Below are 112,858 nucleotides of genomic sequence, written 5' to 3' on the forward strand. Positions count from 1 at the left end.
ATGAATTACGTATGTTCACTCAGAGACTTGGTATTCATTTTTCGTCCGAGGACGTTAAGAATCCATGTCACTTTGAGTGCCCACACAGATTGTCTGATAAATTGTTAAAGAGCAGTGCCGCTTCGTTTTTGCTGCGGCGCGGGGTGTGCATATTACGCTTTCCCGCTTCAGAGTCAAGCGTTTATTTTCGCTGTTCTCTGCTGACCCGGCGGCGTGTGTGCCGTTGCTCCGTGTCAGTGGAGGCGCATTATAGGGCGTTATTCTTAAGTGACAAGAGGAAATTCAAAAAAAGTTTCTGACCGTGTTTTTTTTCACCAACAGAGGTGATATCAAGCTACAAATTGTTCTATTTGATGTATCTGCAACCACAATCACATTCGAGGTGGCATAATTAACAGCATGAAACATTAAGGAATAAAAGCGATGCCATTAAGCGCACAACAGCTGGCCGCCCAAAAAAATCTGTCCTATGTGCTGGCAGAAAAGCTGGCGCAGCGGATTTTAGCGGGTAAATATGCCCCGGGGAGCATCCTGCCGGGTGAAATGGAGCTGGGTGAGCAGTTTGGAGTAAGCCGTACCGCGGTTCGCGAGGCGGTGAAAACCCTGACGGCAAAAGGTATGGTGCTTCCACGCCCTCGTATTGGCACGCGCGTGATGCCACAGAATAACTGGAATTTTCTCGATCAGGAGCTGCTCTCCTGGTGGATGACCGAAGACAACTTTCATCAGGTCGTCGATCACTTTCTTGTAATGCGCAGCAGCCTTGAACCTCAGGCATGCCTGCTTGCCGCCACGCTCGGGACAGCAGAGCAGAAAGCGCAGCTTAACGCACTCATGGAAGAGATGGTGTTCCTGAAAAAACACTTCAACCGGGAACGATGGATTGAGGTCGATATGGCCTGGCATGAACATATCTATATGATGAGCGCCAATCCGTTCCTCACTTCCTTTGCTTCGTTATTCCATTCGGTGTACCACACCTACTTTACCTCTATTACACAAGACGAAGTGGTAAAGCTGGATTTGCATCAGGCGATAGTAGATGCCATTCAGGAGAGCGACGGGCAGCGAGCCCTGACTGCATGTCAGGCATTGCTGACCGCACCAACCCACCAGCAGGTAAATAAATGACAGAGAAAAAAGCGCGCAGCATGGCCGGATTGCCGTGGATTGCAGCCATGGCGTTCTTTATGCAGGCACTGGATGCCACCATCCTCAATACGGCGCTTCCCGCCATTGCGCAAAGCCTTAACCGCTCCCCGCTGGCAATGCAGTCCGCCATCATCAGCTACACCCTCACGGTGGCGATGTTGATCCCGGTAAGTGGCTGGCTGGCCGATCGCTTCGGTACCCGCAGAGTTTTCATGCTGGCCGTAACGCTCTTTACGCTCGGTTCACTGGCCTGCGCGCTCTCCACTTCATTAACGGAGCTGGTTATCTTTCGCGTACTGCAGGGAATAGGCGGCGCGATGATGATGCCGGTGGCGCGCCTCGCTTTGCTGCGTGCCTACCCACGCAGCGAACTGCTCCCCGTACTCAACTTTGTCACCATGCCGGGGCTGGTCGGCCCAATACTTGGCCCGGTCCTCGGGGGTGTGCTGGTTACCTGGGCAAGCTGGCACTGGATTTTCCTGATTAATATTCCGATTGGCGTGGCAGGGCTGATCTATGCCCGCAAATATATGCCGAACTTCACCACGCCAAGGCGCAGCTTCGATATGGGCGGCTTTTTCCTGTTTGGACTGAGCCTGGTGCTGTTCTCCAGTGGCATGGAGCTCATTGGCGAGAAGCTCGTTGAAACGTGGCTGGCGCTCGCCGTCATCCTCAGTGGTATTCTGCTGTTCCTTCTTTATATACGCCATGCGCGTCGTCACCCGACACCGCTTATCTCTTTATCTCTCTTTAACACCCGAACCTTTTCCGTCGGGATCGCGGGAAATATTGCCTCACGTCTGGGCACAGGCTGCGTACCGTTCCTGATGCCATTGATGCTGCAGGTGGGGTTCGGCTACCCGGCGCTGATTGCCGGCTGCATGATGGCGCCCACGGCAATGGGTTCCATTCTGGCGAAATCGACGGTCACACAGGTACTGCGCTGGTTTGGCTATCGTAAAACGCTGGTTGGCGTGACGGTCTTTATCGGTCTGATGATTACGCAGTTCTCGCTGCAATCCGCGGCGTTACCGGTCTGGATGTTGATCCTGCCGCTGTTTGTGCTGGGAATGGCGATGTCAACGCAGTTCACGTCGATGAACACCATCACCCTTGCGGACCTGACCGACGAGAACGCGAGCAGCGGCAACAGTGTACTGGCGGTGACCCAACAGCTGTCGATCAGCCTCGGGGTAGCCGTGAGCGCGGCGGTGCTGCGGTTTTATGAAGGGTTTGACGGCACGAATACCGTTGAGCAGTTCCACTATACCTTTATCACCATGGGCGCGCTTACCGTGGTGTCGGCGCTGGTCTTTATGTTGTTAAAACCGAAAGATGGCCGGAACCTGATTAAAGAACGTCACAAAGAGAAAGCTAAACCGAACCGCGTTCCATCAGAACAGGAGTAAGCTGCAAACGTTGCTGTTGCAGCGTGGGCTGCGCCATACGGTGGATCAACACGTCGATGGCCAGCTCACCCAGTTCATCCTTCGGCTGATGGATCGTGGTCAGCGGCGGCGTCATGTAGCGCGCCAGTTCGATATCATCGTAACCCACGATCGCCATATCGTCCGGAACGCGCAGTCCCGCCTGATACAGCGCCTGATAGGCACCAAACGCCATCGCATCGTTGCCGATAAACACCGCCTGCGGGCGAGGCTCTTGCGCCAGCAGCGTCTGCATTGCCTCGAAACCGCCGTTAAACTCGAAATCGCCGGTGATGCGATAGCCATCAGGAATGGCAAGCCCTGCCCGCTCCATTGCCGAAAGATAGCCTTCCAGACGCAAGCGCGCCGGGGTTTTATCCAGCGGGCCGGTAATGCAGGCAATGCGGGTATGGCCTTTATCAATCAGGTGCTGCGTCGCCATATCGCCACCCAGCAGCGAGTTATCCTGAATCAGATCGCTGGTCCCGTCGAACGGCGCCCAGTCCATCATTACCGTGGGAATAGAAGGATAGCGCTGAATGATCTCTTTTGAAGGTTGATGCGTTTCGGTACAGAGCAGCAGCAGCCCGTCGACGCGTTTTTGCATCAGCGTTTCCAGGTTGCGGTTCATGCGCTGCTCGTCGCCTTCGGTATTGCACAGCACCAGACTGTAGCCACGCTCGAAGCAGCTGCGCTCTACGCCACGAACAAGTTCAGAATAGAAAGGATTGGTACTGGCCGTGATCAGCATGCCGATGGTGCGCGTCTGGTTAAGCTTCAGACTGCGCGCCAGCGCCGACGGCGCATAGTTGAGGTCTTTTACTGCGGCTTCGACTTTCTCCCGAATCGCCTCGCTGACGAAGCGGTCGTTATTAATAACGTGAGAGACGGTCGAAGTAGAAACGCCCGCCATGCGGGCGACATCTTTCATCGTAGCCAAGCGTTACCCCTGCTGACTTAAGAATTCGTCGATCTCTTTACGCCACGGAACGGAAGGCTGTGCGCCTTTGCGCGTCACCGCAATCGCGGCGGCGGCATGCGCAAAGCGGATCGCGTCATCCATCGCTTTTCCTTCCAGCAATGCCGTCACCAGCGCACCGTTGAAGGTGTCTCCAGCGGCGATGGTATCGATGGCTTTGACCTTAAAGCCCGGCACGCGACGGCCTTCGCCATTGACGCTAGCCCACACCCCGCGGCTACCAAGAGTAATGATAACGGTCCCGATGCCTTTTGCATGCAGCACTTTCGCCGCACGCGCGGCATCATTGTCATTTTCAACGCGAATGCCCGTCAGCTTTTCCGCTTCGGTTTCGTTCGGCGTAATGATGTCCACCAGTGCCAGCAGTTCATCTGATAATACACGGGCAGGCGCAGGGTTAAGTACGACAGTGGTATGATTTTCATGCGCAATTTTCGCGGCGGTCAGCACGCTTTCAACCGGGGACTCCAGCTGCATCAGCAGGGCCTCGGCCCCGCCAATGATTGCACGTTGCGCTTCTACGCGCTCCGTTGTTAGCGCTGCGTTAGCGCCAGCATGAATACCGATGACATTCTCACCTTCAGCGTTAACGAAAATCAGCGCCACGCCGGTAGACTCTCCCGCGACAACGCTGACCGGTGCGATATCGATGTTGTCGCTCGCCAGCTGCTTGCGTACGCGCTCGCCGGTATCGTCATCACCCGTACAGGCGATAAACGCGATATTCGCCCCGCTGCGCCCGGCGGCAACTGCCTGGTTTGCGCCCTTACCGCCGAATGCGACCTGATACTGATTGCCGGTGACGGTTTCGCCCGGAGTGGGGAACGTTTCAAGGTTAAGAATGTGATCGGCATTGATACTGCCAAGGACGACGAGGTTGCCTGCGGTTTTCATGTATTGAGGTGTCCATCTGAGAGCGCCACCGGTATTACCCGGTGGCGTATGCCACACTTTTCTTTTATTTGGTGTCCCTCAGGCAGCCAGCGACTGCCTGAATCGCCTTTACTGCTTAATGACCAGCTTCAGGTCAACAGGATATTTGGCCTGAACTTTTTCGCCCTTCAGCACTTTGTCGGCAGTTTCAACGCCAGTCGCGCCAATCTGCTCAGGCAGCTGAGCGATGGTCGCAGCCAGTTTGCCATCATTTACTGCTTTTTCACCATCCGGCGTGCCGTCAAATCCGACAACCATCACATCTGATTTACCTGCGGTCTGCAGGGCACGCAGCGCGCCCAGCGCCATTTCATCGTTCTGTGCAAATACCGCCTGCACATCTGGATGCGCGGTCAGCAGGTTCTGCATGACGTTCAGACCCTTAGTACGGTCGAAGTCTGCCGGCTGGCTGGCCAGCACGTTGAATTTGTGTGCAGCCACGGCCTGCTGGAAGCCTTCACCACGTTCACGGGCCGCGGAAGTACCGGCGATACCCTGCAGTTCGATAACTTTCGCGCCTTCACCGGCTTTCTTCGCGATGTAGTCACCAGCAATTTTACCGCCCAGCACGTTATCAGACGCAATGTGGCTCACAACTTCGCCTTTCGTTGCCTGACGGTCCAGAGTGATCACCGGAATTTTCGCCTGGTTTGCCATCTTCACGGCGTTGCCTACGGCATCAGAATCGGTTGGGTTGATCAGCAGAATTTTGGTGCCACGAACGGTTAAGTCCTGAACGTTAGCCAGCTCTTTCGCCGGGTTGTTCTGTGAATCCAGCACCACCAGGTTGTAGCCCAGTTTGTCCGCTTCTTTCTGCGCACCGTCCTTCAGGGAGACGAAGAACGGGTTGTTCAGGGTAGAGACAACCAGCGCGATGGTATCTTTCGCCATGGCGTTAGCACTTACGGTTGCGCTCAGCGCGACAGCGGAAACCAGGGTAGCCAGTTTTTTTTTCATGTTCATATCTAAGATGTCCTGTAGTGTCGTCAGTTACTGTTTTTTGTTGTCTACCAGTACCGCCAGCAAAATCACCACTGCCTTAACGATCATCTGGTAATAGGAGGAAACACCTAACAAATTCAAACCATTATTCAGGAAACCGAGGATCAGTGCGCCGATCAATGTCCCAACAATGCGACCTTTACCGCCCGCAAGGCTCGTACCGCCCAGAACCACCGCCGCGATGGCATCCAGCTCGTACCCCGTCCCCGCCGTCGGCTGTGCGGAAGAGAGGCGCGCCACTTCGATGATGCCCGCCAGAGAGGCCAGCAGGCCGCACAGGGAGTACACGATAATTTTGACTTTATTAACGCTGATACCGGACAGGCGCGTGGCCGCTTCGTTACCACCCAGCGCATAGATATAACGGCCCAGGCGGGTATGGTGCAGCATGTACCACGCCGCCAGGAAGACGATAGCCATGATCCAGACCGGGGTCGGGACACCCAGCGGGCGACCGATACCGAACCAGCCAAACAGATCCGCGTTATCCGTAAACCCGGTATTCACCGGGCTACCGTTGGTGTAAACCATGGTCACACCGCGCAGCAGCAGCATCATCACCAGCGTGGCGATAAACGCCTGAACGCGGCCTTTTGCCACAATCACGCCAGTTACGGCACCAATCGCCGCGCCAGCCGCCAGTGCAGCCGCAACGGCCACCAGCGCGTTGACCTCAATTCCCACAATTGAAGCGGCGATCGCACCGGTGAGCGCCAGCAGGGAACCGACGGACAGATCGATACCCGAGGTCAAAATCACCAGCGTCATGCCGACCGCCATAATGGCGTTCACCGACGTCTGCTGCAGAATGTTGAACAGGTTATTGACGGTAAAAAAGTTCGGGCTCATGGTCGAGACAATCGCGATCAGCACCAGCAGGGCAATCAGCGATTTTTGTTCCATCAGCCATGCCTTTGTGAAATAGCGGCGACCAGAAACAGCCTGGGTAGTCATCTTCTTACTCCTGATTCACGCGATTAAGCTTGCCCACAGCGGCAGCCATCAGAACTTCCTGGGTGGCCTGCTCGCGAGTGAATTCACCGCCGAGATGCCCTTCATGCATGACGATAATGCGATCGCTCATGCCTAATACTTCTGGCATCTCGGAAGAGACCAGAATGATGCTCAGACCGTCGGCCTTGAACTGGTTAATCAGCTGATAGATCTCTTTTTTCGCGCCCACGTCCACGCCGCGGGTTGGCTCGTCGAGAATCAGCACCTTCGGGCGCGTCATCAGCCCGCGGGCAATCGCCACTTTCTGCTGATTCCCGCCGGACAGCAGGCCAATAGCCTGCTCCATCGACGGGGTTTTAACGTTGAAGAGACGGATAAAATCACTGACCGCCTGCTGCTCATCTTTATGCTTCAGGCTGCCGCCGCTATGGCTGAAATAGCGCAGCGCGGTGAGGGACATATTCTCTTTCACCGACATGCCCAGCACTAAGCCGTCGCGCTTGCGGTCTTCGGAGATATAGACGATGCCGTTCGCCAGCCCGTCCTGCGGCGAGCGGGTCACCACTTCATGGCCGTCAAGAGTAACGTAACCGCTGGTGCGCGGCAGTGCACCGTACAGCACTTTCATCAGCTCGGTACGGCCCGCGCCCATCAGGCCCGCCACGCCCAGGATCTCGCCCTGACGCAGGGTAAAGGTCACATCGTTTACGCCTGGGCCGCAGAGGTTATCTACCTTCAGGCGGATCTCGCCCGGCGCTTTGTCCAGATGCGGATATTGGTCTTCGAGCTTACGTCCCACCATCATTTCGATCAGCGTATCTTCGGTCAGCGTCGCCACTTCGCGCTCGGCGATAAACTGGCCGTCGCGGAAGACGGTAACGTCGTCGCAAATTTCGAAGATCTCTTTCATGCGGTGAGAGATATAGACAATGCCGCGTCCCTGCGCTTTGAGCTCGCGGATCACGCGGAACAGGGATTCGGTTTCGGTATCGGTCAGGGCATCGGTCGGTTCATCCATAATGATGACCTTCGACTCGAAGCTCAGCACCTTCGCGATTTCCACCATCTGCTGATCGCCGATGGAGAGGTCGCCCACCAGGCGGTCGCTCTTAAAGCGCAGGTTCAGCTTCGCCAGCAGCTTGTCCGCTTCGGCGTACATGGTTTTCCAGTCGATTTTGCCGAACCGGTTCACGAACTCGCGGCCCAGGAAGATGTTCTCCGCAATGGTCAGCTGCGGGATCAGGTTCAGCTCCTGGTGAATAATGCCGATGCCCGCTTCCTGAGAGGATTTCGGGCCGTTAAAGGTGGTTTCTTTACCCAGCCAAACGAGTGAACCGGCATCGCGCTGGTAGATCCCGGTCAGCACTTTCATCATGGTGGATTTGCCGGCACCGTTTTCGCCCACCAGCGCCATCACGCGTCCTGGGTAGACGTTAAGCGCCGCACCGGAGAGGGCTTTTACGCCCGGGAACGACTTATCGATCCCTTTGAGTTGCAGTAATGCGTCCATGATGGCCTCAGAAGGTGACGCCAGCACAGAGAATGATATTCGCATACGGGGAACACTCCCCGCTGCGAATCACCGCCTGACTGTCTGCGGTTTGTTGTTTGAACTGTTCGTGCGTTGTGTAACGAATTTCTATGGTGTTTCCCTGGTGTTGTTGCAGTTGCTCAATGTGGCTGAGCAACGTTTCGTGGAGTTGCGGATTATGTTGTTTGATTTCCGCCGCGAGAATGGCCGCCTCAACCTGCATCTCCGTCGTCACCACCTCCAGTACCTGCATAAACGAGGGCACGCCCTGCGTTAACGCCATATCGATACGGGTTGTGCTGCGCGGAACCGGTAAGCCTGCATCGCAAACCACCAGCGTATCGGTATGCCCAAGACGGGAAATAACCGATGAGATTTCTGAGTTGAGAACCGTGCCTTTCTTCATTTTCTTGCTCCACTAGCGAAACGTTTCGCTAAAAATAGTGTAGCCGCATAAATGTTCAGAAAACCATCATGACGTAACGGATTTGTGATCAACGTCGAAACGTTTCGCTAAGTGAAATGGAGGGGGAGGTAAATGCAAAACGGTAACCGTCAGGTTACCGTTTTAGATGTTTGCGCCCTCTCCCTGTGGGAGAGGGCCGGGGTGAGGGCATCAGGCCGCACGGAGACTTAAATCTCGACCTGCGTCCCCAGCTCAATGACGCGGTTAGGCGGGATCTCAAACTGGTCAGGCGCGCGCAGGGCGTTACGCTGCAGGATCAGATACAGCTTGCCGCGCAGACGCAGGTACCATGGGCGCTTGCCGATGATCAGCGACTCGTGGGACATAAAGAACGACGTCTCCATCATCCGGCAGCTTAACCCTTCCAGACCGCAGCGGTGGAACACCTCTTCCACGTTCGGCGTTTCGCGCCAGCCGTAGCTCGCCACCACGCGCCAGAAGGTCGGGGACAGCTGCTCAATCTGTACGCGGCGCACGTTGTGAACGTACGGCGCATCTTCGGTGCGCAGCGTCAGCAGGATCACGCGCTCGTGCAGCACTTTGTTGTGCTTAAGGTTATGCATCAGCGCAAACGGGATCACATTCAGGGCACGAGACATGTAAACCGCGGTACCCGGCACGCGCACCGGCGGGGATTTCTCAAGCGACGCGATCATCGCCTCCAGAGAATTACCGTGTTCATGCATGCGGCGCAGCAGGCGGAAGCGCTCGCTTTTCCATGTGGTCATGACAATGAACATCAACAGGCCCAGCGTCAGCGGCAGCCAGCCACCGGAGACAATTTTGTCGAGGTTCGCAGAGAACAGCGGCACGTCAATGCACAGGAAGCCCACCAGAATCATCCCCACGAGGAACTTATTCCAGTGCCAGTTGCGGTACGCCACCGTGGTGGAGAGAAGCGACGTCAGCACCATCGTACCGGTCACGGCAATACCGTAGGCCGCCGCCAGATTACTGGAGTGTTCGAAGCTAACAATCACGATCACAACAGCAAAATAGAGCAGCCAGTTAACGAACGGGATGTAGATCTGGCCCGACTCCATCTCTGAGGTATGGATGATGCGCATTGGCGAGAGATATCCCAGACGAACGGCCTGACGGGTCAGAGAGAACACCCCGGAAATCACCGCCTGAGAGGCAATCACGGTCGCCAGCGTTGCGAGGATCAGCATAGGCACCAGCGCCCAGTCAGGTGCCAGCAGGAAGAATGGGTTCTTAATCGCTTCCGGGTTCTTGAGCAACAGCGCGCCCTGACCGAAGTAGTTCAGCACCAGCGACGGGAGCACCACAATAAACCATGCCACGCGGATAGGCAGCTTCCCGAAATGCCCCATGTCAGCATAGAGCGCCTCCACACCGGTGATGGAGAGCACGACCGCACCCAGCGCCACGAAGGAAACCACTTTGTATTCAAGGAAGAAATGCACCGCCCAGTAAGGGTTCAGCGCATGCAGCACTTCCGGGTTCGCAATAATGCTGCGCAAACCGAGCGCCGCCAGGATCAGGAACCAGGCCAGCATAATCGGCGCAAACAGTTTGCCCACCAGCCCGGTACCGTGTTTCTGGATCATGAACAGCAGCGTCAACACGATGATTGCCAGCGGGACAACCCAGGCATCAAGCTGCGGGGCAATAATCTCCAGCCCTTCAATCGCCGAGAGCACCGAGATAGCCGGTGTTATCACCACTTCCCCGTAGAAGAAGCTGCCACCTATCAGGCCGATAATCACCAGCACAGACGTCATTCTGGCCGAGGTATTGCGACCGGCAAGGGACATCAGGGTCAGGATCCCGCCTTCGCCCGCATTATCTGCACGCATAACGAAGGAGAGATATTTAACGGAAACGACCAGAATCAGCAGCCAGAAGATGAGGGACAGGAAGCCAAACACGGCATCGCGCTCAACACCAAAGCCAAACTGGCCGGACAAACATTCACGAAGCGTATAAAGTGGGCTGGTGCCGATATCACCGTAGACAACCCCGATCGCCGCAAGCGTTATTGCGGGTAATGATTGCTTATTATCAGTGCTCATAGACTAGTCTTTTCGTTTAAATAACAAATGTGTTCCTGTCCCTTGGTCCACAAAAAGCGCACAGTATGCACGATTCATTGCAAAATCGTACCCCTAAATGCAACCGCATTAATGTAGCGCAAAGAAAATTGCGCCGCACTTCAGCCTATTACCAGCCCTGACTGAAACGTCTATACTCGCTTCAATTGGCCGCCACAACGGCGAAAGGATGCAAAACTATTATGGCTCACTCACATTTATTAGCAGAAAGAATTTCCCGCCTCAGCAGCGCGCTGGAGAAAGGCCTTTACGAGCGTAGCCACGCCATTCGCCTTTGCCTGCTGGCGGCATTGAGCGGTGAAAGCGTATTTCTGCTGGGACCGCCGGGCATTGCCAAAAGTTTGATTGCACGCCGCCTAAAGTTCGCTTTCCAGAACGCTCGCGCATTCGAGTATTTGATGACGCGCTTCTCCACGCCAGAAGAAGTTTTCGGCCCGCTTTCTATTCAGGCGCTGAAAGATGAAGGGCGCTATGAGCGTCTGACGGCGGGCTATCTCCCGGAAGCGGAAATCGTCTTTCTTGATGAGATCTGGAAAGCCGGCCCGGCCATTCTGAATACCCTGCTGACGGCAATCAACGAACGCCGCTTCCGCAACGGCGCGAGCGAAGAGAAGATCCCCATGCGCCTGCTGGTGGCCGCGTCAAACGAACTGCCCGAAGCCGACAGCAGCCTGGAAGCGCTGTATGACCGTATGCTGATCCGCCTGTGGCTGGATAAAGTCCAGGATAAATCAAACTTCCGTTCAATGCTGGTGAGCCAGCAGGACGAAAACGAAAACCCGGTCGCGCCTTCACTGCAGGTGACGGACGAGGAGTACCATCAGTGGCAGGACGAGATCGGTAAAATTAAGCTGCCCGACGCCGTCTTTGAGCTGATCTTCATGCTGCGCCAGCAGCTTGATTCCCTGCCTTCCGCCCCGTACGTCTCGGATCGTCGCTGGAAAAAAGCGATCCGTCTGCTCCAGGCCAGCGCGCTGTTCAGCGGTCGCGACGCGGTCGCCCCTATCGATCTGATCCTGCTAAAAGACTGCCTCTGGCACGACGCAGAAGGCATGAACCTGATGCAGCAGCAGCTGGACGTTTTGATGACCGGGCACGCCTGGGGGCAGCAGGCGATGCTCAACCAGCTGGGGGCGATTGCCCAACGGCGCATTCAGCTCCAGCAGCAGCAAAGCGATAAAACCGCGCTAAAAGTGAACCGACTGGGCGGCATGTTCGCCCGCAAACCGCATTACGAGCTACCCGCCGATCTGACCGGCACGACGCTGACACTGCTGCTCCAGCAGCCCCTCAAGCTGCATGATATGCAGGTGGTGCACATTACGATTGAACGCGAGCCGCTGGCGCAGTGGCTGGATAAGGGCGGGGAGATCCGCGGAAAGCTCAACGGCATCGGTTTCGCGCAGCCGCTGAATATGGAAGTGGACAGCAGTCAGCACCTGGTGATCCGCGACGTGAGCCTTCAGGGATCGCGTCTTGCGCTTCCCGGCACCGCCTCGGACAGCGTGCCGGAAGAGATTAAACAGCAGCTGGAAGCGCTGGATACCGAATGGCATCAGCAGCACACCCGCTTCAGCGAGCAGCAAAAATGCCTCTTTATTCATAGCGATTGGCTAGGTCGCATTGAAGCCAGCCTGCAGGACGTCAGCGCGCAGATCAAACAGGCGCGTCAATGCTAACGCTGGACACACTCAATATGATGCTGGCCGTCAGCGAGGAAGGGTTGATCGAGGAAGTGGTGATTACCCTTCTGGCATCGCCGCAGCTGGCGGCCTTCTTTGAAAAATTCCCGAAGCTCAAAAAAGCGATGACGGACGATCTCCCGCGCTGGCGCGACAATCTGCGGCAGCGGTTTAAGGAGACAGAAGTCCCGCCCGAACTGACGGAGGAAGTCGCGGCCTATCAGCAGTGTCAGCGGCTATCGACGCCACAGTTTATCGTCCAGATCCCGCAAACCCTTACCCTGCTCGATAAAGTCCACTCTCCGTTTGCCAGCCAGGCCAGAACGCTGGTCACAGAAAACGTCACCTTTACCCCGGCGCTGCACACGCTCTTTTTACAGCGCTGGCGCCTGAGCCTGGTCGTCCAGGCTACCACGTTGAACCAACAGCTTCTGGATGAAGAGCGGGAACAGCTGCTCAGCGAAGTCCAGGAACGCATGACGCTGAGTGGCCAGCTCGAAGAGGTGCTGGTAGAAAATGAAAACGCCGCTGGTCGCCTCTGGGATATGAGCGCCGGGCAGCTGCGGCGCGGGGATTATCAGCTGATCGTGAAGTACGGCGACTTTCTTACCCAGCAGCCGGAGCTGATGAAGCTCGCGGAACAGCTCGGCCGCTCGCGAGAGGCCAAATCGGTCCCAAAGAAGGATGCCCCGATGGAAACCTTCCGCACCCTTGTACGCGAACCGGCTACCGTGCCGGAGCAGGTCGACGGACTCCAGCAAAGCGATGACATCCTGCGCCTGCTGCCGACCGAGCTAAGCACGCTGGGAATGACCGAACTGGAGTATGAGTTTTACCGTCGGCTGGTGGAAAAACAGCTTCTCACCTATCGGCTGCACGGCGAAGCCTGGCGAGAGAAGCTCAGCCAGCGCCCGGTCGTGCATCAGGACTTTGATGAGCAGCCGCGCGGGCCGTTTATTGTCTGCGTGGATACGTCCGGCTCAATGGGCGGCTTTAACGAGCAGTGTGCGAAGGCGTTCTGTCTGGCGCTGATGCGCGTGGCGCTCGCTGACCGCCGTCGCTGCTTTATCATGCTCTTCTCCAGCGAAGTCGTGGGCTACGAGCTGACGAACCAGCAGGGCATTGAGCAGGCCATCCGCTTTTTAAGCCAGCGTTTTCGCGGCGGCACCGATCTGGCCAGCTGTTTTCGCAGCATTGTAGAACGGATGCAGGGCGGCGACTGGTACGACGCTGACGCGGTGGTGATTTCCGATTTCATTGCCCAGCGGCTGCCGGAAGATGTGGTAAATAAAGTGAAGGAGCTGCAGCGCGTGCACCAGCATCGTTTTCATGCCGTGGCGATGTCCGCACATGGAAAACCCGGCATCATGCGCATCTTCGATCATATCTGGCGCTTTGATACCGGGTTGCGTAGCCGTCTGCTCAGACGCTGGCGGCGTTAATTAAAGAAGAGAATCGACGCTTTCACGTACCTGCTGCGGCCAGACTCCACATTGCACCTGACCAATGTGAGACAGTTGCAGCAGCAGCATGGTCAGACGGGACTGCCCGATACCGCCGCCGATGGTCTGCGGCATTTCACCGCGCAGCAGCGCCTGATGCCACTCTAATTTAAGGCGATCTTCATCACCGGTCACCGCCAGCTGGCGCTTCAGCGCCTCTGCATCCACGCGGATCCCCATCGAAGAGAGCTCAAACGCATCTTCCAGAACCGGGTTCCAGACCAGAATATCGCCGTTCAGACCGGCATATTCGCTTTCGCCCGCGGTGCTCCAGTCATCATAATCCGGCGCACGAACGTCGTGACGTTTGCCATCAGACAGTTTGCCGCCGATGCCAATCAGAAATACCGCGCCCAGTTCTTTGGCGATCGCCCGCTCGCGGCCTTTGGCATCAAGATCCGGGAAGCGGCTCAGCAGTTCCTGGCTGTGGACAAAGTGGATCGTATCCGGCAGGAACGGTACCAGACCAAACTCTTTGCTCACGGCCGCTTCGGTCGCTTTGATCCCCGCGTAGATCGCCTCAACGGTGGATTTCAGCGTGCCGACGTGGCGTTCACCATCTCCCATTACTCGCTCCCAGTCCCACTGGTCAACGTAGACAGAGTGAATAGGGGAGAGGCGGTCTTCATCGGGGCGAAGGGCTTTCATGTGCGTGTAGAGCCCTTCGCCCGCGCTGAAGTCGTGTTGTCCCAGGGTTTGACGCTTCCACTTCGCCAGGGAATGCACCACTTCGAACTGGGCGTCTGGCAGTGTTTTCACTTTTACCTGTACCGCTTTTTCGCATCCAGACAGGTTATCCTGCGTCCCGTCACCCACGCGGCTCAGAATCGGCGCCTGAACTTCAATAAGACCAAGCTTCTCTTCCAGCTGGCGGGAAAAATGGGATTTTACGAAACTGATCTGGCGTTGTTTTGCGATGTAAGCGGTTTTCATTATTTATACTCCTGCGTCCTGTTGATAATGATTAAGCAACAGAATCGACACTTAATTCAATAACCCATCAACAAAAAGCCACCTTCACTTTTGATTCGTTAAAATAAGACGCTAGAATAGACGTATTCATTAATCTTCATAAGAAAAAGCTATGGAAAATTATCAGATCGACAATCTGGACCGCGGCATCCTTGAGGCCTTAATGGCCAATGCCCGTACAGCCTACGCCGAACTGGCGAAACAGTTTGGCGTCAGCCCGGGAACCATTCACGTTCGCGTAGAGAAGATGAAGCAGGCAGGGATTATTACCGGCGCGCGCATCGACGTCAGCCCGAAGCAGCTGGGTTACGACGTCTGCTGCTTCATCGGCATTATTCTTAAAAGCGCAAAAGATTACCCCTCCGCGCTGGCAAAGCTGAACGCGCTCGATGAAGTCACCGAGGCGTACTACACCACCGGGCACTACAGCATCTTTATTAAGGTGATGTGCCGCTCCATCGATGCCCTCCAGCAGGTACTTATCAACAAGATCCAAACAATCGATGAAATTCAGTCCACCGAGACACTGATCTCCCTGCAAAACCCGATCATGCGTACCATCCGCCCGTGATCGGGCAAATTCATTCCCACATTTTCCACAGGTAGATCCCAGCTCGTTCACAGCGTACAATGATCCCCTCTTTATCTGAGCGAGCGATCAATGGCGGACATTACCCTTATCAGCGGCAGCACTCTTGGCGGTGCGGAATACGTAGCGGAACATCTGGCTGAGAAGCTGGAAGATGCAGGCTTTTCTACACAAACGCTGCACGGGCCGCTGCTTGAAGATCTCCCGGCTGACGGGGTCTGGCTGCTGATCACCTCCACGCACGGCGCGGGCGATCTGCCGGATAACCTGCAACCTTTATATGACGAACTGCTGGAACAGCAGCCCGACCTGTCAAACGTCCGTTTTGGCGCAGTGGGGATCGGCAGTCGTGAATATGACACCTTTTGCGGGGCAATAGAGAAGGTCGAAGCCGCTGTTACCGCTTGCGGAGCAAAACAGCTGGGTGAAACGCTCAAGATCAACATCCTCGATCATGACATTCCGGAAGATCCAGCCGAGATCTGGCTCGCGGAATGGAAAAATTTACTCAAAAACGATTAAAGATCGCGCGAACAGATGTGGATAACTCTGGTTAAAAGCTCGTATTAACCCGTAGTTATCCAAAGAACAACCCTAGCGTCGTTTTTGGCCTGTGTATAAAGTCGCGATCTGATCCCAGCTTATACGGTCCTGGATCACCGATCATTCACAGCAAACGATCCTTCCTAACTGCATGATCTTATTTGCAGGATCGGACTTATCCACACGTGTCCGCGATCCTAATAAGAGATCACAATAGAACAGATCTCTAAATAAAAAGATCTTCTTTTTAATAGCCCAGGATCCCAATGCTTTCTCGAAAGACTAAAGTTGAGTAGAATCCACGGCCCGGGCTTCAATCCATTTTCATACCGCTTTACGCGAGGCAGACCACCATGTTTTATCAGGATCCTTTTGACGTCATCATCATTGGCGGGGGTCATGCAGGCACTGAGGCCGCAATGGCCGCAGCGCGAATGGGTCAGCAGACCCTGCTTTTGACACACAATATCGACACGCTGGGACAAATGTCCTGTAATCCGGCGATTGGCGGCATTGGGAAAGGACACCTGGTAAAAGAAGTGGATGCACTTGGCGGCCTGATGGCGAAAGCGATCGATCATGCGGGCATTCAGTTTAGGATACTAAACGCGAGTAAAGGCCCTGCTGTTCGCGCCACTCGTGCGCAGGCAGACCGCGTGCTTTATCGTCAGGCCGTGCGCACCGCGCTGGAGAACCAGCCGAACCTGATGATCTTCCAGCAGGCGGTAGAAGATCTTATCGTTGAGAACGATCGCGTCGTGGGCGCCGTGACCCAGATGGGCCTCAAGTTCCGCGCCAAAGCCGTGGTGCTAACGGTCGGGACATTCCTGGACGGCAAAATCCATATTGGTCTGGACAACTACAGCGGTGGCCGTGCTGGCGATCCGCCGTCCATTCCGCTGTCTCGTCGTCTGCGTGAACTGCCGCTGCGCGTCAGCCGTCTGAAAACCGGCACGCCGCCGCGTATCGATGCGCGCACCATTGATTTCAGCGTACTGGCCCAACAGCACGGCGATAACCCGATGCCGGTTTTCTCGTTCATGGGCAACGCGGCGCAACACCCGCAGCAGGTACCGTGCTACATCACGCATACCAACGAAAAAACCCATGACGTGATCCGCAATAACCTCGATCGCAGCCCAATGTACGCTGGCGTGATCGAAGGGATCGGCCCACGTTACTGCCCGTCGATCGAAGACAAAGTGATGCGCTTTGCCGATCGTAACCAGCACCAGATCTTCCTAGAGCCGGAAGGGCTGACCTCGAACGAAATTTACCCGAACGGCATCTCCACCAGCCTGCCATTCGACGTGCAGATGCAAATTGTTCGCTCAATGCAGGGGATGGAGAATGCGAAAATCGTTCGCCCTGGCTACGCTATTGAGTACGATTTCTTCGACCCGCGTGACCTGAAGCCGACGCTGGAGAGCAAATTCATCCACGGTCTGTTCTTCGCGGGGCAGATCAACGGCACCACCGGCTACGAAGAAGCCGCAGCGCAGGGGTTGCTTGCCGGTCTGAACGCTGCCCGCTTCTCTGCCGAGAAAGAGGGCTGGGCGCCGGCGCGTTCTCAGGCCTATCTGGGCGTTTTGGTCGACGATCTCTGCACGCTGGGCACCAAAGAACCGTACCGTATGTTTACCTCTCGCGCGGAATATCGTCTGATGCTGCGCGAGGACAACGCCGACCTGCGTCTGACCGAGATAGGCCGCGAGCTGGGTCTGGTGGATGACGAACGCTGGGCGCGCTTCAACGAGAAGCTGGAACGTATTGAACAGGAGCGTCAGCGCCTGAAAACCACGTGGGTAAACCCACAGGCGGAAACCGCTGCCGAAGTGAACGCTCACTTAACAGCGCCGCTGTCGCGTGAAGCCAGCGGCGAAGATCTGCTGCGTCGTCCTGAAGTCACCTACGAGAATCTGGTCAAACTGACCGCGTTCGCACCGGGCCTTGAAGACGCTGAAGCTGCCGAGCAGGTCGAAATTCAGGTGAAGTACGAAGGCTACATCGCGCGTCAGCAGGATGAGATCGAAAAACAGCAGCGCAACGAAAACACGCTGCTGCCGGAAATGCTGGACTACCGTCAGGTGACGGGCCTTTCCAACGAAGTGATCGCTAAGCTGAACGATCACAAACCGGTATCGATTGGCCAGGCCTCCCGTATCTCGGGCGTTACGCCGGCGGCGATTTCGATCCTGCTGGTGTGGCTGAAAAAGCAGGGCATGCTGCGCCGTAGCGCGTAATTGACATTGCTTTTGGCGGGTGGCGCTTCGCTGACCCGCCCTACTTATTCGTAGGCCCGGTAAGCGGCAGCGCCACCGGGCAAAAAAACTCTCAACAGGTATTCACCGTGCTCAACAAACTCTCTCGTCTGCTGGATCAGGCAGGTATTTCGCTCACCGATCACCAGAAAAACCAGCTGGTGGCGTATGTCGATATGCTGAACAAATGGAATAAAGCGTACAACCTGACGTCTGTGCGCGATCCCAACGAGATGCTGGTTCGCCATATTCTCGATAGTATCGTGGTGGCGCCGTACCTGAAAGGTGGACGTTTTATCGACGTGGGGACGGGGCCGGGTTTGCCGGGCGTTCCGCTGTCGATTGTCCGACCTGAGAGCCATTTCACGCTGCTGGACAGCCTGGGCAAGCGCGTGCGCTTTTTACGCCAGGTTCAGCATGAACTGAAGCTCGATAACATCACGCCCGTACAGAGCAGGGTAGAGGAGTTTCCGGCAGAGCCGCCGTTTGACGGCGTTATCAGCCGTGCGTTTGCTTCGCTCAATGACATGGTGAGCTGGTGTAAGCATCTGCCGGCAGAAGATGGCCGTTTTTATGCGCTGAAAGGGCAGCTGCCCGGTGATGAAATTGAACAGCTTCCGGACGGTTTTAGCGTTGAAACCATCGAGAAATTAAACGTTCCGCAGCTCGACGGTGAACGTCATCTGGTGATAATTAAGCCAAACAATTTTTAAAAAAATAATAAAAAATGTGGAATTTGTGCTGTTCTGAGTATGTTAAAAAACAGCACAACTAACCGGGATTAACCAGAGAGCGTTTAACCGCTTTTTTACCAGGGATTTTCTTGCGGTTAACCTCAAGTCGATTATTCATCGCGAAGATAGTCAACTATGAAAATATCAGCCTGCTAAAAGTGGAAGGCTGTAACCAGAACGCAATGTTAATTATTTATTAAGAATGTCAATAAAAGGTTTTTATTGTGTACGGGGCTGTTTTGAAAATAGTTGCGATATTTTGTGTTTAATTTCAGAAAGATAATCCTGGACGATTTACGGCTTTGATAAATACAACCTTATCGCAAATGTGTGTTTTGTGATCTCGTGCACGCTTTGTAGTCAACGTTTTCGCGCTGTTTGCAGTTTTGCTCGAAGGTCGGTGCTTTCTACGAAAGTTAAAAAATAGCGCTGGGGAAAAATATTTAAACATTTATTCACCTTTTCGCTACTTAATGTTTGAAATCACGGGTACGCACCGTATAATTTGTCCGCTTTTTGATGCTTGACTCTGAGCCTTAAAGGACGTTTTATACGACACGCGGCATACCTCGAAGGGAGCAGGAGTAAAAACGTGATGTCTGTGTCGCTCTTGAGTAGAAACGTTGCTCGTAAGCTTCTGTTCATTCAGTTTCTGGCTGTGATAGCAAGTGGACTGCTGTTTAGCCTCAAAGACCCCTTCTGGGGCATCTCCGCCGTGTGCGGGGGTTTGGCGGTCGTGCTGCCAAACGTGTTGTTTATGATTTTTGCCTGGCGTCATCAGGCGCATACACCCGCCAAAGGCCGCGTGGCCTGGTCCTTCGCTCTCGGCGAAGTGTGTAAGGTGTTGCTGACCTTTGCTCTACTGGTGATGGCGCTGGCGGTTTTGAAAGTGGTATTCATGCCGCTGATAGCAACGTGGGTTTTGGTGCTGGTGGTACAAGTTCTGGCTCCAGCTGTAATCAATAACAAAGGGTAAAAGGCATCATGGCTTCAGAAAATATGACGCCGCAGGATTACATAGGTCACCATCTGAATAACCTTCAGCTGGACCTGCGTACATTCTCGCTGGTGGATCCACATAACCCCCCGGCCACCTTCTGGACGATCAACATCGACTCCATGTTCTTCTCGGTGGTTTTGGGTCTTCTGTTCCTGGCCATGTTCCGCAGCGTTGCTAAAAAAGCGACCAGCGGTGTTCCAGGGAAATTCCAGACGTTCGTTGAGATGATCATCGGCTTCGTCCATGGCAGCGTGAAAGACATGTACCATGGTAAGAGCAAGCTGATTGCTCCGCTGGCCCTGACCGTGTTCGTTTGGGTCTTCCTGATGAACCTGATGGACCTGCTGCCAATTGACCTGCTGCCGTTCATCGGCGAGCACATCTTCGGCCTGCCTGCGCTGCGTGTTGTACCGTCTGCGGACGTGAACATCACCCTGTCTATGGCGCTGGGCGTGTTTATCCTGATTCTTTTCTACAGCATCAAAATGAAAGGCGTAAGCGGCTTTGTGAAAGAGCTTACCTTGCAGCCGTTCAACCACTGGGCGTTTATTCCGGTCAACCTGATCCTGGAAGGCGTTAGCCTGCTGTCCAAACCTGTTTCACTGGGTCTGCGACTGTTCGGCAACATGTATGCGGGTGAGCTGATTTTCATTCTGATCGCGGGTCTTCTGCCGTGGTGGTCACAGTGGGTTCTGAATGTGCCATGGGCCATTTTCCACATCCTGATCATTACGCTGCAAGCCTTTATCTTCATGGTTCTGACGATCGTCTATCTGTCGATGGCGTCTGAAGAGCACTGATTTTTTACCAACACTACTACGTTTTAATTGAAACAAACTGGAGACTGTCATGGAAAACCTGAATATGGATCTGCTGTACATGGCTGCCGCTGTGATGATGGGTCTGGCGGCTATCGGTGCTGCGATCGGTATCGGCATCCTCGGAGGTAAATTCCTGGAAGGCGCAGCGCGTCAACCTGATCTGATTCCTCTGCTGCGTACTCAGTTCTTTATCGTTATGGGTCTGGTGGATGCTATCCCAATGATCGCTGTAGGTCTGGGTCTGTACGTGATGTTTGCTGTCGCGTAGTAGTTGTTTTAAAACCCCAAGCCACAGAAATTTAAGAGGTATTGTGCTGTGAACATGAACGCAACAATCCTCGGCCAGGCCATCGCGTTTATTCTCTTTGTCTGGTTCTGCATGAAGTATGTATGGCCGCCTTTAATGGCTGCCATCGAAAAACGTCAGAAAGAAATTGCTGACGGTCTGGCTTCCGCAGAACGCGCTAAGAAAGATTTGGACCTTGCACAGGCCAACGCGACAGACCAGCTGAAAAAAGCGAAAGCTGAAGCTCAGGTAATCATTGAACAGGCTAACAAGCGCCGTTCTCAGATCCTGGACGAAGCCAAAGCTGAAGCAGAACAGGAACGTACTAAGATCGTGACACAGGCTCAGGCTGAAATTGAAGCTGAGCGTAAACGTGCTCGTGAAGAACTGCGTAAGCAGGTTGCGATTCTGGCTGTTGCTGGCGCCGAGAAGATCATCGAACGTTCCGTGGATGAAGCTGCTAACAGCGACATCGTGGACAAACTTGTCGCTGAACTGTAAGGAGGGAGGGGCTGATGTCTGAATTTGTTACGGTAGCTCGCCCCTACGCCAAAGCAGCTTTTGACTTTGCTGTCGAACACCAAAATGTCGATCGCTGGCAGAATATGCTGGCGTTTGCCGCTGAGGTGACGAAAAACGAACAAATGGCCGAGTTGCTTTCCGGTGCGTTAGCGCCTGAAACCCTCGCCGCGTCGTTTATCGCCGTGTGCGGAGAGCAACTGGATGCCAACGGCCAGAACCTGATTAAGGTGATGGCAGAAAATGGTCGTCTCCGTGTGCTCCCGGATGTTCTCGAGCAGTTTGAGCACTTACGTGCCCTTAGTGAAGCAACTGCAGAAGTCGAAGTGACTTCCGCGACTGAACTGAGTGACGAACAGCTTGCGAAAATCACCGCCGCGATGGAAAAACGTCTGTCACGCAAAGTTAAGCTGAATTGCAAAATCGATAAGTCTGTAATGGCAGGCGTAATCATCCGCTCGGGTGATATGGTCATTGATGGCAGCGTACGCGGCCGTCTTGAGCGCCTTGCAGACGTCTTGCAGTCTTAAGGGGACTGGAGCATGCAACTGAATTCCACCGAAATCAGCGAACTGATCAAGCAGCGCATTGCTCAGTTCAATGTTGTGAGTGAAGCTCACAACGAAGGTACTATTGTTTCTGTAAGTGACGGTGTTATCCGCATCCACGGCCTGGCCGATTGTATGCAGGGTGAGATGATTTCCCTGCCGGGTAACCGTTACGCTATCGCACTGAACCTGGAGCGCGACTCCGTAGGTGCAGTTGTGATGGGTCCATACGCTGACCTCGCCGAAGGCATGAAGGTTAAGTGTACTGGCCGTATTCTGGAAGTGCCGGTTGGCCGTGGCCTGCTGGGTCGCGTTGTTAACACCCTGGGTGCGCCAATCGACGGTAAAGGTCCGGTTGAGCACGATGGCTTCTCCCCAATCGAAGTTATCGCACCAGGCGTTATCGACCGTCAGTCCGTTGATCAGCCAGTGCAGACTGGTTATAAGTCCGTTGACGCCATGATCCCAATCGGTCGTGGTCAGCGTGAACTGATCATCGGTGACCGTCAGACCGGTAAAACCGCGATGGCAATCGACGCCATCATCAACCAGCGTGACTCCGGCATCAAATGTGTGTACGTGGCTATCGGCCAGAAAGCGTCCACCATTTCTAACGTGGTTCGTAAACTGGAAGAGCACGGCGCACTGTCTAACACCATCGTTGTGGTAGCAACCGCGTCTGAATCTGCTGCACTGCAATACCTGGCGCCATACGCCGGTTGCGCAATGGGCGAATACTTCCGTGACCGCGGTGAAGATGCGCTGATCGTGTACGATGACCTGTCTAAACAGGCTGTTGCTTATCGTCAGGTTTCCCTGCTGCTCCGTCGTCCACCAGGACGTGAAGCATTCCCGGGCGACGTATTCTACCTCCACTCTCGTCTGCTGGAGCGTGCTTCCCGCGTTAACGCGGAATACGTCGAGAACTTCACCAAAGGTGAAGTGAAGGGCAAAACAGGTTCTCTGACCGCGCTGCCGATCATTGAAACCCAGGCGGGTGACGTTTCTGCGTTCGTTCCGACCAACGTAATCTCCATTACCGATGGTCAGATCTTCCTGGAAACCAACCTGTTTAACTCCGGTATTCGTCCGGCGGTTAACCCGGGTATCTCCGTATCCCGTGTGGGTGGTGCTGCTCAGACCAAGATCATCAAGAAACTGTCCGGTGGTATCCGTACCGCGCTGGCACAGTATCGTGAACTGGCTGCGTTCTCTCAGTTCGCATCCGATCTGGACGAAGCAACCCGTAAACAGCTGAGCCACGGTCAGAAAGTGACCGAGCTGCTGAAGCAGAAACAGTACGCTCCAATGTCTGTTGCTCAGCAGGGCCTGGTACTGTTCGCGGCTGAACGCGGTTACCTCGAAGATGTGGAACTGGCGAAAATCGGTAGCTTTGAAGCCGCTCTGCTGGCTTACGTTGACCGTGATCACGCTCCGCTGATGCAAGAGATCAACCAGACCGGTGGCTATAACGACGAAATCGAAGGCAAGCTGAAAGCTATCCTCGATTCCTTCAAAGCAACCCAATCCTGGTAATCGTCCGGCGGCTTGTCTCAGGGCAAGCCGCCTGGCATTGAGGAGAAGCTCATGGCCGGCGCAAAAGAGATACGTAGTAAGATCGCAAGCGTCCAGAACACGCAAAAGATCACTAAAGCGATGGAGATGGTCGCCGCTTCCAAAATGCGTAAATCGCAGGATCGCATGGCGGCCAGCCGTCCTTATGCAGAGACCATGCGCAAAGTGATTGGTCACCTTGCAAACGGTAATCTGGAATATAAGCACCCTTACCTGGAAGAACGCGACGTTAAGCGCGTGGGCTACCTGGTGGTGTCGACTGACCGTGGTCTGTGTGGCGGCTTGAACATTAACCTGTTCAAAAAACTGCTGGCGGATATGAAAGGCTGGTCTGATAAAGGCGTTCAGTGCGATCTGGCACTGATTGGCTCTAAAGGCGTCTCTTTCTTTAACTCCGTTGGTGGCAACATTGTCGCTCAGGTGACCGGTATGGGTGATAACCCGTCCCTGTCCGAACTGATCGGCCCGGTTAAAGTGATGTTGCAGGCCTACGATGAAGGCCGTCTGGACAGACTGTACGTTGTCAGCAACAAATTCATTAACACCATGTCTCAGGTTCCAACGCTCACTCAGATGCTGCCGTTACCGGCATCAGAAGATGACGAGCTGAAGCAGAAAGCCTGGGATTACCTGTATGAACCCGATCCGAAACCGCTGCTGGATACCCTGCTGCGTCGTTACGTTGAATCTCAGGTTTATCAGGGCGTTGTAGAAAACCTGGCCAGCGAGCAGGCCGCACGAATGGTGGCGATGAAAGCCGCGACCGATAATGGCGGCAGCCTGATTAAAGAGCTGCAGTTGGTTTACAACAAAGCTCGTCAGGCCAGCATTACTCAGGAACTCACCGAGATCGTCTCGGGGGCCGCCGCGGTTTAACCAGGTTTACGAATTACGTAGAGGATTCAAGATGGCTACTGGAAAGATTGTCCAGGTAATCGGCGCCGTGGTGGACGTCGAGTTCCCTCAGGACGCCGTACCACGCGTGTACGACGCGCTTGAGGTACAGAATGGTAACGAGAGCCTGGTGCTGGAAGTTCAGCAGCAGCTCGGCGGCGGTATCGTGCGTACCATCGCCATGGGTTCTTCCGACGGTCTGCGTCGTGGTCTGGAAGTTAAAGACCTTGAGCACCCGATCGAAGTCCCGGTAGGTAAAGCAACGCTGGGTCGTATCATGAACGTATTGGGTCAGCCAATCGACATGAAAGGCGACATCGGCGAAGAAGAGCGTTGGGCTATCCACCGCGCGGCACCTTCCTACGAAGAGCTGTCCAGCTCTCAGGAACTGCTGGAAACCGGCATCAAAGTTATCGACCTGATGTGTCCGTTTGCGAAGGGCGGTAAAGTTGGTCTGTTCGGTGGTGCGGGTGTAGGTAAAACCGTAAACATGATGGAGCTGATCCGTAACATCGCGATCGAGCACTCCGGTTACTCCGTGTTTGCGGGTGTAGGTGAACGTACTCGTGAGGGTAACGACTTCTACCACGAAATGACCGACTCCAACGTTCTGGACAAAGTATCCCTGGTTTACGGCCAGATGAACGAGCCACCAGGAAACCGTCTGCGCGTTGCGCTGACTGGTCTGACGATGGCTGAGAAATTCCGTGACGAAGGCCGTGACGTTCTGCTGTTCGTTGATAACATCTATCGTTACACCCTGGCCGGTACCGAAGTATCTGCACTGCTGGGTCGTATGCCTTCAGCGGTAGGTTATCAGCCTACGCTTGCGGAAGAGATGGGTGTTCTTCAGGAACGTATCACCTCTACCAAAACCGGTTCTATCACCTCCGTTCAGGCGGTATACGTACCTGCGGATGACTTGACTGACCCATCTCCAGCAACCACCTTTGCGCACTTAGACGCAACCGTGGTACTGAGCCGTCAGATCGCGTCTCTGGGTATCTACCCGGCCGTTGACCCGCTGGACTCCACCAGCCGTCAGCTGGATCCACTGGTTGTTGGTCAGGAACACTACGACACCGCGCGTGGCGTACAGTCCCTGCTGCAGCGTTACCAGGAGCTGAAAGACATCATCGCCATCCTGGGTATGGATGAACTGTCTGAAGAAGACAAACTGGTGGTAGCACGTGCGCGTAAGATCCAGCGCTTCCTGTCCCAGCCGTTCTTCGTTGCGGAAGTATTCACCGGTTCTCCGGGTAAATACGTTTCCCTGAAAGACACCATCCGTGGCTTTAAAGGCATCATGGAAGGCGAATACGATCACCTGCCAGAGCAGGCGTTCTACATGGTTGGTTCCATCGAAGAAGCCGTGGAAAAAGCCAAAAAACTTTAACGCCTTAATCGGAGGGTGATATGGCAATGACTTACCACCTGGACGTCGTCAGCGCAGAGCAACAAATGTTCTCTGGTCTGGTCGAGAAAATCCAGGTAACGGGCAGTGAAGGTGAACTGGGTATTTTCCCGGGTCACGCACCGCTGCTCACCGCCATTAAGCCTGGTATGATCCGCATCGTTAAACAGTTCGGTCACGAAGAGTTTATCTATCTGTCCGGCGGCATTCTTGAAGTGCAGCCTGGCAGTGTGACCGTTCTGGCCGATACCGCTATTCGTGGCCAGGATCTCGACGAAGCGCGAGCCCTGGAATCGAAGCGTAAGGCTGAAGAGCACATTAGTAGCTCTCATGGTGACGTGGATTACGCTCAGGCGTCTGCGGAGCTGGCCAAAGCGATCGCGAAACTGCGCGTTATCGAGTTGACCAAAAAAGCGATGTAACACCGGCTTGAAAAGCACAAAAGCCAGTCTGGATACCAGACTGGCTTTTTTTTTCATCCTTAATTCATGATGAAAAAGATGTAGAATTTTAGGCATCAAACGTTTTTACTTCTCACTCAAACTACCGTCAGGATGCGTATGTCAAACAGTGCGATGAGCGTGGTGATCCTTGCCGCTGGCAAAGGTACCCGCATGTATTCCGATCTGCCTAAAGTGCTCCACACGCTGGCAGGAAAGCCAATGGTGCAGCATGTCATTGATGCAGCGAATGAACTAGGTGCCCGTCAGGTTCACCTGGTCTACGGCCACGGCGGCGATCTGCTTAAAAAGACGCTGAGCGATGATGCGCTCAACTGGGTGCTTCAGGCTGAACAGCTGGGTACCGGTCATGCGATGCAGCAGGCTGCGCCGTTCTTTGCCGATGACGAAGATATTCTGATGCTTTACGGCGACGTTCCGCTGATTTCCGTTGAAACGCTGACTCGCCTGCGTGCAGCCAAGCCGCAGGGCGGCATCGGTTTATTGACCGTTGTGCTGGACGATCCAACGGGCTATGGCCGTATCACGCGTGAAAACGGCAACGTAACGGGTATCGTTGAACATAAAGATGCCAGTGATGAACAGCGCAAGATTCAGGAGATCAACACCGGCATCCTGATTGCCAATGGCGCGGACATGAAGCGCTGGCTCTCTCAGCTCGACAACAATAACGCGCAAGGTGAGTACTACATCACCGACATCATTGCGATGGCGTATCACGAAGGGCGTGAGATCGCCGCCGTTCATCCGGCGCGCATCAGCGAAACGGACGGCGTGAATAACCGCCTGCAGCTTTCCCGTCTTGAGCGTATTTATCAGTCCGAGCAGGCCGAAAAACTGCTGCTCGCGGGCGTGATGCTGCGCGATCCGGCGCGTTTCGATTTGCGCGGCACCGTGTCTCACGGGCGCGACGTTGAGATCGATACTAACGTTATTCTTGAAGGCAACGTCACGCTGGGCAACCGCGTCAAAATTGGCGCCGGCTGCGTGATTAAAAACAGCGTCATCGGTGACGACTGCGAAATCAGCCCGTACAGCGTGGTGGAAGATGCTCATCTTGAAGCAGCGTGTACTATCGGCCCGTTTGCGCGTCTGCGCCCGGGTGCTGAACTGCTGGAAGGCGCGCACGTGGGCAACTTCGTGGAAATGAAAAAAGCGCGTCTGGGTAAAGGCTCCAAAGCGGGTCATTTAACCTATCTGGGCGACGCGGAGATTGGCGATAACGTGAACATTGGTGCAGGAACCATTACCTGTAACTATGACGGCGCCAATAAGTTTAAAACCATCATCGGCGATGACGTGTTCGTGGGCTCGGACACGCAGCTGGTGGCACCGGTTACCGTGGGTAACGGCGTAACCATTGCCGCCGGCACGACCGTCACGCGCGACGTAGCGGATAACGAGCTGGTGTTAAGCCGCGTGCCGCAGGTACACAAGCAGGGCTGGAAACGCCCGGTGAAGAAAAAGTAACAACAAGGCGGGTTGGCGCTACGCTTACCCGCCCTACGATTGAGTAGGCCTGATAAGGCGTAGCCGTCATCAGGCAAACCCGGGAGAGGAGATAAATATATATCTCCCCCCACAAGCAGTACCCATAAAAATAACCCCACTCTCTACAAGGCTCGGGGCGCCCGGAAAGGGTAAATACAGGTCAGCGACAACGCAGGCATAATGCCTAAATTCGGAATCTAAAATATGTGTGGAATTGTTGGCGCAGTTGCGCAGCGTGATATTGCTGAAATCCTTCTCGAAGGTTTACGTCGTCTGGAATACCGTGGTTACGACTCTGCCGGTCTGGCTGTCGTGGATGCAGAAGGGCATATGACCCGTCTGCGTCGTCTCGGTAAAGTGCAGATGCTGGCCCAGGCCGCGGAAGAACATCCGCTGCACGGTGGTACCGGTATCGCGCACACCCGCTGGGCGACGCATGGCGAACCGTCTGAAGGTAACGCGCACCCGCATGTGTCTGAACACATCGTGGTGGTGCATAACGGCATTATCGAAAACCACGAACCGCTGCGCGAAGAACTGAAAGCGCGCGGCTATACCTTCGTCTCTGAAACCGACACCGAAGTGATTGCTCACCTGGTTCACTGGGAGCTGGCAAAGGGCGGTACGCTGCGTGATGCGGTGCTGCGCGCTATCCCTCAGCTGCGCGGTGCGTATGGTACGGTGATCATGGACTCCCGCGATCCATCTACCCTGCTGGCCGCGCGTTCCGGTAGCCCGATGGTTATCGGTCTGGGCATGGGTGAAAACTTTATCGCCTCCGATCAGCTGGCGCTCCTGCCGGTCACCCGTCGCTTTATCTTCCTGGAAGAGGGCGATATCGCGGAAGTGACGCGCCGCAGCGTGACCGTCTTCGACACCAAAGGCGAGCAGGTGAAGCGTCAGGAGATCGAATCTAACCTGCAGTACGACGCGGGCGACAAAGGCGCTTACCGTCACTACATGCAGAAAGAGATCTACGAGCAGCCGAACGCTATCAAAAACACTCTGACCGGGCGCATCAGCCACGGCGAGGTGGATCTGAGCGAGCTGGGGGCAAACGCCAACGAACTGCTCGGCAAGGTTGAACATATTCAGATCGTAGCCTGCGGTACCTCATATAACTCCGGTATGGTCTCTCGCTACTGGTTTGAATCCCTGGCGGGCGTGCCATGCGACGTGGAAATCGCGTCTGAGTTCCGCTATCGCAAGTCTGCGGTGCGTCGTAACAGCCTGATGATCACCCTTTCCCAGTCCGGCGAAACAGCGGATACGCTGGCAGCGCTGCGTCTGTCTAAGGAATTGGGTTATCTGGGCTCGCTGGCCATCTGTAACGTCCCGGGCTCATCCCTGGTGCGTGAGTCCGATCTGGCGCTGATGACCAAAGCGGGTACCGAAATCGGCGTGGCCTCCACCAAAGCGTTTACCACTCAGCTGACCGTTCTGCTGATGCTGGTGGCGAAGCTGGCGCGTCTGAAAGGCGAAGATGCTTCCGTTGAGCACGACATCGTTCACGGTCTCCAGGCGCTGCCGAGCCGTATTGAGCAGATGCTGTCTCAGGACAAACGCATTGAGGCGCTGGCGGAAGATTTCTCTGACAAACATCACGCCCTGTTCCTGGGTCGTGGCGATCAGTACCCGATTGCGCTGGAAGGCGCACTGAAGCTGAAAGAGATCTCCTACATCCACGCGGAAGCCTACGCGGCAGGCGAGCTGAAGCATGGCCCGCTGGCGCTGATTGACGCGGATATGCCGGTCATTGTTGTCGCACCGAACAACGAACTGCTGGAAAAACTGAAGTCTAATATCGAAGAGGTGCGCGCCCGCGGCGGCGTGCTGTACGTCTTCGCTGATAAAGATGCCGGTTTCGCCAGCAGCGACAACATGCATATCATCGAGATGCCGCACGTTGAAGAGGTGATTGCACCGATCTTCTACACCGTTCCGCTGCAGCTGCTGGCTTACCACGTGGCGCTGATCAAAGGCACCGACGTTGACCAGCCGCGTAACCTGGCGAAATCGGTCACCGTAGAATAATCCCTTCTGTTAATGGCTACACGACGTGTAGCCATTTTTTCCTTACTTTTTCTCATCAGCTTTCTCTTTGCTATCAATCATCTTATTCTGACGCATTTCGTTACTTAATTGTGTGAATAATGAACGAGATTGCTTCCAGGCATTAGTATTTTCTATTTTGATCACTAAACGATCAGCTTTTATTAACGGAATCCTAAAAATGGTTTGTTTATAAAATATGTGTCCTTTTTATGTGTATACTGAAAAGGAATTTTAATGATAAAGCAAAAATAATATTATATTTGTTTTTCTCTATTATTATTCCAGCTCTGGTTCGTCATTATTCCATTAATTTAAACTCCCCCCTTGAAGATCATTCTTCCCGAAGAATATTATTTCATCGCATTTGGGATGGCGTTGTCTTTATGATAAACGCAATATTGATTTAATTAATGGAGTTATCATGAAAAATAATGGAATTACGGTGGCGATTGCACTCGCATCGGCGTTAATGGCAGGACAATCATTTGCTGCGGATGGTACGGTTCATTTCCGCGGAGAGGTTATTGATTCAACGTGTGAAGTGACGCCTGATACCGCCGATCAGACAGTGAATATCGGCCGCGTTGCCAAAACGACGTTCTCCGGCATTGATTCAACGGCGTCAGTAAAAGATTTCCATATTAAACTGGAGAAATGCCCTGCAACCTATACTCAGGCAGCAGTTCGTTTTGACGGAACAGAAGATAAAGACACCATCGGCAAAGGATATTTGTCTATTGGCACGCCTGTTAACGGTGAAGCGGATACTGACGGTATTTACACCGGCGAAGGTGAAGCCGTTAAGGCTACCGGCGTTGCAATCAAGCTCTTCAACCTGAACGATGATACGGCGATCCCGCTGTATAACAATTCAAATTATGTTGCTATCACCGACGGCAAAGCGGACATGGGCTTCAAAGCGAAGTTTGTGCAGACGCTGGCTACGGTTACGCCGGGTACAGCGAACGCGGATTCCCAGTTCACCATTGAATACCTGAAATAATCTTCAGCTGTTCGCCAGGAGCCTGTTTTATCCTTTTGCAGGCTCCTCCACAGGATGTGAGGATAACTGATGTATTTACGGCGTTTGTTGACTCTGTTCATCATGCTCTCTTTTTCATTTTTAACACCCTTGTCGACGGCTGGCGTCATTATTGGCGGAACCCGCGTTGTTTATAGTAGCGATAAATCCGATGCGACAATCAGCATAAAAAATAACGAAGCGACCACGCCTTATCTCATACAGACGTGGGTCGATCCTTTTAAAGGCGATACAGCGTCGAATAAACCTCCTTTTACCGTTATTCCGCCGGTTTCAAGGCTGGAGGCTGGGCAGGAGAAAGTATTGCGCATCATGAAAGTGAAGGGCGAACTGCCTCACGATCGGGAATCGCTGTTCTGGCTCAACATCAAAAATATTCCGCCGTCCAGTTCAAAACCCAATTCGCTCGAAATTGCGATTAAGACGCGGATAAAACTTTTTTGGCGTCCGGCGACCCTGAATATCACGCCTGAACGGGCTGTGGCGAAGGTTAAATGGCGTGTTCAAAACCGGCAGCTCGTGATTGAAAATCCGAGCCCGCTACATATTAACGTTATGAATGTCACCGTCGATAAAAAAGACGTTCCCTTAAACATCATTCCCCCTTTTGACACCGTGCGTTTGTCGCTTCCGGAAGGGATTAACGGCCACGCGCTGGTCTGGCGTTTCGTTAACGATTTTGGGGCAATCAGTCAGGAAATTCACGTCACGCTGTAAACATAGGGATGTTTGATATGGGGTGTTTCCGTTTTTTCATTGCGCTGGCCTCGGGGGTATCTCTCGGCTTTTCAGGCGTGACGCTGGCAAAAGATATCTTTAACCCTGCGCTTCTTGAAATTGACCATCCGGTGGATGTTGATATCCACCAGTTTAACCGCGCCAATACGTTACCTGCGGGCTCTTATAAGGTTGATATTCATGTTAACGATGAGTTTATCGATAGCCGGGAGGTCACCTTTATTGAAGATAAGGCTGGCGATAGGCTGCATCCCTGTTTTAAGCACGTCAGGACGGTGCTTGCGGAGCTCGGGGCTAAGGTGGCGGCGATCGGTTCGCTGGATCGCCTGGACGAAAACGCCTGTGTGGACCCTACCCCGCTGATCCCTGGCGCCACATGGACGTTCGATACCGATAAGCTGCTGCTCAACGTCACGCTGCCGCAGATTTACATTGATACCACCGCCCGCGGCACCATCAATCCTGCCCGCTGGGATGAAGGTATTAATGCGTTGATGATGAACTATGACTTTTCCGGCTCCAGCACGTTGCAGTCTGATGATGACGACAATAGCGATTTCTACTATCTGAACCTGCGAAACGGGGCGAACATTGGCGCGTGGCGTTTACGCAATTACAGCACGCTAAACATCATTGACGGTCATTCGGATTACCATTCCATCAGCACCTATGTGCAGCGAAACCTCGCGACGTTACGCAGCCAGATCATGCTGGGTGATACCTGGACCGCGAGCGATGTCTTCGACAGTACCCAGGTGCGCGGCGTGCGCCTGTATACCGATGATGAAATGCTTCCTTCCAGCCTGACGGGCTTTGCGCCGGTCGTTCGGGGCGTAGCGAAAAGCAATGCGACGGTGATTATTCGGCAGAACGGCTACATCATTTACCAATCTGCCGTGCCGCAGGGACCGTTTGCGCTAAAGGATTTAAACACCACCAGTTCCGGCGGCGACCTGGACGTGACCATCAAAGAAGAAGACGGTAGTGAGCAACACTTCACGCAGCCCTACGCCTCGCTGGCCATCCTCAAGCGTGAAGATCAGACCGACGTCGATATCAGCGCGGGTGAACTGCGCGATCAAAGCGAATTCCAGCCCAACGTTTTTCAGGCGCAGATTCTGCACGGCTTTCCTGCCGGGATAACGGTATACGGTGGCGTGCAGGCCGCGGAAGCGTATCGCTCGGTAGCGGTGGGGGTCGGCAAAGATATGGGGGCAGTTGGCGCGTTTTCCGTCGATATCACCCAGGCACGTGCGCAGTTTACGGACGAGGACTCAGAGGAGTCCGGCCAGTCCTGGCGTTTTCTCTATTCGAAACGGTTTGATGAGACGGATACCACGCTGAGGCTGGTGGGGTATCGCTACTCAACGCAGGGCTACTACACCCTCAATGAATGGGCGTCACGCCAGAACAGTCAGCGCGATTTCTGGGTAACGGGCAACCGACGCAGCCGGCTTGAAGGGTCCTGGACGCAGAATTTCGGCGATGGCATGGGGAACATTTATCTCACGCTGAGCCGCCAGCAGTACTGGAAAACCGACGAAGTTGAACGCCTGGTTCAGCTTGGCTACAGCAATGTCTGGCGGTCGCTTTCCTGGAACCTCTCCTGGAACTACAGCGATTCCATCACCACGGCGCAGAGCGCGGAGTATACAGATAGCGACGATCGAGAAAGCGAACAGGTTTTTATGCTGTCGTTCTCCGTGCCGCTGTCAGCATTGCTGCCGGACAGCTATGTGAGCTACGGCCTCACACAGAACAACAGCGGAAAAGGAATGCACCAGCTTGGCCTGAACGGTACGGCACTTGATAACCGTAATCTCTCCTGGAACCTCCAGCAGTCCTGGGATGCGGATGACAGTGTGTACAGCAGCAGCGCGGGGGTGGGATATGACGGAACCTATGGTTCGGTTAACGGCAGCTATGACTACAACCAGGACAGCCAGCGGCTCAACTACGGCGCGCGCGGCGGGATCCTGCTGCATGGCGATGGAGTGACGTTCTCGCAGGAGATGGGCGAAACCGTGGCGCTGATTAAAGCACCCGGTGCAGCCGGTCTGGCAATGGAAAACGGCACCGGTACGGCAACCGACTGGCGAGGCTACACCGTTCAAACGCAGCTTAACGCTTACGATGAAAACCGTGTGGAAATTGAGAGCGGCTATTTTGAAAAAGCGAACGTCGAGCTGGAGAACAGTGTGCTTAACGTCATCCCCACGCGAGGTGCGGTGGTGCGGGCGGAATTTATCACCCACGTTGGCTATCGCGTGCTCTTTGAGGTCACACAGGCCAACGGCAAACCGGTTCCCTTTGGCGCAGTGGCGTCTGCCGAACTGGCGACGGGCAGCGTGTCGGGCATTACCGGCGAGAATGGCGAACTGTATCTTTCGGGCATGCCGGAAGAGGGAACGTTCACGCTGAAGTGGGGGAGTGAAAAGACAAAACCTTGCAAGGTCCATTATCAGTTCCCCAAACCAACGGGTGTTGAACTGGTTCAAACAGCGGTCGTGTGCCAATAGGGAAATGAGATGAAACGACGTATCACTTTTATAGCAGTTGCCATGCTGCTTTTTACCCCTTTTTCCCACGCTGCGACGACAGAAGGCGGGGTGTGTTTCGCCATCGGCGGCACCTATATTTTCAATCTGAATCTTAACGGGGCAGAAATACCGGCAGATAAAAACCAGGCGGGAACCGAGGTGCGCGATCTGACGACCCTGCAATCGCCTTCCCAGTATAAACTGGGATGTAACTGCCTGACCCATTTCACCACCACGTTTCGTAGCGTCTACTTCACCGCGCGTTCGCCCTTAAGCGTTAATACCGTTAAAAACGGATATACCTACTACAGGTTGAACGATCACCTCAGTATTGCGTCCTCTATTCACGTGCTGGGACGTGACTATCTCGCCGTTCCCTTTGAGGCGGAGCCCAATCGGGTGACGTCCGGTATCTACTGTTATACCTCCAGTGTAGAGGGCTCAGAGGCAACGCTTGATACCGGCTCTCAGGTAAAAATATCGTTTTTGATCGACAAGCCCTTTATTGGAAAAATTACCGTTCCGGGTACGACGATTGCCACGCTCTATGGCGGTATCGATGAAGCGTCCTCTCTGGCAAGTACCGAGAAGCTCGCCGAAATAAAAATTGCCGGAGACATCGTGGTACCGCAAAACTGCGAGATTGCGCCGGGTCAGTCGCTGGAAATTGATTTTGGAAAAATTCCCGCCAGCGCGTTTTCCGCCACCAAAGGCGAGGCGGTCGGTAGCCGCAAAATCCGCAAGATGATACAGGTGAAATGTACCGGCATGCTGGATGAGAACATCGTCCGATCCGCTTTCCATGCCGATCCCGTTGACGCTGACGCCACGATGATGAAAGTGAACGGCAATGATGACGTAGGGATCGTTATTTATGATAAATGGGACCGCGTCGTCAACGTCAATGGGGGGAGCATGGAGATGGATATGGGAGCCAACCAGGGGGGCGCCGAAGTTAACTCGCTCACCTTCTCTGCTGCCCCGGCCAGCGCGACGGGGAGTATTCCGAAGCCCGGCGCCTTTGAAGCCTGGGCAACCGTGACCTTCGAAATTCAAAATTAATAACAACGGCTGTTTATGACAGCCGTTGTCATATTCACATCTTTGAACCAGGCTTAACGCATCTCAGTGTGACATTATCATGACAGGGATATGATTTTATTTGTATTAAAATCATTACCTTAACACAAACGCGTTGATTGTCATAAAACTGTCATATTTCGTACATTTATCTGTCACCTGTTTGTCCTATTTTGCTCATCGTAGCCACTTAAACAATGATTTACGAAATCCTTGCAGGAGACATTATGAAAGTTATGCGTACCACTGTCGCAACTGTTGTCGCCGCGACCTTATCTCTGAGCGCTTTCTCTGCTTTTGCAGCAGCAAGCCTGACTGGCGCTGGTGCAACCTTCCCTGCGCCGGTGTATGCCAAATGGGCGGATACCTACCAGAAAGAAACCGGTAACAAGGTGAACTATCAGGGTATCGGCTCCTCCGGTGGCGTAAAACAAATTACCGCGAATACCGTTGATTTCGGCGCATCCGACGCTCCGCTGTCTGATGAAAAACTGAATCAGGAAGGCCTGTTCCAGTTCCCGACCGTGATCGGCGGCGTTGTGCTGGCCGTTAACATCCCTGGCCTGAAATCAGGCGAGCTGGTGCTGGACGGCAAAACCCTGGGCGATATCTACCTGGGCAAAATCAAAAAATGGGATGACGAAGCCATCACTAAGCTGAACCCGGGCGTTAAGCTGCCTTCGCAGAACATCGCTGTGGTTCGCCGTGCTGACGGCTCTGGTACCTCCTTCGTGTTCACCAGCTACCTGGCAAAAGTGAACGAAGAGTGGAAATCGAAAGTCGGCTCCGGCTCTACCGTTAACTGGCCAACCGGTCTGGGCGGTAAAGGTAACGACGGCATCGCTGCCTTCGTACAGCGTCTGCCTGGCTCTATCGGTTACGTAGAATACGCTTACGCGAAGCAGAACAACCTGGCTTACACCAAACTGGTTTCTGCTGACGGCAAACCGGTTAGCCCAACTGAAGAGAACTTCGCTAACGCAGCGAAAGGCGCTGACTGGAGCAAATCCTTCGCACAGGATCTGACTAACCAGAAAGGCGACAACGCGTGGCCAATCACTTCTACAACGTTCATTCTGATTCACAAAGATCAGAAGAAACCAGAACAAGGTACTGAAGTGCTGAAGTTCTTTGACTGGGCATACAAAAACGGCGGCAAACAGGCTAACGACCTGGATTACGCCAGCCTGCCAGACAGCGTGGTTGAGCAGATTCGTGCTGCATGGAAAACCAACGTGAAAGACAGCAGCGGTAAAGCATTGTATTAATTTAGCATTCTGACGAAAATGGCGGGTGGCGCTTGCGCTTACCCGCCGATTTCGTAAACGCGTTTAACAGAAGAGTGATTTATGGCTGCAACCAAGCCTGCATTTAACCCTCCGGGTAAAAAAGGTGACATGATTTTCGGCGCGCTGGTCAAACTGGCTGCGCTGATTGTGCTATTGCTGCTGGGCGGCATTATCGTGTCTCTGATTTTCTCCTCCTGGCCGAGCATTCAGAAATTCGGTTTCTCCTTCCTGTGGACCAAAGAGTGGGACGCGCCGAACGATATCTACGGTGCGCTGGTGCCGATTTACGGTACGCTGGTGACCTCGTTCATCGCCCTGCTGATTGCGGTTCCGGTAAGCTTCGGTATTGCACTGTTCCTGACGGAACTGGCGCCGGGCTGGCTGCGTCGCCCGCTGGGTATTGCCATCGAACTGCTGGCGGCCATCCCAAGTATCGTATACGGCATGTGGGGCCTGTTTATCTTTGCGCCGCTGTTTGCCACGTACTTCCAGGAGCCGGTAGGTAATGTTCTCTCCGCTGTTCCGTTTGTGGGAGCCCTGTTCTCTGGCCCGGCATTCGGTATCGGTATTCTGGCGGCAGGTGTGATCCTCGCCATCATGATTATTCCGTACATTGCGGCGGTAATGCGCGATGTCTTCGAACAAACCCCGGTGATGATGAAAGAGTCGGCCTACGGCATCGGCTGTACCACCTGGGAAGTTATCTGGCGCATTGTCCTTCCGTTCACCAAAAATGGGGTGATCGGCGGCGTAATGCTGGGCTTAGGTCGCGCGCTGGGTGAAACTATGGCGGTCACCTTTATCATCGGTAACACCTACCAGCTCGACAGCGCTTCACTCTATATGCCGGGTAACAGTATTACCTCCGCGCTGGCAAACGAATTTGCCGAAGCGGAATCCGGGCTTCACGTCGCAGCGCTGATGGAACTGGGTCTGATTCTGTTCGTTATCACCTTCATTGTTCTGGCGATTTCCAAGCTGATGATCCTGCGTCTCGCGAAAAATGAGGGGGCACGCTGATGGCAACTCTCGAAATGCAAAGCACCGCTCAGCTTGCCGAATCCCGCCGCAAAATGCAGGCGAAGCGTCGTTTTAAAAACCGCATTGCGCTGACGCTTTCCATGGCAACGATGGCATTCGGCCTGTTCTGGCTGATCTGGATCCTGATGTCCACCATCACCCGTGGTATTGATGGAATGTCTCTGGCGCTGTTCACCGAGATGACGCCGCCGCCAAATACGGCGGGTGGTGGTCTGGCGAACGCCCTGGCGGGCAGCGGCCTGCTGATCCTGTGGGCGACCGTTTTCGGTACGCCGTTGGGCATCATGGCCGGCATCTACCTGGCCGAGTACGGGCGTAAATCCTGGCTGGCAGAGGTGATTCGCTTCATTAACGACATCCTGCTTTCCGCTCCGTCGATTGTCGTGGGCCTGTTTGTTTACACCATCGTAGTCGCGCAAATGGAACACTTCTCTGGCTGGGCGGGCGTAATTGCGCTGGCGCTGCTGCAGGTGCCTATCGTCATTCGTACCACCGAAAACATGCTGAAACTGGTGCCGGATAGCCTGCGTGAAGCAGCTTACGCGCTGGGTACGCCGAAATGGAAAATGATTTCTGCGATCACCCTCAAAGCGTCGGTCTCCGGGATCATGACCGGTATCCTGCTGGCTATCGCCCGTATTGCCGGTGAAACGGCACCGCTGCTGTTTACTGCCCTCTCCAACCAGTTCTGGAGCACGGACATGATGCAGCCGATCGCCAACCTGCCGGTGACGATCTTTAAATTTGCGATGAGCCCATTCGCGGAATGGCAGCAGCTGGCCTGGGCCGGGGTGCTGATCATCACCCTTTGCGTACTGTTGCTGAACATTCTGGCGCGCGTCATTTTCGCGAAGAAGAAACACGGTTAATTTTTTACGGCGCGGCAGCTCGCGGCGTCGAATGAGGAAATGAGTCAATGAGTATGGTTGATACTGCCCCGGGTAAGATTCAGGTTCGTGATTTGAACTTCTACTACGGCAAATTCCATGCCCTGAAGAACATCAACCTGGATATCGCGAAGAACCAGGTCACGGCATTCATCGGTCCGTCTGGCTGTGGCAAGTCCACGCTGCTGCGTACCTTTAACAAAATGTATTCGCTCTATCCGGAGCAGCGCGCTGAAGGTGAAATTATCCTGGATGGCGAAAACATTCTGACCCAGGCCCAGGATATCGCCCTGCTGCGTGCCAAAGTGGGCATGGTGTTCCAGAAACCGACGCCGTTCCCGATGTCCATCTATGACAACATCGCGTTTGGCGTTCGCCTGTTTGAGAAGCTCTCCCGTGCGGACATGGACGAGCGCGTGCAGTGGGCATTGACCAAGGCCGCATTATGGAACGAAACCAAAGATAAACTTCATCAGAGCGGGTACTCTCTCTCCGGTGGTCAACAGCAGCGTCTGTGCATTGCGCGCGGTATCGCCATTCGCCCGGAAGTGTTGCTGCTGGATGAGCCGTGCTCAGCGCTGGACCCGATCTCAACCGGCCGTATTGAAGAGCTGATCACCGAGCTGAAGCAGGATTACACCGTGGTTATCGTGACCCACAACATGCAGCAGGCTGCGCGTTGCTCAGATCACACGGCGTTTATGTACCTGGGCGAGTTGATTGAGTTCAGCGATACGGACGCGCTGTTCACCCGGCCCGCGAAGAAACAAACCGAAGATTATATTACTGGCCGCTACGGTTGATTTGCCTTAGTGCATGTGGAGAAACCATGGACAACCTCAATCTTAATAAACACATTTCAGGCCAGTTCAACGCAGAGCTGGAAAGTATTCGCACGCAGGTGATGACCATGGGTGGCATGGTCGAGCAGCAGCTTTCTGATGCGATTACGGCAATGCATAACCAGGACAGCGAGCTGGCGAAGCGCGTCATCGAAGGCGACCATAACGTCAACATGATGGAAGTGGCGATCGACGAAGCCTGCGTGCGTATTATCGCCAAGCGTCAGCCGACCGCGAGCGACCTGCGTCTGGTAATGGCGATCATTAAAACTATCGCCGAGCTGGAACGTATTGGTGACGTGGCGGATAAAATCTGCCGCACCGCGCTGGAGAAGTTTTCCCAGCAGCATCAGCCGCTGCTGGTGAGCCTGGAGTCGCTGGGCCGCCACACCGTGCAGATGCTGCACGACGTGCTGGATGCCTTTGCGCGTATGGATCTGGACGAAGCGGTGCGTATCTACCGTGAAGACAAGAAAGTCGACCAGGAGTATGAAGGCATTGTGCGTCAGCTGATGACCTACATGATGGAAGATTCCCGTACCATCCCAAGCGTGCTGACGGCCCTGTTCTGCGCGCGCTCAATCGAGCGTATCGGCGACCGCTGCCAGAACATTTGCGAATATATTTTCTACTTCGTGAAGGGACAGGACTTCCGTCACGTGGGCGGCGACGAGCTGGACAAGCTGCTGGCGGGTAAAGATCCGAAAGAGTGATGTTTGTGGCGGGTGGCGCTGGCGCTTACCCGCCCTACGTTAGCTTAACGCGTAATATCCCACCCGCGTGCCTTCCACAACTCTGGCAATTGCGCCAGATCGGTAAAGGTCGTCACTTTTGGATGATCGATCGGCTTGTTGTGCGGATCGGCACAGAAGTAAAACACCTCCATCCCCGCATCAATCCCCGACTGGGCGCCCGCAGGCGAGTCATCCACCAGAATGCAGTTCTCCACGTTGACGTTCATCGCTTTCGCCGCGTGGAACATCAGGGCCGGATCGGGCTTCCAGCGCTGGATATCGTAGCCGCTGAACAGTTTTTCCGGAAAGTGGTGCAGCATTTCAAGCTTGCCCAGTGAATGCTGCATTTTGCTGACCGGACCGTTGGAAACTACGCAGATAGGCACCGTCATCGCATCCAGCAGCGCGTTAGCCCCGGCAATAACTTCCAGTTCTGAGTCAAAGAGGCGTGCGACCTCGGCGCGGTACACCGGTTCCAGCTCCGCTTTCGCCAGATCCACCCCGTGCTCTTCGTTAATGATGTCGATGATCTCGTACAGCTTCACGCCCTTAAAGCGTTTGAACACCTCTTCGAGATCGAGCGTAATGCCAAATTCCTGGAACATGGCGACATACGCGCGGGAACAAATGACCTCACTGTCTACCAGCGTACCGTCACAGTCGAAAAATACCGCTTCAATTCCGGACATGCCCTTCCCTTTTAACAAGTTTAACGTTTACGTACGACAGATTTACGAGACGCAATCGTTGCCGTATAAGCATAATCAATGAAAAAAGTATCCCGTAACCGCCACTATTGTCGCATTTTGGTATAGGATAGCGACGAATTTTCCCTCCTTGTTCGGAAATTGATGATGAGTCAACAACACACAACCCAGACATCTGGTCAGGGTCTGCTTGAGCGCGTATTCAAACTGCGCGAGCACGGCACAACGGCACGCACCGAAGTGATCGCCGGTTTCACCACCTTCCTGACGATGGTCTATATCGTTTTTGTGAACCCGCAAATTCTGGGCGTGGCTGGCATGGACACCAGCGCCGTCTTTGTTACCACCTGTCTGATCGCGGCCCTTGGCAGCATCCTGATGGGCGTTTTCGCTAACCTGCCCGTGGCGCTGGCACCCGCTATGGGCCTGAATGCGTTCTTCGCGTTCGTGGTGGTTCAGGCGATGGGCCTGCCGTGGCAGGTTGGTATGGGCGCTATCTTCTGGGGTGCGGTCGGCCTGCTGCTGCTGACCATCTTCCGCGTCCGCTACTGGATGATTGCCAATATCCCGGTGAGCCTGCGCGTGGGTATCACCAGCGGTATCGGTCTGTTCATCGGCATGATGGGGCTGAAAAACGCCGGTGTGATCGTGGCGAACCCGGAAACGCTGGTGAGCATCGGTAACCTGACCTCGCACAGCGTGCTGCTGGGCGTGCTGGGCTTCTTCATCATCGCGATCCTGGCGTCGCGCAACATCCACGCTGCGGTGCTGGTCTCTATCATCGTGACCACGCTGCTGGGCTGGATGCTGGGTGACGTGCATTACAGCGGTATTGTCTCTGCGCCGCCGAGCGTCTCTACCGTGATTGGTCACGTTGACCTGGCGGGTTCCCTGAACCTGGGCCTGGCGGGCGTGATCTTCTCCTTCATGCTGGTCAACCTGTTTGACTCCTCCGGTACGCTGATTGGCGTGACGGACAAAGCGGGTCTGGCTGACGAGAAAGGCAAATTCCCGCGCATGAAGCAGGCGCTGTATGTGGACAGCATCTCTTCCGTGGCGGGTTCTTTCATCGGCACCTCATCTGTTACCGCTTACATTGAATCCTCTTCCGGCGTGTCCGTGGGTGGCCGTACCGGCCTGACGGCGGTGGTGGTGGGTATCCTGTTCCTGCTGGTGATCTTCCTCTCTCCGCTGGCGGGTATGGTTCCACCGTATGCGGCTGCCGGCGCGCTGATTTACGTGGGCGTGCTGATGACCTCGAGCCTGGCGCGCGTGAAGTGGGAAGATTTAACCGAAGCGGTGCCGGCCTTTATTACCGCCGTGATGATGCCGTTCAGCTTCTCGATCACCGAAGGTATCGCGCTGGGCTTTATCTCTTACTGTGTGATGAAGATCGGTACCGGCCGCTTCCGCGAACTCAGCCCGTGCGTGATTATCGTTGCGCTGCTGTTTGTGTTGAAGATTGTGTTTATTGACGCGAAATAAACAGGTTTGTTCCCTCTCCACGTGGGAGAGGGCCAGGGTGAGGGCATCAGGCCGCTCCGGCTTACGCCTTCACCCGCTTAATATAATCCCCAAACGCGGTCAGCTGGCCAGAGAGATGGTCACGCGTGCTCTGATCCACCACTTCACCCGTCTGCGGGTCGACCTTGTTTTGAATCACACCGCCCATAAATTCCGGCTTGTTCATCACCATCGCATCCAGGAACACCAGGATCTGACGCAGGTGATACTGGCAGCGTGCGCCACCAATCGCGCCCATTGAGCTGGTCTGGATCAGCACCGGTTTGCCAGACAGCGGCTGCTCCGGTAAACGGGATAACCAGTCAATCGCGTTCTTCAGGCCACCCGGAACCGAGTAGTTATACTCCGGCGTAACAATGACCACACCGTCGGCCTGGCGGATCTGCTCGGCTATCGCCTCCACGCTCTGCGGGAACCCCTCTTCCTGCTGGACATCTGCATCATACAGCGGGATATCGCCAATAGATGGCAGGGCGCTAATTTCCATACCTGCCGGGGCCAGCTGCGGCAGCGTGCGGGCAACCATTCCGTTAAATGAACCTTTGCGCAGGCTTCCCAGTAACGTAACTACTTTCAACGTATCAGACATGATTACTCCTGTTTCATCATGATGACCCTGATTGGATCAGCTATGGGTAAATGCTTTTTCTGCCGGTAAACTGGTTAAACGCATCAGGCGTGCGGCGGGCTCGTTGGCGCGCTCGGGCACATCCGGAAGGCTACTCCATCCCTCTTTACTGTCAAATTCCCAAATCTTTAGCCGTTCGATGGCTGGGCTAACTGCAACAGACCATATCAACACATCTTCTGCATCGCTGAGCGCCTCTACAAGCGTAGCTTTAGCGGCACGCAGGCGTCCGGAGCCGGGCAACAATTGCAACAGACTGGCGTCGTCTGAAGCGCATCCGCAGAGCTTGCGAATACTCTGGCGCAGGGTGATGAGCTGGGCTCTGGCCTCGACGGAGTCGTTCTGGTTGCGTACCCACAGCTTCTCATTACTGGAGAGCGGGTAGTCATCGTGCGGGCTTGCGCCGTGGAAGCTCCGCGTCGCACGCTGAAGCTCCATATCCAGCCCGCAATCCCCTTCGGTGGTCAGCGCCACGCCAATGATATTGCCCGTATAGGCAATGGAAAAACGGGGGAGTTCCGGGTCAGCAAAGACCGGGCGGCCTTCTGGTTGCGTGACGATCTCCGGCAGTTCGCTGGTGCCGTACAGCATAAACAGCAGTTCTGCGAGAAGTGCTCTCGAGGCTAAAAACCGCGTCCTGCGGTGTTCGGGGAGTTTGAGCGCCTCACTGTGACAGGCTGAAGAGAGTCTGGCCGATACGAGACGTCCTTCTGTAAGTATCCCTCTTGCAAAGTGCGTTGCCATTTTTCGCTCCTTGATAATGGTCGTAATCGGTTAAACGGTTACATGATTATCGCTTAACTTGGCTCCTGTTTTAATCAGTAAATCGGAGTAAGAGAAGCCTGAAGGCCGAACTTTACATTTTCTTAGGCAAAAATTGGATCGCTGCCACCGTACAACGCCTTGATGGTCTCCCGCAGCCAGAGGATTTTCGGATTATGGCTGTTCCGTTTATGCCAGATCAGCGTGAAGGGAACGGTCAGCTTTTCAGCCTGCGCTTCGTCAATGGGAATAGGAAGCGCCATCAGCTTCCGCTGGTGGAGTTCATTGTAGTGGCGACAGTAGTGGGGAGCCGTGGCGATATAGTTATGACCGGGCTGCGCCGCCATAAACATCGACTGCTCAAAGCCCGGCAAACACATGGCAATGTTTCTCTCCCGCCCCATCTCTTTTAGCACCTCATCCAGCGCCCAGGTGTCGCTCCGTTCCCAGAAGATACTGATATGGGGATAGCGCAGGAAGGTCTCCAGATTCCACTCCTCCTGCAGAGCGGGGTGGTCCTCACGCAAATAGACGTATGGACGGTCGCTAAACAGGATTTCGTAGTCGATAAACCACGGCATCAGCTTCAGCAGTTCACGCGAGCGCGGGTGGGTTTCGCGACCGGTGAAGCCAACGTCCACTTCCCCGCGCGTAATGGCGTCCAGCGAGTCGTAATCCCAGTGACGCATCTTCACCGTCGCCTGCGGATAACGCTGGTTCACCAGCTCAAGCAGGGCGTTAAAGCGGATGAGCATCAGCGGCGTTTCGGCGGCCAGCACAAACGTCAGCCCGCCAGGCGAATCATGGTGAGATTTATCGAGGATCTGGTTGCCAATCTGCATCCAGTCGGCCAAATCCTGCTCCAGGCTGACCGTCAGCGGCGTGGGCAGCAGCCCTAACGGCGTTTTGACAAACAGCGGGTCGTCAAACCAGTCGCGCAGCCTGGCCAGCGATTTACTCACCGCCGACGGCGTCACGTTCATCCGCTTTGCGGCTTTGGTGACGCTGCGCTCCTGCAGCAAAAGCTGCAGGCAAAGCAACAGGTTAAGATCGAGACTGCTGATGGGCTTCTTCATACTGTGCCGCGGGCTGGATGACCATAAGTAAGGTGATGCAGACTATGCTACAGCCAATCAGAATCCCGATCAGCATATTGAGCGCGTTAAGTCCGATGACCGCCGCCAGCCATATCCACAGAGACGAGCCGCAGACCTGCGCGATCCCCAACACCGAGCTTGCCACGCCTGCCCGCAGCGAGAACGGGCCAAGCGCCTGACTCATCGCCACGCCAAAGCCAACCGAGAACCCGGCACAGATGAGCGTAATGCCCACCAGCATCAGCGCATGCGAGCTGGTGGTTGCCAGAACCACACCTGCGGCGAGAAACAGTACTTGAGAGGTCAGCATCAGCGTGCGCTGGCGGAAGATATTCAGCGCGAAGGGGGTAGAAAATGAGACGGCCATACTGACCATAGCGGTTAATGCCATTACCGTGGAATACTCACCGCGATCGAAACCCATAGTCTCCATCAGCAAAACCGGGGAAACGTTTACATACGTCAGGATCACCGCCACGCTTAACGTGGTTACGGCCAGACGGCTGAGGAAAAAGCGATTGAGAAGTTTCTCTGCCGGATGAATGGTCGCGGTATGGCTGGGATTCTGCGAGCCCGGGTGGGTCTCTTTCAGTACGGCGATCGACAGCACAAAGACCAGGGCGCCCATTGCAGCCATGGTCCAGAACAGGCTCTGCCACGGGAATTTCAGCATGATCAGATAGCCTACAACCGGTGCCAGCACCGGAATGATGCAGGTTATCCCGTTCAGCATGGAGAGCACCTTAGCACGGCGCTGGGCGCTTAAGGTGTCGCGCAAAATAGCAAACGCCACCACGTAACAGCCGCCGGCACCAATGCCCTGGATGAACCGTCCTGCCAGGAACAAGGTGCTGTTCTGTGCCTGTGAGCAGAGAAGAGAGGCCAGGGCAAAGATGATGGCTCCGGTTATTGCGACGGGTTGACGGCCAGCCTTATCCGCGATCTTCCCGGCAAAGACCATCGACGACGCCATTCCTGCGAGGTAGGCCGAAAACGCGATATGCAGCTGCGCTTCGCTGGCACCCAGATCGCGGGCGATGTGCGGTAATCCCACCAGATACATATCAATACCCGACGGATAAAGCAGAACTAATGCGAAACTACAAAACAGAAAACGCGCCATAAACCCCCCATAAATGCAGGCATGCAGAATAGGGGGTGAAAAGGGTTAAAGCGAGTTGCCATTTGGACAATGGTGATTTCCTGAGAGGAAATCACCATCAATTAGCGGAAACTATTTACCAATACAGAAGCTCGAGAAAATCCTGCCCAACAGATCGTCCGACGTAAACTCCCCGGTGATCTCGCTCAGATTCTGCTGCGCCAGACGCAACTCTTCCGCCAGCAGTTCACCCGCCCACGCACCAATCAGCTGCGCTTTGCCCTGGTCAAGATGGCGTGCCGCCTCTTCCAGCGCCTGCAGGTGACGGCGACGCGCCAGGAAGCCGCCTTCCATGCTGGTATCAAAGCCCATGCTCTGCTTGAGATGGTTACGCAGGGCTTCCACGCCTTCCCCTGTACGTGCCGAAAGGCGAATAAGTGAGTGACCATTCACATCGCTGATGCCCAGCGTTTCGCCGGTCACGTCCGCCTTGTTGCGCACTACGGTGATCGGCAGTTTGGCCGGCAGACGGGCGATAAAGTCCGGCCAGATCTCCGCCGGGTCAACGGCGTCGGTCGTTGTGCCGTCCACCATAAACAGCACGCGGTCGGCCTGCTCAATCTCCTGCCAGGCGCGCTCGATACCGATACGCTCGACTTCATCGCTCGCATCGCGCAGGCCCGCGGTGTCGATAATGTGCAGCGGCATCCCGTCGATATGGATGTGCTCGCGCAGCACGTCGCGGGTGGTCCCGGCTATGTCGGTGACGATCGCCGCTTCACGGCCCGCCAGGGCGTTCAGCAGGCTCGATTTCCCGGCGTTAGGGCGACCAGCAATGACGACCTTCATCCCTTCACGCAGCAGGCTGCCCTGACGCGCTTCGGCGCGGACGGCATCCAGATCGCTCATCACCTGGTTCAGCTGGGCTTCGATTTTGCCGTCAGAGAGGAAGTCGATTTCCTCGTCCGGGAAGTCGATAGCCGCTTCGACATAGATTCGCAGGTGAGTAAGTGCTTCCACAAGGTGATTCACACGTGCGGAAAACGCGCCCTGCAGCGAGTTCAGGGCGGAGCGGGCCGCCTGTTCAGAGCTGGCGTCGATCAGGTCTGCAATCGCCTCGGCCTGCGCCAGGTCGAGCTTGTCGTTCAGGAAGGCACGCTCGGAGAATTCGCCCGGCTTCGCAATGCGCAGGCCCGGCAGGGTCAGGATACGTTTTAACAGCAGGTCGAGGATAACCGGGCCGCCGTGGCCCTGAAGTTCCAGCACGTCTTCGCCGGTAAAGGAGTTCGGGCCGGGGAACCACAGCGCAATGCCCTGGTCCAGCGGCGTGCCGTCGGCATCTTTAAACGGCAGGTAATCAGCGTAGCGCGGCTTTGGCAATTTACCCAGCACCGCTTCAGCCACCTCGCGCGCCTTCAGGCCGGAGATGCGCAGAATGCCTACACCACCGCGTCCCGGTGGGGTTGCCTGGGCGACGATAGTGTCGTTATGGCTCATGGTTGCTCTCGTTCAATACAAATAAAAAAGGCGGTCAATCGACCGCCCTTATTTTAGCGTTATCTTACCGAATCAGGACTTTTTCTTTTCGCGGCTATGCAGGCCACGTTTTTCCAGACCACGGTAAATCAGCTGCTGCTGGATGATGGTCACCAGGTTGCTGACGATATAGTACAGCACCAGACCTGACGGGAACCACAGGAAGAACACGGTGAAGATAACCGGCATAAAGGTCATGATCTTCTGCTGCATCGGGTCGGTCACGGTGGTTGGCGACATCTTCTGGATGAAGAACATCGTCACGCCCATCAGGATCGGCAGGATGTAGTACGGGTCCTGTGCGGACAGGTCATGGATCCACAGGGCGAACGGCGCGTGGCGCAGCTCAACGGAACCCATCAGCATGTAGTACAGCGCAAGGAAGATTGGCATCTGAATCAGCAGCGGGAAGCAACCACCCAGTGGGTTCACTTTCTCTGCCTTATACAGGGCCATCATTTCCTGGCTCTGACGCTGTTTATCATCGCCCAGACGCTCACGCATCGCCTGAATCTTCGGCTGCAGCATGCGCATCTTCGCCATGGAGGTGTACTGCGCTTTGGTCAGCGGGTACATGATGCCACGCACGATGAAGGTGATAACGATGATGGAGAAGCCCCAGTTACCCAGGAAGCTGTGGATGAACTTCAGCAGCTTAAACAGCGGCTGAGAGATGAACCACAACCAGCCGTAATCCACGGTCAGATCCAGGTGCGGCGCGACGGCAGCCATTTTGTCCTGAATTTCCGGGCCGACCCACAGGGTGCTTGCCAGCTTACCGGTTTGACCCGGCTGAACCAGAACAGGCTGTGATTTGTAGCCGATGGCTGCAATACCGTTGCCCAGGTTCGCGGTGTAGAAGTTATTCGTACCGTCGTTATTCGGGATCCACGCGGTCGCGAAATACTGCTGCAGCATTGCGACCCAACCGCCTTTGGAGCTGACGTTCAGGTTTTCGTTATCGGCAATGGTGTCGAATTTGTATTTCTCGTACTTCGCATCAGGCGTGGAGTACGCCGCGCCACGGAAGGTATGCAGCGCAAAGTTGCTGCTTCCGGTGTCACGGTGTGACGGCAGATTGATGGACTGCTTCAGCTGACCGAAGGTAGACAGTTCCAGCGGTTTCGCACCGGCGTTCTGTACGCTGTAGCCCACGTTCACCGCATACTCACCGCGTTTCAGGGTGAAGGTTTTGGTGAAGGTGTTGCCTGCCGCGTCGGTGTAGGTCATCGGGATAACGAGTTCGTTCTGGCCATCGGCCAGTACAAAGGTGTCGTTCTCGACGTTATACAGTGGACGCGCACCGTTAGCCGGATTGTCCGGGCCATCACGACCGGTCAGGCCGCTCTGCGCCTGATACAGAAACTCCGGTGTGGTTTCCAGTAACTGGAACGGTTCGTTAGACTTCAGCTCTTTCGGGTAGGTCAACAGCAGCGCCTGCTCAACATCACCACCACGGGTGTTGATAGTCAGCTCAAGCACATCGGTCTTAACCGTAATCTGTTTCCCCTGGCCACTGGCCGGTACGCCCTGGTCGGCGGCGCTACCCGCTGCGGTGGTCGTGGTCTGCGTGGTCTGCTGCTGGGGTTGAGGATTTTTATCCTGCTCCCATGCCTGCCAGATCATGAAAGACACGAACAACAAAGCGATGATAAGAAGATTGCGTTGCGAATCCATCGTTAGTGTTCTCTGGTATCAAAAGGTCCTGGGGGGACGGGGTCGTCTCCACCGGGGTGTAAAGGGTGGCATTTTAATACGCGTTTCACCGTCAACCAACTGCCTTTTATCACTCCAAACCTGCGCAATGCCTCAATTCCGTAGCTTGAGCATGTTGGTGTGAAACGGCAGTGCGGCCCGAGTAGCGGACTAATCAGGCGTTGATAGACCCGAATGAGGGCTATCAGGACCCGTGAGCCAGGCGACAGTGGCGGCGCCATAATTTTTCCAACGCTTCCGAGAGAGCACGGTTATCGAGGTCGGCAACCCCCTTTTTAGCCACCACCACGAAATCCATAGAAGGCAGTTCGTGCTGACGTAAACGGAAGCTTTCACGCGTCAGACGTTTAATCCGGTTGCGTTCATGCGCACGCTTAACGTTTTTCTTAGCGACTGTGAGACCGATGCGGGGATGCCCCAGCGAATTTTGGCGGCCGAGGATGGTGATTTGCGGCGTGCCAGCCCGTTGTGGCTGCTGGAAGACGAAAGTGAAATGAGTGGGAGTTAACAAACGTAACTCCCTGGGAAATGCTAGCTTAACCACTCAGGGGTTAGCTTTATTACTTGGAAACGGTCAGACGAGCGCGGCCTTTAGCACGACGACGTGCCAGAACCTGACGACCATTTTTAGTAGCCATACGAGCACGGAAGCCGTGAGAACGGTTGCGCTTCAGTACAGACGGTTGAAAAGTGCGTTTCATGGCGATTTCTACCTAAACTTGAAAAAATTCATGACTTTTGCGGATGCCCGACCGAGTTTCGAATGACGGACGCCGAAGCCGTGGGTGATTAAAGAGGCCGGATTGTAATAATTGTACACTCCGGAGTCAATTCTCTTTCCTTATTTCCCGCGTATTTCCGCACGATTTCGCGTGGAAAATGAGCAACGGACGACGCAGGAAGATGAGCATCACGCGCCGGGTCGAGGATTATACGGCCTCGCCAACAAAGCGCAAGGATCGTCCCGGATCTTCGTTAGATCATTTAAGCAATAAATTGTCGCTGCTCATTAAATTTTCCAATATGCGGGCTAAATCGCGGGGCACTCGCGCCAGGATCGTTTACACTTACCCGGTTTCGGATCTTCCTGTGGATAAATCGGGAAGAATCTGTGAGAAACAGAAGATCTCTGGCTCAGTTTACGCTATGATCCGCGGTCCCGATCGGGATCCTAGGATCCTGGTCAGGATAAATTGCAGATAGCAATTCGCACGTCCCCCTTTACGCAGGGTCATGTCGATGTGCGCCAACAATCATGAATATTCAATAGTTTTCTTTTATTGTTCGAGTGGAGTCCGCCGTGTCACTTTCGCTTTGGCAGCAGTGTCTTGCCCGATTGCAGGATGAGTTACCAGCCACAGAATTCAGTATGTGGATCCGCCCGTTGCAGGCGGAGCTGAGCGATAACACGCTGGCTTTGTATGCGCCAAACCGTTTTGTGCTCGATTGGGTAAGAGACAAGTACCTTAATAACATCAATGGCCTGCTGAACGATTTTTGCGGGTCAGATGTCCCACAGCTGCGTTTTGAAGTGGGCACAAAGCCGGTCACCCAAACCGTACGTGAAACCGTGAATGTGGCTGCGCCCGCTCAGGCTGTTCCGGCTCCGGCGCCTCGCGTTGCACCTGCTCGTCAGGGCTGGGATAACGTCCCTGCCCCCGCAGAGCCAACCTACCGCTCTAACGTTAACGTGAAACACACGTTCGATAACTTCGTTGAAGGTAAGTCCAACCAGCTGGCGCGCGCGGCAGCCCGTCAGGTTGCCGATAACCCCGGCGGTGCTTACAACCCGCTGTTCCTGTATGGCGGCACGGGTCTCGGTAAAACCCACCTGCTGCATGCGGTAGGTAACGGCATTATGGCGCGCAAGCCCAACGCGAAAGTGGTGTATATGCACTCCGAGCGCTTCGTTCAGGACATGGTAAAAGCCCTGCAAAACAATGCGATCGAAGAGTTTAAACGCTACTACCGTTCCGTTGACGCGCTGCTGATCGATGACATCCAGTTCTTTGCCAATAAAGAACGATCGCAGGAAGAATTTTTCCACACCTTCAACGCCCTGCTGGAAGGTAATCAGCAGATCATTTTGACCTCGGATCGTTATCCTAAAGAGATCAACGGCGTTGAAGATCGTCTGAAATCCCGCTTCGGCTGGGGCCTCACCGTGGCGATCGAGCCACCGGAGCTGGAAACCCGCGTCGCGATCCTGATGAAGAAAGCCGATGAGAACGACATCCGCCTGCCGGGTGAAGTGGCGTTCTTCATCGCCAAGCGCCTGCGCTCCAACGTGCGTGAGCTGGAAGGGGCGCTGAACCGCGTTATCGCCAATGCCAACTTCACCGGTCGTGCGATCACCATCGATTTTGTGCGTGAAGCACTGCGCGATTTGTTGGCATTGCAGGAAAAACTGGTCACCATCGACAATATTCAAAAGACGGTGGCTGAGTACTACAAGATCAAAGTGGCAGATTTACTGTCTAAACGTCGTTCCCGCTCGGTGGCGCGTCCGCGTCAGATGGCGATGGCGCTGGCAAAGGAGTTAACCAACCACAGTCTGCCGGAAATCGGCGATGCGTTTGGTGGCCGTGACCATACGACCGTGCTGCACGCGTGTCGCAAGATTGAGCAGTTACGCGAAGAAAGCCACGACATAAAAGAAGATTTTTCCAATCTAATCAGAACATTATCATCGTGACGCTATGAAATTTACCGTTGAACGTGAACATTTATTAAAACCGCTGCAACAGGTGAGTGGCCCATTAGGCGGCCGCCCAACGCTGCCTATTCTCGGAAACCTGCTGCTTCAGGTCGCGGACGGTACGCTGTCGCTGACCGGTACAGATCTGGAAATGGAAATGATCGCGCGCGTTACGTTGACGCAGCCGCACGACGCGGGCGCGACCACGGTTCCGGCACGTAAATTCTTTGATATCTGCCGCGGGTTGCCGGAAGGCGCTGAAATCGCCGTGCAGCTGGAGGGCGACCGCATGCTGGTGCGCTCTGGCCGCAGCCGTTTCTCGCTCTCCACGTTGCCCGCTGCGGACTTCCCGAACCTGGACGACTGGCAGAGTGAAGTTGAATTCACTCTTCCGCAGGCGACGATGAAGCGTCTGATTGAAGCCACGCAGTTCTCCATGGCGCATCAGGACGTTCGTTACTACTTAAACGGCATGCTGTTCGAAACCGAAGGTGAAGAGTTGCGTACCGTCGCCACAGACGGCCACCGTCTGGCGGTCTGTTCCATGCCGATTGGCGACTCGCTGCCGAACCATTCGGTGATCGTGCCGCGTAAAGGCGTGATTGAACTGATGCGTATGCTCGACGGCGGTGACACGCCGCTGCGGGTGCAGATTGGCAGCAATAACATCCGTGCCCACGTGGGCGATTTTGTCTTCACTTCGAAGCTGGTTGATGGCCGTTTCCCGGATTATCGCCGCGTATTGCCGAAGAACCCGGACAAAACGCTGGAAGCGGGCTGCGATAGCCTCAAGCAGGCGTTTGCCCGCGCGGCCATTCTCTCGAACGAGAAATTCCGCGGCGTGCGCCTGTACGTGAGTGAAAACCAGATCAAAATCACCGCCAACAACCCGGAGCAGGAAGAGGCAGAAGAGATTCTGGACGTCACCTACGCCGGGGCTGAGATGGAAATCGGCTTCAACGTCAGCTACGTGCTAGATGTGCTCAATGCACTGAAATGCGAGAATGTGCGCATTCTGCTGACCGACTCCGTTTCGAGCGTACAGATTGAAGATGCGGCCAGCCAAAGCGCGGCTTATGTTGTCATGCCAATGAGACTGTAATGTCGCTCACCCGTCTGTTGATCCGCGACTTTCGCAATATCGAAAGCGCGGATCTCGCTTTATCCCCCGGCTTTAACTTCCTGGTTGGCGCGAACGGCAGCGGCAAAACCAGCGTGCTGGAAGCCATCTATACGCTCGGCCATGGCCGGGCGTTTCGCAGTTTGCAGATTGGTCGCGTCATTCGCCACGAGCAAGAATCCTTTGTTCTGCACGGGCGTTTGCAGGGCGCAGAGCGGGAAACCGCCATCGGCCTGACCAAAGACAAGCTGGGCGACAGCAAGGTGCGCATCGACGGCACCGATGGCCACAAGGTGGCGGAGCTGGCGCTGCTGATGCCAATGCAGCTGATTACGCCCGAGGGGTTTACTTTACTCAACGGCGGCCCCAAATACAGAAGAGCGTTCCTCGACTGGGGATGCTTTCACAATGAAGCCGGTTTCTTTAACGCCTGGAGCAACCTGAAGCGTTTGCTTAAACAGCGTAACGCCGCGTTGCGCCAGGTCACGCGCTACGCCCAGCTGCGTCCGTGGGACATGGAACTCATCCCTCTTGCGGAACAGATCAGCCGCTGGCGTGCCGAATACAGCGCGGGTATCGCCGAAGATATGGCCGACACCTGCAAACAGTTTTTACCCGAGTTCTCTCTCACCTTCTCCTTCCAGCGTGGCTGGGAGAAAGAGACGGATTATGCCGAGGTGTTAGAGAGAAGCTTCGAGCGCGACCGGATGTTGACCTACACCGCGCACGGCCCGCACAAGGCGGATTTCCGTATTCGTGCCGACGGTGCGCCGGTGGAAGACACGCTGTCGCGCGGGCAGCTCAAGCTCCTGATGTGCGCGCTACGCCTGGCGCAGGGGGAGTTCCTCACCCGCGAGAGCGGACGACGCTGCCTGTACCTGATAGATGATTTTGCCTCGGAACTTGACGACGCGCGGCGCGGGCTGCTTGCCAGCCGCTTAAAAGCCACGCAGTCACAGGTTTTCGTCAGCGCCATTAGCGCTGAACACGTTATGGACATGTCGGACGAAAATTCGAAGATGTTTACCGTGGAAAAGGGTAAAATAACGGATTAACCCAAGTTGAAATGAGCGAGAAACGTTGATGTCGAATTCTTATGACTCCTCCAGTATCAAAGTCCTGAAAGGGCTGGATGCGGTGCGTAAGCGCCCGGGTATGTATATCGGCGACACGGATGACGGCACCGGTCTGCACCACATGGTATTCGAGGTGGTAGATAACGCTATCGACGAAGCGCTCGCGGGTCACTGTAAAGACATCGTGGTCACCATCCATGCGGACAACTCCGTCTCCGTTACCGATGACGGTCGTGGCATCCCAACCGGTATTCACCCGGAAGAGGGCGTCTCTGCTGCGGAAGTGATCATGACCGTACTGCACGCAGGCGGTAAGTTCGACGATAACTCCTATAAGGTTTCCGGCGGCCTGCACGGCGTAGGCGTTTCCGTAGTAAACGCCCTGTCGCAAAAGCTGGAGCTGGTTATTCAGCGCGAAGGCAAAATTCACCGTCAGATCTATCAGCACGGCGTGCCTGAAGCCCCGCTGGCCGTTACCGGTGATACCGATAAAACCGGTACCATGGTGCGTTTCTGGCCGAGCCTTGAAACCTTCACCAACGTCACTGAATTCGAGTACGACATCCTGGCGAAGCGCCTGCGTGAACTGTCGTTCCTGAACTCCGGCGTCTCTATTCGCCTGCGCGACAAACGCGACAATAAAGAAGACCACTTCCACTACGAAGGCGGTATCAAGGCGTTTGTTGAGTATCTGAACAAGAACAAAACGCCAATTCACCCAAATATCTTCTATTTCTCCACCGAAAAAGACGGTATTGGCGTGGAAGTGGCGCTGCAGTGGAACGACGGTTTCCAGGAAAACATCTACTGCTTCACCAACAACATTCCACAGCGCGACGGCGGTACTCACCTTGCGGGCTTCCGCGCGGCGATGACCCGTACCCTGAACGCCTACATGGACAAAGAAGGCTACAGCAAAAAAGCGAAAGTCAGCGCCACCGGTGACGATGCCCGTGAAGGCCTGATTGCCGTGGTTTCCGTGAAGGTGCCGGATCCGAAGTTCTCCTCACAGACCAAAGACAAGCTGGTTTCTTCTGAGGTGAAATCTGCGGTTGAGCAGCAGATGAACGAACTGCTGAGCGAATACCTGCTGGAAAACCCGAACGATGCGAAAATCGTGGTGGGCAAAATTATCGATGCGGCACGTGCCCGTGAAGCGGCGCGTAAAGCTCGTGAAATGACCCGTCGTAAAGGCGCGCTGGACCTGGCAGGCCTGCCGGGCAAGCTGGCTGACTGTCAGGAACGTGACCCGGCGCTGTCCGAACTGTACCTCGTGGAAGGGGACTCCGCGGGCGGTTCTGCGAAGCAGGGCCGTAACCGTAAGAACCAGGCGATCCTGCCGCTGAAGGGTAAAATCCTCAACGTTGAGAAAGCGCGCTTCGACAAGATGCTCTCTTCTCAGGAAGTGGCGACGCTCATCACCGCGCTCGGCTGCGGCATTGGCCGCGACGAGTACAACCCGGACAAGCTGCGCTATCACAGCATCATCATCATGACCGATGCGGACGTCGACGGCTCGCACATCCGTACGCTGCTGTTGACCTTCTTCTATCGTCAGATGCCTGAAATCGTTGAGCGCGGCCACGTCTACATTGCCCAGCCGCCGCTGTACAAGGTGAAGAAAGGCAAGCAGGAACAGTACATCAAAGATGACGACGCGATGGATCAATACCAAATCGCGATCGCCCTTGATGGCGCGACCCTGCACGCGAACTCCAGCGCGCCGGCACTGGCAGGCGAGCCGCTGGAGCGTCTGGTCTCCGAGTTCAACGCCACGCAGAAAATGATTGGCCGTATGGAACGCCGCTATCCAAAAGCGCTGCTGAAGGAGCTGGTCTATCAGCCAACCCTGACCGAAGCCGATCTGAGCAACGAGCAGGCCGTGACCCGCTGGGTGAATACCCTGGTGAGCGAGCTGAACGAGAAAGAGCAGCACGGCAGCCAGTGGAAGTTCGACGTTCAGCAGAATGCGGCACAGCAGTTTGAGCCGATTGTTCGCGTGCGTACTCACGGCGTCGACACCGACTACCCGCTGGAGCACGAATTCGTGACCGGCCCGGAATACCGCCGCATCTGCACCCTCGGCGAGAAGCTGCGCGGCCTGATCGAAGACGATGCCTTCATCGAACGTGGCGAGCGTCGTCAGCCGGTAGCAAGCTTCGAGCAGGCGCTGGACTGGCTGGTGAAAGAATCCCGTCGCGGTCTGTCTATCCAGCGTTATAAAGGTCTGGGCGAAATGAACCCGGATCAGCTGTGGGAGACCACCATGGATCCGGAAAGCCGCCGCATGCTGCGCGTCACCGTTAAAGACGCGATTGCAGCGGATCAGCTGTTCACCACCCTGATGGGCGATGCGGTAGAACCACGTCGTGCGTTCATTGAAGAGAACGCACTGAAAGCGGCGAATATCGATATTTAACAGTCGCTATCCCGCATGAAAACTGGCCGCGCTTTTAGCGCGGCTTTTTTATGGGCGCAGGAATGTCCAGCGACATCGCCGCCGGTAAACGGCTCGCCAGCGCATCTATGGCCATTCTTACCCTCAGGGGCAGGTACGGCGTCTGTTGCCAGACGGCGTGGACGTCAAAATGGACATCCGGCGCCTGCTTAAAGAGCGGGACAAGCTTTCCCTGATGAATTTCTTTGATGGCCATCCAGCAGGGGAGCCAGGCAATGCCGTGCCCGGTCACCGCCGCGTCGCAGATGGCCTGCAAATCATCCATATTGAGTGATGACCGCGGCATAAACGTGCGCGGCGTTCCGTCGCTGTCCATAAGCTGCCAGGATAGCACGCGGCCTGCGCGCAGATAGTTAATGGCCGCGTGCAGGGATAAATCATCCACAGCGTCTGGATGACCTCTTTTTTGCAGATAGTCGGGCGAGGCGCACAGGACCATGCGGTGTTCTCCCAGCTTTCTGGCCACCAGCACGCTGCTGTCCTGCAGCGTGCCGTTACGTACCGCCATATCGAAGCCTTCCTCGACCAGATCCACCACGCGGTCGCTGAACGACATTTCAAGCTCAAGCCCAGGGTGTTCCTGCGCCAGTTCAATCAGCAGCGGCGCGACGCACTGGCGTCCAAACAGCACCGGCATGGCAACACGAAGCCGACCGTTGATCTGATGTTTCCCCGTTTCCAGCAGGGATTCCGCGCTCCTGATCTCCTCCAGCGCGCGCAGGCAGCGCTCGTAGAACAGAGCACCGTTATCGGTGAGCCGCTGGCTGCGGGTGGTGCGCTGAAACAGCCGCACTCCCAGACGTTCCTCAAGTCGAGCAATGCTTTTACCCACCGCAGAGCGCGACAGGTGCAGGCGAACTGCGGCCTGCGCAAAGCTTCCTGCCTCCACGGCAGCGACAAAAACAGGAATATCTTTCAGCGTATCGGTCACGGTTTGTATCCATTCAGGCATCAATGAAGAGAAAACTTATCGCCACTGGTGACGAGGAGTCAACGGTAGACTGTCATTACTGAAGCTTATCTGATGGCAGGAGGAAAAAATGACAGAGACAATGCAGCGCTGGTCAATGAACGCCCTCGGGCGCGAGAATCTCAAACTCATTCATGAATCGGTTCCACAGCCAGGCCCCGGTGAGGTTCGCGTACGGGTAAATGCCGTTGCGCTCAACTATCGCGATAAAATGGTCATCGAAGGCACGATGCCGATTCCGCTTTCCTTCCCGTTCACCCCGGCGTCTGACATGGCGGGCGTGGTGGACAGCGTAGGTGAAGGTGTCACGCGTTTCAAACCCGGCGCTCGCGTCATTTCAACCTTCTTCCCGGAGTGGATCGACGGCAAGCCGCAGGCAGACGCGCGTGATTTGCCCTACAAAACGTCCGGCGGCTATTTCCAGGGAATGCTGGCCGAATATGTGGTTGTAAATGAAAACGCGCTGGTAGCCTCTCCGGAAACTCTGAATGACGCAGAGGCCAGCACGTTACCCTGCGCAGGGCTTACCGCCTGGTTCGCGCTGGTGGAGCGGGGTCAGCTCCGCGCCGGGCAATCGGTGCTGGTACAGGGGACGGGCGGCGTGGCGATTTTCGCCCTGCAAATTGCAAAATCGCACGGCGCAGAGGTTATTGTCACGTCCGGGAGCGATGAAAAGCTGGCGCTCGCCAAAAAACTGGGTGCCAGCCAGGGCGTTAACCGCCTGAAAAGTGACTGGGCTGAAGAAGCATTGGCGCTGACTCAGGATCGCGGCATCGACCATATTATCGAAACCGTAGGAGGGGAAAACCTGAAGCATTCCCTGCATGCCGTTGCCGTTCACGGGCGTATCTCCGTCATTGGCGTGCTGGCCGGGACTGACATTTCGCTGCCTGCTGGCGAGCTGCTGCTGAAATCCCCCGTCATCCAGGGGATTGGCGTGGGGCACCGCCGGGCGCTGGAGGATTTGGTCCGCGCTGTTGACGTCACGGGACTGAAGCCGGTGATTGAGCATCGCTACCGTTTTAACGAGCTTGAACAGGCCCTTGAACATCTGGATCGCGGCGCATTCGGTAAAATCGTTCTCACCCGCGAGTAAGTCGTCGTTCCTCGGGTAAGCGTAAAAGGGGTGTTTCTGTTGCGCAATGTAGCTCTATTTTTGTGTGCTTAATCGCGTTAGCATGAGGTAGCACTCATTTATCCCGGGGAACTCATGGCTATCAAACTCATTGCAATCGATATGGACGGCACGCTGCTGCTGCCAGACCACACTATCTCTCCTGCCGTTAAAAACGCGATCGCCGCCGCACGTGCGAAGGGCGTGAATGTGGTTCTGACCACGGGGCGTCCGTATGCGGGCGTACACAGCTACCTGAAAGAGCTGCACATGAATCAGCCGGGCGATTACTGCATCACCTATAACGGCGCGCTGGTGCAGAAAGCCGCAGACGGCAGCACGGTTGCGCAAACTGCGCTGAGCTATGATGACTACCTGTTCCTCGAAAAACTGTCCCGTGAAGTGGGCTCCCACTTCCACGCGCTCGATCGCAATACGCTCTACACCGCCAACCGCGATATCAGCTACTACACGGTGCATGAATCCTACGTTGCGACCATTCCGCTGGTGTTCTGTGAAGCCGAGAAAATGGACCCGGCGACGCAGTTCCTGAAGGTGATGATGATCGACGAGCCGGAGATCCTGGATAAAGCCATCGCGCGCATTCCGGCGGAGGTAAAAGAGAAGTACACCGTGCTGAAAAGTGCGCCGTACTTCCTCGAAATCCTCGATAAACGCGTCAATAAGGGCACCGGCGTGAAATCACTTGCTGATGCGTTAGGGATTAAGCAGGAAGAAATCATGGCGCTCGGCGACCAGGAGAACGACATCGCGATGATTGAATTCGCGGGCGTTGGCGTGGCAATGGATAACGCCATTCCGTCGGTGAAAGAGGTGGCTGATTTCGTCACAAAATCTAACCTCGAAGACGGCGTTGCCTACGCGATCGAGAAGTTTGTGCTGCAGTAACGCTTATTTTCAATCATCAGCCCCGGTTATTAACCGGGGCTTTTTTTTGCCCTGTATTTATCGAATTGTTCTTTTTGTGATCTTGATTGTAGTACAACATAAACTGATTGTACTACATTGTCACCACGGAAAAGACGAATGGCCTCACGTTTGTACTGCAAAAGTGAGGCGAAATTCAGCGGTCGCGGTAAAGTAGTGATGGACATACAGAGCACAAGGACTCTCCATGACTCTCAATAAAACCGATCGCATCGTTATTACGCTGGGCACCCAGATTGTGGGCGGTAAATACGTTCCCGGTTCGCCGCTCCCCGCAGAGGCTGAACTGTGCGAGGAGTTTGAAACCTCGCGCAACATCATCCGGGAAGTGTTCCGCTCGCTGATGGCGAAGCGGCTGATTGAAATGAAGCGCTATCGCGGCGCGTTTGTTGCTCCGCGCAACCAGTGGAACTACCTCGATACCGACGTGCTGCAGTGGGTGCTGGAAAACGACTACGACCCGCGGCTTATCGGCGCGATGAGTGAAGTTCGAAACCTGGTGGAGCCGGCAATTGCGCGCTGGGCGGCGGAACGCGCGACCTCCGGTGATTTGGCCCAGATTGAATCGGCTTTAAACGACATGATCGCCAATAACCAGAACCGGGAGGCGTTCAACGAGGCGGACATTCGCTACCACGAAGCGGTGCTGCAGTCGGTGCATAACCCGGTATTACAGCAGCTTAGCGTGGCGATCAGCTCGCTACAGCGAGCGGTATTTGAACGTACCTGGATGGGTGATGAGGCCAATATGCCAAAAACGCTCCAGGAACATAAAGCGCTGTTCGATGCGATACGGCATCAGGACGGCGATGCGGCAGAGCAGGCGGCGCTTACCATGATTGCCAGCTCGACACGAAGGCTGAAGGAAATCACATGACATCTCGCTACATCGCAATTGACTGGGGATCGACCAATCTGCGCGCCTGGCTTTATCAGGGCGAGCAGTGCCTGGAGAGCAGGCAATCAGAAGCAGGCGTGACGCGCCTGAACGGTAAATCTCCCGAGGCGGTGTTAGCAGAGGTCACACAAAACTGGCGCGACAGCGCCACGCCGGTGGTAATGGCGGGAATGGTGGGCAGTAACGTAGGCTGGAAAATTGCACCTTACCTGCCGGTTCCCGCCCATTTCTCCGCTATTGGCGAGCAGTTAACGTCCGTTGGCGACAATATCTGGATTATTCCCGGTTTGAGCGTCTCTCGCGACGATAACCACAACGTGATGCGCGGCGAAGAGACGCAGCTGCTTGGCGCGCGCGCTCTCTCTCCTTCTTCTGTCTACGTCATGCCCGGCACGCACTGTAAGTGGGTCCAGGCTGACGCTGAGCAAATCCACGATTTTCGCACTGTAATGACCGGCGAGCTGCACCATTTGCTGCTCAACCATTCGCTGGTCGGGGCCGGTTTACCTGAGCAGGAATCCTCGTCAGAGGCGTTTGCCGCCGGGCTTGAACGTGGGATCGCCTCCCCTGATGTTTTGCCGCAGCTTTTTGAGGTTCGCGCCTCGCACGTGCTGGGACTTCTCCCGCGCGAGCAGGTCAGCGAGTTTCTCTCCGGCCTGCTGATTGGCGCAGAGGTCGCCAGCATGCGTGAGTTCATCGCGCACGAGCAGGCCATTACGATTGTCGCAGGCGCATCGCTAACGTCGCGCTACGAACAGGCATTTCGCGCCGTTGGGCGTGATGTTTCGACGGTATCCGGCGACACGGCATTTCAGGCAGGAATAAGGAGCATCGCTCATGCAGTGGCAAACTGATCTTCCCCTTATCGCGATTTTGCGCGGCATCACGCCCGATGAGGCGTTAGACCACGTCGGCGCGGTTATCGACGCCGGATTCGACGCGGTAGAAATCCCGCTCAACTCGCCCGACTGGGAAAAAAGCATTCCGGCCGTGGTGGAGGTTTTCGGCGATAAGGCGCTGATTGGCGCAGGCACCGTGTTACAGCCTGAGCAGGTCGATCGGCTGGCAAAGATGGGCTGCAGGCTTATCGTCACGCCCAATATTCAGCCTGAGGTGATCCGCCGCGCGGTGGGTTACGGCATGACAGTCTGCCCGGGCTGCGCCACCGCCACGGAAGCCTTTACTGCCCTTGATGCGGGCGCGCAGTCGCTCAAAATTTTCCCGTCATCGGCTTTTGGACCGGACTACATCAAGGCGTTGAAAGCGGTATTGCCCGCCAGCGTACCGGTCTTTGCCGTGGGCGGCGTAACGCCAGAAAACCTGGGCCAGTGGATGAGCGCTGGCTGTGTGGGCGCAGGGTTGGGTAGCGATCTTTATCGTGCCGGACAGTCCGTGGAACGTACCGCACAGCAGGCGGCAGCATTTGTGAAAGCGTATCGAGAGGCAGTGAAATGAAAATAACCAAACTCACCACGTACCGTTTACCCCCGCGCTGGATGTTCCTGAAAATCGAAACCGATGAAGGGGTTGTAGGCTGGGGCGAACCGGTGATTGAAGGGCGCGCGCGCACCGTTGAAGCGGCAGTACACGAGCTGGGCGAATACCTGATTGGTCAGGATCCGGCGCGCATTAACGACCTGTGGCAGGTGATGTACCGCGCGGGCTTCTACCGAGGTGGTCCGATCCTGATGAGCGCCATCGCCGGTATAGACCAGGCGCTGTGGGATATCAAAGGTAAAGTGCTTAACGCGCCGGTATGGCAGCTTATGGGCGGCCTGGTGCGCGACAAAATCAAAGCCTACAGCTGGGTAGGCGGCGACCGTCCTGCGGAAGTGATCGACGGTATCACGCAGTTGCGCAATATCGGCTTTGACACCTTCAAGCTCAACGGCTGCGAAGAGATGGGCGTTATCGACAATTCGCGTGCGGTAGACCGGGCGGTCAATACCGTGGCGCAAATTCGTGAAGCCTTCGGCAACGAGATTGAGTTTGGCCTGGATTTCCACGGCCGCGTCAGCGCGCCGATGGCCAAAGTGCTGATTAAAGAGCTGGAGCCGTATCGCCCGCTGTTTATCGAAGAGCCGGTGCTGGCCGAGCAGGCGGAGTACTATCCGAAGCTGGCTGAACAGACCCACATTCCTATCGCGGCGGGTGAACGTATGTTCTCGCGCTTCGAGTTTAAACGCGTACTTGAAGCGGGCGGCATAGCGATCCTACAGCCGGACCTTTCTCATGCGGGCGGCATCACCGAATGCTACAAAATTGCCGGGATGGCAGAAGCTTACGATGTGGCGCTGGCGCCGCACTGCCCGCTCGGCCCAATCGCGCTGGCGGCCTGCCTGCACGTTGACTTCGTCTCCCGCAATGCGGTGTTCCAGGAACAGAGCATGGGGATTCACTATAACAAGGGCGCGGAACTGCTCGATTTTGTGAAAAATAAAGAAGACTTCTGCATGGAAGGCGGTTTCTTTAAACCGCTTACGAAGCCGGGCCTTGGCGTGGAAATTGACGAAGCTAAAGTCATTGAGCTGAGTAAGAATGCGCCGGACTGGCGAAACCCGCTGTGGCGTCATGAGGACGGCAGCGTAGCGGAATGGTAATCGCCATCCTGTAGACCCGGTAAGCCTCCGGGCAAAAATCATACATACAAAAATATAACCCTCTGTAAATTACAGGGCATGGTGAGCGGCTTCGCTATGCCCAAAATCTGGAGACAGATTGCGATGGATATTCCAGTTACCGCTACAAAAATCGGGCGTCGCCGCTACCTGACGCTGATGATGATCTTTATTACCGTGGTCATTTGCTATGTCGACCGCGCCAACCTTGCCGTGGCATCGGCCCATATTCAGGAAGAGTTTGGCATCACCAAAGCGGAAATGGGCTACGTCTTCTCGGCGTTTGCCTGGTTGTATACCTTATGCCAGATCCCCGGCGGCTGGTTTCTTGACCGCGTGGGTTCACGTCTGACCTACTTTATCGCCATATTAGGCTGGTCCGTGGCGACCCTATTCCAGGGCTTCGCCACCGGGCTGATATCGCTGATTGGCCTGCGTGCCATCACCGGGGTTTTCGAAGCGCCCGCGTTTCCGACCAACAACCGTATGGTGACCAGCTGGTTCCCGGAACATGAGCGCGCGTCCGCCGTTGGTTTTTACACCTCTGGCCAGTTTGTCGGCCTGGCGTTCCTGACGCCGCTGCTGATCTGGATCCAGGAGCTGCTGAGCTGGCACTGGGTGTTCATCGTCACCGGCGGGATTGGCATTATCTGGTCGCTAATCTGGTTCAAGGTCTACCAGCCGCCGCGTCTGACCAAAAGTATCACCAGGGCCGAGCTGGACTACATCCGCGACGGTGGCGGTCTGGTGGATGGTGATGCGCCGGTGAAAAAAGAGGTGCGCCAGCCGCTGACCAAAGCGGACTGGAAGCTGGTCTTCCACCGTAAGCTGGTGGGCGTTTATCTGGGTCAGTTCGCGGTTACTTCTACGCTGTGGTTCTTCCTCACCTGGTTCCCGAACTACCTGACCCAGGAAAAGGGGATCGCGGCGCTAAAGGCGGGCTTTATGACCACCGTGCCGTTCCTCGCCGCATTTTTCGGCGTGCTGCTCTCCGGCTGGCTGGCCGATAAGCTGGTGAAAAAAGGCTTCTCGCTGGGCGTGGCGCGTAAAACACCGATTATCTGCGGGCTGCTGATCTCTACCTGCATCATGGGGGCGAACTACACCAACGATCCGGTGTGGATTATGGCCCTGATGGCGGTGGCGTTCTTTGGTAACGGTTTCGCCTCTATCACCTGGTCGCTGGTGTCGTCCCTCGCGCCGATGCGGCTGATTGGCCTGACCGGCGGTGTGTTCAACTTTGTCGGCGGACTGGGCGGGATCACCGTACCGCTGGTCATCGGTTACCTGGCGCAGGACTACGGCTTCGGCCCGGCGCTGGTCTACATCTCTGCCGTGGCGCTGATCGGGGCACTCTCCTACATCCTGCTGGTGGGCGATGTGAAACGAGTAGGCTAATCCCTGCGGATGTTTTACCCTGATGCATTCACCGTGCATCAGGGTATCCTCATGAAACAAATTACCTTCGCCTCCCGCAACCACCAGCTGACCAACATCAATACCTGGACGCCGGACAGCCAGTGGCTGGTCTACGACGTGCGCCCGTCAGGCGCGTCATTTACCGGCGAAACCATTGAGCAGGTCAACGTCGTTACGGGTGAGGTGGAGGTGGTTTATCGCGCTACTGACGGCGCGCATGTTGGCGTGGTGACCGTTCATCCGGCACAGGACAAATACGTCTTTATCCACGGTCCGAAAAACCCGGATGCTGACTGGCACTACGATTTTCATCATCGTCAGGGTGTGATTGTGCATCACGGTCAGGTGAGCAACCTGGACGCGATGGATATCACCGCGCCTTATACCGCAGGCGCGCTGCGCGGCGGCAGCCACGTGCACGTCTTTAGCCCGAACGGGCAGTTCGTCAGCTTTACCTATAACGACCATGTTTTACATGAGCGCGATCCGAAGCTCGATTTACGCAACGTCGGCGTGGCGGCACCGTTTGGCCCGGTGAACCCGCAGGGGAATCATCCACGTGAATATTCAGGCACGTTCTGGAGCGTGCTGGTCAGCCGCACAACACCCAACCCGCAGCCGGGCAGCGATGAAATCAACCGCGCCTACGAAGAGGGCTGGGTGGGCAACAACAGGCTGGCGTTTATCGGCGATACCCTCTCCGCGCAGGGCGAAAAAGTGCCTGAACTGTTTATTGTTAACCTGCCAGAAGACGAGCAGGGCTGGAAACGAGCGGGCGATGCGCCGCTGCAGGGCACCCCAGACACCCTGCCAGCGCCGCCTGCCGGGGTAAAGCAGCGTCGTCTGACCTTTACCCACCAGAGGGCCTACCCGGGTCTGGTGAACGTGCCGCGTCACTGGGTGCGCAGTAACCCCCAGGGGACGCAAATCGCGTTTCTGATGCGGGATGATAACGGCATTGTGCAGCTGTGGCTGATCTCTCCTGAGGGCGGCGAGCCGCGCCAGTTGACGCGCACCGGGAGCGGTATTCAGTCTGCGTTTAACTGGCACCCTTCCGGGAACATGCTGGGATTTGTGCTTGAAAACCGAATCGCCTGCTGTGACGCGAAGACTGGAGAAGTGACGTTTTTGACGTCCGATCACGGCAATCCGCCGTCTGCTGATGCGGTCGTGTTTTCCCCGGACGGGCGCTTTATTGCGTGGATGCAAGAGACGGGCGGTTTCCGTCAGCTTTGGGTAACGGAAACCGCGAAGGACTAGCGCGGCGGCATCTCGGCGGGCGGGATAACGGCGTTTGTCGCCAGATTTTCCTGCTCGCTTTTCTCTACCCGTGAGCGCACGGAATCGTCCTTACGGAATACATCCCACGGCAGCAAAAGCGTATCCGCCACTGCTGTAAAGGGCATATCCAGGATAACCAGGGATTTGGTGCCCCAGTTCGTATCGTCATCGGAGATCATCGCCGCGCTGGCGCGCGTCCCCGGATATGTTCCTTCTTTACCGCCGGTGTGAGACATCACGCTCGAACACCCGCAAAGTAAAACCACCCCGCTGAACGTCGTCAGCTTTATCAGAACATTTTTCATCATCACTCAGTCATCGTTAATGGCACTGCATAGACCTGCAACTCAGGGTTATAGCGAGCCTTATCCGAAATGAATAGCCCGATAACCCCGCACTGTGGCAGCCATCGCAATTTAACCCTTTGTGCTGTTGTCCCAGAGTCTATGCGACAACCAGCAAAGTGCAAAAAAATCTCGCCTAAATAGTCTTGAAAAGCCCGGTTCCAGACCCATTTTAAGAATGTGACCCGATAACGAACACGCCTGATGGGTGCTCGGGGGCGCAAAGGCCTGTCCATGGTGGAAGGCTACAATTTCTCGCTGATTTCAGGAGTATTATCTATGCGTAACTTCGATCTTTCTCCGCTATACCGTTCTGCAATTGGTTTTGACCGCCTGTTTAACCATTTAGAAAATAACCAAAGCCAGAGCAACGGCTACCCTCCATACAATGTTGAGCTGGTTGACGAAAACCACTACCGCATCGCCATTGCCGTCGCCGGTTTTGCAGAAAACGAGCTGGAAATCACCGCGCAGGACAACCTGCTGGTGGTGAAAGGTTCCCATACGGCCGAGCAGAAAGAACGTACCTACCTTTACCAGGGCATCGCCGAGCGCAACTTTGAACGCAAGTTCCAGTTAGCCGAGAACATTCACGTTAAAGGCGCGAACCTGGTTAACGGCCTGCTGTTTATCGAACTGGAACGCGTGATTCCGGAAGAGAAAAAACCGCGCCGTATCGAAATTAACTAATTACGCGGGTCGCGCGAGCGGCCCACCCGGACTTGCTTGCCGTAACGGGAGCATATGCGAATCCATCAGGATTTGCAGGAACAACTGTGCACAAAATTAAACTGTGCCGAACTCGCTTCTCAGAAGGAGATTTAGTATGCGTAACTACGATTTTTCCCCCCTGATGCGTCAGTGGATTGGTTTTGACAAACTGGCTAATGCCCTGCAAAGCACCACCGAGCAACAGACATTTCCGCCGTACAACATTGAAAAAAGCGACGATAACCACTATCGCATCACCCTTGCGCTGGCCGGGTTCCGCCAGGAAGATCTGGATATCCAGCTTGAAGGCGCGCGCCTGACCGTGAAGGGTACGCCGGAAAAACAAGAGACCGAAACCCGGTGGCTGCATCAGGGTCTGGTTAATCAGCCGTTTAGCCTGAGCTTTACCCTGGCAGACCATATGGAAGTGTCCGGTGCGACGTTTACCAACGGGCTGCTGCATATCGACCTTATCCGTAACGTGCCGGAAGCCATCGCGCCGCAGCGTATCGCCATTAGCGAGCGGCCGGCGTTGAACAGCTAATCCGCTTTACTCACAGACTGCACAAAGCCCTGCTCCGGCAGGGCTTTTTTGTGCGCCATCGCCCATACAATCGCATCCGGCTCTGAGAGAATCCATAGCATAACTAAGGTTATACACAGGATGTGGATCATGAGTGATATCGCGTTAACCGTCAGCGTGTTGGCCCTGGCCGCGGTTGTAGGGCTATGGATTGGCAATATCAAAATCCGTGGCGTCGGGTTTGGGATTGGCGGGGTGCTGTTTGGCGGCATTTTTGTCGGGCATTTTGCTGACAAGCTCGGGCTGGTTCTCAGCGCCGATATGCTCCACTTTATTCAGGAGTTCGGCCTGATCCTCTTCGTCTACACCATCGGGATTCAGGTAGGGCCGGGCTTTTTCGCTTCCCTGCGCGTCTCCGGGCTACGGCTCAATCTGTTTGCCCTCGGCATTGTGGTGATGGGCGGGCTGGTCACCGCGATCCTGCACAAAATCTTTGCTATCCCGCTGCCCGTGGTGCTGGGCATTTTCTCCGGGGCGGTCACCAACACGCCGGCGCTCGGTGCCGGGCAGCAAATCCTGCGCGATTTGGGCATTGAACCCGGCATTGTTGACCAGATGGGGATGAGCTACGCCATGGCCTATCCGTTTGGGATTTGCGGCATTCTGCTCTCCATGTGGCTGGTCCGCGTCCTGTTTCGCGTTAATGTCGACAAAGAGGCGAAAGATCACGAAACCACGCTCACCAATGGCCATATGCCGATCAAAACCATCAACATTCGCGTCGATAACCCCAACCTGAACAATATGGCGATTCAGGACGTACCGATCCTGAACAGCGCCAATATTATCTGCTCCCGCCTTAAGCGCGACGACGTGCTGATGGTGCCTGCGCCCGGCACGATGATCCAGCAGGGCGACCTGCTGCACCTGGTCGGCCAGCCGGGGGATTTGAACAATGCGCGGCTGGTGATTGGTCAGGAAGTGGATACCTCGCTTTCAACGCGCGGCACCGATATGCGCGTGGAGCGTGTTGTAGTGACTAACGAGCACGTTCTGGGCAAGAAAATACGCGATCTGCAGGTAAAAGAGCGCTACGACGTGGTCATCTCCCGCCTCAACCGTGCGGGCGTTGAACTGGTTGCCAGCCCGGAGGCCAGCCTGCAGTTCGGGGATATCCTCAACCTGGTCGGACGCCCGTCGTCCATCGACGCCGTGGCGGATATGGTAGGCAACGCCCAGCAAAAACTGCAGCAGGTGCAGATGCTGCCGGTGTTTATCGGCATCGGGCTTGGCGTGCTGCTCGGCTCTATTCCGCTGTACGTGCCGGGCTTCCCGGTGGCGCTCAAGCTCGGCCTGGCGGGCGGGCCGCTGATTATGGCGCTGATCCTCGGGCGTATCGGCTGTATCGGGAAGCTCTACTGGTTTATGCCGCCGAGCGCTAACCTGGCGCTGCGCGAGCTGGGCATCGTGCTATTCCTGGCGGTTGTCGGGCTGAAGTCCGGCGGGGATTTTGTCGATACCCTGGTCAAGGGCGAAGGGATGAGCTGGGTCGGCTACGGCATCTTTATCACGGCGATCCCGCTGCTGACGGTGGCAATCCTGGCGCGGATGTTCGCCAAAATGAACTACCTGACGCTGTGCGGCATGCTGGCGGGCTCCATGACCGACCCGCCAGCGCTCGCTTTTGCCAACAACCTGCACGCCACCAGCGGCGCGGCCGCGCTCTCCTATGCCACCGTCTACCCGCTGGTGATGTTCCTGCGCATCATCACCCCGCAGCTACTGGCGGTGCTGTTCTGGGGGATGGGCTAACAGCTCTTCCGGGTGGATGCGCCGCAGATGGTAGTCCACCTGGTAATCGCTGGTATTTCGGAACATCACGGAATAATTGAGGAACTCGCCGCTGTCGCTGTAGGAGAGAGAGGTAATTCGCAGCAGCGGCGTCTGTTCCGGCAGATTCATATAACCGGCCAGCTGTTTATCTGCCAGCACCGGCGTCAGGCTCTCGTAGTTGCCGCTGATGGTGATCCCGCACTCCTTCTCAATGTAATCAAACTTAGACCCCTCAAGATGCGCCAGTGACAGGTTGCGGAACAGCTTCACCGGCATAAAGCTGTCCTCCAGCATCAGCGGCTTTCCGTCCACGTAGCGCACCCGCCGTGAAAAGTAGATCCGCTCATCCACCTGGATCCGCAGCTGGCTGGCGATGGCAGGCGGGGCGGGCATCACTTCGAACTGCAGCACCTTGCTCTGCACCTCTTTTCCCTGCTGACGCAGTACCTCCACCAGCCCGGTCAGGTTAGTGGTTTCGTGGTGAACGTCTTTGCGCGAGACAAACGTTCCGCTGCCGTGCCGGCGCTCAACCAGCCCCCAGCTCACCAGCAGATCCAGCGCCTTGCGGATGGTCATGCGCGCCACGCCAAACTCCTGCGCCAGCGCTTTTTCACCAGGCAGCGGGCTGCCGATGTTGTAGTCCGATGAATTCAGCCGCAGCCGCAACCTGTCAGCAATTGATTTGTAGATCACCAGTAGACCTCTCTGCCCTTATCAGGGCGTGGAATGCGTCCTGACATGTCCATATTTAACTCAAAAAGTAGACCTGACTGGTCAAAATAAAACCATGAATGCGATCACGAATCGCAGCGGCACGCCATGTTCGCGCATCAGTAAGTTCTTATGCTCACCTCAGGCCAGCACAAAACCATAAAGGCCTCTACCCCTACAGGTTGTTACGTGAGGATTTAAAAATGCTCAGTCAAATACAACGTTTTGGCGGTGCCATGTTTACCCCGGTGTTGCTGTTTCCGTTTGCCGGGATCGTGGTGGGAATCGCCATCATGCTTCGCAACCCGCTGTTTGTCGGCGAAGCCTTAACCGCCCCCGATCATCTTTTCGCGCAGATCGTTCACATCATTGAAGAGGGCGGCTGGGCGGTGTTTCGCAATATGCCGCTGATTTTTGCCGTCGGCCTGCCGATTGGGCTGGCGAAGCAGGCGCAGGGCCGCGCCTGTCTGGCCGTGCTGATTAGCTTCCTGACCTGGAACTACTTCATTAACGCGATGGGGATGACCTGGGGCCACTTCTTTGGCGTCGACTTCTCCGCCGAACCGACGGCGGGAAGCGGGCTGGCGATGATTGCCGGGATCAAAACACTCGATACCAGCATCATCGGCGCCATCGTGATCTCAGGCATCGTCACCGCCATCCACAACCGCTATTTCGACAAGCCGCTGCCGGTCTTTCTGGGGATTTTCCAGGGCAGCTCGTTTGTCGTTATCCTCGCGTTCTTCGTGATGATCCCCTGCGCCTGGCTGACGCTGCTGGGCTGGCCGAAAGTGCAGATGGGCATCGAATCCCTGCAGGCGTTCCTGCGCTCTGCCGGTGCGCTGGGCGTGTGGGTGTATACCTTCCTGGAACGCATTCTGATCCCAACTGGCCTGCATCACTTCGTCTACGGTCCGTTCATCTTCGGCCCGGCGGCGGTGGAGGGCGGTATTCAGGTCTACTGGGCGCAGCATCTGCAGGAATTCAGCCAGAGCACCCTGCCGCTGAAGACCCTCTTCCCGGAAGGTGGCTTTGCACTGCACGGCAACTCAAAAGTGTTTGGCTCGGTCGGGATTGCCTTCGCTATCTGGTACACCGCGTCGCCAGAAAATCGCGTCAAGGTGGCGGGCCTGCTGGTTCCGGCCACGCTCACCGCCGTGCTGGTGGGCATTACTGAACCGCTTGAGTTCACCTTCCTGTTTATCTCGCCGCTGCTGTTCGCCGTGCACGCCGTGCTGGCGGCCACCATGGCGACGGTGATGTACGCCTTCGGCGTCGTGGGGAATATGGGCGGCGGCCTGCTGGACCAGTTCCTGCCGCAAAACTGGATCCCGATGTTCCATAACCACGCCTCGACGGTGTTCACCCAGATCGGTATTGGCGTCTGCTTCACCGGCATCTACTTCGTGATCTTCAAAACGCTGATTGAGCGTCTGAACCTGAAAACGCCGGGCCGGGAAGAGAGCGAAATCAAACTCTACAGCAAGGCCGACTATAAGGCGGCGCGCGGGCAAACCACCGCCCCGGCGGCGGCCAGCCAGCAGGTTGGGCAAGCCGCCGGATTCCTGCAGGCGCTCGGCGGTGCAACAAATATCGAAAGCATCAACAACTGCGCCACCCGCCTGCGTATCGCGCTGGTGGATATGGCGAAAACCCAAAGCGACGACGTCTTCAAAGCCCTGGGCGCACATGGCGTAGTGCGACGCGGCAACGGCATCCAGGTAATTGTCGGCCTGCACGTTCCTCAGGTGCGCGACCAGCTGGAATCGCTGATGAAAACCCCTTTAACAAATGAACAAACCACCCTGACAGAGGCTATATCATGAAAAAATTCTCAGTTGTCATTGCAGGCGGCGGCAGCACCTTTACGCCTGGTATCGTCCTGATGCTGTTAGCCAACCGTGACCGTTTCCCGCTGCGCGCCCTGAAGTTCTATGACAACGACGGCGCGCGTCAGGAGACCATCGCCGAAGCGTGCAGAATCATCCTTAAGGAGCAGGCCCCGGAGATTGAATTCAGCTACACCACCGATCCAAAAGCGGCGTTTACCGATGTCGATTTCGTGATGGCGCACATCCGCGTGGGCAAATACCCGATGCGCGAAAAAGATGAAAAAATCCCGCTGCGCCACGGCGTGCTGGGCCAGGAAACCTGCGGGCCGGGCGGTATCTCTTACGGCATGCGCTCTATCGGCGGCGTGCTGGAGCTGGTGGATTATATGGAGCAGTACTCCCCGAACGCGTGGATGCTGAACTACTCCAACCCGGCGGCGATTGTCGCAGAAGCCACGCGCCGCCTGCGTCCGAACGCTAAAATCCTCAACATCTGCGATATGCCGATCGGCATTGAAGGGCGCATGGCGCAGATTGTCGGCCTGAAAGACCGCAAAGAGATGCGCGTGCGCTACTACGGCCTGAACCACTTCGGCTGGTGGACGTCGATTGAAGACCTGAACGGCAACGATCTGATGCCGAAGCTGCGCGAATACGTGGCGAAAAACGGCTATGTTCCGCCTTCGGAAGATGCGCATACCGAAGCGAGCTGGAACGATACCTTTGCCAAAGCTAAAGACGTGCAGGCGCTGGATCCGGACACCATGCCGAACACCTACCTGAAGTATTACCTGTTCCCGGACTACGTGGTCGCGCATTCCAACCCAGAACGGACCCGCGCCAATGAAGTTATGGATCACCGTGAGAAGCATGTGTTCAGTTCCTGTCGGGCGATTATCGAAGCCGGCAACTCCGCCGCCGGTGAGCTGGAAATCGACGAACATGCGTCGTACATCGTCGATCTGGCGACTGCGATTGCCTTTAACACTCAGGAGCGGATGCTGCTGATAGTGCCAAACAACGGTGCCATCCATAACTTTGACGCCGACGCGATGGTGGAGATCCCGTGCCTGGTGGGCCATAACGGACCGGAGCCGCTTACGGTGGGCGATATTCCGCACTTCCAGAAAGGGCTGATGAGCCAGCAGGTGGCGGTGGAAAAACTGGTGGTGGATGCCTGGGAGCAGCGCTCGTACCAGAAGCTCTGGCAGGCCATTACCCTGTCGAAAACCGTGCCGAGCGCCTCCGTCGCGAAAGCGATTCTGGATGACCTGATCGAGGCCAACAAAGAGTACTGGCCAGAGCTGCATTAATCGTCCTGACCGGCATCGCCCGATGCCGGTCTCCTTGTCCTTGTCGATTTAAGCTATGCTGAAGCCTGCCCGTAGCACGACAAGGAATCTCCATGAAAATTTCCCGCCTCGGCGAAGCGCCGGACTACCGCTTCTCTCTGGCTAATGAACGCACGTTTTTAGCGTGGATCCGCACCGCACTGGGCTTTCTGGCCGCAGGTGTCGGCCTTGACCAGCTCGCCCCCGATTTTGCCACGCCGCTGATTCGTGAAGTGCTGGCGCTGCTGCTGTGCCTGTTCGCGGGCGTGCTGTCGATTTACGGCTACCTGCGATGGCTGCGCAATGAGAAGGCGATGCGCCTGAAGCAGGATCTGCCCTATACGCGCGGGTTACTCATCATCAGCGTAATTCTGCTGGCGGTGGCGGGCGTGGTGATGGGGCTGGTGTTCTATGGCGGATAGTCGCAAAGCGCGACGCGAAGCGGACCCTGGCCTGCAGCCGGAGCGGACGTCGTTGGCCTGGCTGCGCACGCTGCTGGGGTATGGCGCGCTGATTGCCCTGGCGATTAAGCACAACTGGCACCGAACCGGGGTGCCATTCTGGATCTCTATTATTGTGCTGGCGCTGGTGGCCATTATTTTATGGCGCTATACCCGCAGCCGTAACCTGATGGACGTGGCGCAGAACGATTTTGTACAGCCGAAAGCGGTGCGGGATAAATTCCTGATTGCGCTGGCTGTTCTCTCGCTGTCGCTGCTGTTTGCGGTGACCCATATTCAGCAAATTTTGAGTTTGTAAGCCGGGTGGCGGCTTAATTACTTCCCTTTAGCCAGATACTTCGCCATCTCGTCTTCCGGCACCATGCCGCCGCCGGTTGCCCACACCAGGTGGGTAACGTTGGTATGCGAATGAACGCGCACCGGCCCGGCCATCCCCGCCAGCGCTGAAGGCTCAAGGCGGATCCCTTCCTCCTGCGCCAGCCAGCCGAGCATATCGTACATGCTCCGATCGGTAAGCGTATAGAACCCGTCGAGCAGGCGCTCCATCGCGCGGCCCACGAAGCCGGACGCGCGCCCAACCGCCAGACCGTCCGCCGCCGTCACGTTATCAATGCCCAGATCCTGCACTGCAATCGCATCATGCAGGCCGGTGTAAACGCCCAGCAGCATGCACGGCGAGTGCGTTGGCTCCGCGAAGAAGCAGTGCACGTTATCACCAAAGGCCAGCTTCAGGCCAAACGCCACGCCGCCAGGCCCGCCGCCTACGCCGCACGGCAGATAGACGTACAGGGGATGATCCGCATCCACCACGCGGCCCTGTTCGGTGAACTGCGCTTTCAGGCGCTCGCCCGCCACCGCATAGCCCAGGAACAGGGTGCGGGAATTCTCATCGTCAATGAAGAAGCAGTTCGGATCGCTTTCCGCCGCTTTGCGCCCTTGCTCCACCGCCACGCCGTAATCCTGCTCATATTCCACGACGATGACGCCGTGGCTGCGCAGCCTGGCTTTCTTCCACTCGCGAGCGTCGGCGGACATATGGACCGTCACTTTAAAGCCGATGCGTGCGCTCATTATGCCAATGGATAACCCCAGGTTGCCGGTGGAGCCCACGGCAATGCTGTACTGGCTGAAGAAGGCCTTAAAGCGTGGCTCCAGCAGAATGCTGTAGTCGTCTTCGGTGGTCAGCAACCCGGCTTCCAGCGCCAGTTTTTCCGCATGGGTCAGCACTTCATAGATGCCGCCGCGCGCTTTAATCGAGCCGGAAATCGGCAGGTGGCTGTCTTTTTTCAGCAGCAGCGTGCCGGGAATGGATTTGCCAGATTCTCTCTCCAGCCGCGCCTGCATTGCCGGAATGGCGACCAGTTCAGATTCAATAATCCCACCCGTTGCCGCCGTCTCCGGGAAGGCTTTCGCCAGATACGGCGCGAAGCGGTTGAGGCGCGCGTGGGCGTCGTCCACGTCGGCTTTGGTCAGCCCGACATAGGGCAGCCCTTCTTCAAGCGTGGTGGTGTTCGGGTTAAGCCAGGTGGTTTCTTTCAGGGCAATCAGATCCTCAACCAGAGGAAACTGTGCGGTTAAAGTGGTGATAGTTGCGTTTTCCATAATATGTCTCTTCGCGCTCAGATAATGAAAGAAAGCAGGAATGTGCCGCCAAGTGCAAGCACCGAGGCGATAAACGTCGCCGTCGTATAGTATTTGAAGGTCTCATTCAGGGTCGCGCCGCAGTATTGCTTCACCAGCCAGAAGAGAGAATCGGTCACGATCGTGCAGCCAATGGCGCCGGAACCGATGGCAATGGTGATGATCTCCGGGCTGACGTTCGGGTAGAGCGGCAGCATCGGCGCGACGATGGCCGTGGCGCCCATCATCGCGACCGTGGCGGAGCCTACGGCGGCATGCAGCACCAGCGCCACCAGCCAGGCGAGCAGGATAGGGTGCATGTGCAGGTTCGAGAGAATTTGCGCCAGCGAGTCCGCCAGTCCGCTGGTTTTCAGGATGGCGTTGAACGCGCCGCCCGCGCCGATAATCAGCAAAATGTTGGCGATAGAGCCAAAGCCGTGCTCGGTGTGCGTCAGCATCGCGCCCATGCCCATGTGCTGGCGGATGCCCAGCAGGTAGTAGGCGACAAACACGGCGATAAACATGGCGGTGATCGGGTTGCCGATAAACTCCAGCAGCGTATACAGCGTGCCGTCTTTTGCCATATTCAGTTCAGCGATGGTCTTCACCAGCATCAGGGCAATCGGCAGCAGCACCGTAAACAGCGTGGCGCCCAGCGACGGCAGGGTATGCTCCTCCCGCACCTTCAGGTCTGAAAATTCCGCCGGAACCGGTTTAAATGGCAGACGATTGCCGAGCAGCTTCAGGAACAGCGGGCCGCCGACCAGAGAGGCCATCAGGCCGACCATCAAACCGTAGACAATGACCGTTCCAACGTCCGCCCCTAATTTATTGGTCACAAACAGCGCGGCCGGATGCGGCGGCACCACGCAGTGCACCGCCATCAGCGCGGTACAGAGCGGAATGGCCAGCTTGAGCAGCGACGTGTGGGTCTTTTTGGCGATGGAAAACGCCAGCGGTATCAGCAGGACCACGCCCACTTCCACGAACAGCGTAATGCCGCAGATCAGGCCCACCAGCACCATAATCACGTCTGCTGACAGCCAGCGGCAGCGCTGCAACGTAATCCCGATGCGCTCTGCCGCGCCGGAAACCTCCATCATCTTGCCGAGAATGGTCCCAAGACCAATCACGGCCGCCAGGAAGCCCAGCGTGCCGCCAATCCCACTCTCAATGGCGTTTACCATATCCAGCGGGCTCATTCCCATCATTGCGCCGACGAAAAAGCTCGCCAGCAGCAGCGCGAGGAACGGGTGAAACTTTAGCTTAACGATGGTTAAAACAATCAACACAATGCTGACCAGCAGCGTTGCCACAACCCAGACCTGAGATCCCATATCTCACCTCACCCTTATGTCATCTGGGGGTATTGGACGAAAAGCGGCGTGGGCTGACAAACGATATAAATTGGCGTTCAGGTGAGCCAGATTGAATCAACTGAGTGACTGCGCTCTAAAAAACGCACTTAAACCGCATTAGGTTCACATATATTCACCCTTAAACAGTATGCTGAGCGCAGAAACCACGCGTGAGAATTGTGATGACCGATGCAAATGAAGCCAGAAACCGGCTGCTCAACGGCTGGCAGCTGTCGAAAATGTACACCTTTGAAGTGGCGGCTCGACATGAATCCTTCGCGCTGGCGGCGGAGGAGCTGTCGCTCAGCCCCAGCGCGGTGAGCCACCGCATCAACCTGCTCGAAGAAGAGCTCGGTATTCAGCTGTTTGTCCGTTCGCACCGTAAAGTCGAGCTGACGCAGGAGGGAAAGCGCGTTTACTGGACGCTAAAATCGTCCCTCGACACCCTGAATCAGGAAATCCTGGACATCAAAAACCAGGCGCTGTCCGGCACGCTGACGGTCTACTCCCGGCCGTCGATCGCTCAGTGCTGGCTGGTACCCATGCTGGGCGACTTTACCCGCCGCTATCCGTCGATTTCGCTCACCGTCCTGACCGGCAATGATTACATCAATATGCAGCGAACGGGGGTCGATCTGGCGCTCTATTTCGACGATACGCCGCCAAACCATCTTTCTCATCACTTCCTGATGGACGAAGAGATTTTGCCCGTCTGCTCGCCGCAGTATGCCCGCGAGCATGAGCTGTTGAAAAACCCCGATAACCTTAGCCACTGCACGCTGCTGCACGACCGTCAGGCCTGGAGCAATGATTCCGGTACGGATGAGTGGCTGAGCTGGGCGCAGCACTTTGCGGTGAATATGCCGCCATCGTCGGGTATTGGTTTCGATCGTTCCGACTTAGCGATTATTGCGGCCATCAACCACGTCGGCGTCGCGATGGGGAGAAAGCGGCTGGTGCAAAAACGGCTTGAACGGGGCGAACTGATCGCCCCGTTTGGTGACAAGACCCTGAAATGCCATCAGCACTACTATGTTTCGACGCTTTCGGGCCGACAGTGGCCGAAAATAGACGCCTTTATCGGCTGGCTGAGAGAACTGGCAGGTTGAAGAATTATTACGCTTTCGCGCTACACCAAATGTGAAAAAGCATGCTAAATACAGGTAATGCTTTCGATTTATCCAGGGTAAACCGTGTTAAAGCCTCTTATAGCGACCGCGTTACTGATCTCTTCCGGCTGGGCCATTGCCGCTGAGCCGCCGCTGACGGCTGCCCGTTATGCGCAGCAGCTGGGCGTCGGGATGGATGTGGACTGGGCGCGCACCGAGCGCGGCATTCGCGAGTTCGACCCGCTGGTGGTACGCGATTTTCGCGCAAAAGGCATTACCCACGTGCGCATTCGCGTGGCCGATGAGCCGACGGAAGCACGGCTGATCCACCTGCGCAAGCTGGTGGAAGCCTGCGAGCAATATGGCGTGATCCCGATTATCGCTTATCAGGCCGATGAATATAAAAACGACCCCAAAGCCGATAACGAGAAAGAGACGATCAACTGGTGGATTGCCGTGGCGCACTATTTCGGCCAGAGCTATCCGCTGCTGGGTTTTGATCTCATTTATGAGCCAGCCGACAAGCTTAACCACAACCTCGCGTCGTTAAACCGCGTGTATGAAAAAACCATTAAAGCGATCCACGACATCGACCCGCAGCGCATGATTTTCATTGCGCCGCGCCTGCGCGCTGCGCCGGAGGATTTATCCGGCCTGAAGCTGCCTGCGCACAGTCAAAACTACCTGCTGGCGGAGTGGCATATTTTCCCGTGGGGGCCGCTGAAAAATAGCGGTAAATACCCGTGGACGTCCGGCACGGCGGCGGAGAAGGCGGCTATCCGTAACCGCATCAGCACCGCGCTGCGCTGGCAGCAAAAAACCGGGCACGTCAGTTGGGTCGGGGGCTGGGGCGTGGGGGAGTCAAACCACCTCACGCCAACCGCTTCGCAAATGGCCTTCGCCACCTTTATGGCCTGCGAGCTGCAAAAGGCGAAAATCCCGTATGCGCTTAACGCGGATTTCCAGTTTTACGACGGGGAAGAGGGGGCCTGGCGGCCTGCGCCGGAGCCGTTACTGCAGGCGATGATTGCGCCCGTCTGTGAAAAGCCCGGCGAGAAGCCGGGCCATCATGCGGTTAAACCGGCTGCTCGTGATGCGGGACACGCGACGACAGCGGCAGCCAGCACAGTAAAATCAGCAGCCCCATTAGCGTCATCAGCAGGCCCAAACTAGCCTGCCCGGTCTGCGGCATCATGGCCGAGAGCCAGGCCAGCGCGCCGGAACCGATGTTCTGCAAACCGCCCACCAGCGCGCCCGCCGTGCCGGCGAGGAACGGGAACGGCTCCATCGCGCCGCTGGTGGCGAGCGGGAACAGCATTCCCGCGCCGAAGAAGAACAGCGCCGCCGGAATCAGCAGCGTCCAGACGGTCATCACGCCAAACAGCCCCGGGATCCACATCATCAGACCCGCCAGCAGGCAGCTGATCACGGCCTGCCACATCAGGGTTGAAAAGCGCTTGTTCTGACGCCCGGCAAACCAGGCGCCAAAGAACGCCGCCGGGATCGGCAGAATAAACAGAATGCTCACCACCATGCTGCTCAGGCCAAGGCCCGCGCCCAGCAGCACGCCGGAGCAGGCTTCGAACACTGCAATACCCGCCAGGCCGCCGATCAGCATCAGCAGGTAGCAGGTAAACGCGCCGTTGCCGAACAGCGTCTTATAGCTTGTGAGAAGCTTCGTGCGCGGCGCGTCTTTTGGACGGGTTTCCGGCATCCAGCGCGCCATGCTGAAGGTGACAATTACGCAGAGCACCAGCAGAAAGGCGTAACAGGCGCGCCAGGACCACATTGTGTCCAGCAGGCCGCCAATCAGCGGAGCGAGAAGCGGGCTGACCAGAATGCCCATATTTAACAGGCTGTTGGCGTGGCGGAGCTGGGTGCCCTGATACATATCGCGCGGTAAGGTTCGCGCCATCACCCCGCCGACACCCGTCCCAACGCCCTGCAGGGCGCTGGCGGCAATCAGTACGGTCAGGCTGTGGGTGGTAATGGCAATCACCGTCGCTACCATGAAAATGCTCATGCCCACCAGGATCACCGGGCGACGCCCGACGCGGTCGGAGAGCGGGCCGTAGAAGAGCTGTGAAACGCCATAGGTCAGCAGGTAGGCTGCCATCACGCTCTGCACCGCGCCTTCGCGGACGTTCAGTTCCTTTGCCATGTCGGCAATCGCCGGAATGTAGATGGTTTGCGCCATCTGACCGACGGCCACCAGTAACACCAGCATCAACAATAAGTTAACGTTCCTTTGCTTTTTCATGTCGCTGAATACTTTTGCCAAAAGAGAGAAATAAAGAATAAGTGACTACGCATTCCCATAAATGCGCGAGGAATCTACCACAGACAGATGACAATTTAAGCATTGTTGCGGTGAATGAAAAAACCGGGAAAGGCAGGATTTGTAAACAAGAACGGCAACTAATGTTGCCAGCGATTTACGCCAGACGCAGCAGAATAGCGCCGACAGCAATACCCAGCGCTGCCGCGATGCGCAGGCCCGCAACCTTCTCTTTTAAAAGGACAAAGGCGATCAGCGCCCCGAAAAGAATTGAGGTTTCACGCAGCGCGGCGACCACCGCCAGTGGTGCCTGCGTCATCGCCCAGAGGGCCAGACCGTAAGAGCCCATGGTCCCCACGCCGCCGAGCAGCCCTTTTTTCCAGTGCAGGCGCAGGTAGCTGGACGCCTCGCGCCGACGCGCCACCATCGCCCAGCCCAGCAGGCAGAAGCCGTTCATAAAGAAGGTCCAGAGCGTGTAGCCCAGCGCGGTGTCCGACAGCCGCACGCCGGTGCCGTCCACCAGCGTATACCCGGCGATAAAACAGGCGTTCAGCAGCGCCAGCCAGATCCCCCTGCGTGACTGCATGCGGCCATTCATCGCCATCGCCAGAATCGACAGGCAAATGACTCCGATACCGGACCAGGCGAGCCAGGAGAGATGGTCGCCGAGCGCCAGCACGCTGATCAGCGCCACCAGCAGCGGGGCGGTGCCGCGCATCAGCGGATAGGTCTGGCTCATGTCCGAGACCTGATAGGTCTTCGCCACCAGCACGGTGTAGACCACCTGTAAGGCGCAGGAGACGATCAAAAACGGCCAGCTTGCCGCAGAAGGCTGTGGTGAGAAGGGCAGTAAAATCAGGGCAATAATCGCGGCTGAGCCGCTAACGCCGATTGCAGAGTAGAGTTTATCCGTTCCGGCTTTAACGATAGCGTTCCAGCTGGCATGCAGCAGTGCGGCGAAAAGCAAAATGCAGAAAACGGTGATGGTCATGGCGTATTGGGTGATGAATTGTCACTCAACTGTAACATTCACATCCTGATGCCGCCAGCCGGTTACACCGCACAAAAAAGGCGGTGCGTCACCCGCGGTTCGTCTGAGACCAGCGTAAAACCGGCTCGATTGTAAAATCCGTACGCGCTGTCCGGCGCGTGAGTATTCAGAAAATCAAACCAGATGCTGGCATCCGCCATCACTACGGTTAAAAGCTGTTTTCCAATGCCCAGCCCGCGGCACTTCTCGCTGACGTAAAGATGGCGAATGCGTCCGGCACGCGGCTGCTGGCTGAACGGATCGCGGTTGAGTCCACACACGCCCACCAGCTTGCCGTTAAGAAACGCACCCAGCAGCTTTTCACCCGGCGCGTTAAAGCGGTTCTCACCCCGCAGCCAGTTCTCTTCCAGCCTGCGCAGCATGTTGAAATTCAGCGCGATACTTTCCGCCTTCAGGGCGATATACCCCGGCTCATCCGGTGTGACAGGCTCAATTAACAGACGCGACATAGCATTCCCTCGTTATTAAAGAGGGGCGGTTGCCCGCCCCTCTCAGGTGCGACTTGAACCTGAATTACCGAACGTATTTCAGGACAGCATCAAGCAGTTGCAGTACTGCAACAATGAGTTTGAGGATAAGTATCACCATATCCACTACGCTCATACGCGTCTCCTTTTGGTTAAAAGGAGCACGATGCTGGCGTACCTTTCCGCCGCCTGTTGCCAGCACCTGGATTGACGTAACACAGTGTGCTCACTTCAGGGGTTAAGGCACTGACGGCACCACCCGTTTCAGCCAGGACTTCGTTGCGCCGGTAAACTGCGGCCCCCTCGCTCACTGCGAACACCCTCAGTATAGATAAATACTGTATGCATGAACAGTATTTTTTGGACAAAATTTGGAAGGTGATCCATACTCAAAAACGTTAAAATCCGTGCCGGAATTGCGCGTTCGAGTTCTATCGCGTATACTTTTCGCGTTGACGTAACACAGTGTGTTCTGCGGCGACCAACCGCAAAACCCTGATAAAAACCTCGCTCCGGCGGGGTTTTTTGTTTTCAGATGTTAGTCAGAAAAACGATACGTGTTGACACATTGGCAATGCATGATATTGTTGCCATAATGGCAACGGACGCAGCAGGCATGCAGTATGCATTTAATTTCTATGAAGGCAATTATTGATGCGGTAAAACTGTTCCCGCAGCACAAGGAAGAGTTCCTTTTTTTAGGTCGCACTATCGAAAAGATCCATTGCCCGACACCTGCTGCGCTGAAACAAATTTTTCCGACGCTGGATAACTTTAAATATCTGGATAAGCATTATGTGATTGATATTGCAAATAACAATCTCAGAGTAGTGGCTCTCATATTCTTTGAAAGCCAAAAGTTCTATGTGCGCCATGTTTTTACTCATAAGGAATATGACCGTTTTACGGAGAAACATCGCACTAAGGGGAAGAAATGATGATCGTCGCTGATGCAATGAAAGCAACGCATGCCCTAGTCGAGGCTGTCCCTTTACTGGGTGAACATCCGAATGAGAAAGATTACCAGGATGCACTTGAGTTGGTTGAGTATCTGCTCATGAATGAACCTGGTAGTCCTTTGCTGGATATCGTATGTGCAAGAATAAGTCGTTATGAAGCGAATCGACCCGAGATTGTCGCCTTGCGTCAGGAGATGGAATCTGTTCCAGTGGGAATTGCGGTTTTAAGAACCCTTATGGATCAGTACAAACTGACCATTTCAGATTTTCAGGATGAAATTGGCAGTAAATCAATGGTTTCAAGGGTATTGAATGGACAGCGTCAGCTGACGTTAAACCATATAAAAAAACTGGCGGTGCGCTTTGGGGTATCGCCTGCACTGTTTATTGAATGAAATAAAACGGTCGACAGCCCTTTATCACTCAACAAACGAAACGTGATCCCTGACGCATTTTTGCGCAGATGAAAATATTTCCATTGTCACGCCCGAAAACCTGTGTTTGTATAAATTCAATCAATGATTCCAAACACAGGTCCCCAATGACTTCATCCATCTTCACTTCGACCCTACTAAAAACTGCGCAACCTGCCGCAGTGGTCGTCGTGCGTGTGGTGGTGGTCGTCGGCAATGCGCCGTAGGGACTGGATCAACACACGAATCCAAAACCCCGCCGGCGCAAACCGGGCGGGGTTTTTCGTTTAGGACCCTCCCCGGAAAGTCGGCCCAGAAGAAAAGGACTGGAGCATGGCAAGTTCGGGCATAACATCCACAAAGACGCGTTTTACAGGCGCGCAGCTGATTGTTCATTTACTGGAACGACAGGGCATCACCACGGTTGCGGGTATCCCGGGTGGAACCGTGTTGCCGCTGTACGATGCGTTGAGCCAAAGCACGCAGATCCGCCACGTGCTGGCGCGTCACGAGCAGGGGGCAGGATTTATCGCTCAGGGCATGGCGCGTACGCAGGGCAAACCGGCGGTCTGTATGGCCTGCAGCGGCCCCGGCGCAACCAACCTGGTGACCGCCATCGCCGACGCGCGCCTCGACTCCATTCCGCTGATCTGCATTACCGGCCAGGTGCCGTCCTCGATGATCGGCACCGATGCGTTCCAGGAAGTGGACACCTACGGCATCTCTATCCCCATCACCAAACATAACTATTTAGTTCGCGATATCAGCGAGCTGCCTCAGGTTATCAGCGATGCGTTCCGCATTGCGCAGTCTGGCCGCCCGGGCCCGGTGTGGATAGACATTCCTAAGGATGTCCAGACCGCAGAGATCGAGATCGACGTGTTGCCGGAGCCGGGCGAGCGCGCCCCCGCGCCGGAATTCAGCGCTGAAAGCGTTCGCGACGCCGCCGCCATGATTAACGCCGCTAAACGCCCGGTGCTCTATCTGGGCGGCGGGGCGATTAACGCTGCGGATGAAATCCGCCAGTTTGCGGAAAAGGCCAACCTGCCGACCACCATGACCCTGATGGCGCTGGGTATGCTGCCTAAAGCGCATCCGTTGTCATTAGGCATGCTGGGCATGCACGGTGCGCGCAGCACCAACTACATCCTGCAAGAGGCGGATTTGCTGATTGTTATGGGGGCACGTTTTGATGACCGGGCGATTGGCAAAACCGAGCAGTTCTGCCCGAACGCCAAAATTATTCACGTGGATATCGACCGCGCCGAGCTGGGTAAAATCAAACAGCCGCACGTGGCGATTCAGGGCGACGTAGCCGAAGTGCTGGCGCAGCTGATCCCGCAGACGGACGCAACTGACCGGGCCGACTGGCGTCAGCTGGTGGCCGATCTGCAGCGCGAGTTCCCGGGCGCCATCCCAGCTGAGGGCGACCCGCTGAGCCACTACGGGCTGATCAACGCCGTGGCCGCCTGCGTGGACGACAGCGCGATTATCACCACTGACGTGGGCCAACACCAGATGTGGACCGCGCAGGCGTATCCGCTGAATCGTCCGCGCCAGTGGCTGACCTCCGGCGGCCTCGGCACCATGGGCTTCGGCCTGCCGGCGGCAGTAGGCGCGGCGCTCGCCAACCCGGACCGCAAGGTTATCTGCTTCTCCGGCGACGGCAGCCTGATGATGAACATTCAGGAGATGGCGACCGCGGCCGAAAACCAGTTAGACGTGAAAATCATCCTGATGAACAATGAGGCGCTGGGCCTGGTACACCAGCAGCAGAGCCTGTTCTACAAGCAGGGCGTGTTTGCGGCGACCTATCCAGGGATGATTAACTTTATGCAGATTGCCGCCGGCTTTGGCCTGCACACCTGCGATCTGAACGCGGAAGAAGACGCCCACGCGGCGCTGCAGGCGGCGATTTCTCGTCCCGGACCGGCGCTGATCCACGTGCGTATCGACCCTGAACAAAAAGTGTATCCGATGGTGCCGCCGGGTGCGGCCAATACTGAGATGGTGGGGGAATAAGCCATGCAGAAACAACATGATAACGTCATTCTGGAACTCACCGTCCGCAACCACCCTGGCGTTATGACCCACGTCTGTGGGCTGTTTGCCCGCCGGGCGTTTAACGTGGAAGGCATTCTCTGCCTGCCGATTCAGGGCAGCGAGCACAGCCGCATCTGGCTACTGGTCAACGACGATCAGCGTCTGGAGCAGATGATGGCACAGATCGACAAGCTGGAAGACGTCACCAAAGTGGCGCGCAACCAGTCCGATCCCACCATGTTTAACAAAATTGCGGTGTTTTTCGAGTAAATCGCTTAAGGTAAGCGTCTTTCGCTCTTGTAGGCCGGATAAGCGCAGCGTCATCCGGCTTTTTCAGATCGCAGGAACACACATGACCACCATCGCTCTCATCGACGACCACCTTATCGTCCGCTCCGGCTTTGCCCAGCTTCTTAACCTCGAACCGGATTTTCAGGTCGTGGCCGAGTTTGGCTCCGGTCACGAGGCGCTGGCGGGCCTGCCGGGGCGCGGGGTGCAGGTCTGTATCTGTGACATCTCGATGCCGGATCTCTCCGGGCTGGAGCTGTTGAGCCAGCTGCCGAAAGGGATGGCGACGATCATGCTCTCGGTTCACGACAGCCCGGCGCTGGTCGAGCAGGCGCTCAACGCGGGGGCGCGCGGCTTCCTCTCCAAACGCTGTAGCCCGGACGAGCTGATCGCTGCCGTGCGCACCGTCTCCACCGGCGGCTGCTACCTGACGCCGGATATCGCCATCAAGCTGGCGGCCGGACGTCAGGATCCGCTCACCAGACGCGAGCGCCAGGTGGCGGAGAAGCTTGCCCAGGGCATGTCGGTGAAAGAGATTGCCGCCGAGCTGGATCTGTCGCCGAAAACCGTGCACGTCCACCGCGCCAACCTGATGGAAAAACTCAACGTCAGCAACGACGTCGAGCTGGCGCGCCGCATGTTCGACAGCTGGCAATGAGTCCCGTGTTTTCGCGGCTGATCGCCGTCGTCGCCAGCTTTTTTATCTTCTCCGCCGCGTGGTTTTGCCTGTGGAGCATCAGCCTGCATCTGGTGGAACGCCCGGAGCTGGCGGTGCTGCTGTTTCCCTTCGGCCTGCGTCTGGGGTTAATGCTCCAGTGCCCGCGCGGCTATTGGCCCGTTTTGCTCGGCGCGGAGTGGCTGATGCTGGTCTGGCTGGCGCAGGAGGTGGCCCTCGCGCATCTTCCCTTATTGATGACCGGAAGCCTGCTTACGCTTCTCCCCGTTGCCCTGATTTCCCGCTACCGCCACCAGCGCGACTGGCGCACGCTACTGCGTCAGGGGGCGGCGCTGATTGCCGCCGCGCTGTTGCAGTCACTGCCGTGGTTAGGCGAGAAGGAGATGCTTAACGCCCTGCTTCTGACCCTTACCGGTGGTCTGACCCTCGCGCCGACCTGTCTGGTTTTCTGGCACTACCTCACCAGCACCGTCTGGCAGCCGCTCGGCCCCGCGCTGGTCTCCCAACCGGTGAACTGGCGCGCCCGACACCTCATCTGGTATTTGCTGCTGTTTATGGTGAGCCTGTGGCTGCAGCTTGGTCTGCCCGCCGAGCTTTCGCGCTTCACGCCGTTTTGCCTGGCGCTGCCGATCATCGCTCTGGCCTGGCACTACGGCTGGCAGGGGGCGCTGATCGCCACGCTGATGAACGCCATCGCGCTGATCGCCAGCCAGACCTGGCACGATCATCCGGTGGATCTGCTGCTCTCGCTGCTGGCCCAGAGCCTGACCGGGCTGCTGCTCGGCGCGGGCATTCAGCGTCTTCGCGAGCTGAACCAGTCCCTGCAAGCCGAGCTGGCGCGCAACCGTCGTCTGGCGGAGCGTCTGCTGGAGACCGAGGAGAGCGTGCGTCAGGAGGTGGCTCGCGAGCTGCACGATGATATCGGCCAGACCATTACCGCCATCCGCACGCAGGCGGGCATCGTCCAGCGTCTGGCGGCGGAAAACGCGGTGGTGAAGCAGGGCGGGGCGCATATCGAACAGCTTTCGCTGGGTGTCTATGACGCCGTTCGCCGCTTGCTGGGACGGCTGCGTCCGCGCCAGCTTGATGACCTGTCGCTGGAGCAGGCGATACGCTCCCTGATGCGCGAGATGGAGCTGGAAAGCCGCGGCATTGTCAGCCATCTCGACTGGCGCATTGATGAATCATTGCTCAGCGAAGGCCAGCGCGTGACGCTGTTCCGCGTCTGCCAGGAAGGGCTGAACAATATCGTTAAACATGCCAATGCCAGCGCGGTCACGATCCAGGGCTGGCAGCAGGACGAGCGCCTGATGCTGGTGATTGAAGACGACGGCTGCGGCCTGCCGCCGGGCTCCGGCCAGCAGGGCTTTGGCCTGGCGGGCATGCGCGAGCGCGTCAAGGCGCTGGGCGGCACGCTGACCCTCTCCTGCACCCACGGGACGCGCGTCAGCGTCAGTTTGCCGTTAAGGACGTACCATGTTTAAAACCCCAACCAGCGCGGCTCCGTTGCGCGACAAGGCGGAAATCGACGCCCGCTACCGCTACTGGCGTCGCCATATCCTGATTACCATCTGGCTCGGCTACGCGCTGTTCTACTTCACCCGCAAAAGCTTCAACGCCGCCGCGCCGGAAATCCTCGCCAGCGGCGTGATGACGCGCACCGATATCGGCCTGCTGGCGACGCTGTTTTACATCAGCTACGGGCTGTCGAAGTTCTTCTCCGGCATCGTCAGCGACCGCTCGAACGCGCGCTATTTCATGGGCGTTGGGCTGATCGCCACCGGCGTGGTGAACATCCTGTTTGGCTTTTCCACTTCGCTGTGGGCCTTTGCCCTGCTGTGGGCGCTGAACGCCTTTTTCCAGGGCTGGGGCGCGCCGGTCTGCGCCCGCCTGCTCACCGCCTGGTACTCGCGCAACGAGCGCGGCGGATGGTGGGCGATCTGGAACACCGCGCATAACGTTGGCGGGGCACTGATCCCGATGGTGGTGGGGGCTGCCGCGCTGCACTACGGCTGGCGCACGGGGATGATGATTGCCGGTGCCCTCGCGATTGTCGCCGGGCTGTTCCTCTGCTGGCGCCTGCGCGACAGGCCGCAAACCGTCGGCCTTCCGGCGGTGGGCGACTGGCGGCACGACGAGATGGAGATCGCCCAGCAGCAGGAGGGCGCCGGGCTGTCCCGCCAGCAAATCCTCACCAAGTACGTGCTGAAAAATCCGTACATCTGGCTGCTGTCCCTCTGCTACGTGCTGGTCTACGTGGTGCGCGCGGCGATCAACGACTGGGGTAACCTGTACATGTCCGAGACGCTGGGTGTGGATCTGGTCACCGCTAATTCGGCGGTCACAATGTTCGAGCTGGGCGGGTTTATCGGCGCGCTGGTGGCGGGCTGGGGCTCGGACAAGCTGTTCAACGGCAACCGCGGCCCGATGAACCTGATTTTTGCCGCCGGGATTTTACTCTCCGTCGGCTCGCTGTGGCTGATGCCGTTTGCCAGCTACGTGATGCAGGCGGCGTGCTTCTTCACCATCGGCTTTTTTGTCTTTGGTCCGCAGATGCTGATCGGCATGGCGGCGGCGGAGTGCTCGCACAAGGAGGCGGCAGGCGCGGCGACGGGCTTTGTCGGGCTGTTTGCCTACCTCGGCGCGTCGCTCTCCGGCTGGCCGCTGGCACGGGTGATCGACGTCTGGCACTGGAGCGGGTTCTTCGCGGCGATCGCCATCGCGGCGGGCATTTCCGCCTTGCTGCTGCTGCCGTTTTTGCACGCCCAGGCGCCGCGCGAAGCGTGACGTGCCTCACCTTTTGTTGCCGAATGGCGCAAAACTAAGAAATTTTCCCGGTTTCACCTGGACGCTGTCTCAGGCATCTCTCCCGGCTGATTTTTACAATGCTGCAAAAATCAGCTCAGGAGTAAACCAACCATGCTGGCCTTCTTAAACCAGGTGCGCAAGCCGACCCTGGATCTGCCGCTCGACGTGCGGCGCAAGATGTGGTTCAAACCGTTCATGCAGTCTTATCTGGTGGTCTTCATCGGCTACCTGACCATGTACCTGATCCGCAAAAACTTTAACATCGCGCAGAACGACATGATCTCAACCTACGGGCTGAGCATGACGCAGCTGGGGATGATTGGCCTGGGCTTCTCCATCACCTACGGAGTGGGGAAAACGGTTGTGTCCTACTACGCGGACGGCAAAAACACCAAGCAGTTCCTGCCGTTTATGCTGATCCTCTCCGCCATCTGTATGCTCGGCTTCAGCGCCAGCATGGGCGCGGGCTCCGTCAGCCTGTTCCTGATGATCGCCTTCTACGCCCTGAGCGGTTTCTTCCAGAGCACCGGCGGGTCGTGCAGCTACTCCACCATCACCAAATGGACGCCGCGCCGCAAGCGGGGTTCGTACCTCGGCATGTGGAACATCTCCCACAACCTCGGCGGGGCGGGTGCGGCAGGCGTGGCGCTGTTTGGCGCGAACTATCTGTTCGACGGCCACGTGATCGGCATGTTTATCTTCCCGTCGATTATCGCCCTGATCGTCGGCTTTATCGGCCTGCGCTTCGGCAGCGACTCCCCGGAATCGTACGGCCTCGGCAAAGCCGAAGAGCTGTTCGGGGAGGAGATCAGCGAAGAGGACAAAGAGACCGAAGAGAACGAGATGTCCAAATGGCAGATCTTTGTTGAGTACGTGCTGAAAAACAAAGTGATCTGGCTGCTGTGCTTCTCAAACATTTTCCTGTACGTGGTGCGCATCGGCATCGACCAGTGGTCTACGGTGTATGCCTTCCAGGAGTTGAAGCTGTCGAAAGAGGTGGCGATTCAGGGCTTCACCCTGTTCGAAGTGGGTGCGCTGGTCGGCACGCTGCTGTGGGGCTGGCTCTCCGACCTCGCCAACGGCCGTCGCGCGCTGGTGGCCTGCGTCGCGCTGGCGCTGATTATCGCCACGCTCGGCATCTACCAGCACGCCAGCAACCAGTACGTTTACCTGGCGTCCCTGTTCGCGCTCGGCTTCCTGGTGTTTGGCCCGCAACTGCTGATTGGCGTGGCGGCCGTAGGGTTCGTGCCGAAAAAAGCGATCGGCGCCGCCGATGGGATTAAAGGCACCTTCGCCTACCTGATCGGCGACAGCTTCGCCAAGCTTGGCCTGGGGATGATCGCCGACGGTACGCCGATTTTCGGCCTCACCGGCTGGGCGGGCACCTTCGCGGCGCTGGATGCGGCAGCGATTGGCTGTATCGTCCTGATGGCGATGGTCGCGGTGCTGGAAGAACGTAAAATTCGCCGCGAGAACCGCGCGCAGAAATTAAAAGCGGCCTGAGTGTGCAGGTAACGTCTTTGCCCGGCTGACCGCCGGGCTTTTTTTATTTGCTCGTCCTACCTTTACCCCGCTTTACACACCCACTCCTCTCCATGCTCTACAGTGTTTTTTGCTGCCGCCTTTCGTGCAGCCTTAGCCCCTTTTGCTAACGGAGAGCTTGCATGTTAACCCGACGATTGTCCTGCCTGGCGCTGCTGATGGCGCTGGCGTCCCCCGCAATGGCTGCGGATGCCCCCACCTACGGCGAGAAGCTGGAAGGTTTCGACTACGGCTGGCCGGTAAAACACTTTACCTTTACCTCGCAAAACCAGTCTCTGGATATGGCTTACCTGGACGTGAAGCCGGAAAAACCCAACGGACGTACCGTGGTGCTGATGCACGGCAAAAACTTTTGCGCCGGCACCTGGGACGGCACGATCAGTGCGCTGTCGGCCAGCGGCTATCGCGTGATCGCACCCGACCAGATCGGCTTCTGTAAATCCACCAAGCCGGACCATTATCAGTACACCTTCCAGCAGCTGGCGGACAACACCCACGCGCTGCTCACATCGCTTGGCGTCGATCGCGCGACGGTTATCGGCCACTCGACCGGCGGCATGCTGGCAACCCGCTACGCGCTAATGTGGCCGCAGCAGGTAGAGCAGCTGGTGATGGTCAACCCGATAGGGCTTGAAGACTGGAAAGCGCGCGGCGTGCCGCATATCACGGTTGACCAGTGGTACCAGCGCGAGCTGAAAGTCAGCGCCGACGGCATTCGTCAGTACGAGAAAAATACCTACTACGCCGGGGAGTGGAAGCCGGAGTACGAACGCTGGGTCACGATGCTTGCCGGGCTGAACAACGGGCCGGGTAAGGCGCGCGTGGCGTGGAACTCGGCGCTGCTCTACGACATGATCTACACCCAGCCGGTCATCTATGAATTTAGCGACCTGAAGATGCCGGTATTATTGATGATCGGCACGAAGGACAACACCGCCATCGGGAAAGACCTCGCCCCGCCGGAGGTCCGCAAGACGCTTGGCAACTATGCGGTGCTGGGCAAAGAGACGGCGAAGCGCATCCCGCACGCGACGCTGGTGGAGTTTAACGACATGGGCCACGCGCCGCAGATGCAGGATCCCGCACGCTTTCACGAGGCGCTGTTGAAGGGGCTTCAGGCGCGCTGACGGGTCTCCAGCAACAGCCCGCGCAGCCACGCCTGCGCGGGATTGCTTTCATCGCATTTATCCAGCTTTTTTCGGTTCACTATTCTGGCCGTACCCGCTGTCGACACGCTGCGTTTCCCGCTATGATGAGCGGCTAGTCTAAGGAGAACGCATGGTCTGGATAATGCTGGCAACGCTTGCCGTGGTGTTTGTGGTGGGATTTCGTGTCCTGACCTCAGATTCCCGCCGCGCCATCAAACGTTTAAGCGAACGGCTGGGGATTACCCCGATGCCAATCGAGTCGATGATTGACCAGTTCGGTAAAACACCGGGCAATGAATTTATCCGCTACCTTGAGCGGCCTGACGAGGCGCATCTGCAAAACGCCGCGCAGGTGCTGCTCATCTGGCAGGTCTGCATTGTCGACGGTAGCGAAGAGAATCTGCATACCTGGCACCGTATGCTGCGTAAAGCCCGCCTTGCCGCACCCATTACCGATGCGCAAATTCGTCTGGCACTTGGCTTTATGCGCGAAATGGAGCCCGATCCGCAGGAGCTGAACGCCTTCCAGCTGCGCTATAACCAGCTATTTCTGCCGGAAGAAGGTGTGTTTTATCTGCATTAAGCCTTTTTGCCGCACAAGATATTCTGAGCGTTCAGGATCTCCTCTCTGTTTTCATTGAGGCGAGTTGCGGCATAGATATCAATATTTAATCTCTTTGCCTCATCGTCCGTTAGTTCGCGATAGCATAGCCCCTCCTGATTGAAGGTGCATTTTGACTGAGGCAGCAGCGCAAACCCTTTCCCTCTTGCGATACGGCTTAGCATCACGAGGGAATCATCCGGCTCTTTAATACGCTTCAGCGGCGTTTTCAGCGTGTCAAAGTAGCTTTCGCATTTATCATAGAATGACGGATTAGCGCTTCTCGAAAACCAAAAAAGTGGAAGATCGCTAATGTCTTCCAGCGAGACTTTCTCTTTCAGACTGGCAGGATGTAAAGAAGGCATTGCGATGAGCAACGGTTCCTGGCAGACCCAGCGGTATTGAACAATGTCTTCATGACCCGTTCCTTTTTCCCCGGTCAGCACCAGATCCAGCATATTTTTAGACAAGCTTTGCAGCAGCTGTGCTGACGTCAGGTCGGGCGTTTCAACGTCATCTCCGGCGTTCATTTTTTGAAGCTGGGTATTTACAGGTTCAATATATTCAAAATTAAGCGTGCGCGTGAGACCGATGCGCAGATTCGTTTCTGAAGAGTGAGGATCTTCTTTTAAGATGCTGATGTCTTTGAGTATTTTTTCTGCCTGAACGACCAGCGCTCGGCCTGCTTCAGTGAGGCTAACGTCATGCGTACTGCGACTGAACAACTGACGTTTCAACACCGCTTCAAGGCATTTTATCTGACGCGTCAGAGGCGGTTGAGTCATGCGCAGACGTTCGGCAGCCTTACGAAAGTTCAGTTCATGTGCAACAGCGAGAAAGCATTGTAATTGTTTGATACTGGGCAGGTTATTGCTGATTAAATGTTCTGCTGTAGCCATACGTGGGTCCTAAATGCGAAAAGGTATTTCGTCTTTTTTCCATTTCGATATTACACGCTAAATGCTGGCAGCAAAACCCGTTTTAACAGTAATACAAAAAATATATTACAAATTTAACAATTCCAATAGTTTCCTGTATTGATAAATTTCTATCCGAATCCTCACTTAATCAATACTCGGAGTAATTATGTCGTCCAAATATGTACTGGTATCACGCTTCCCATTAAAAAACACTTTTTCTGAAAAAGAATTTACTTCCTTAAAAAGCAATGAAAACGTTCGCTACTATACCTGTGAAGAAAACGGCGTTAATGAATTGCTGGAATTACGCGCATTCAACGATATTAAAGAAATTGCATGGGTTGAAAGTGAAATGGAATCCATGTTCCATCGTTTCTCTGAAGTTCTTTCTGCCGATATCCGTCGCGAACTGCTTAAGTTTGTTGAATCCCCAATTGATAATAAAAATAGCTTGCCACAATCAAATTATATTCAACTCCGACACGTCGAAGTGCCTGCGCATAACTATCAGCAGTACCGTCAGTGGCGCGATGAAACCATTTTTAATGTTGTAAGAGATAACAAAGATAAGATTGAAAGTTTCGAAGCATTTCATTCACTGATCAGCGGCGTTCCGGGTGTAATGTTTATCTCCTCATTCAACGGTGATAAAGCAGCATATAAAGAAGCATTTACCAATGCGCGTTATCAGGAAATCATTCAACAGGCCGGCGATAACTTTATTACTGGCGGTAATGACGGCCTTTATACACGTATCTATCGTGCTTGCTGTTGTTGAGGGACAATGAATGAACTGTAAAAAGTTGGTAGTTGTTGGCGATAAATTTAATGAATTTGCCAATGGTAAAGATGTACTGACTATATCTCAGCTAGAATTATTGACTCAAATCCCTGCGAATATCATTGATAAAGAACATGAAATTATTGTTGGGCAGGGCGTGCGCAAGGATTTTGCCGGAAAGGTAATTTCAAACCAGGCAAGAAATGCGATTCATGGTAATAAGTTAAAAATGTGCTCTCTGGAAAAACTGGTTAGCGACAAAAAAAATGCTTATTGCCATAAAAGACTGGAACAGAATGTACTTATAGGACCTGCGGAACAAGCTGAGCATAACCACGATCTTTATGCGATGCCGCTGTTAATCGATGAGCGTTGCGAATTGATGGCGGATCATCAGACGGGGCAGCATATTCAGGGAATGCTCCTGGTTGAAGCCAGCCGACAGGCCTTTATCGGTGTCACCGAAGAATTTATTTACCCACAGGAAAGTGGACGCTATTACGTCATTAATAGCATGGCAATCAATTTCGCCAGTTTCCTGTTCCCTTTACCGGCGCTGGTCCACTTTGAATTTCTTGAAAAAGATATTAACGACCGCCGGGGACGTTTCAAGGCTCAGGTTCGCGTCACTCAGCACCAAACGCTTTGCGCGACAATGGATGTCTCGTTCACCGTCTATCCTTCCGCCCTGATTACAGAGAAAGAGAAATCTCTGGCTGAGGTTGCCATGCAGGCGACCCTTATTGAGCAGCAAGGGGTGACTCAGGGGGTAACGCATGCCTGAATTACGTAGCCAGAAATACCGTCTGGCTGCGACCACGCAGGGGCCGCTTTACCCCCCTGCGGAGGTCATGGACGGGAAGGGTAATTTTGTCGTGGTTGGCATGGTGCCAGGGGATAACGGACTGCAGTGGCGAAGCGTCATTGTCTCTCCGGACAGCCCGCTTCCGGCATTTGGGGAAGTCGCACCCTATAACATTCTGTGCGATCTGGAAAAGATGCCTCAGGACGCGTTGAAGGACATCATTCTTCATACTCTTCCTTTACCCATTCCGATGAACAACTATCGGATGATTTTCGCACCAGAACAGCGGCCACAGGCCAATAATGAAATAAGGCCTGGCCTGCCACTTCATGAAGGCTATATCGCGGATTATCGCAGCAGCGATGGAAAGCGAGAGATCGAGCCAGTGACCCTCGCTGCCTGGCTCGAGGCAGAGGGCTCCTTTGAGGTCACATTGTCCGAAGATAAGAAACGAGCCCGGTTCACGTTTTCGTTCCGGAGCCTTGTTCCGGATAGCGTTTACACCGTGATGAGTCTCAGGGAAAACGATCTAGCCTCGGAGGATCCGAGCAGGCCAGGTCCGCTGGGAATACCCAACGTATTTATAACCGATAGCGAAGGTAATGCCGAATATTGGGCAGAGTTAACCGATCCTTTCCCGGCTCCGGCGAGGAAAGGAAACAGAATTATTAACGTAGTCGTACTTTATATGAGCTCGCGTCAGAGCTACGGCGGGGCAATTGGCTTTTATGGTCTTGGAGGCGATATCCATGCCCATTTAAAACTCAAAGGCCGTTCCTTCGATGAATTTACAACTATAGAGTGAGAAAAATATGCCATTTGTTCATGTTATGACCTGGCCTGCGAAAGATGAAAATCAAATCATCAGACTCCAGGAAGATATTACATTTGCCGTTCACAAAAACACGGGTGCGCCGCTGGATAAAATTTCCGTGGTGGTTTCTGAAATTGCGCCTTCCCGCTGGGCGGATGCAGGCGTGTCTGGTACGGATAGAGATTTTCCGGTTAAGAGTCGAAGAAAAAACTACGAGGAATAAAGTTTGCGTAAACATGCCGCTTTTTTTGATGTTGATGAAACGCTTATAAATATTAAAAGCATGTTTGATTTCTATGATTTCTGGTGCAGGGAAAATAATCAAAACGATCGTCTTCAACGCTATATGTCTCGTTTTCGCACCGACGTGAAAAACGGCGTGCCAAGGGAAGCCCTGAACAGAGATTATTATCGTCAGTTTAAAGGTGTGTCTTGTCGTTATCTGGAAGAAATGGGTGAGAAGTGGTTCAGGCGTAAGCTGGAAAGCGAGTTTTTTATTGAGAGTGCTGTTTCAGCCCTTAAAAAACATCAGAACCAGAACATGTATACCGTATTTATATCGGGCTCTATGCTTCCTATTCTTTCACCCATTGCAAAATATCTTGGAGTAACGGAAGTACTCTGTGCGCCGGTGATAATAAATGACGCAGGTGAGTTGACGGGTGAAATCGGCCTGCCTCAAACAATTGGAACAGGTAAAAAAGACGCGCTTATCGCCTTTTGCGATGATAAAGAGATTAACCCCGTGGATTGTTATGCCTACGGCGACGATCTTTCGGATATTCCAATGCTGGAAGTCACTGGCCATCCCGTCTGTGTGGGAGAGCATTCCGCGCTTACCAGATATGCAACTGAAAAAAATTGGCACATTATTTAAATCCTTATTGAGGTAAGTAGTATGACTTCAGAACTCACTCCGCAGAATATGACGTTAAGGTCATGGCTTGCTTTATTCATTCTGGCTATTTCAACCTTTACTATTGTCACCACCGAACTGGCGCCAGTCGGATTATTAACGCCAATCGCAGAGGGGCTACAGTCTTCGGAATCTGCGGTGGGCATGACCGTGTCGCTTTATGCCTGGGTGGGGGCGTTGAGTGCGCTGTTTGCCTCCGTCTTTTTAGGGAATGTGGCCAAGAAGCGGCTTTTACTTGTGCTCACTGTGGTACTTCTGATCTCTAACGTTATGGCTGCAACGGTAAACGTCTATAGCATGCTGCTTAGCGCCCGCGTACTGGGAGCGCTCGCTCACGGCGCATTCTGGGCGATGATCGGCGCAACGGCGGTGGCTATGGTCCCTGCCAGATATATAGGGGCGGCGACGTCAATCGTATTTGGTGGTGTTTCCGCAGCAAGCGTTTTTGGCGTACCGGTATCCAACTATATTGGTATTCACTTCGGCTGGCGGCAGGCATTTTGGCTGATGGCCGCGCTGAGCGTAATTGCCTTTGTGGGTATTAGCGTTCTTGTTCCCAGGATTACCAGCAAAAGTGCGCTCGGGCTGGATGCGCTTAAAGGCGTGCTGAAATCGTCAACATTATGGAAAATTTACTCAGCAACCTTGCTGGCTGTGACGGCTCACTTTGCTGCCTTTACGTACATTGAACCCTGGCTACACACGCAGAGTTTACTGTCCACCACCATTATTCCTGCTGTGCTTTTTGTTTACGGCATCGCGGGTCTGGCAGGTAATTTCCTGACCGGCGTGTTGATTGATAAGTATCTCAAGCTGACGGTCTCTTTGTCTGTACTGCTGATCTGTGCAGTGCTGCTGTTCCTGGGCCTGTCTGGTTCCTCGCTCTCTGCTGCGTTGATATTTACCAGTATGGTTGTCTGGGGTGTCGCCGTATCAGGAATATTTGTCGGTTTCCAGACGTGGGTTTTACGTATGGCAGAGGATAAAGCCTTCCCGGCCTCCGCAATCTACGTTTCATTTTTCAATACCGCCATTGGTATCGGTGCGTCAGTCGGTGCCTGGATGGTTTCATCATTTTCAATGCCGCTCCTGTATATCGTCGCCGGTACGGCCATCGGTCTGTCCGTTCTGCTTGTCGCGGTTATTCCGGCAACGTTGACCGCAAAACAATCCCGTATGGAGAAATCTTATGAGTCAAATTAATGACCGCACGCGCTATGGCAGAGAGATTATGGACCGTCTTGAAGCGGGGCTCGCGGATAAAGTCACCCGCCGCCTGAGCGAGCTGGACCCGGGGCTGCCCGCCCTGATTACCGACTATGCGTTCGGGGATGTGGTGGGTCGTCCGGGACTGGATCTCAAAACGCGCGAAATGTTGACCGTCGCCTCGCTTGTGACGCTGGGTAATGCCATGCCGCAGCTAGAACTGCATATGCGAGGCGCGCTGAATACCGGCGTGACGCCGGAAGAGCTGCTTGAAATTGTGATACAGATGGCGGTATATGCTGGCGTTCCCGCCTGCATGAATGGTCTTACTGCATACCGCGCGGCAATGGCCGCGACGGGCCATACTTTGCCAGGACTGAAGGGAAGTGACGCATGAGCGAGATTGTTATTATTGCAGCCCGCCGCACGGCGACGGGCGCATTTCAGGGCGCGCTTGCGGAGCATTCAGCCTCTGATCTGGGAAGCCGCGTTATTCAGGCGCTCCTGAAAGAATCTGGCGTAGAAGCCAGTGATATCTCTCAGGTCATTATGGGACAGGTTCTTACTGCGGGGTGCGGCCAGAACCCGGCCCGACAGTCGGCACTGAATGCTGGATTGCCCGTAGATACGCAATGTCTGACGGTAAACAAAGTGTGCGGGTCCGGGCTTAAGGCGGTCCATCTTGGCATGCAGGCGCTGCAGACGGGGGAGGCTGAGTTTGTTATCGCCGGTGGTCAGGAGAGTATGTCCAACGCGCCGCATATCGCCACGACGTCGCGTAGCGGAACGCGGCTGGGTAATATTACTCTCAAAGATAGCCTGGTTTCTGACGGGCTCTGGGATGCCTTCAACGATTATCACATGGGTATCACTGCAGAGAATGTTGCGACGGAGTTTGGTATCAGCCGCGAAATGCAGGATGAATATGCCCTTGTCTCTCACCACAAAGCGCTTGAAGCGCAGGCGCGTGGCATTTTTGAGCGTGAAATTGTCCCGGTTGAATGGCAGACGCGAAAAGGTGAAACGATAAGCGTGGAGAGGGATGAAGGACCCCGTGCAACCAGTATCGAAAAATTGACGAAACTGAAGCCTGTCTTCCGAAAAGAGGGTACGGTGACGGCGGGAAATGCTTCATCGTTGAATGACGGTGCCGCGGCGGTCCTGCTTTGTACGCGTGAGACTGCCGAAGCACGTGGTTTGCCAGTTCTGGCATCGCTGGGCGTATTTTCCAATTCCGGTATCCAGCCGGCATTAATGGGTGCAGCCCCGATTCAGGCCATTGCCGACTGTCTTTCCCGCTCGGGATGGAAGCCTGAGGATGTGGATCATCTCGAATCCAACGAAGCGTTTGCCGCCCAGGCGCTGGCCGTGATTCAGCGGGCCGGGATTTCCCCGGATCGTATCAATCCATACGGCGGGGCAATCGCGCTTGGGCATGCGGTAGGTGCATCCGGCTGCCGAATTTTGGTGACGCTGGTTCATTCCCTGATCCGTAATGATGCCAGGCGTGGCGTTGCCGCACTGTGCGTTGGCGGCGGGGAAGGCGTCGCGTTGAGCGTTTATCGCTAACGGCGTTTCCGTAGAAATAAAAAAACCGGGGAAACCCGGTTTTTTTATTTCCAAGATGCCGTATCAGGCATTCACGCCCTTCATACCCTCGGCAGAATAACGATCGCCTTTAATCGCTACCCGGCGATGAAGGTTGTTCAACGATTCGATATCGCTCTTCTCAAGCACAATATCGGCAGCGCGCGCGTTCTCGGCCAGATAGCTGACGTGCTTAGTACCCGGAATGGGAACCAGCCGATCGTATTGTGCTAACAGCCAGGCAAGCGCAATCTGACCTGCGGTACAGCCGTATTTTGTCGCCAGCGGGGTAATGATATCGAGCAACTGGCGATTATGATCGAGGCTGGACTGAACAAATCGTTCGTTATTCTTGCGGAAATCACCTTCTGCAAAATCGTTGTTGTTCAGGTATTTTCCCGTCAGGAAGCCTCTGCCAAGAGGTGAGTAGGGCACCAGGCCGATACCTAGCGCTTTCACGACCGGCAAAATGTTTTCCTCGATGTCTCGTGTCCACAGAGAATATTCTGTTTGCAATGCGGTGACCGGATGCACCGCATGCGCCCGTTGCAGCGTTGAAGCCGACACTTCGCAAAGGCCGATGTGGTTGATCTTGCCCTCTTTAACAAGGGTGCGCAGACAATCCATACTCTCTTCGATCGGGGTTGCGTTGCTCACTCTGTGAAGATAAAAGAGGTCGATTCGCTCCACGCCAAGCCGCTTAAGGGATTCGTTACAGCAGCGGATGATATAGTCCGGCGTATTGTTGATGGTGCGGGCGTAGGACTCGTCAGGAGAGCGATCGATGCCGCACTTCGTGGCGATTTTGAACTGGTCGCGAGTGTTTTTATCCAGCCCGGCAAGAAAGTGACCGATTAGCCTTTCATTATGGCCACGGCCATATAAATTTGCGGTATCAATAAACGTCACGTTCAGATCGATGAGGTTATGCAATACCTGCAGTGAACCTTTGTCATCAGTCTGGCCATAAAATTCACTCAGACCCATGGCACCGTAGCCGACGGCACTGACGGTAAGATTTTGAGATAAAGTACGTGTTTTCATAGTTTCTCCTTTTCAGACGCTATGATTGTTTCACCTCAATTGTGGTTACTGAATTTTCATTTTCGTTATGCTGAAAAGGTATCAGTCACCGCCGATCTGCCTTCCGAATTATTAAAAACGACAAAAGTTGTCTAAACGTTAAATTCGTCACACTTTTGATGATAAACTGCGCGACTTTTCCGCACGTTTTTATCTTCAGGTGACGCTATGACAGAACATATCCAGCCCACAATCAGACCGCAGACCAAAGAGGTGTCGCGCCCCAACTGGTCGGCGGTTTTCTCCGTGGCGTTCTGCGTCGCCTGCCTGATTACCGTTGAGTTTCTGCCGGTGAGCCTGCTGACGCCGATGGCGCAGGATCTGGGCATTTCCGAAGGCGTGGCGGGGCAGTCCGTTACCGTCACCGCCTTTGTGGCGATGTTCGCCAGCCTGTTTATCACTCAGGTGATTGGCGCGATTGATCGCCGCAAAGTGGTCATTCTGTTCAGCGTGCTGCTGACGCTCTCCTGCCTGCTGGTCTCTTTCGCGGAAAGCTTCACTCTGCTGCTGCTCGGTCGCGCCTGTTTGGGGCTGGGATTAGGCGGCTTCTGGGCGATGTCGGCCTCGCTGACCATGCGCCTGGTGCCCGCGCGCACCGTGCCAAAAGCGCTGTCCGTTATCTTCGGCGCGGTCTCTATTGCGCTGGTGATTGCCGCGCCGCTGGGCAGCTTCCTTGGTGGGATTATCGGCTGGCGTAACGTCTTTAACGCGGCGGCAGTGATGGGTGTGCTCTGCATTATCTGGGTGTGGAAGGCGCTGCCGTCCCTGCCGGGCGAAGCGGCGCACCACAAACAGAACATGTTCGCGCTGCTCAAGCGTCCGGGCGTGCTGGCGGGGATGACCGCCATCTTTATGGCCTTTGCCGGGCAGTTTGCCTTTTTCACCTACATCCGCCCGGTGTTTATGACCATGGCGGGCTTTGACGTGGACGGCCTGACGCTGGTGCTGCTGAGCTTCGGTATCGCCAGCTTTATCGGCACGTCGCTGTCGTCCCAGTTCCTGAAGCGCTCCCTGAAGGTGGCGCTGGCGGGTGCGCCGTTGCTGCTGGCGGTGAGTGCCACGGTGCTGATTCTGTGGGGTAGCGACAAGTGGGTTGCCTCGGCGATTGCGATTATCTGGGGCTTTGCCTTTGCGCTGGTGCCGGTGGGCTGGTCGACGTGGATCACCCGAACGCTTGCCGATCAGGCGGAAAAAGCCGGGTCGATTCAGGTGGCGGTGATCCAGCTGGCGAACACCTGCGGTGCGGCCATTGGCGGCGTGGCGCTCGACCATCTGGGGCTGACGTCACCGCTGGTGATTTCCGGCACGCTGATGCTGCTGACCGCGCTGCTGGTGGCGGGGAAGGTTAAGGCGAAGTAGTGTTTTTCTCCCTCTCCCGTGGGAGAGGGTTGGGGTAAGGGCATCAGGCTACGCCGATGCCTTAACCCTTCTACGCGAATCCATCGAAATCAGCACCACCGACGACACAATCAGCAGCGTCCCCAGCCAGTCCGGCAGGGTGAACGCCACGCCCAGCAATATCACCGACAGCAACGCGCTGCTCAGCGGCTCGGCGCAGCTCAGAATGCTCGCCTTCGGCCCGCCGATCATCTGCGCGCCCTTCAGGTACAGGCTGAACGTCAGCGCCGTGCCGATCACCACCAGGTAGAAAAACGCCAGCAGCAGGCCGCCGTCAATCACGAAAGTGGTGCCGCGCCCGGCGTAGAACGGCGTCAGCATTAACCCGGCAATCAACATGCTCCAGCCGACAATCGGCAGCGTGCCGTAGCGGGCAATCAGCGCTGACGGATAGGTGGTGTAAAACGCGGCGGCAAACGCCGAGGCGATGCCGAAGAACAGCGCGGCAGGGGAGATGGAGAGCGAGGTTGGGTCGCCGTGGGTCACCAGCAGGAAAGTGCCGATCAACGACGTAAAAATCGCTGACAGGACAAACACGCCGGGACGCGTTTTCCGCGCCAGGGCGAACCACGCCACAATGATGGTCGGCGACAGGAACTGGAGCACGGTCGCCGTAGCGGCGTTGGATTTTTCAATCGTCAGCAGGAAGGTGAGCTGCACGGTGAGCGCGCCGACCAGCGAGAAAAACAGCAGACTGAGGGCGTCTTTACGATGCTTGATGATCGAGAAAATCTTGTCGCCGTGAACGAAGGAGAGCGTCAGCAGGATCACGCCGGTAAACAGCAGGCGAACCATGGTCAGGTAAGGCGAAGAAATGTGGCTTTTCTCCATGATGTACTGCGCGCAAACTCCGGAACTGCCCCATAAAACGGCGGCGATCAGGACGTTCAGCATCCCTTTACGTGTGGAACCCATTTTCTCCCCTGCTATGTTGTCGTTAATTGGCCAACAGCATAGCATGGTTGTGTGCGGCCTGATGCCCTCACCCCGGCCCTCTCCCACGGGGAGAGGGGGAAAACCGTAGGCCGGGTAAGCGTAGCGCCACCCGGCATGTTGTTGACCTTAGAACCACGCCTCCCACATCGCGCCGACGTTGAAGTCGTCGAGCGTCTCGTCTTTGGTATTGTTCACGCGCGCGGTGCGTTCATTATCCACCTTGCCGCCGGTGACGTAGAAGCGCAGCATCGGACGGAACTCAGGCCCCATGGCGATAGACATGTTCTGCGACAGGGTCAGCTTCCAGCCCTTGTTGTCGCCGCCGTTATCGTAGTCAACGTGCTGCCAGCCTGCTTCCAGCCAGGTGGAGTGAACGTCGTTCCACCAGTGCATTGGGCGCACGATGGCGTTGTAGTTCTTGCGGTTGTCGGTCTTATCGCGGCTGTTGTCGTAGTCGTGGAAGGCGAGGATGTACTCCACCTGCGTGGCCTGGGTGAATTTATACAGCCCTTCGAAGCTGGCGTAGACCGTGGTCAGATCTTCGGTTTTGTTGAACACGCTGTTGTCCGCGTTATCGGAGTAGCGGGCTATCACCTTGTTCACGCCGCTGTCGTTGGTGTGGCTCAGCACCACGCCGCCCTGCCAGGCGTTCAGGCGTTCGTCGCTTTCAACCGCTTTCGAATCAAAGCCGTAGTTGGCGTACAGCTCCATGTCGATCGGGCCGAGCTTCATGCCGTGGATTTTGGAGGTCGCGGCGTAGTTGCCCTTGTCGCCCGTGCCGGAACCGCCGGTACAGGTGATGCGCGACGGGTTCGCTTCGTCTTCCATCACTTCCGGACTACAGGATTCGACTGCCGCCACGGCAGCCACGTCAAACTGCACGCCGCCGATGTCGAAGTTCTTCACGCCGGCGCCCTGGCCGTCGTGGTTCATCCAGAAGTAATCGTTGATGCCCTGCTGCGGACGCTGGTGGAAGTCACGACCGGCCCAGAAGTAGGCATTTGGGTTGGAGGCCATAATGTTGCTCACCCCCGCGTAGGCTTTTTTCAGGTTAACCTCGTCGCCCCAGTGGTCGATCATCACGTTGATGTCCCAGATGGCGCCGTTGTCCCCTTTGAAGGCCTTGGAGAGCTGGAATTCCCCGCCGTTACCTTCGTTACCCAGACGACCAATCGCGGACGCGCCGTTGTAGGAGCCGTCCACCGCCACGTATTTCTGATCGGCGGCCTGGAAGTGCGCGCCGTAGCGGGCGTAGCCGGTGAATTTAATCCCGAACGGGATCGCCATATCCGGGGATTGTGCCGCGCTTTGCGGCTCGGTCACCACGTCCGCTTTTTTCGCAACCGCCGCATCCATTTTGGCCTGACGCTCGGCCAGAGCTTTATCTACCGCTTTCGCCACAATGGCGTCGATTTGCTCCTGGGTAAATTCTTGTGCGAGTACGGAAATTGGGCAAAGCGCGGCGATAACCGCCATGGTTAATGGAAGTTTTTTAATCGTATTCATGGTTATCTCAATATAGTTTAATTTTATTCAGACAATAACCATCCCGCTCCGATCTGACAGAGTATGTCGCTATCATCAGAACAAGTGGATCTCTATTTAGGGTACAGAGGTATTACATTAACTTTATTTCGCCATAGACTATCTCTGATATAAATGAATAATTTCTTCAGACAATTCACGCGCTAATAAGGAATTCATTAAATGATCCTGCGCGTGCACCATGATTAACGTCATCGGCTGGCGGCCTTCGCCCGCATCCTGCTCGATCAGTTTGGTCTGCATCTTGTGCGCCTGGCGCGCGTAGCCGTCGGCTTCGTGCAGCAGGCTTTTGGCCTCGTCAAAGTTGCCCTGACGCGCCGCGTGCAGCGCTTCAAAGCACAGGCTGCGGGACTGTCCGGCGTTGACGATAATTTCCATTACGGCTTCTTCTAGTGCGATCATCATTATTACTCTTTTTCAAAACTATTATTTAAGGCGGTGGCGGCAAACCACTCTCCGCTTTTCTTAATGGTGCGCTGCTGCGTCTCTAAATCGAGCTGAATAAATCCGTAGCGATTTTTATAGGCATTACACCACGACCAGTTATCAATAAATGTCCACATATGGTAGCCAAGGCAATTGCACCCTTCGCTAATCCCTTTGTGCAGCCACGTTAAATGCTCAGAAATAAACTCTATGCGGTATTGATCGTTAATCTGGCCATTTTCAATAAAGCGCTGTTCATTTTCGACGCCCATGCCGTTTTCAGAAATAAAGCAGCGAGGGTTGCCGTAATTGTCGCGCAGGTTAACCAGAATATCGTAAATACCCGGCTCGTAGATTTCCCAGCCGCGGTACGGATTCATCTTGCGGCCCGGCATCTCGTAGTTATCAAAGAACCACTCCGGCATAAACGGCGCCTGCGGGTTCACCGCGCTGTCGCGACACTTCACGCGGCGCGGCTGATAGTAGTTCACGCCGAGCAGGTCGATTTTCCCTTCCGCAATCAGGAAGCCGTCTTCCGGCTTGCAGGCGGGCAACTGATCGTAGGATTTCAGCAACGCCACCAGGTCGGCCGGATACTCCCCGCGCAGTACCGGGTCAAGGAAGCTGCGGTTAAACATCAGGTCCGCGATGTGAGCCGCCTTCACGTCCGCCGGGTTCTGCGAGCGCGGGTAGGACGGCGTCAGGTTCAGCACGATGCCGATCTCACCCGCGTAATGTCCGGCGCGGTAAGCCTGAACGGCCTTCGCGTGGGCCAGCACGGTGTGATACGCCACGGTGGCGGCCCGACGAAAATCCACCACGTTGGGATAGTGGAAGTCGTACAGATAACCGCCCTCCACCGGGACGATGGGCTCGTTGAAGGTAAACCAGTGCAGTACGCGGTCGCCGAACAGCTCGAAGCAGATCTGCGCATAGCGGGCGTAAGCGTCCACCACGTCACGGTTTTCCCAGCCGCCGATCTCCTGCATCGCCATCGGCATGTCGAAATGGAACAGGGTGATAAACGGCGTGATGCCCTGTTCATTCAGCTCATCAATGACCTGATTGTAAAAATCGACCGCTTCCGGGTTCACTTCACCGATACCGTCGGGGATCAGGCGTGCCCAGCTAATCGAGGTACGAAAGCTGTTGTGGTTCAGCTGCTTTAACAGCTGAATGTCCGTTTTCCAGTTTTGATAAAACGTGGAGGTATGCTGCGGCCCCACGCCGTTGTGAAAACGGTTCGGCTCGCGGGCAAACCAGTAATCCCATGTGGTTTCCCCCTCTCTTGCCCCTTCGGTCTGGAGAGCGGAGCTTGCGCTGCCCCACCAGAAGTTATCGGGAAATGCGTATTTCATGTCCTTTCCTCTTTGACTTAATTGCTTGCGGCTTCAGCGGTACCGACGGTTGCAGCCTGGGCTTTTTGCTCTTCGTTTTTAATCAGCGTACGCTCATAGGCGCGCAGGAACGGCAGGTACATCAGCGCGGACATCACCATGCAGACCAGGCACATCACCACCGGGCTCAGCGCCCAGTTTGCCGCCCATGAGGCACCAATCGGCGCGGGGGTGGTCCACGGGGTTAATGACACCACCTGAGCCAGCCAGCCGAGCTTCGTTGCGCCGTACGCCAGGCAGGCATTGACCAGCGGAACAAACACGAACGGGATAAACAGCATCGGGTTCATGATGATCGGCGCGCCGAACAGAATCGGCTCATTGATGTTAAAGAAGCTCGGCACAATGCCCATTTTACCGATGGTGCGCAGGTGCGTGGCGCGGCTGCGCAGCAGCAGGAACGCCAGCGGCAGCGTGGAGCCTACGCCGCCAATCAGCAGGTAGTGATCCCAGAAGCCCTGCAGGTAAACGTGCGGCAGCGCCGCGCCTGCGGCGAGCGCCGCCTGGTTTGCGGAGAGGTTCGCCATCCAGAATGGGTTCATGATGCCGGTGACAATCAGCGAGCCGTGAATACCGGCAAACCAGAAGATCTGGCACAGCAGCACGGAGAGCAGTATCGCGGGCAGGGAGTCGGATGCGGATACCAGCGGCTCCAGCAGGTGCATGATCGCCTGCGGGATGATCATTCCGGTCTGCGCTTCAATGAACAGGTTCAGCGGGTGCAGCGTACCGATCACCACCATCACCGGGATCAGGATCTCAAACGAACGCGCCACGCCGGTGGGCACTTCCTTCGGCAGGCGGATGGTCACGTTGTTCTGCTTCAGCCACGCATAGACGCGGGTGGCGTAAATCGCGGTGATAAGCGCGGTAAAGATGCCCTGACCGGAGAGATACTGGGTCGAGATTTTACCGTCGGCATACGGCGCGGCGACCAGCAGGAAGGCCATAAAGGCCAGCAGGCCGGACATCACTGGGTCGAGGTTAAACTGACGCCCCAGGCTCGCCCCAATCCCCACCGAAATGAAGAAGGTCATCACGCCCATGCTGAGGTTAAACGGCAGCATCAGCTGTTCGCGGTAGGTCTGGGAGAAATCCAGCCAGCCGCGGGCGAAGCTGTTGGTGGTATCCGCCGAGAACGGCGGGAAGATGAACACCAGCATAAACGAGCCGATGATCATAAACGGCAGCGCGGCGGTAAAGCCGTCGCGGATGGCAATCACATACTTTTGCTGGCCGAGCTTCGCGGCCAGCGGGGTAATTGACTGCTCAATCACCGCGACCATGGATTGATATAACGAACTCATGTGAACACCTTTTAGTGTGCCGCTTCGATGAGCGACAGAGCATAGTCCAGTACTTTATCGCCACGCTGCATGCCGTAGTCCATCATGTCGATGGGCTGCACCGGAATGCCTTTCGTAGCCGCCTTGTCTGAGAGTGTCTGTAACATGTATTTCACTTGCGGTCCGAGAAGTACCACCTGGTATTGCGGAAACTGCGTATCAAATTCGGAAACACCGTACGCATCAATCTTCACCGGCAAACCACGTTCTTTCGCGACATCGACCATTTTGCTAACCAGCAGGCTGGTGGACATCCCGGCAGAACAACACAGCATAATCTTGAACATCGACAACCATCCTCTAAATGTAAATAGTTATTGCGAGAATGATTGGACATGATACGGAAACCGGTTTCCATTTATAAAAAGCAGAACTGTGATAACCATCAAGATCCAATGCTTATGAGGCTAATTAACCGGATGTGGGTCACATAATTTGGCTGTTCTGACATCATTTTGAGTGGAAACGGAAAATCGGTTTCCATGAAAAACGGAAACGGATATACTCCGTTCTGGCTATAATGTGAGCCGTAGCGGTTATGGAATTTGCAGGCGCGAGGTTAGCCTGCCAGGGGAAAGAGATGTCGACAATCAATGATGTATCACGTCTGGCCGGGGTGTCTAAAGCCACGGTATCGCGAGTGTTGAGTGGGTCACGTGGCGTTAAGGAAGCCAGCCGTCAGGCCGTGCTGAAGGCGGTGGATGAGCTGAACTACCGGCCTAACGTGATTGCCCAGTCGCTGCTGAGCCAGTCGACGGGCTGCATTGGGGTGATTTGCGCGCAGGAAAACATTAACCAGACCACCGGGTATCTTTACGCGCTGGAAAAACAGCTCAGCCAGCACCAAAAACACCTGCTGCTGCGCTTCGCCCATAGCAAAGCGGAAGTGATGAATGCTCTTGAAGAACTCTCCTGCGGCCTGTGTGACGACATTCTGGTGATTGGCGCCCGTTTCCCGCTGGACGTGGATATGGAAAACGTCATTCTGGTGGACTGCATGGAGGCTGATAACTCCAACAGCATTCAGTTCGATCACGCCTTTGCCGCCGAAACCGCCTGTAACTATCTGACCAGCCAGGGGCGTCGCCAGATTGCGCTGATCCATCCCCACGGCAGCGGGTTTGCCGACCAGGTGCTGCTTGGCTATAAGCACGCGCTGGAGAAAAATTTCCTGCCTTTTAATCGCAACCTCGTCTTTATGGACGCGACCTCCTCGTCCGTTGCGCTTCAGGAATTACTCAACAACGCGTCCACGCTAAACTTCAACGCGTTACTGGTGGCGGACGAGCAGGAAGCCCAGCGGGTGATCCCGCAGCTGCAGGCGTTTAATAAATCCGTACCGGACGACATTATGGTCTTTAGCCTGGCCGGATCGCTGCACCTGCCGGGTATTCCGGTGATCCCGGCGATTGAATATTCCATGGATGCCATGGCGGCGCGTATCGTAAGCTGGCTGACGGAGAAAACGCAGATGCTCGGGTCCTATGTTCTGCGCGGGGATCTCATCATTCCGGACGTGCGGAAGCGTTAAAACATTTTCCAGGCCGGGTAAGCGCAGCGCCACCCGGCGAGAACTCAATAATCTTCCAGACAATCCACCTGACCAACCGCAGCCCAGTAGGCGTCCAGGTTGTCGCGCTTCACGGCGGTGATGGCGTTTTTGATCAGCAGCTGATTGGCCTCGGACGACAAAATCATCTCCTGCCAGGCCTTATCGCTCTGCTTTTTCTGTGGCGTACAGGTTTTCTTAATATCTTTCAGGACCTGTTGCTTAATCTGCGCCTCTTTCGCCGGATCGTCCTTTTCCTGAGCATGGACAAACGCGGCGAAGAGCAGACAAACCAGCAGGCAGACCAGGTGCGCAGCTTTCATCAACAACCCCCTTTAGACGTCACAGGCTTCCCATGAAATATATCGTTACATTCAGTGTAGCGATTCCAGTCGAAAGTATGATTTTCTCTTTTCTGCGCATGAGAATCGCCCACCGATAAGGTTACTGGATCCCCCCGCCCAGCGACTGCCACAGCGTGATGCGGTTCTCCAGGTCGGTTTGCTGCAGCGCAATCAGCGATTCCTGCGCCGACCACAGCGACCGCTGCGCAGTCAGTACCGTCAGATAATCCCCCGCGCCCGCCTTATAGCTGCGCGTTGCCACATCCAGCGTTTTTTGCTCGGCCGCCACGTATTCTCGCTGGGCATCAAGCTGCTCGCTGAGCGTTTCACGGCGCGCCAGCGCGTCGGCCACGTCTTTAAACGCGCTCTGGATGGCTTTTTCATAGGTCGCAATTAACCCTTTTTTCTCGGCTTCTGCATAACGCAGCTGCGCCAGATTGTTGCCACCGCTGAACAGCGGCAGGGTGATGGACGGCGCGAATGACCAGACCTTCATCCCGTGGCTGAACAGGGAGGAGAGCGAGTCGCTGCCGACGCCCGCGCTGGCGGTCAGTGAAATGGTCGGGAAGAAGTTGGCGCGCGCCGCGCCGATATTGGCGTTGGCGCTCAGCAGGTTATGCTCCGCTTCCTGAATGTCCGGGCGGCGCAGCAGCGCGCTGGAGCTGACGCCCGCCGGGATCAGCGTGATGGCGTTGTTGCTCAGGCTCTCCAGCGTACCGGGCAGCAGGTTCTCCGGCACCGTATCGCCCGCCAGCAGATTGAGGGCATTTTTATCCTGCATCACCAGCGTCCGGTAGCTTGCTACGCTGGCGCGCGCCTGCTGGTAAACCGCCATCGCTTCACTGACGTCCGTAGCCGCCGCGACGCCCACTTCCTGCTGGCGCTTCACAATCTTCAGCGAGTTTGCCGCGCTCTCCATTGTGGATTTCGCCAGCGCCAGGTTGCTGTTATCCGCCGCCAGCGTCACCCAGGCCGTGGTCAGCTCGCTAACCATCGTCAGGCGCGTGTTCTGCGCGGTGAACTCGCTGGCAAGCCAGGTTTCACGCGCGGCGCGGGAGAGGCTCTGGTTGCGACCAAACAGATCCAGCTCGAAGCTGGAGACCGCGCCGTTGGCTTCGTCGCTTGTCGCAACACCGCTTGCCAGCGTGCGGCTGCGGGTGTGGCTCAGCTCGGCGTCCACCGTCGGAAACAGGGACGAGCGCGTTTCACCGTACTGTGCGCGGGCGGCGTCGATATCCGCGATCGCTTTTTGCACGTCGCGGTTGCTGTTCAGCGCCATCGTCACCACGCTTTTCAGCCTCGCGTCGTTCATCACCTGCTGCCACTGGCTCACCACGGCGGTGGCTTCGCCGTGCGCGCCGGGCAAGGTCGCCGGGACGGGAGCGTCCGGGCGTTGATAGGTAGGGTCTAACGACACACACCCTGCGCTCAGCAGGGCTAACGCTAAAACAGTGACACGAAACATTATGACCTCCGGTTCGCGTGTTTACCGGAGAACAGACGTTTCACCAGTACAAAGAATAAAGGGACGAAGAAGATCGCCAGCAGCGTCGCGGCCAGCGTTCCGCCGATAATGCCGGTACCAATTGCCACGCGGCTGTTGGCACCGGCACCGGTTGCAACGGCCAGCGGCGTCACCCCTGCGATAAACGCCAGCGACGTCATGATGATGGGACGCAGACGCGTCTGGGCGGCACGCAGGGCGGCGCGCGTCAGGGAGTAACCTTCTGCAACTTTGGCTTCGGCAAACTCGACAATCAGGATGGCGTTCTTCGACGACAGGCCGATAGTGGTGAGCAGCGCCACCTGGAAGTAGACGTCATTACTCAGGCCGCGCAGGGAGGCGGCAAGCGCCGCACCCAGCACCCCAAGCGGGATCACCAGGATGACCGAAATCGGCACCGACCAGCTCTCATACAGCGCCGCCAGGCACAGGAACACCACGAGAATGGAAAGGGCATAAAGGCTCATTGCCTGACCGCTCGCCAGTTTTTCCTGCAACGATAAACCGCTCCACGCCCAGGTGCTGCCGGATGGCAGGCTGTTTGCCAGCTGCTCCATTTTGCTCATCGCCGTGCCGGAGCTCGCGCCGCTGGCGTTTTCGCCCTGTATCTCATACGCCGCCGAGCCGTTGTAGCGCACCAGGCTTTCCGGGCCATACTCCCAGCGGGTGGTGGCGAAGGCGGAGAACGGGGTCATGGTGCTGTCGCTGCCGCGCACATACCATTTGTTGAGATCGGACGGCACGGCGCGATAGTCGCTGTCACCCTGGATGTAGACCTTTTTCACACGGCCGCGATCGATAAAGTCGTTCACGTAGGTCCCGCCCCAGGCGCTGGAGAGGGTGTTGGTGACGTCGCTGAGGGACAGCCCCAGCGACACGGCCTTGTTGTTGTCGATATCCACCTGAAGCTGCGGCATCTGCGGCAGATCGTTGGCGCGCACGGCGTGCAGCGAGCTGTCCTGGTTGGCTTCGCCAATCAGCTGGTTACGCAGTTTCAGCAGCGCATCGCGGTCGGTGCCGCCGCTGGCCATCAGCTCAAAGGTAAAGCCGTTGCTCTGGCCCAGGCCGTCTACCGCAGGCGGCGTCATCGCAAAGATGGTCGCATCGCGGATGGTGCTCAGTTCCTGCGTGGCACGCAGGGCGATGGCCTGAGCCGTGTTTGCATCCCCTTTACGCTCTGACCAGTTCTTCAGGGAGACAAACGCCATCCCGGCGTTCTGGCCGCTGCCGCTGAAGCTGAAGCCTTCAATGGTGAAGATCACGTTGGTGTTGGCTTTCTCTTTGGTGAGGAACCACTCGCGCACCTGGCGGCTGACTTCGGCGGTACGTACCGTCGTCGCGCCGGCTGGCAGGGTGTACTGCACCATGATTTCGCCCTGGTCTTCCGTCGGCAGGAAGCTGCCCGGCAGCTTAAGCATGGCGAAGCCCATCGCGCCGCAGAGCAGGGCGTAGATGACCAGCATGCCGCCGGAACGGCGCAGAGCGCGCAGCACCTTGTTCTGATAACCGCGCTCGGTCCTGCTGTAGAAGCGGTTAAACGCGCCGAAGAAGCCCTTTTTGTGCGGCGTCGTGTGGCTCAGAATCGAGCCGCAGAGCGCGGGCGTCAGGGTCAGCGCCACCACCACGGAGAGGAACATCGCCGAAATAATGGTGACCGAGAACTGACGGTAAATCACCCCGGTGGAGCCGCCGAAGAAGGCCATCGGCAGGAATACCGCAGAGAGTACCAGCGCAATGGCGACCAGCGCGCCGGAGATTTCGCCCATCGATTTCTCGGTGGCTTCCCGGGCGGGCAGCCCCTCGTCGCGCATAATACGCTCGACGTTTTCCACCACCACGATGGCGTCATCCACCAAAAGCCCAATCGCCAGCACCATGGCAAACAGCGTCAGGGTATTGATGGAGTAGCCGAACAGCGCCAGCACGCCGAAGGTACCCAGCAGAACGACAGGTACCGCCAACGCGGGGATCAGCGTCGCGCGGATGTTTTGCAGGAACAGGTACATCACCACCACCACGAGGACAATGGCTTCGAACAGGGTCTGAATCACGTCCTCAACGGAGATCTTGATGAACTCGGTGCTGTCCTTCGGGTAGGCCACGTCGTAGCCTTCCGGCATCGACTTTTTGAACTCGGCAATCTTGTCTTTCACCGCCGTCGCAGTGTTGAGCGCGTTCGCACCCGGTGAGAGCATGACTGCCATACCCGCCGCCGGGTGGCCGTTGAGCTTCGCGGTGGCGGTATAATCTTCGCTGCCCATCTCCACGCGGGCGACATCGCTGATGCGCACCACCGCGCCGTTGGATTGGCTCTTCACAATGATGTTTTTAAACTGATCCACCGTCTGCAGGCGCGACTGGGCGCGGACGGTGGCGGTCAGCTGCTGGGCGTTCGACGAGGGCAGCGCGCCGATTTTACCGGCGGAGACCTGCACGTTCTGCGCTTCAATCGCGCTCTGCACG

109 protein-coding genes and 1 other annotated feature (1 of these 110 cut by a window edge) are annotated in these 112,858 nt (G+C 55.9%); of the genes, 71 read left to right on the top strand and 38 right to left on the bottom strand.

The genetic code is table 11. The annotated features are described in order from the left end of the window. Positions 1 to 423: 423 nt before the first annotated feature. Entirely contained in the window at positions 424 to 1,131 is a 708-nt protein-coding gene (locus ACTJI7_RS17975; RefSeq protein WP_049137067.1) for a FadR/GntR family transcriptional regulator, read from the top strand. Then, positions 1,128 to 2,561: a multidrug transporter subunit MdtD gene (gene mdtD / locus ACTJI7_RS17980; RefSeq protein ID WP_049137069.1), complete on the top strand. Its 1,434-nt coding sequence runs from the start codon at positions 1,128 to 1,130 to the stop codon at positions 2,559 to 2,561. Before ACTJI7_RS17975 ends, mdtD begins: the two co-directional genes overlap by 4 nt. Here mdtD and rbsR read toward each other — a convergent pair. The 7 genes from rbsR to kup all read right to left on the bottom strand — a co-directional run bounded on the left by rbsR (position 2,527) and on the right by kup (position 10,480). Then, positions 2,527 to 3,519, bottom strand: coding sequence for a ribose operon transcriptional repressor RbsR (gene rbsR / locus ACTJI7_RS17985; RefSeq protein WP_028014905.1), 993 nt, complete (start codon positions 3,517 to 3,519; stop codon positions 2,527 to 2,529). The two genes, mdtD and rbsR, sit on opposite strands and share 35 nt — an antisense overlap. Positions 3,520 to 3,522: 3 nt before the next feature. Beyond that, complete coding sequence (gene rbsK, locus ACTJI7_RS17990; RefSeq protein WP_063155251.1) at positions 3,523 to 4,452, bottom strand: ribokinase; 930 nt, start codon at positions 4,450 to 4,452, stop codon at positions 3,523 to 3,525. Positions 4,453 to 4,560: 108 nt separating this feature from the next. Next, positions 4,561 to 5,454 carry a ribose ABC transporter substrate-binding protein RbsB gene (rbsB, locus tag ACTJI7_RS17995; protein WP_047366747.1) on the bottom strand — a complete coding sequence of 298 codons (894 nt, stop codon included), beginning with the start codon at positions 5,452 to 5,454 and terminating at the stop codon, positions 4,561 to 4,563. 27 nt (positions 5,455 to 5,481) lie between these two features. Further along, on the bottom strand, positions 5,482 to 6,447 hold the full coding sequence (gene rbsC / locus ACTJI7_RS18000; RefSeq protein WP_006808742.1) for a ribose ABC transporter permease: 966 nt from the start codon (positions 6,445 to 6,447) through the stop codon (positions 5,482 to 5,484). Positions 6,448 to 6,451: 4 nt separating this feature from the next. Beyond that, entirely contained in the window at positions 6,452 to 7,957 is a 1,506-nt protein-coding gene (gene rbsA / locus ACTJI7_RS18005) for a ribose ABC transporter ATP-binding protein RbsA (protein ID WP_041911754.1), read from the bottom strand. A 7-nt stretch (positions 7,958 to 7,964) separates the two neighbouring features. Next, positions 7,965 to 8,384 carry a D-ribose pyranase gene (rbsD, locus tag ACTJI7_RS18010; RefSeq protein WP_063437512.1) on the bottom strand — a complete coding sequence of 140 codons (420 nt, stop codon included), beginning with the start codon at positions 8,382 to 8,384 and terminating at the stop codon, positions 7,965 to 7,967. A 227-nt stretch (positions 8,385 to 8,611) separates the two neighbouring features. After that, positions 8,612 to 10,480: a low affinity potassium transporter Kup gene (kup, locus tag ACTJI7_RS18015; protein WP_045261172.1), complete on the bottom strand. Its 1,869-nt coding sequence runs from the start codon at positions 10,478 to 10,480 to the stop codon at positions 8,612 to 8,614. Positions 10,481 to 10,701: 221 nt separating this feature from the next. Here kup and ravA point away from each other — a divergent pair, with 221 nt between their 5' ends. Beyond that, complete coding sequence (gene ravA / locus ACTJI7_RS18020) at positions 10,702 to 12,198, top strand: ATPase RavA (RefSeq protein WP_045631286.1); 1,497 nt, start codon at positions 10,702 to 10,704, stop codon at positions 12,196 to 12,198. Next, a complete protein-coding gene (gene viaA / locus ACTJI7_RS18025; RefSeq protein ID WP_028014911.1) occupies positions 12,192 to 13,643 on the top strand; it encodes an ATPase RavA stimulator ViaA in 1,452 nt (483 codons plus the stop codon). The genes ravA and viaA overlap by 7 nt, the downstream gene beginning before the upstream one ends. On the opposite strand, the gene asnA is transcribed toward viaA, so the two are convergent. Then, positions 13,644 to 14,636, bottom strand: a complete 993-nt coding sequence (gene asnA / locus ACTJI7_RS18030; RefSeq protein ID WP_041911750.1) for an aspartate--ammonia ligase — start codon at positions 14,634 to 14,636, stop codon at positions 13,644 to 13,646. A 151-nt stretch (positions 14,637 to 14,787) separates the two neighbouring features. On the opposite strand from asnA, the gene asnC reads away from it, so the two are divergent. The 24 genes from asnC to phoU all read left to right on the top strand — a co-directional run bounded on the left by asnC (position 14,788) and on the right by phoU (position 40,038). Continuing rightward, positions 14,788 to 15,246 (top strand): transcriptional regulator AsnC, encoded by a 459-nt coding sequence (gene asnC / locus ACTJI7_RS18035; protein WP_008500198.1) that lies wholly within the window; start codon positions 14,788 to 14,790, stop codon positions 15,244 to 15,246. A 90-nt stretch (positions 15,247 to 15,336) separates the two neighbouring features. Then, the gene (gene mioC, locus ACTJI7_RS18040; protein WP_041911749.1) at positions 15,337 to 15,786 is read left to right on the top strand and encodes an FMN-binding protein MioC; all 450 of its coding nucleotides are present in this window, start codon (positions 15,337 to 15,339) and stop codon (positions 15,784 to 15,786) included. Between the two features lie 374 nt (positions 15,787 to 16,160). Further along, positions 16,161 to 18,050: a tRNA uridine-5-carboxymethylaminomethyl(34) synthesis enzyme MnmG gene (gene mnmG / locus ACTJI7_RS18045; protein WP_045261176.1), complete on the top strand. Its 1,890-nt coding sequence runs from the start codon at positions 16,161 to 16,163 to the stop codon at positions 18,048 to 18,050. Positions 18,051 to 18,157: 107 nt separating this feature from the next. Beyond that, positions 18,158 to 18,781: a 16S rRNA (guanine(527)-N(7))-methyltransferase RsmG gene (gene rsmG / locus ACTJI7_RS18050; protein ID WP_028014915.1), complete on the top strand. Its 624-nt coding sequence runs from the start codon at positions 18,158 to 18,160 to the stop codon at positions 18,779 to 18,781. A 616-nt stretch (positions 18,782 to 19,397) separates the two neighbouring features. After that, a complete protein-coding gene (atpI, locus tag ACTJI7_RS18055; protein ID WP_008500194.1) occupies positions 19,398 to 19,778 on the top strand; it encodes a F0F1 ATP synthase subunit I in 381 nt (126 codons plus the stop codon). A gap of 8 nt (positions 19,779 to 19,786) precedes the next feature. Beyond that, complete coding sequence (atpB, locus tag ACTJI7_RS18060) at positions 19,787 to 20,602, top strand: F0F1 ATP synthase subunit A (RefSeq protein WP_028014916.1); 816 nt, start codon at positions 19,787 to 19,789, stop codon at positions 20,600 to 20,602. Positions 20,603 to 20,651: 49 nt separating this feature from the next. Beyond that, positions 20,652 to 20,891 (top strand): F0F1 ATP synthase subunit C, encoded by a 240-nt coding sequence (atpE, locus tag ACTJI7_RS18065; protein ID WP_000429386.1) that lies wholly within the window; start codon positions 20,652 to 20,654, stop codon positions 20,889 to 20,891. 48 nt (positions 20,892 to 20,939) lie between these two features. Further along, complete coding sequence (atpF, locus tag ACTJI7_RS18070) at positions 20,940 to 21,410, top strand: F0F1 ATP synthase subunit B (RefSeq protein ID WP_003862370.1); 471 nt, start codon at positions 20,940 to 20,942, stop codon at positions 21,408 to 21,410. Positions 21,411 to 21,424: 14 nt separating this feature from the next. Then, positions 21,425 to 21,958 carry a F0F1 ATP synthase subunit delta gene (gene atpH / locus ACTJI7_RS18075; protein ID WP_003862369.1) on the top strand — a complete coding sequence of 178 codons (534 nt, stop codon included), beginning with the start codon at positions 21,425 to 21,427 and terminating at the stop codon, positions 21,956 to 21,958. A 12-nt stretch (positions 21,959 to 21,970) separates the two neighbouring features. After that, positions 21,971 to 23,512, top strand: a complete 1,542-nt coding sequence (atpA, locus tag ACTJI7_RS18080; RefSeq protein ID WP_003862367.1) for a F0F1 ATP synthase subunit alpha — start codon at positions 21,971 to 21,973, stop codon at positions 23,510 to 23,512. 51 nt (positions 23,513 to 23,563) lie between these two features. Next, positions 23,564 to 24,427: a F0F1 ATP synthase subunit gamma gene (gene atpG / locus ACTJI7_RS18085; protein ID WP_003862364.1), complete on the top strand. Its 864-nt coding sequence runs from the start codon at positions 23,564 to 23,566 to the stop codon at positions 24,425 to 24,427. A 31-nt stretch (positions 24,428 to 24,458) separates the two neighbouring features. Beyond that, entirely contained in the window at positions 24,459 to 25,841 is a 1,383-nt protein-coding gene (atpD, locus tag ACTJI7_RS18090) for a F0F1 ATP synthase subunit beta (protein ID WP_003862362.1), read from the top strand. Positions 25,842 to 25,861: 20 nt separating this feature from the next. Then, positions 25,862 to 26,281 (top strand): F0F1 ATP synthase subunit epsilon, encoded by a 420-nt coding sequence (locus ACTJI7_RS18095; RefSeq protein WP_006177560.1) that lies wholly within the window; start codon positions 25,862 to 25,864, stop codon positions 26,279 to 26,281. A 138-nt stretch (positions 26,282 to 26,419) separates the two neighbouring features. Then, positions 26,420 to 27,790: a bifunctional UDP-N-acetylglucosamine diphosphorylase/glucosamine-1-phosphate N-acetyltransferase GlmU gene (glmU, locus tag ACTJI7_RS18100; RefSeq protein WP_045631290.1), complete on the top strand. Its 1,371-nt coding sequence runs from the start codon at positions 26,420 to 26,422 to the stop codon at positions 27,788 to 27,790. A 225-nt stretch (positions 27,791 to 28,015) separates the two neighbouring features. Beyond that, a complete protein-coding gene (gene glmS, locus ACTJI7_RS18105) occupies positions 28,016 to 29,845 on the top strand; it encodes a glutamine--fructose-6-phosphate transaminase (isomerizing) (RefSeq protein ID WP_047366743.1) in 1,830 nt (609 codons plus the stop codon). A 442-nt stretch (positions 29,846 to 30,287) separates the two neighbouring features. Next, the gene (locus ACTJI7_RS18110; RefSeq protein ID WP_063155248.1) at positions 30,288 to 30,869 is read left to right on the top strand and encodes a chaperone-usher fimbrial major subunit; all 582 of its coding nucleotides are present in this window, start codon (positions 30,288 to 30,290) and stop codon (positions 30,867 to 30,869) included. 69 nt (positions 30,870 to 30,938) lie between these two features. Next, complete coding sequence (locus ACTJI7_RS18115) at positions 30,939 to 31,625, top strand: fimbrial chaperone (protein ID WP_063155247.1); 687 nt, start codon at positions 30,939 to 30,941, stop codon at positions 31,623 to 31,625. Positions 31,626 to 31,642: 17 nt separating this feature from the next. Continuing rightward, positions 31,643 to 34,165, top strand: a complete 2,523-nt coding sequence (locus ACTJI7_RS18120) for a fimbria/pilus outer membrane usher protein (RefSeq protein WP_063155256.1) — start codon at positions 31,643 to 31,645, stop codon at positions 34,163 to 34,165. 9 nt (positions 34,166 to 34,174) lie between these two features. Further along, complete coding sequence (gene stgD, locus ACTJI7_RS18125; RefSeq protein WP_052954293.1) at positions 34,175 to 35,248, top strand: fimbrial protein StgD; 1,074 nt, start codon at positions 34,175 to 34,177, stop codon at positions 35,246 to 35,248. A 245-nt stretch (positions 35,249 to 35,493) separates the two neighbouring features. Next, positions 35,494 to 36,534 (top strand): phosphate ABC transporter substrate-binding protein PstS, encoded by a 1,041-nt coding sequence (pstS, locus tag ACTJI7_RS18130; RefSeq protein ID WP_028014923.1) that lies wholly within the window; start codon positions 35,494 to 35,496, stop codon positions 36,532 to 36,534. An 81-nt stretch (positions 36,535 to 36,615) separates the two neighbouring features. Next, entirely contained in the window at positions 36,616 to 37,575 is a 960-nt protein-coding gene (pstC, locus tag ACTJI7_RS18135) for a phosphate ABC transporter permease PstC (protein ID WP_028014924.1), read from the top strand. Further along, on the top strand, positions 37,575 to 38,465 hold the full coding sequence (gene pstA, locus ACTJI7_RS18140; RefSeq protein ID WP_014881893.1) for a phosphate ABC transporter permease PstA: 891 nt from the start codon (positions 37,575 to 37,577) through the stop codon (positions 38,463 to 38,465). Before pstC ends, pstA begins: the two co-directional genes overlap by 1 nt. A 47-nt stretch (positions 38,466 to 38,512) precedes the next feature. Next, a complete protein-coding gene (gene pstB / locus ACTJI7_RS18145; RefSeq protein WP_010426574.1) occupies positions 38,513 to 39,286 on the top strand; it encodes a phosphate ABC transporter ATP-binding protein PstB in 774 nt (257 codons plus the stop codon). 26 nt (positions 39,287 to 39,312) lie between these two features. After that, the gene (gene phoU / locus ACTJI7_RS18150; RefSeq protein ID WP_003861153.1) at positions 39,313 to 40,038 is read left to right on the top strand and encodes a phosphate signaling complex protein PhoU; all 726 of its coding nucleotides are present in this window, start codon (positions 39,313 to 39,315) and stop codon (positions 40,036 to 40,038) included. 44 nt (positions 40,039 to 40,082) lie between these two features. On the opposite strand, the gene yieH is transcribed toward phoU, so the two are convergent. After that, on the bottom strand, positions 40,083 to 40,748 hold the full coding sequence (yieH, locus tag ACTJI7_RS18155; RefSeq protein ID WP_045630884.1) for a 6-phosphogluconate phosphatase: 666 nt from the start codon (positions 40,746 to 40,748) through the stop codon (positions 40,083 to 40,085). Between the two features lie 165 nt (positions 40,749 to 40,913). On the opposite strand from yieH, the gene adeP reads away from it, so the two are divergent. Beyond that, on the top strand, positions 40,914 to 42,251 hold the full coding sequence (gene adeP / locus ACTJI7_RS18160; protein ID WP_145965165.1) for an adenine permease AdeP: 1,338 nt from the start codon (positions 40,914 to 40,916) through the stop codon (positions 42,249 to 42,251). Positions 42,252 to 42,312: 61 nt separating this feature from the next. On the opposite strand, the gene ACTJI7_RS18165 is transcribed toward adeP, so the two are convergent. The 9 genes from ACTJI7_RS18165 to rpmH all read right to left on the bottom strand — a co-directional run bounded on the left by ACTJI7_RS18165 (position 42,313) and on the right by rpmH (position 49,832). Next, on the bottom strand, positions 42,313 to 42,879 hold the full coding sequence (locus ACTJI7_RS18165; RefSeq protein ID WP_003861147.1) for an NADPH-dependent FMN reductase: 567 nt from the start codon (positions 42,877 to 42,879) through the stop codon (positions 42,313 to 42,315). 36 nt (positions 42,880 to 42,915) lie between these two features. After that, positions 42,916 to 43,662, bottom strand: coding sequence for a 4'-phosphopantetheinyl transferase family protein (locus tag ACTJI7_RS18170; protein WP_047366738.1), 747 nt, complete (start codon positions 43,660 to 43,662; stop codon positions 42,916 to 42,918). A gap of 122 nt (positions 43,663 to 43,784) precedes the next feature. Next, positions 43,785 to 44,756, bottom strand: a complete 972-nt coding sequence (yidZ, locus tag ACTJI7_RS18175) for an HTH-type transcriptional regulator YidZ (RefSeq protein ID WP_440670524.1) — start codon at positions 44,754 to 44,756, stop codon at positions 43,785 to 43,787. Further along, a complete protein-coding gene (locus tag ACTJI7_RS18180; RefSeq protein ID WP_045260851.1) occupies positions 44,725 to 45,900 on the bottom strand; it encodes an MFS transporter in 1,176 nt (391 codons plus the stop codon). The genes yidZ and ACTJI7_RS18180 overlap by 32 nt, the downstream gene beginning before the upstream one ends. A 111-nt stretch (positions 45,901 to 46,011) precedes the next feature. Beyond that, positions 46,012 to 47,376, bottom strand: a complete 1,365-nt coding sequence (gene mnmE, locus ACTJI7_RS18185; protein WP_028014930.1) for a tRNA uridine-5-carboxymethylaminomethyl(34) synthesis GTPase MnmE — start codon at positions 47,374 to 47,376, stop codon at positions 46,012 to 46,014. A gap of 72 nt (positions 47,377 to 47,448) precedes the next feature. Continuing rightward, entirely contained in the window at positions 47,449 to 49,092 is a 1,644-nt protein-coding gene (gene yidC / locus ACTJI7_RS18190; RefSeq protein ID WP_028014931.1) for a membrane protein insertase YidC, read from the bottom strand. Between the two features lie 2 nt (positions 49,093 to 49,094). Further along, complete coding sequence (gene yidD / locus ACTJI7_RS18195) at positions 49,095 to 49,352, bottom strand: membrane protein insertion efficiency factor YidD (protein WP_001307474.1); 258 nt, start codon at positions 49,350 to 49,352, stop codon at positions 49,095 to 49,097. Continuing rightward, positions 49,316 to 49,675, bottom strand: a complete 360-nt coding sequence (rnpA, locus tag ACTJI7_RS18200; RefSeq protein ID WP_014072458.1) for a ribonuclease P protein component — start codon at positions 49,673 to 49,675, stop codon at positions 49,316 to 49,318. The genes yidD and rnpA overlap by 37 nt, the downstream gene beginning before the upstream one ends. Positions 49,676 to 49,691: 16 nt before the next feature. Continuing rightward, positions 49,692 to 49,832 carry a 50S ribosomal protein L34 gene (rpmH, locus tag ACTJI7_RS18205; protein ID WP_000831330.1) on the bottom strand — a complete coding sequence of 47 codons (141 nt, stop codon included), beginning with the start codon at positions 49,830 to 49,832 and terminating at the stop codon, positions 49,692 to 49,694. A gap of 599 nt (positions 49,833 to 50,431) precedes the next feature. Between rpmH and dnaA the strand changes: the two genes are divergently transcribed. The 4 genes from dnaA to gyrB are packed head-to-tail and all read left to right on the top strand — an operon-like array spanning position 50,432 to position 56,444. Continuing rightward, the gene (gene dnaA / locus ACTJI7_RS18210) at positions 50,432 to 51,826 is read left to right on the top strand and encodes a chromosomal replication initiator protein DnaA (protein WP_032644944.1); all 1,395 of its coding nucleotides are present in this window, start codon (positions 50,432 to 50,434) and stop codon (positions 51,824 to 51,826) included. A gap of 4 nt (positions 51,827 to 51,830) precedes the next feature. Next, entirely contained in the window at positions 51,831 to 52,931 is a 1,101-nt protein-coding gene (dnaN, locus tag ACTJI7_RS18215; RefSeq protein ID WP_008500170.1) for a DNA polymerase III subunit beta, read from the top strand. Then, complete coding sequence (gene recF, locus ACTJI7_RS18220; RefSeq protein ID WP_041911734.1) at positions 52,931 to 54,004, top strand: DNA replication/repair protein RecF; 1,074 nt, start codon at positions 52,931 to 52,933, stop codon at positions 54,002 to 54,004. The genes dnaN and recF overlap by 1 nt, the downstream gene beginning before the upstream one ends. A 28-nt stretch (positions 54,005 to 54,032) precedes the next feature. Next, complete coding sequence (gyrB, locus tag ACTJI7_RS18225) at positions 54,033 to 56,444, top strand: DNA topoisomerase (ATP-hydrolyzing) subunit B (RefSeq protein WP_028014934.1); 2,412 nt, start codon at positions 54,033 to 54,035, stop codon at positions 56,442 to 56,444. Between the two features lie 34 nt (positions 56,445 to 56,478). Here gyrB and ACTJI7_RS18230 read toward each other — a convergent pair whose 3' ends face one another. Beyond that, positions 56,479 to 57,414: a LysR family transcriptional regulator gene (locus tag ACTJI7_RS18230; RefSeq protein WP_192978548.1), complete on the bottom strand. Its 936-nt coding sequence runs from the start codon at positions 57,412 to 57,414 to the stop codon at positions 56,479 to 56,481. 109 nt (positions 57,415 to 57,523) lie between these two features. Between ACTJI7_RS18230 and ACTJI7_RS18235 the strand changes: the two genes are divergently transcribed. The 8 genes from ACTJI7_RS18235 (at position 57,524) to ACTJI7_RS18270 (ending at position 65,710) form a co-directional block, all read left to right on the top strand. Continuing rightward, on the top strand, positions 57,524 to 58,549 hold the full coding sequence (locus ACTJI7_RS18235; protein ID WP_192978546.1) for a zinc-dependent alcohol dehydrogenase family protein: 1,026 nt from the start codon (positions 57,524 to 57,526) through the stop codon (positions 58,547 to 58,549). 114 nt (positions 58,550 to 58,663) lie between these two features. Next, the gene (gene yidA / locus ACTJI7_RS18240) at positions 58,664 to 59,476 is read left to right on the top strand and encodes a sugar-phosphatase (RefSeq protein WP_047363227.1); all 813 of its coding nucleotides are present in this window, start codon (positions 58,664 to 58,666) and stop codon (positions 59,474 to 59,476) included. A 226-nt stretch (positions 59,477 to 59,702) separates the two neighbouring features. Beyond that, positions 59,703 to 60,392, top strand: coding sequence for a D-galactonate utilization transcriptional regulator DgoR (gene dgoR, locus ACTJI7_RS18245; protein WP_003861109.1), 690 nt, complete (start codon positions 59,703 to 59,705; stop codon positions 60,390 to 60,392). Further along, positions 60,389 to 61,267, top strand: a complete 879-nt coding sequence (locus tag ACTJI7_RS18250; RefSeq protein ID WP_047366731.1) for a 2-dehydro-3-deoxygalactonokinase — start codon at positions 60,389 to 60,391, stop codon at positions 61,265 to 61,267. Before dgoR ends, ACTJI7_RS18250 begins: the two co-directional genes overlap by 4 nt. Next, positions 61,251 to 61,868, top strand: coding sequence for a 2-dehydro-3-deoxy-6-phosphogalactonate aldolase (locus tag ACTJI7_RS18255; protein WP_041911729.1), 618 nt, complete (start codon positions 61,251 to 61,253; stop codon positions 61,866 to 61,868). Before ACTJI7_RS18250 ends, ACTJI7_RS18255 begins: the two co-directional genes overlap by 17 nt. Continuing rightward, complete coding sequence (gene dgoD / locus ACTJI7_RS18260; RefSeq protein ID WP_028014940.1) at positions 61,865 to 63,013, top strand: galactonate dehydratase; 1,149 nt, start codon at positions 61,865 to 61,867, stop codon at positions 63,011 to 63,013. Before ACTJI7_RS18255 ends, dgoD begins: the two co-directional genes overlap by 4 nt. A 78-nt stretch (positions 63,014 to 63,091) precedes the next feature. Then, a complete protein-coding gene (locus ACTJI7_RS18265) occupies positions 63,092 to 64,429 on the top strand; it encodes an MFS transporter (RefSeq protein ID WP_440670528.1) in 1,338 nt (445 codons plus the stop codon). Positions 64,430 to 64,480: 51 nt separating this feature from the next. Beyond that, the gene (locus ACTJI7_RS18270; RefSeq protein ID WP_302233198.1) at positions 64,481 to 65,710 is read left to right on the top strand and encodes a DUF3748 domain-containing protein; all 1,230 of its coding nucleotides are present in this window, start codon (positions 64,481 to 64,483) and stop codon (positions 65,708 to 65,710) included. Here the strand turns inward: ACTJI7_RS18270 and ACTJI7_RS18275 are convergent. Next, on the bottom strand, positions 65,707 to 66,039 hold the full coding sequence (locus ACTJI7_RS18275) for a YceK/YidQ family lipoprotein (RefSeq protein WP_014881914.1): 333 nt from the start codon (positions 66,037 to 66,039) through the stop codon (positions 65,707 to 65,709). The two genes, ACTJI7_RS18270 and ACTJI7_RS18275, sit on opposite strands and share 4 nt — an antisense overlap. A 250-nt stretch (positions 66,040 to 66,289) precedes the next feature. After that, positions 66,290 to 66,361, top strand: a sequence feature (ROSE (Repression Of Heat Shock gene Expression) occurs in the 5'-region of heat shock genes and acts as an RNA thermometer to modulate expression.). On the opposite strand from ACTJI7_RS18275, the gene ibpA reads away from it, so the two are divergent. The 3 genes from ibpA (at position 66,355) to ACTJI7_RS18290 (ending at position 69,121) form a co-directional block, all read left to right on the top strand. Beyond that, positions 66,355 to 66,765, top strand: a complete 411-nt coding sequence (gene ibpA / locus ACTJI7_RS18280; protein ID WP_008500162.1) for a small heat shock chaperone IbpA — start codon at positions 66,355 to 66,357, stop codon at positions 66,763 to 66,765. (Overlaps the previous feature by 7 nt.) Positions 66,766 to 66,901: 136 nt before the next feature. Further along, on the top strand, positions 66,902 to 67,330 hold the full coding sequence (gene ibpB, locus ACTJI7_RS18285) for a small heat shock chaperone IbpB (protein ID WP_063155239.1): 429 nt from the start codon (positions 66,902 to 66,904) through the stop codon (positions 67,328 to 67,330). 129 nt (positions 67,331 to 67,459) lie between these two features. Beyond that, positions 67,460 to 69,121: a putative transporter gene (locus ACTJI7_RS18290; protein WP_028014944.1), complete on the top strand. Its 1,662-nt coding sequence runs from the start codon at positions 67,460 to 67,462 to the stop codon at positions 69,119 to 69,121. On the opposite strand, the gene ACTJI7_RS18295 is transcribed toward ACTJI7_RS18290, so the two are convergent. Beyond that, positions 69,089 to 69,835, bottom strand: a complete 747-nt coding sequence (locus ACTJI7_RS18295; RefSeq protein WP_028014945.1) for a GntR family transcriptional regulator — start codon at positions 69,833 to 69,835, stop codon at positions 69,089 to 69,091. The two genes, ACTJI7_RS18290 and ACTJI7_RS18295, sit on opposite strands and share 33 nt — an antisense overlap. Before the next feature lie 221 nt (positions 69,836 to 70,056). Between ACTJI7_RS18295 and ACTJI7_RS18300 the strand changes: the two genes are divergently transcribed. The 4 genes from ACTJI7_RS18300 (at position 70,057) to ACTJI7_RS18315 (ending at position 73,775) form a co-directional block, all read left to right on the top strand. Further along, positions 70,057 to 71,679 (top strand): alpha-glucoside-specific PTS transporter subunit IIBC, encoded by a 1,623-nt coding sequence (locus ACTJI7_RS18300; protein ID WP_047366727.1) that lies wholly within the window; start codon positions 70,057 to 70,059, stop codon positions 71,677 to 71,679. After that, positions 71,676 to 72,998, top strand: coding sequence for a 6-phospho-alpha-glucosidase (locus ACTJI7_RS18305; RefSeq protein ID WP_045260840.1), 1,323 nt, complete (start codon positions 71,676 to 71,678; stop codon positions 72,996 to 72,998). Before ACTJI7_RS18300 ends, ACTJI7_RS18305 begins: the two co-directional genes overlap by 4 nt. Before the next feature lie 92 nt (positions 72,999 to 73,090). Next, on the top strand, positions 73,091 to 73,438 hold the full coding sequence (locus ACTJI7_RS18310) for a YidH family protein (RefSeq protein ID WP_063155237.1): 348 nt from the start codon (positions 73,091 to 73,093) through the stop codon (positions 73,436 to 73,438). Next, positions 73,428 to 73,775: a DUF202 domain-containing protein gene (locus ACTJI7_RS18315; RefSeq protein WP_023309822.1), complete on the top strand. Its 348-nt coding sequence runs from the start codon at positions 73,428 to 73,430 to the stop codon at positions 73,773 to 73,775. The genes ACTJI7_RS18310 and ACTJI7_RS18315 overlap by 11 nt, the downstream gene beginning before the upstream one ends. A 17-nt stretch (positions 73,776 to 73,792) precedes the next feature. Here ACTJI7_RS18315 and dsdA read toward each other — a convergent pair whose 3' ends face one another. Together dsdA and dsdX are read right to left on the bottom strand one after the other, a co-directional pair. Continuing rightward, positions 73,793 to 75,079 carry a D-serine ammonia-lyase gene (gene dsdA / locus ACTJI7_RS18320; protein WP_063155236.1) on the bottom strand — a complete coding sequence of 429 codons (1,287 nt, stop codon included), beginning with the start codon at positions 75,077 to 75,079 and terminating at the stop codon, positions 73,793 to 73,795. Positions 75,080 to 75,096: 17 nt separating this feature from the next. Beyond that, the gene (gene dsdX / locus ACTJI7_RS18325) at positions 75,097 to 76,434 is read right to left on the bottom strand and encodes a D-serine transporter DsdX (RefSeq protein ID WP_028014951.1); all 1,338 of its coding nucleotides are present in this window, start codon (positions 76,432 to 76,434) and stop codon (positions 75,097 to 75,099) included. Positions 76,435 to 76,637: 203 nt separating this feature from the next. On the opposite strand from dsdX, the gene dsdC reads away from it, so the two are divergent. Together dsdC and ACTJI7_RS18335 are read left to right on the top strand one after the other, a co-directional pair. Continuing rightward, positions 76,638 to 77,564, top strand: coding sequence for a DNA-binding transcriptional regulator DsdC (gene dsdC / locus ACTJI7_RS18330; RefSeq protein WP_039024536.1), 927 nt, complete (start codon positions 76,638 to 76,640; stop codon positions 77,562 to 77,564). A gap of 84 nt (positions 77,565 to 77,648) precedes the next feature. Next, positions 77,649 to 78,737, top strand: a complete 1,089-nt coding sequence (locus tag ACTJI7_RS18335; protein WP_063155235.1) for a glycoside hydrolase family 5 protein — start codon at positions 77,649 to 77,651, stop codon at positions 78,735 to 78,737. Here the strand turns inward: ACTJI7_RS18335 and emrD are convergent. The 4 genes from emrD to tisB form a co-directional block, all read right to left on the bottom strand. Next, positions 78,640 to 79,824 carry a multidrug efflux MFS transporter EmrD gene (gene emrD / locus ACTJI7_RS18340; protein WP_039024559.1) on the bottom strand — a complete coding sequence of 395 codons (1,185 nt, stop codon included), beginning with the start codon at positions 79,822 to 79,824 and terminating at the stop codon, positions 78,640 to 78,642. The genes ACTJI7_RS18335 and emrD overlap by 98 nt on opposite strands. 175 nt (positions 79,825 to 79,999) lie before the next feature. After that, positions 80,000 to 80,833 (bottom strand): EamA family transporter, encoded by an 834-nt coding sequence (locus tag ACTJI7_RS18345; RefSeq protein WP_028014955.1) that lies wholly within the window; start codon positions 80,831 to 80,833, stop codon positions 80,000 to 80,002. A gap of 62 nt (positions 80,834 to 80,895) precedes the next feature. After that, entirely contained in the window at positions 80,896 to 81,342 is a 447-nt protein-coding gene (locus ACTJI7_RS18350) for a GNAT family N-acetyltransferase (RefSeq protein ID WP_028014956.1), read from the bottom strand. A gap of 64 nt (positions 81,343 to 81,406) precedes the next feature. Beyond that, entirely contained in the window at positions 81,407 to 81,496 is a 90-nt protein-coding gene (gene tisB / locus ACTJI7_RS18355) for a type I toxin-antitoxin system toxin TisB (protein ID WP_045260836.1), read from the bottom strand. Positions 81,497 to 81,983: 487 nt separating this feature from the next. On the opposite strand from tisB, the gene ACTJI7_RS18360 reads away from it, so the two are divergent. The 11 genes from ACTJI7_RS18360 (at position 81,984) to ACTJI7_RS18410 (ending at position 91,820) form a co-directional block, all read left to right on the top strand. Beyond that, entirely contained in the window at positions 81,984 to 82,298 is a 315-nt protein-coding gene (locus tag ACTJI7_RS18360; RefSeq protein ID WP_063155234.1) for a type II toxin-antitoxin system HigB family toxin, read from the top strand. Continuing rightward, positions 82,295 to 82,714, top strand: a complete 420-nt coding sequence (locus ACTJI7_RS18365; protein ID WP_127334638.1) for a helix-turn-helix domain-containing protein — start codon at positions 82,295 to 82,297, stop codon at positions 82,712 to 82,714. Before ACTJI7_RS18360 ends, ACTJI7_RS18365 begins: the two co-directional genes overlap by 4 nt. 146 nt (positions 82,715 to 82,860) lie before the next feature. After that, positions 82,861 to 82,959, top strand: a complete 99-nt coding sequence (gene ivbL, locus ACTJI7_RS18370; protein ID WP_057979964.1) for an ilvB operon leader peptide IvbL — start codon at positions 82,861 to 82,863, stop codon at positions 82,957 to 82,959. Positions 82,960 to 83,065: 106 nt separating this feature from the next. Beyond that, positions 83,066 to 84,754, top strand: a complete 1,689-nt coding sequence (ilvB, locus tag ACTJI7_RS18375) for an acetolactate synthase large subunit (protein WP_440670535.1) — start codon at positions 83,066 to 83,068, stop codon at positions 84,752 to 84,754. Between the two features lie 3 nt (positions 84,755 to 84,757). Beyond that, on the top strand, positions 84,758 to 85,045 hold the full coding sequence (gene ilvN / locus ACTJI7_RS18380) for an acetolactate synthase small subunit (RefSeq protein ID WP_010426528.1): 288 nt from the start codon (positions 84,758 to 84,760) through the stop codon (positions 85,043 to 85,045). 82 nt (positions 85,046 to 85,127) lie between these two features. Next, complete coding sequence (gene uhpA, locus ACTJI7_RS18385; protein WP_041911714.1) at positions 85,128 to 85,721, top strand: transcriptional regulator UhpA; 594 nt, start codon at positions 85,128 to 85,130, stop codon at positions 85,719 to 85,721. Then, entirely contained in the window at positions 85,718 to 87,223 is a 1,506-nt protein-coding gene (uhpB, locus tag ACTJI7_RS18390; RefSeq protein WP_192978539.1) for a signal transduction histidine-protein kinase/phosphatase UhpB, read from the top strand. The genes uhpA and uhpB overlap by 4 nt, the downstream gene beginning before the upstream one ends. Continuing rightward, positions 87,216 to 88,526: an MFS transporter gene (locus ACTJI7_RS18395; protein WP_063155232.1), complete on the top strand. Its 1,311-nt coding sequence runs from the start codon at positions 87,216 to 87,218 to the stop codon at positions 88,524 to 88,526. The genes uhpB and ACTJI7_RS18395 overlap by 8 nt, the downstream gene beginning before the upstream one ends. A 132-nt stretch (positions 88,527 to 88,658) precedes the next feature. Further along, entirely contained in the window at positions 88,659 to 90,050 is a 1,392-nt protein-coding gene (gene uhpT / locus ACTJI7_RS18400) for a hexose-6-phosphate:phosphate antiporter (RefSeq protein WP_028014963.1), read from the top strand. Positions 90,051 to 90,211: 161 nt separating this feature from the next. Further along, the gene (locus ACTJI7_RS18405; protein ID WP_063437535.1) at positions 90,212 to 91,216 is read left to right on the top strand and encodes an alpha/beta fold hydrolase; all 1,005 of its coding nucleotides are present in this window, start codon (positions 90,212 to 90,214) and stop codon (positions 91,214 to 91,216) included. 151 nt (positions 91,217 to 91,367) lie between these two features. Then, positions 91,368 to 91,820: a DUF1198 domain-containing protein gene (locus ACTJI7_RS18410; RefSeq protein WP_028014965.1), complete on the top strand. Its 453-nt coding sequence runs from the start codon at positions 91,368 to 91,370 to the stop codon at positions 91,818 to 91,820. On the opposite strand, the gene ACTJI7_RS18415 is transcribed toward ACTJI7_RS18410, so the two are convergent. After that, positions 91,817 to 92,737 carry a LysR family transcriptional regulator gene (locus ACTJI7_RS18415; protein WP_063155231.1) on the bottom strand — a complete coding sequence of 307 codons (921 nt, stop codon included), beginning with the start codon at positions 92,735 to 92,737 and terminating at the stop codon, positions 91,817 to 91,819. The genes ACTJI7_RS18410 and ACTJI7_RS18415 overlap by 4 nt on opposite strands. 187 nt (positions 92,738 to 92,924) lie before the next feature. Here ACTJI7_RS18415 and ACTJI7_RS18420 point away from each other — a divergent pair, with 187 nt between their 5' ends. Genes ACTJI7_RS18420 through ACTJI7_RS18455 form a run of 8 tightly spaced genes read left to right on the top strand, consistent with a single transcriptional unit; the run spans position 92,925 to position 98,849 of the window. Next, the gene (locus tag ACTJI7_RS18420; protein WP_045260828.1) at positions 92,925 to 93,536 is read left to right on the top strand and encodes a hypothetical protein; all 612 of its coding nucleotides are present in this window, start codon (positions 92,925 to 92,927) and stop codon (positions 93,534 to 93,536) included. Positions 93,537 to 93,546: 10 nt separating this feature from the next. Beyond that, a complete protein-coding gene (locus tag ACTJI7_RS18425) occupies positions 93,547 to 94,323 on the top strand; it encodes an AfsA-related hotdog domain-containing protein (protein ID WP_048959936.1) in 777 nt (258 codons plus the stop codon). Next, the gene (locus ACTJI7_RS18430) at positions 94,316 to 95,149 is read left to right on the top strand and encodes a hypothetical protein (protein WP_049000252.1); all 834 of its coding nucleotides are present in this window, start codon (positions 94,316 to 94,318) and stop codon (positions 95,147 to 95,149) included. Before ACTJI7_RS18425 ends, ACTJI7_RS18430 begins: the two co-directional genes overlap by 8 nt. A gap of 7 nt (positions 95,150 to 95,156) precedes the next feature. Continuing rightward, on the top strand, positions 95,157 to 95,381 hold the full coding sequence (locus ACTJI7_RS18435) for a 2-hydroxymuconate tautomerase (protein WP_041911708.1): 225 nt from the start codon (positions 95,157 to 95,159) through the stop codon (positions 95,379 to 95,381). Between the two features lie 3 nt (positions 95,382 to 95,384). Further along, a complete protein-coding gene (locus ACTJI7_RS18440) occupies positions 95,385 to 96,035 on the top strand; it encodes an HAD family hydrolase (protein ID WP_248203979.1) in 651 nt (216 codons plus the stop codon). A 21-nt stretch (positions 96,036 to 96,056) separates the two neighbouring features. Next, entirely contained in the window at positions 96,057 to 97,277 is a 1,221-nt protein-coding gene (locus ACTJI7_RS18445) for an MFS transporter (protein ID WP_028014972.1), read from the top strand. Next, the gene (locus ACTJI7_RS18450; RefSeq protein WP_028014973.1) at positions 97,264 to 97,677 is read left to right on the top strand and encodes a carboxymuconolactone decarboxylase family protein; all 414 of its coding nucleotides are present in this window, start codon (positions 97,264 to 97,266) and stop codon (positions 97,675 to 97,677) included. Before ACTJI7_RS18445 ends, ACTJI7_RS18450 begins: the two co-directional genes overlap by 14 nt. Beyond that, the gene (locus tag ACTJI7_RS18455; protein ID WP_192978530.1) at positions 97,674 to 98,849 is read left to right on the top strand and encodes an acetyl-CoA C-acetyltransferase; all 1,176 of its coding nucleotides are present in this window, start codon (positions 97,674 to 97,676) and stop codon (positions 98,847 to 98,849) included. The genes ACTJI7_RS18450 and ACTJI7_RS18455 overlap by 4 nt, the downstream gene beginning before the upstream one ends. Before the next feature lie 63 nt (positions 98,850 to 98,912). On the opposite strand, the gene ACTJI7_RS18460 is transcribed toward ACTJI7_RS18455, so the two are convergent. Continuing rightward, the gene (locus tag ACTJI7_RS18460; RefSeq protein WP_047366712.1) at positions 98,913 to 99,911 is read right to left on the bottom strand and encodes an aldo/keto reductase; all 999 of its coding nucleotides are present in this window, start codon (positions 99,909 to 99,911) and stop codon (positions 98,913 to 98,915) included. Between the two features lie 207 nt (positions 99,912 to 100,118). Between ACTJI7_RS18460 and nepI the strand changes: the two genes are divergently transcribed. After that, positions 100,119 to 101,309, top strand: a complete 1,191-nt coding sequence (nepI, locus tag ACTJI7_RS18465) for a purine ribonucleoside efflux pump NepI (protein WP_192978528.1) — start codon at positions 100,119 to 100,121, stop codon at positions 101,307 to 101,309. A 48-nt stretch (positions 101,310 to 101,357) separates the two neighbouring features. Here nepI and ACTJI7_RS18470 read toward each other — a convergent pair whose 3' ends face one another. From ACTJI7_RS18470 to ACTJI7_RS18495, 6 genes are all read right to left on the bottom strand, one after another. Further along, on the bottom strand, positions 101,358 to 102,263 hold the full coding sequence (locus ACTJI7_RS18470) for an EamA family transporter (protein ID WP_047366710.1): 906 nt from the start codon (positions 102,261 to 102,263) through the stop codon (positions 101,358 to 101,360). Between the two features lie 147 nt (positions 102,264 to 102,410). Beyond that, positions 102,411 to 103,790 (bottom strand): carbohydrate porin, encoded by a 1,380-nt coding sequence (locus ACTJI7_RS18475; RefSeq protein WP_440670542.1) that lies wholly within the window; start codon positions 103,788 to 103,790, stop codon positions 102,411 to 102,413. A gap of 138 nt (positions 103,791 to 103,928) precedes the next feature. Continuing rightward, entirely contained in the window at positions 103,929 to 104,231 is a 303-nt protein-coding gene (locus ACTJI7_RS18480; protein ID WP_028014979.1) for a PTS lactose/cellobiose transporter subunit IIA, read from the bottom strand. 5 nt (positions 104,232 to 104,236) lie between these two features. Beyond that, entirely contained in the window at positions 104,237 to 105,613 is a 1,377-nt protein-coding gene (locus ACTJI7_RS18485) for a glycoside hydrolase family 1 protein (protein ID WP_192979462.1), read from the bottom strand. 17 nt (positions 105,614 to 105,630) lie between these two features. Next, positions 105,631 to 106,959 carry a PTS sugar transporter subunit IIC gene (locus ACTJI7_RS18490; protein ID WP_063155226.1) on the bottom strand — a complete coding sequence of 443 codons (1,329 nt, stop codon included), beginning with the start codon at positions 106,957 to 106,959 and terminating at the stop codon, positions 105,631 to 105,633. A gap of 11 nt (positions 106,960 to 106,970) precedes the next feature. Then, positions 106,971 to 107,285, bottom strand: coding sequence for a PTS sugar transporter subunit IIB (locus ACTJI7_RS18495; protein WP_014830072.1), 315 nt, complete (start codon positions 107,283 to 107,285; stop codon positions 106,971 to 106,973). Between the two features lie 293 nt (positions 107,286 to 107,578). Between ACTJI7_RS18495 and ACTJI7_RS18500 the strand changes: the two genes are divergently transcribed. Then, positions 107,579 to 108,529 (top strand): LacI family DNA-binding transcriptional regulator, encoded by a 951-nt coding sequence (locus tag ACTJI7_RS18500; RefSeq protein ID WP_028014982.1) that lies wholly within the window; start codon positions 107,579 to 107,581, stop codon positions 108,527 to 108,529. Positions 108,530 to 108,573: 44 nt separating this feature from the next. On the opposite strand, the gene ACTJI7_RS18505 is transcribed toward ACTJI7_RS18500, so the two are convergent. The 3 genes from ACTJI7_RS18505 to ACTJI7_RS18515 form a co-directional block, all read right to left on the bottom strand. Beyond that, complete coding sequence (locus tag ACTJI7_RS18505; protein WP_028014983.1) at positions 108,574 to 108,870, bottom strand: YicS family protein; 297 nt, start codon at positions 108,868 to 108,870, stop codon at positions 108,574 to 108,576. Positions 108,871 to 108,991: 121 nt separating this feature from the next. Further along, the gene (locus ACTJI7_RS18510; RefSeq protein WP_063155225.1) at positions 108,992 to 110,356 is read right to left on the bottom strand and encodes an efflux transporter outer membrane subunit; all 1,365 of its coding nucleotides are present in this window, start codon (positions 110,354 to 110,356) and stop codon (positions 108,992 to 108,994) included. Further along, on the bottom strand, positions 110,356 to 112,858 hold the 3' portion of the coding sequence (locus ACTJI7_RS18515) for an efflux RND transporter permease subunit (RefSeq protein WP_063155224.1). The gene runs 608 nt beyond the window's last position; 2,503 of the gene's 3,111 nt are visible here — the last part of the coding sequence; its start codon lies off the right edge, out of view; the stop codon is at positions 110,356 to 110,358. Before ACTJI7_RS18515 ends, ACTJI7_RS18510 begins: the two co-directional genes overlap by 1 nt.

The sequence above is a fragment of the Enterobacter sp. 22499 genome (assembly GCF_052044815.1).
GTDB classification, from domain to species: domain Bacteria; phylum Pseudomonadota; class Gammaproteobacteria; order Enterobacterales; family Enterobacteriaceae; genus Enterobacter; species Enterobacter bugandensis.

What these genes read in the sequence shown, in the direction of transcription:
- ACTJI7_RS17975 (WP_049137067.1), top strand. Translation starts at nt 424, where the DNA reads ATGCCATTAAGCGCACAACAGCTGGCCGCCCAAAAAAATCTGTCCTAT.
- mdtD (WP_049137069.1), top strand. Translation starts at nt 1,128, where the DNA reads ATGACAGAGAAAAAAGCGCGCAGCATGGCCGGATTGCCGTGGATTGCA.
- rbsK (WP_063155251.1), bottom strand. Translation starts at nt 4,452, where the DNA reads ATGAAAACCGCAGGCAACCTCGTCGTCCTTGGCAGTATCAATGCCGAT.
- rbsB (WP_047366747.1), bottom strand. Translation starts at nt 5,454, where the DNA reads ATGAACATGAAAAAAAAACTGGCTACCCTGGTTTCCGCTGTCGCGCTG.
- rbsC (WP_006808742.1), bottom strand. Translation starts at nt 6,447, where the DNA reads ATGACTACCCAGGCTGTTTCTGGTCGCCGCTATTTCACAAAGGCATGG.
- rbsA (WP_041911754.1), bottom strand. Translation starts at nt 7,957, where the DNA reads ATGGACGCATTACTGCAACTCAAAGGGATCGATAAGTCGTTCCCGGGC.
- rbsD (WP_063437512.1), bottom strand. Translation starts at nt 8,384, where the DNA reads ATGAAGAAAGGCACGGTTCTCAACTCAGAAATCTCATCGGTTATTTCC.
- kup (WP_045261172.1), bottom strand. Translation starts at nt 10,480, where the DNA reads ATGAGCACTGATAATAAGCAATCATTACCCGCAATAACGCTTGCGGCG.
- ravA (WP_045631286.1), top strand. Translation starts at nt 10,702, where the DNA reads ATGGCTCACTCACATTTATTAGCAGAAAGAATTTCCCGCCTCAGCAGC.
- viaA (WP_028014911.1), top strand. Translation starts at nt 12,192, where the DNA reads ATGCTAACGCTGGACACACTCAATATGATGCTGGCCGTCAGCGAGGAA.
- asnA (WP_041911750.1), bottom strand. Translation starts at nt 14,636, where the DNA reads ATGAAAACCGCTTACATCGCAAAACAACGCCAGATCAGTTTCGTAAAA.
- asnC (WP_008500198.1), top strand. Translation starts at nt 14,788, where the DNA reads ATGGAAAATTATCAGATCGACAATCTGGACCGCGGCATCCTTGAGGCC.
- mioC (WP_041911749.1), top strand. Translation starts at nt 15,337, where the DNA reads ATGGCGGACATTACCCTTATCAGCGGCAGCACTCTTGGCGGTGCGGAA.
- mnmG (WP_045261176.1), top strand. Translation starts at nt 16,161, where the DNA reads ATGTTTTATCAGGATCCTTTTGACGTCATCATCATTGGCGGGGGTCAT.
- atpI (WP_008500194.1), top strand. Translation starts at nt 19,398, where the DNA reads ATGTCTGTGTCGCTCTTGAGTAGAAACGTTGCTCGTAAGCTTCTGTTC.
- atpB (WP_028014916.1), top strand. Translation starts at nt 19,787, where the DNA reads ATGGCTTCAGAAAATATGACGCCGCAGGATTACATAGGTCACCATCTG.
- atpE (WP_000429386.1), top strand. Translation starts at nt 20,652, where the DNA reads ATGGAAAACCTGAATATGGATCTGCTGTACATGGCTGCCGCTGTGATG.
- atpH (WP_003862369.1), top strand. Translation starts at nt 21,425, where the DNA reads ATGTCTGAATTTGTTACGGTAGCTCGCCCCTACGCCAAAGCAGCTTTT.
- atpA (WP_003862367.1), top strand. Translation starts at nt 21,971, where the DNA reads ATGCAACTGAATTCCACCGAAATCAGCGAACTGATCAAGCAGCGCATT.
- atpG (WP_003862364.1), top strand. Translation starts at nt 23,564, where the DNA reads ATGGCCGGCGCAAAAGAGATACGTAGTAAGATCGCAAGCGTCCAGAAC.
- atpD (WP_003862362.1), top strand. Translation starts at nt 24,459, where the DNA reads ATGGCTACTGGAAAGATTGTCCAGGTAATCGGCGCCGTGGTGGACGTC.
- ACTJI7_RS18095 (WP_006177560.1), top strand. Translation starts at nt 25,862, where the DNA reads ATGGCAATGACTTACCACCTGGACGTCGTCAGCGCAGAGCAACAAATG.
- glmU (WP_045631290.1), top strand. Translation starts at nt 26,420, where the DNA reads ATGTCAAACAGTGCGATGAGCGTGGTGATCCTTGCCGCTGGCAAAGGT.
- glmS (WP_047366743.1), top strand. Translation starts at nt 28,016, where the DNA reads ATGTGTGGAATTGTTGGCGCAGTTGCGCAGCGTGATATTGCTGAAATC.
- ACTJI7_RS18110 (WP_063155248.1), top strand. Translation starts at nt 30,288, where the DNA reads ATGAAAAATAATGGAATTACGGTGGCGATTGCACTCGCATCGGCGTTA.
- ACTJI7_RS18115 (WP_063155247.1), top strand. Translation starts at nt 30,939, where the DNA reads ATGTATTTACGGCGTTTGTTGACTCTGTTCATCATGCTCTCTTTTTCA.
- ACTJI7_RS18120 (WP_063155256.1), top strand. Translation starts at nt 31,643, where the DNA reads ATGGGGTGTTTCCGTTTTTTCATTGCGCTGGCCTCGGGGGTATCTCTC.
- stgD (WP_052954293.1), top strand. Translation starts at nt 34,175, where the DNA reads ATGAAACGACGTATCACTTTTATAGCAGTTGCCATGCTGCTTTTTACC.
- pstS (WP_028014923.1), top strand. Translation starts at nt 35,494, where the DNA reads ATGAAAGTTATGCGTACCACTGTCGCAACTGTTGTCGCCGCGACCTTA.
- pstC (WP_028014924.1), top strand. Translation starts at nt 36,616, where the DNA reads ATGGCTGCAACCAAGCCTGCATTTAACCCTCCGGGTAAAAAAGGTGAC.
- pstA (WP_014881893.1), top strand. Translation starts at nt 37,575, where the DNA reads ATGGCAACTCTCGAAATGCAAAGCACCGCTCAGCTTGCCGAATCCCGC.
- pstB (WP_010426574.1), top strand. Translation starts at nt 38,513, where the DNA reads ATGAGTATGGTTGATACTGCCCCGGGTAAGATTCAGGTTCGTGATTTG.
- phoU (WP_003861153.1), top strand. Translation starts at nt 39,313, where the DNA reads ATGGACAACCTCAATCTTAATAAACACATTTCAGGCCAGTTCAACGCA.
- yieH (WP_045630884.1), bottom strand. Translation starts at nt 40,748, where the DNA reads ATGTCCGGAATTGAAGCGGTATTTTTCGACTGTGACGGTACGCTGGTA.
- adeP (WP_145965165.1), top strand. Translation starts at nt 40,914, where the DNA reads ATGAGTCAACAACACACAACCCAGACATCTGGTCAGGGTCTGCTTGAG.
- ACTJI7_RS18165 (WP_003861147.1), bottom strand. Translation starts at nt 42,879, where the DNA reads ATGTCTGATACGTTGAAAGTAGTTACGTTACTGGGAAGCCTGCGCAAA.
- ACTJI7_RS18170 (WP_047366738.1), bottom strand. Translation starts at nt 43,662, where the DNA reads ATGGCAACGCACTTTGCAAGAGGGATACTTACAGAAGGACGTCTCGTA.
- yidZ (WP_440670524.1), bottom strand. Translation starts at nt 44,756, where the DNA reads ATGAAGAAGCCCATCAGCAGTCTCGATCTTAACCTGTTGCTTTGCCTG.
- ACTJI7_RS18180 (WP_045260851.1), bottom strand. Translation starts at nt 45,900, where the DNA reads ATGGCGCGTTTTCTGTTTTGTAGTTTCGCATTAGTTCTGCTTTATCCG.
- mnmE (WP_028014930.1), bottom strand. Translation starts at nt 47,376, where the DNA reads ATGAGCCATAACGACACTATCGTCGCCCAGGCAACCCCACCGGGACGC.
- yidC (WP_028014931.1), bottom strand. Translation starts at nt 49,092, where the DNA reads ATGGATTCGCAACGCAATCTTCTTATCATCGCTTTGTTGTTCGTGTCT.
- yidD (WP_001307474.1), bottom strand. Translation starts at nt 49,352, where the DNA reads ATGGCGCCGCCACTGTCGCCTGGCTCACGGGTCCTGATAGCCCTCATT.
- rpmH (WP_000831330.1), bottom strand. Translation starts at nt 49,832, where the DNA reads ATGAAACGCACTTTTCAACCGTCTGTACTGAAGCGCAACCGTTCTCAC.
- dnaN (WP_008500170.1), top strand. Translation starts at nt 51,831, where the DNA reads ATGAAATTTACCGTTGAACGTGAACATTTATTAAAACCGCTGCAACAG.
- recF (WP_041911734.1), top strand. Translation starts at nt 52,931, where the DNA reads ATGTCGCTCACCCGTCTGTTGATCCGCGACTTTCGCAATATCGAAAGC.
- gyrB (WP_028014934.1), top strand. Translation starts at nt 54,033, where the DNA reads ATGTCGAATTCTTATGACTCCTCCAGTATCAAAGTCCTGAAAGGGCTG.
- ACTJI7_RS18235 (WP_192978546.1), top strand. Translation starts at nt 57,524, where the DNA reads ATGACAGAGACAATGCAGCGCTGGTCAATGAACGCCCTCGGGCGCGAG.
- yidA (WP_047363227.1), top strand. Translation starts at nt 58,664, where the DNA reads ATGGCTATCAAACTCATTGCAATCGATATGGACGGCACGCTGCTGCTG.
- dgoR (WP_003861109.1), top strand. Translation starts at nt 59,703, where the DNA reads ATGACTCTCAATAAAACCGATCGCATCGTTATTACGCTGGGCACCCAG.
- ACTJI7_RS18250 (WP_047366731.1), top strand. Translation starts at nt 60,389, where the DNA reads ATGACATCTCGCTACATCGCAATTGACTGGGGATCGACCAATCTGCGC.
- ACTJI7_RS18255 (WP_041911729.1), top strand. Translation starts at nt 61,251, where the DNA reads ATGCAGTGGCAAACTGATCTTCCCCTTATCGCGATTTTGCGCGGCATC.
- dgoD (WP_028014940.1), top strand. Translation starts at nt 61,865, where the DNA reads ATGAAAATAACCAAACTCACCACGTACCGTTTACCCCCGCGCTGGATG.
- ACTJI7_RS18265 (WP_440670528.1), top strand. Translation starts at nt 63,092, where the DNA reads ATGGTGAGCGGCTTCGCTATGCCCAAAATCTGGAGACAGATTGCGATG.
- ACTJI7_RS18270 (WP_302233198.1), top strand. Translation starts at nt 64,481, where the DNA reads ATGAAACAAATTACCTTCGCCTCCCGCAACCACCAGCTGACCAACATC.
- ACTJI7_RS18275 (WP_014881914.1), bottom strand. Translation starts at nt 66,039, where the DNA reads ATGATGAAAAATGTTCTGATAAAGCTGACGACGTTCAGCGGGGTGGTT.
- ibpA (WP_008500162.1), top strand. Translation starts at nt 66,355, where the DNA reads ATGCGTAACTTCGATCTTTCTCCGCTATACCGTTCTGCAATTGGTTTT.
- ibpB (WP_063155239.1), top strand. Translation starts at nt 66,902, where the DNA reads ATGCGTAACTACGATTTTTCCCCCCTGATGCGTCAGTGGATTGGTTTT.
- ACTJI7_RS18290 (WP_028014944.1), top strand. Translation starts at nt 67,460, where the DNA reads ATGAGTGATATCGCGTTAACCGTCAGCGTGTTGGCCCTGGCCGCGGTT.
- ACTJI7_RS18300 (WP_047366727.1), top strand. Translation starts at nt 70,057, where the DNA reads ATGCTCAGTCAAATACAACGTTTTGGCGGTGCCATGTTTACCCCGGTG.
- ACTJI7_RS18305 (WP_045260840.1), top strand. Translation starts at nt 71,676, where the DNA reads ATGAAAAAATTCTCAGTTGTCATTGCAGGCGGCGGCAGCACCTTTACG.
- ACTJI7_RS18310 (WP_063155237.1), top strand. Translation starts at nt 73,091, where the DNA reads ATGAAAATTTCCCGCCTCGGCGAAGCGCCGGACTACCGCTTCTCTCTG.
- ACTJI7_RS18315 (WP_023309822.1), top strand. Translation starts at nt 73,428, where the DNA reads ATGGCGGATAGTCGCAAAGCGCGACGCGAAGCGGACCCTGGCCTGCAG.
- dsdA (WP_063155236.1), bottom strand. Translation starts at nt 75,079, where the DNA reads ATGGAAAACGCAACTATCACCACTTTAACCGCACAGTTTCCTCTGGTT.
- dsdX (WP_028014951.1), bottom strand. Translation starts at nt 76,434, where the DNA reads ATGGGATCTCAGGTCTGGGTTGTGGCAACGCTGCTGGTCAGCATTGTG.
- dsdC (WP_039024536.1), top strand. Translation starts at nt 76,638, where the DNA reads ATGACCGATGCAAATGAAGCCAGAAACCGGCTGCTCAACGGCTGGCAG.
- emrD (WP_039024559.1), bottom strand. Translation starts at nt 79,824, where the DNA reads ATGAAAAAGCAAAGGAACGTTAACTTATTGTTGATGCTGGTGTTACTG.
- ACTJI7_RS18345 (WP_028014955.1), bottom strand. Translation starts at nt 80,833, where the DNA reads ATGACCATCACCGTTTTCTGCATTTTGCTTTTCGCCGCACTGCTGCAT.
- ACTJI7_RS18350 (WP_028014956.1), bottom strand. Translation starts at nt 81,342, where the DNA reads ATGTCGCGTCTGTTAATTGAGCCTGTCACACCGGATGAGCCGGGGTAT.
- tisB (WP_045260836.1), bottom strand. Translation starts at nt 81,496, where the DNA reads ATGAGCGTAGTGGATATGGTGATACTTATCCTCAAACTCATTGTTGCA.
- ACTJI7_RS18360 (WP_063155234.1), top strand. Translation starts at nt 81,984, where the DNA reads ATGCATTTAATTTCTATGAAGGCAATTATTGATGCGGTAAAACTGTTC.
- ACTJI7_RS18365 (WP_127334638.1), top strand. Translation starts at nt 82,295, where the DNA reads ATGATGATCGTCGCTGATGCAATGAAAGCAACGCATGCCCTAGTCGAG.
- ivbL (WP_057979964.1), top strand. Translation starts at nt 82,861, where the DNA reads ATGACTTCATCCATCTTCACTTCGACCCTACTAAAAACTGCGCAACCT.
- ilvB (WP_440670535.1), top strand. Translation starts at nt 83,066, where the DNA reads ATGGCAAGTTCGGGCATAACATCCACAAAGACGCGTTTTACAGGCGCG.
- ilvN (WP_010426528.1), top strand. Translation starts at nt 84,758, where the DNA reads ATGCAGAAACAACATGATAACGTCATTCTGGAACTCACCGTCCGCAAC.
- uhpA (WP_041911714.1), top strand. Translation starts at nt 85,128, where the DNA reads ATGACCACCATCGCTCTCATCGACGACCACCTTATCGTCCGCTCCGGC.
- uhpB (WP_192978539.1), top strand. Translation starts at nt 85,718, where the DNA reads ATGAGTCCCGTGTTTTCGCGGCTGATCGCCGTCGTCGCCAGCTTTTTT.
- ACTJI7_RS18395 (WP_063155232.1), top strand. Translation starts at nt 87,216, where the DNA reads ATGTTTAAAACCCCAACCAGCGCGGCTCCGTTGCGCGACAAGGCGGAA.
- uhpT (WP_028014963.1), top strand. Translation starts at nt 88,659, where the DNA reads ATGCTGGCCTTCTTAAACCAGGTGCGCAAGCCGACCCTGGATCTGCCG.
- ACTJI7_RS18405 (WP_063437535.1), top strand. Translation starts at nt 90,212, where the DNA reads ATGTTAACCCGACGATTGTCCTGCCTGGCGCTGCTGATGGCGCTGGCG.
- ACTJI7_RS18410 (WP_028014965.1), top strand. Translation starts at nt 91,368, where the DNA reads ATGGTCTGGATAATGCTGGCAACGCTTGCCGTGGTGTTTGTGGTGGGA.
- ACTJI7_RS18415 (WP_063155231.1), bottom strand. Translation starts at nt 92,737, where the DNA reads ATGGCTACAGCAGAACATTTAATCAGCAATAACCTGCCCAGTATCAAA.
- ACTJI7_RS18420 (WP_045260828.1), top strand. Translation starts at nt 92,925, where the DNA reads ATGTCGTCCAAATATGTACTGGTATCACGCTTCCCATTAAAAAACACT.
- ACTJI7_RS18425 (WP_048959936.1), top strand. Translation starts at nt 93,547, where the DNA reads ATGAACTGTAAAAAGTTGGTAGTTGTTGGCGATAAATTTAATGAATTT.
- ACTJI7_RS18430 (WP_049000252.1), top strand. Translation starts at nt 94,316, where the DNA reads ATGCCTGAATTACGTAGCCAGAAATACCGTCTGGCTGCGACCACGCAG.
- ACTJI7_RS18435 (WP_041911708.1), top strand. Translation starts at nt 95,157, where the DNA reads ATGCCATTTGTTCATGTTATGACCTGGCCTGCGAAAGATGAAAATCAA.
- ACTJI7_RS18445 (WP_028014972.1), top strand. Translation starts at nt 96,057, where the DNA reads ATGACTTCAGAACTCACTCCGCAGAATATGACGTTAAGGTCATGGCTT.
- ACTJI7_RS18450 (WP_028014973.1), top strand. Translation starts at nt 97,264, where the DNA reads ATGAGTCAAATTAATGACCGCACGCGCTATGGCAGAGAGATTATGGAC.
- ACTJI7_RS18455 (WP_192978530.1), top strand. Translation starts at nt 97,674, where the DNA reads ATGAGCGAGATTGTTATTATTGCAGCCCGCCGCACGGCGACGGGCGCA.
- ACTJI7_RS18460 (WP_047366712.1), bottom strand. Translation starts at nt 99,911, where the DNA reads ATGAAAACACGTACTTTATCTCAAAATCTTACCGTCAGTGCCGTCGGC.
- nepI (WP_192978528.1), top strand. Translation starts at nt 100,119, where the DNA reads ATGACAGAACATATCCAGCCCACAATCAGACCGCAGACCAAAGAGGTG.
- ACTJI7_RS18470 (WP_047366710.1), bottom strand. Translation starts at nt 102,263, where the DNA reads ATGGGTTCCACACGTAAAGGGATGCTGAACGTCCTGATCGCCGCCGTT.
- ACTJI7_RS18475 (WP_440670542.1), bottom strand. Translation starts at nt 103,790, where the DNA reads ATGAATACGATTAAAAAACTTCCATTAACCATGGCGGTTATCGCCGCG.
- ACTJI7_RS18480 (WP_028014979.1), bottom strand. Translation starts at nt 104,231, where the DNA reads ATGATCGCACTAGAAGAAGCCGTAATGGAAATTATCGTCAACGCCGGA.
- ACTJI7_RS18485 (WP_192979462.1), bottom strand. Translation starts at nt 105,613, where the DNA reads ATGAAATACGCATTTCCCGATAACTTCTGGTGGGGCAGCGCAAGCTCC.
- ACTJI7_RS18490 (WP_063155226.1), bottom strand. Translation starts at nt 106,959, where the DNA reads ATGAGTTCGTTATATCAATCCATGGTCGCGGTGATTGAGCAGTCAATT.
- ACTJI7_RS18495 (WP_014830072.1), bottom strand. Translation starts at nt 107,285, where the DNA reads ATGTTCAAGATTATGCTGTGTTGTTCTGCCGGGATGTCCACCAGCCTG.
- ACTJI7_RS18500 (WP_028014982.1), top strand. Translation starts at nt 107,579, where the DNA reads ATGTCGACAATCAATGATGTATCACGTCTGGCCGGGGTGTCTAAAGCC.
- ACTJI7_RS18505 (WP_028014983.1), bottom strand. Translation starts at nt 108,870, where the DNA reads ATGAAAGCTGCGCACCTGGTCTGCCTGCTGGTTTGTCTGCTCTTCGCC.
- ACTJI7_RS18510 (WP_063155225.1), bottom strand. Translation starts at nt 110,356, where the DNA reads ATGTTTCGTGTCACTGTTTTAGCGTTAGCCCTGCTGAGCGCAGGGTGT.